At 62.5% G+C, this 115,343-nt stretch carries 101 protein-coding genes, 2 tRNA genes and 1 pseudogene (1 of these 104 only partly in view); 68 read left to right on the top strand and 36 right to left on the bottom strand.

What is annotated here, in order from left to right:
• Positions 1-105: the final stretch of a Tim44 domain-containing protein gene (locus ABIB57_RS00780; protein ID WP_354037956.1), read on the top strand. The gene continues 858 nt to the left of window position 1, outside the view; the window shows 105 of its 963 coding nt (coding positions 859-963); the start codon falls outside the window, past its left edge; it ends in the stop codon at positions 103-105.
• A 47-nt stretch (positions 106-152) separates the two neighbouring features.
• On the opposite strand, the gene ABIB57_RS00775 is transcribed toward ABIB57_RS00780, so the two are convergent.
• Positions 153-2,018, bottom strand: coding sequence for an ABC transporter ATP-binding protein (locus tag ABIB57_RS00775; RefSeq protein ID WP_354037955.1), 1,866 nt, complete (start codon positions 2,016-2,018; stop codon positions 153-155).
• A 173-nt stretch (positions 2,019-2,191) separates the two neighbouring features.
• On the opposite strand from ABIB57_RS00775, the gene ABIB57_RS00770 reads away from it, so the two are divergent.
• Positions 2,192-2,419 carry a hypothetical protein gene (locus ABIB57_RS00770; protein WP_354037954.1) on the top strand — a complete coding sequence of 76 codons (228 nt, stop codon included), beginning with the start codon at positions 2,192-2,194 and terminating at the stop codon, positions 2,417-2,419.
• A gap of 59 nt (positions 2,420-2,478) precedes the next feature.
• Here ABIB57_RS00770 and ABIB57_RS00765 read toward each other — a convergent pair.
• Positions 2,479-2,552 (bottom strand) — tRNA-Cys (locus ABIB57_RS00765).
• Between the two features lie 199 nt (positions 2,553-2,751).
• Here ABIB57_RS00765 and ABIB57_RS00760 point away from each other — a divergent pair.
• From ABIB57_RS00760 to ABIB57_RS00725, 8 genes are all read left to right on the top strand, one after another.
• A complete protein-coding gene (locus ABIB57_RS00760) occupies positions 2,752-3,993 on the top strand; it encodes an MFS transporter (RefSeq protein ID WP_354037953.1) in 1,242 nt (413 codons plus the stop codon).
• A 181-nt stretch (positions 3,994-4,174) separates the two neighbouring features.
• Complete coding sequence (locus ABIB57_RS00755; RefSeq protein WP_354037952.1) at positions 4,175-4,822, top strand: protein-L-isoaspartate O-methyltransferase family protein; 648 nt, start codon at positions 4,175-4,177, stop codon at positions 4,820-4,822.
• Between the two features lie 136 nt (positions 4,823-4,958).
• Positions 4,959-6,317, top strand: a complete 1,359-nt coding sequence (locus ABIB57_RS00750) for a TolC family outer membrane protein (RefSeq protein ID WP_354037951.1) — start codon at positions 4,959-4,961, stop codon at positions 6,315-6,317.
• A 199-nt stretch (positions 6,318-6,516) separates the two neighbouring features.
• Positions 6,517-7,290 (top strand): PopZ family protein, encoded by a 774-nt coding sequence (locus tag ABIB57_RS00745; RefSeq protein WP_354037950.1) that lies wholly within the window; start codon positions 6,517-6,519, stop codon positions 7,288-7,290.
• 134 nt (positions 7,291-7,424) lie between these two features.
• The gene (locus tag ABIB57_RS00740) at positions 7,425-10,184 is read left to right on the top strand and encodes a valine--tRNA ligase (RefSeq protein ID WP_354037949.1); all 2,760 of its coding nucleotides are present in this window, start codon (positions 7,425-7,427) and stop codon (positions 10,182-10,184) included.
• 7 nt (positions 10,185-10,191) lie between these two features.
• Positions 10,192-11,199 (top strand): CorA family divalent cation transporter, encoded by a 1,008-nt coding sequence (locus ABIB57_RS00735; protein ID WP_354037948.1) that lies wholly within the window; start codon positions 10,192-10,194, stop codon positions 11,197-11,199.
• 467 nt (positions 11,200-11,666) lie between these two features.
• Positions 11,667-12,584, top strand: a complete 918-nt coding sequence (locus ABIB57_RS00730) for a tetratricopeptide repeat protein (RefSeq protein ID WP_354037947.1) — start codon at positions 11,667-11,669, stop codon at positions 12,582-12,584.
• Positions 12,585-12,847: 263 nt separating this feature from the next.
• On the top strand, positions 12,848-13,165 hold the full coding sequence (locus ABIB57_RS00725) for a hypothetical protein (RefSeq protein WP_354037946.1): 318 nt from the start codon (positions 12,848-12,850) through the stop codon (positions 13,163-13,165).
• A gap of 48 nt (positions 13,166-13,213) precedes the next feature.
• Here the strand turns inward: ABIB57_RS00725 and xth are convergent, their stop codons facing one another.
• The 3 genes from xth to erpA are packed head-to-tail and all read right to left on the bottom strand — an operon-like array spanning position 13,214 to position 15,561.
• Positions 13,214-13,993 carry an exodeoxyribonuclease III gene (xth, locus tag ABIB57_RS00720; protein WP_354037945.1) on the bottom strand — a complete coding sequence of 260 codons (780 nt, stop codon included), beginning with the start codon at positions 13,991-13,993 and terminating at the stop codon, positions 13,214-13,216.
• A 57-nt stretch (positions 13,994-14,050) separates the two neighbouring features.
• Positions 14,051-15,151: a serine hydrolase domain-containing protein gene (locus ABIB57_RS00715; RefSeq protein ID WP_354037944.1), complete on the bottom strand. Its 1,101-nt coding sequence runs from the start codon at positions 15,149-15,151 to the stop codon at positions 14,051-14,053.
• 59 nt (positions 15,152-15,210) lie between these two features.
• Positions 15,211-15,561: an iron-sulfur cluster insertion protein ErpA gene (gene erpA, locus ABIB57_RS00710; protein WP_354038728.1), complete on the bottom strand. Its 351-nt coding sequence runs from the start codon at positions 15,559-15,561 to the stop codon at positions 15,211-15,213.
• Positions 15,562-15,647: 86 nt separating this feature from the next.
• Here erpA and ABIB57_RS00705 point away from each other — a divergent pair, with 86 nt between their 5' ends.
• From ABIB57_RS00705 to ABIB57_RS00655, 11 genes are all read left to right on the top strand, one after another.
• Complete coding sequence (locus tag ABIB57_RS00705) at positions 15,648-16,841, top strand: deoxyguanosinetriphosphate triphosphohydrolase (RefSeq protein ID WP_354037943.1); 1,194 nt, start codon at positions 15,648-15,650, stop codon at positions 16,839-16,841.
• A gap of 30 nt (positions 16,842-16,871) precedes the next feature.
• A complete protein-coding gene (argS, locus tag ABIB57_RS00700; RefSeq protein WP_354037942.1) occupies positions 16,872-18,620 on the top strand; it encodes an arginine--tRNA ligase in 1,749 nt (582 codons plus the stop codon).
• Positions 18,621-18,724: 104 nt separating this feature from the next.
• Positions 18,725-21,046: an SPOR domain-containing protein gene (locus tag ABIB57_RS00695; protein ID WP_354037941.1), complete on the top strand. Its 2,322-nt coding sequence runs from the start codon at positions 18,725-18,727 to the stop codon at positions 21,044-21,046.
• A 101-nt stretch (positions 21,047-21,147) separates the two neighbouring features.
• The gene (locus tag ABIB57_RS00690) at positions 21,148-21,936 is read left to right on the top strand and encodes a segregation and condensation protein A (protein ID WP_354037940.1); all 789 of its coding nucleotides are present in this window, start codon (positions 21,148-21,150) and stop codon (positions 21,934-21,936) included.
• Positions 21,933-22,604, top strand: a complete 672-nt coding sequence (gene scpB / locus ABIB57_RS00685; protein ID WP_354037939.1) for an SMC-Scp complex subunit ScpB — start codon at positions 21,933-21,935, stop codon at positions 22,602-22,604. Before ABIB57_RS00690 ends, scpB begins: the two co-directional genes overlap by 4 nt.
• Before the next feature lie 102 nt (positions 22,605-22,706).
• Entirely contained in the window at positions 22,707-22,922 is a 216-nt protein-coding gene (gene tatA, locus ABIB57_RS00680; protein ID WP_299721865.1) for a twin-arginine translocase TatA/TatE family subunit, read from the top strand.
• A 60-nt stretch (positions 22,923-22,982) separates the two neighbouring features.
• Entirely contained in the window at positions 22,983-23,699 is a 717-nt protein-coding gene (gene tatB, locus ABIB57_RS00675) for a Sec-independent protein translocase protein TatB (protein WP_354037938.1), read from the top strand.
• Between the two features lie 3 nt (positions 23,700-23,702).
• On the top strand, positions 23,703-24,518 hold the full coding sequence (gene tatC, locus ABIB57_RS00670) for a twin-arginine translocase subunit TatC (protein WP_354037937.1): 816 nt from the start codon (positions 23,703-23,705) through the stop codon (positions 24,516-24,518).
• Between the two features lie 268 nt (positions 24,519-24,786).
• On the top strand, positions 24,787-26,118 hold the full coding sequence (serS, locus tag ABIB57_RS00665; RefSeq protein ID WP_354037936.1) for a serine--tRNA ligase: 1,332 nt from the start codon (positions 24,787-24,789) through the stop codon (positions 26,116-26,118).
• A complete protein-coding gene (surE, locus tag ABIB57_RS00660; RefSeq protein ID WP_354037935.1) occupies positions 26,118-26,885 on the top strand; it encodes a 5'/3'-nucleotidase SurE in 768 nt (255 codons plus the stop codon). Before serS ends, surE begins: the two co-directional genes overlap by 1 nt.
• 271 nt (positions 26,886-27,156) lie before the next feature.
• Positions 27,157-28,410 (top strand): peptidoglycan DD-metalloendopeptidase family protein, encoded by a 1,254-nt coding sequence (locus ABIB57_RS00655; RefSeq protein ID WP_354037934.1) that lies wholly within the window; start codon positions 27,157-27,159, stop codon positions 28,408-28,410.
• A 187-nt stretch (positions 28,411-28,597) separates the two neighbouring features.
• On the opposite strand, the gene ABIB57_RS00650 is transcribed toward ABIB57_RS00655, so the two are convergent.
• Complete coding sequence (locus ABIB57_RS00650; protein WP_354037933.1) at positions 28,598-29,470, bottom strand: ATP-binding protein; 873 nt, start codon at positions 29,468-29,470, stop codon at positions 28,598-28,600.
• A gap of 202 nt (positions 29,471-29,672) precedes the next feature.
• Here ABIB57_RS00650 and yajC point away from each other — a divergent pair, with 202 nt between their 5' ends.
• From yajC to ABIB57_RS00630, 4 genes are all read left to right on the top strand, one after another.
• On the top strand, positions 29,673-30,032 hold the full coding sequence (gene yajC, locus ABIB57_RS00645) for a preprotein translocase subunit YajC (RefSeq protein ID WP_299721851.1): 360 nt from the start codon (positions 29,673-29,675) through the stop codon (positions 30,030-30,032).
• Between the two features lie 62 nt (positions 30,033-30,094).
• Positions 30,095-32,647 (top strand): protein translocase subunit SecD, encoded by a 2,553-nt coding sequence (secD, locus tag ABIB57_RS00640; RefSeq protein WP_354037932.1) that lies wholly within the window; start codon positions 30,095-30,097, stop codon positions 32,645-32,647.
• 96 nt (positions 32,648-32,743) lie between these two features.
• Complete coding sequence (locus ABIB57_RS00635; RefSeq protein WP_354037931.1) at positions 32,744-33,127, top strand: Mth938-like domain-containing protein; 384 nt, start codon at positions 32,744-32,746, stop codon at positions 33,125-33,127.
• Positions 33,127-33,969, top strand: a complete 843-nt coding sequence (locus ABIB57_RS00630; protein WP_354037930.1) for a phytoene/squalene synthase family protein — start codon at positions 33,127-33,129, stop codon at positions 33,967-33,969. Before ABIB57_RS00635 ends, ABIB57_RS00630 begins: the two co-directional genes overlap by 1 nt.
• On the opposite strand, the gene ABIB57_RS00625 is transcribed toward ABIB57_RS00630, so the two are convergent.
• The 6 genes from ABIB57_RS00625 to ABIB57_RS00600 form a co-directional block, all read right to left on the bottom strand.
• Positions 33,966-34,415, bottom strand: coding sequence for a thioesterase domain-containing protein (locus ABIB57_RS00625; protein WP_354037929.1), 450 nt, complete (start codon positions 34,413-34,415; stop codon positions 33,966-33,968). The genes ABIB57_RS00630 and ABIB57_RS00625 overlap by 4 nt on opposite strands.
• A gap of 21 nt (positions 34,416-34,436) precedes the next feature.
• Entirely contained in the window at positions 34,437-35,819 is a 1,383-nt protein-coding gene (trmFO, locus tag ABIB57_RS00620) for a methylenetetrahydrofolate--tRNA-(uracil(54)-C(5))-methyltransferase (FADH(2)-oxidizing) TrmFO (RefSeq protein WP_354037928.1), read from the bottom strand.
• 169 nt (positions 35,820-35,988) lie between these two features.
• Positions 35,989-36,138 (bottom strand): DUF1127 domain-containing protein, encoded by a 150-nt coding sequence (locus ABIB57_RS00615; RefSeq protein ID WP_081917282.1) that lies wholly within the window; start codon positions 36,136-36,138, stop codon positions 35,989-35,991.
• Between the two features lie 195 nt (positions 36,139-36,333).
• A complete protein-coding gene (locus tag ABIB57_RS00610) occupies positions 36,334-36,486 on the bottom strand; it encodes a hypothetical protein (protein WP_354037927.1) in 153 nt (50 codons plus the stop codon).
• Between the two features lie 187 nt (positions 36,487-36,673).
• Positions 36,674-39,568, bottom strand: coding sequence for an excinuclease ABC subunit UvrA (uvrA, locus tag ABIB57_RS00605; RefSeq protein ID WP_354037926.1), 2,895 nt, complete (start codon positions 39,566-39,568; stop codon positions 36,674-36,676).
• A gap of 309 nt (positions 39,569-39,877) precedes the next feature.
• Positions 39,878-40,516, bottom strand: coding sequence for a LysE family translocator (locus ABIB57_RS00600; RefSeq protein WP_354037925.1), 639 nt, complete (start codon positions 40,514-40,516; stop codon positions 39,878-39,880).
• Positions 40,517-40,922: 406 nt separating this feature from the next.
• On the opposite strand from ABIB57_RS00600, the gene ssb reads away from it, so the two are divergent.
• Together ssb and ABIB57_RS00590 are read left to right on the top strand one after the other, a co-directional pair.
• Positions 40,923-41,444, top strand: coding sequence for a single-stranded DNA-binding protein (ssb, locus tag ABIB57_RS00595; RefSeq protein WP_354037924.1), 522 nt, complete (start codon positions 40,923-40,925; stop codon positions 41,442-41,444).
• Positions 41,445-41,715: 271 nt separating this feature from the next.
• Positions 41,716-43,077, top strand: coding sequence for an aldehyde dehydrogenase family protein (locus ABIB57_RS00590; RefSeq protein ID WP_354037923.1), 1,362 nt, complete (start codon positions 41,716-41,718; stop codon positions 43,075-43,077).
• A gap of 72 nt (positions 43,078-43,149) precedes the next feature.
• Here ABIB57_RS00590 and ABIB57_RS00585 read toward each other — a convergent pair whose 3' ends face one another.
• The 5 genes from ABIB57_RS00585 to ABIB57_RS00565 are packed head-to-tail and all read right to left on the bottom strand — an operon-like array spanning position 43,150 to position 47,922.
• Entirely contained in the window at positions 43,150-44,151 is a 1,002-nt protein-coding gene (locus ABIB57_RS00585; RefSeq protein WP_354037922.1) for an ABC transporter ATP-binding protein, read from the bottom strand.
• Between the two features lie 9 nt (positions 44,152-44,160).
• On the bottom strand, positions 44,161-45,054 hold the full coding sequence (locus tag ABIB57_RS00580) for an N-acetylglucosamine kinase (protein WP_354037921.1): 894 nt from the start codon (positions 45,052-45,054) through the stop codon (positions 44,161-44,163).
• Positions 45,051-46,076 carry an SIS domain-containing protein gene (locus ABIB57_RS00575; RefSeq protein WP_354037920.1) on the bottom strand — a complete coding sequence of 342 codons (1,026 nt, stop codon included), beginning with the start codon at positions 46,074-46,076 and terminating at the stop codon, positions 45,051-45,053. The genes ABIB57_RS00580 and ABIB57_RS00575 overlap by 4 nt, the downstream gene beginning before the upstream one ends.
• Positions 46,077-46,130: 54 nt before the next feature.
• Complete coding sequence (locus ABIB57_RS00570; protein WP_354037919.1) at positions 46,131-46,892, bottom strand: GntR family transcriptional regulator; 762 nt, start codon at positions 46,890-46,892, stop codon at positions 46,131-46,133.
• Positions 46,893-46,896: 4 nt separating this feature from the next.
• A complete protein-coding gene (locus ABIB57_RS00565) occupies positions 46,897-47,922 on the bottom strand; it encodes a Gfo/Idh/MocA family protein (RefSeq protein WP_354037918.1) in 1,026 nt (341 codons plus the stop codon).
• Positions 47,923-48,103: 181 nt separating this feature from the next.
• Here ABIB57_RS00565 and ABIB57_RS00560 point away from each other — a divergent pair, with 181 nt between their 5' ends.
• The 3 genes from ABIB57_RS00560 to ABIB57_RS00550 all read left to right on the top strand — a co-directional run bounded on the left by ABIB57_RS00560 (position 48,104) and on the right by ABIB57_RS00550 (position 51,231).
• The gene (locus tag ABIB57_RS00560; RefSeq protein WP_354037917.1) at positions 48,104-49,372 is read left to right on the top strand and encodes an ABC transporter substrate-binding protein; all 1,269 of its coding nucleotides are present in this window, start codon (positions 48,104-48,106) and stop codon (positions 49,370-49,372) included.
• 82 nt (positions 49,373-49,454) lie between these two features.
• A complete protein-coding gene (locus tag ABIB57_RS00555; protein WP_354037916.1) occupies positions 49,455-50,342 on the top strand; it encodes a carbohydrate ABC transporter permease in 888 nt (295 codons plus the stop codon).
• Between the two features lie 10 nt (positions 50,343-50,352).
• The gene (locus ABIB57_RS00550; protein ID WP_354037915.1) at positions 50,353-51,231 is read left to right on the top strand and encodes a carbohydrate ABC transporter permease; all 879 of its coding nucleotides are present in this window, start codon (positions 50,353-50,355) and stop codon (positions 51,229-51,231) included.
• A 42-nt stretch (positions 51,232-51,273) separates the two neighbouring features.
• On the opposite strand, the gene ABIB57_RS00545 is transcribed toward ABIB57_RS00550, so the two are convergent.
• Entirely contained in the window at positions 51,274-52,980 is a 1,707-nt protein-coding gene (locus ABIB57_RS00545) for a GMC family oxidoreductase (RefSeq protein ID WP_354037914.1), read from the bottom strand.
• A 91-nt stretch (positions 52,981-53,071) separates the two neighbouring features.
• Positions 53,072-53,872: a helix-turn-helix domain-containing protein gene (locus ABIB57_RS00540; RefSeq protein ID WP_354037913.1), complete on the bottom strand. Its 801-nt coding sequence runs from the start codon at positions 53,870-53,872 to the stop codon at positions 53,072-53,074.
• Positions 53,873-54,247: 375 nt separating this feature from the next.
• On the opposite strand from ABIB57_RS00540, the gene ABIB57_RS00535 reads away from it, so the two are divergent.
• Together ABIB57_RS00535 and ABIB57_RS00530 are read left to right on the top strand one after the other, a co-directional pair.
• Positions 54,248-56,221: a primary-amine oxidase gene (locus tag ABIB57_RS00535; RefSeq protein ID WP_354037912.1), complete on the top strand. Its 1,974-nt coding sequence runs from the start codon at positions 54,248-54,250 to the stop codon at positions 56,219-56,221.
• A 50-nt stretch (positions 56,222-56,271) separates the two neighbouring features.
• The gene (locus ABIB57_RS00530; RefSeq protein WP_354037911.1) at positions 56,272-56,952 is read left to right on the top strand and encodes a hypothetical protein; all 681 of its coding nucleotides are present in this window, start codon (positions 56,272-56,274) and stop codon (positions 56,950-56,952) included.
• A 49-nt stretch (positions 56,953-57,001) separates the two neighbouring features.
• Here ABIB57_RS00530 and ABIB57_RS00525 read toward each other — a convergent pair whose 3' ends face one another.
• The 3 genes from ABIB57_RS00525 to ABIB57_RS00515 all read right to left on the bottom strand — a co-directional run bounded on the left by ABIB57_RS00525 (position 57,002) and on the right by ABIB57_RS00515 (position 61,149).
• Positions 57,002-57,529 carry a hypothetical protein gene (locus tag ABIB57_RS00525; RefSeq protein ID WP_354037910.1) on the bottom strand — a complete coding sequence of 176 codons (528 nt, stop codon included), beginning with the start codon at positions 57,527-57,529 and terminating at the stop codon, positions 57,002-57,004.
• Positions 57,530-57,680: 151 nt separating this feature from the next.
• Positions 57,681-60,104 (bottom strand): efflux RND transporter permease subunit, encoded by a 2,424-nt coding sequence (locus ABIB57_RS00520; protein ID WP_354037909.1) that lies wholly within the window; start codon positions 60,102-60,104, stop codon positions 57,681-57,683.
• A 160-nt stretch (positions 60,105-60,264) separates the two neighbouring features.
• Entirely contained in the window at positions 60,265-61,149 is an 885-nt protein-coding gene (locus ABIB57_RS00515) for an NmrA family NAD(P)-binding protein (protein WP_354037908.1), read from the bottom strand.
• 144 nt (positions 61,150-61,293) lie between these two features.
• On the opposite strand from ABIB57_RS00515, the gene ABIB57_RS00510 reads away from it, so the two are divergent.
• The 12 genes from ABIB57_RS00510 (at position 61,294) to queA (ending at position 73,202) form a co-directional block, all read left to right on the top strand.
• Positions 61,294-61,713: a winged helix-turn-helix transcriptional regulator gene (locus ABIB57_RS00510; protein ID WP_354037907.1), complete on the top strand. Its 420-nt coding sequence runs from the start codon at positions 61,294-61,296 to the stop codon at positions 61,711-61,713.
• A gap of 189 nt (positions 61,714-61,902) precedes the next feature.
• On the top strand, positions 61,903-62,703 hold the full coding sequence (locus tag ABIB57_RS00505; protein WP_354037906.1) for an aminoglycoside phosphotransferase family protein: 801 nt from the start codon (positions 61,903-61,905) through the stop codon (positions 62,701-62,703).
• A gap of 267 nt (positions 62,704-62,970) precedes the next feature.
• Entirely contained in the window at positions 62,971-64,164 is a 1,194-nt protein-coding gene (locus ABIB57_RS00500) for a TCR/Tet family MFS transporter (protein WP_354037905.1), read from the top strand.
• Between the two features lie 200 nt (positions 64,165-64,364).
• On the top strand, positions 64,365-67,139 hold the full coding sequence (gene gyrA, locus ABIB57_RS00495; RefSeq protein ID WP_502914342.1) for a DNA gyrase subunit A: 2,775 nt from the start codon (positions 64,365-64,367) through the stop codon (positions 67,137-67,139).
• Between the two features lie 228 nt (positions 67,140-67,367).
• Positions 67,368-67,985, top strand: a complete 618-nt coding sequence (locus tag ABIB57_RS00490) for a LysE family translocator (protein WP_354037903.1) — start codon at positions 67,368-67,370, stop codon at positions 67,983-67,985.
• Positions 67,982-68,464, top strand: a complete 483-nt coding sequence (locus tag ABIB57_RS00485) for a GNAT family N-acetyltransferase (protein ID WP_354037902.1) — start codon at positions 67,982-67,984, stop codon at positions 68,462-68,464. The genes ABIB57_RS00490 and ABIB57_RS00485 overlap by 4 nt, the downstream gene beginning before the upstream one ends.
• Entirely contained in the window at positions 68,461-69,681 is a 1,221-nt protein-coding gene (locus tag ABIB57_RS00480; protein WP_354037901.1) for an MFS transporter, read from the top strand. The genes ABIB57_RS00485 and ABIB57_RS00480 overlap by 4 nt, the downstream gene beginning before the upstream one ends.
• Positions 69,682-69,726: 45 nt before the next feature.
• Entirely contained in the window at positions 69,727-70,221 is a 495-nt protein-coding gene (gene coaD, locus ABIB57_RS00475; protein WP_354037900.1) for a pantetheine-phosphate adenylyltransferase, read from the top strand.
• Complete coding sequence (locus tag ABIB57_RS00470) at positions 70,218-70,775, top strand: peptidylprolyl isomerase (protein WP_354037899.1); 558 nt, start codon at positions 70,218-70,220, stop codon at positions 70,773-70,775. The genes coaD and ABIB57_RS00470 overlap by 4 nt, the downstream gene beginning before the upstream one ends.
• 205 nt (positions 70,776-70,980) lie before the next feature.
• Positions 70,981-71,460 (top strand): peptidylprolyl isomerase, encoded by a 480-nt coding sequence (locus ABIB57_RS00465; protein ID WP_354037898.1) that lies wholly within the window; start codon positions 70,981-70,983, stop codon positions 71,458-71,460.
• A 159-nt stretch (positions 71,461-71,619) separates the two neighbouring features.
• Positions 71,620-72,069, top strand: coding sequence for a DMT family transporter (locus ABIB57_RS00460; RefSeq protein ID WP_299721773.1), 450 nt, complete (start codon positions 71,620-71,622; stop codon positions 72,067-72,069).
• A gap of 50 nt (positions 72,070-72,119) precedes the next feature.
• Positions 72,120-73,202, top strand: coding sequence for a tRNA preQ1(34) S-adenosylmethionine ribosyltransferase-isomerase QueA (queA, locus tag ABIB57_RS00455; protein WP_354037897.1), 1,083 nt, complete (start codon positions 72,120-72,122; stop codon positions 73,200-73,202).
• Here the strand turns inward: queA and ABIB57_RS00450 are convergent.
• Entirely contained in the window at positions 73,199-73,624 is a 426-nt protein-coding gene (locus ABIB57_RS00450) for a hypothetical protein (RefSeq protein WP_354037896.1), read from the bottom strand. The genes queA and ABIB57_RS00450 overlap by 4 nt on opposite strands.
• Before the next feature lie 118 nt (positions 73,625-73,742).
• On the opposite strand from ABIB57_RS00450, the gene tgt reads away from it, so the two are divergent.
• Genes tgt through map form a run of 3 tightly spaced genes read left to right on the top strand, consistent with a single transcriptional unit; the run spans position 73,743 to position 77,319 of the window.
• A complete protein-coding gene (gene tgt, locus ABIB57_RS00445) occupies positions 73,743-74,882 on the top strand; it encodes a tRNA guanosine(34) transglycosylase Tgt (protein WP_354037895.1) in 1,140 nt (379 codons plus the stop codon).
• Between the two features lie 36 nt (positions 74,883-74,918).
• Positions 74,919-76,559: a glucose-6-phosphate isomerase gene (gene pgi, locus ABIB57_RS00440; RefSeq protein WP_354037894.1), complete on the top strand. Its 1,641-nt coding sequence runs from the start codon at positions 74,919-74,921 to the stop codon at positions 76,557-76,559.
• Positions 76,560-76,563: 4 nt separating this feature from the next.
• On the top strand, positions 76,564-77,319 hold the full coding sequence (gene map / locus ABIB57_RS00435) for a type I methionyl aminopeptidase (protein WP_354037893.1): 756 nt from the start codon (positions 76,564-76,566) through the stop codon (positions 77,317-77,319).
• Here map and ABIB57_RS00430 read toward each other — a convergent pair.
• The 4 genes and pseudogenes from ABIB57_RS00430 to ABIB57_RS00415 all read right to left on the bottom strand — a co-directional run bounded on the left by ABIB57_RS00430 (position 77,316) and on the right by ABIB57_RS00415 (position 80,854).
• Complete coding sequence (locus tag ABIB57_RS00430) at positions 77,316-77,843, bottom strand: hypothetical protein (protein WP_354037892.1); 528 nt, start codon at positions 77,841-77,843, stop codon at positions 77,316-77,318. The two genes, map and ABIB57_RS00430, sit on opposite strands and share 4 nt — an antisense overlap.
• A 125-nt stretch (positions 77,844-77,968) precedes the next feature.
• Positions 77,969-78,716 (bottom strand): annotated as a pseudogene (locus tag ABIB57_RS00425) (SDR family NAD(P)-dependent oxidoreductase).
• A gap of 81 nt (positions 78,717-78,797) precedes the next feature.
• Positions 78,798-79,694: a 2-dehydro-3-deoxygalactonokinase gene (locus ABIB57_RS00420; RefSeq protein ID WP_354037891.1), complete on the bottom strand. Its 897-nt coding sequence runs from the start codon at positions 79,692-79,694 to the stop codon at positions 78,798-78,800.
• 8 nt (positions 79,695-79,702) lie between these two features.
• Positions 79,703-80,854 carry a mandelate racemase/muconate lactonizing enzyme family protein gene (locus tag ABIB57_RS00415; protein WP_354037890.1) on the bottom strand — a complete coding sequence of 384 codons (1,152 nt, stop codon included), beginning with the start codon at positions 80,852-80,854 and terminating at the stop codon, positions 79,703-79,705.
• Positions 80,855-80,985: 131 nt separating this feature from the next.
• On the opposite strand from ABIB57_RS00415, the gene ABIB57_RS00410 reads away from it, so the two are divergent.
• The 16 genes from ABIB57_RS00410 (at position 80,986) to ABIB57_RS00335 (ending at position 97,441) form a co-directional block, all read left to right on the top strand.
• Positions 80,986-82,716, top strand: a complete 1,731-nt coding sequence (locus ABIB57_RS00410; RefSeq protein ID WP_354037889.1) for an SMP-30/gluconolactonase/LRE family protein — start codon at positions 80,986-80,988, stop codon at positions 82,714-82,716.
• A gap of 13 nt (positions 82,717-82,729) precedes the next feature.
• A complete protein-coding gene (locus tag ABIB57_RS00405; RefSeq protein ID WP_354037888.1) occupies positions 82,730-83,824 on the top strand; it encodes an ABC transporter ATP-binding protein in 1,095 nt (364 codons plus the stop codon).
• On the top strand, positions 83,821-84,627 hold the full coding sequence (locus tag ABIB57_RS00400; RefSeq protein WP_354037887.1) for an SDR family NAD(P)-dependent oxidoreductase: 807 nt from the start codon (positions 83,821-83,823) through the stop codon (positions 84,625-84,627). Before ABIB57_RS00405 ends, ABIB57_RS00400 begins: the two co-directional genes overlap by 4 nt.
• A gap of 72 nt (positions 84,628-84,699) precedes the next feature.
• Positions 84,700-85,977 (top strand): ABC transporter substrate-binding protein, encoded by a 1,278-nt coding sequence (locus ABIB57_RS00395; RefSeq protein ID WP_354037886.1) that lies wholly within the window; start codon positions 84,700-84,702, stop codon positions 85,975-85,977.
• Positions 85,978-86,049: 72 nt separating this feature from the next.
• Positions 86,050-86,991, top strand: a complete 942-nt coding sequence (locus ABIB57_RS00390; RefSeq protein WP_354037885.1) for a carbohydrate ABC transporter permease — start codon at positions 86,050-86,052, stop codon at positions 86,989-86,991.
• Position 86,992: 1 nt separating this feature from the next.
• A complete protein-coding gene (locus tag ABIB57_RS00385) occupies positions 86,993-87,829 on the top strand; it encodes a carbohydrate ABC transporter permease (RefSeq protein ID WP_354037884.1) in 837 nt (278 codons plus the stop codon).
• Complete coding sequence (locus ABIB57_RS00380) at positions 87,826-88,737, top strand: dihydrodipicolinate synthase family protein (protein ID WP_354037883.1); 912 nt, start codon at positions 87,826-87,828, stop codon at positions 88,735-88,737. The genes ABIB57_RS00385 and ABIB57_RS00380 overlap by 4 nt, the downstream gene beginning before the upstream one ends.
• Positions 88,738-88,745: 8 nt before the next feature.
• Entirely contained in the window at positions 88,746-89,921 is a 1,176-nt protein-coding gene (locus tag ABIB57_RS00375) for a mandelate racemase/muconate lactonizing enzyme family protein (protein WP_502914341.1), read from the top strand.
• A 47-nt stretch (positions 89,922-89,968) separates the two neighbouring features.
• On the top strand, positions 89,969-90,250 hold the full coding sequence (locus ABIB57_RS00370; RefSeq protein WP_354037881.1) for a helix-turn-helix transcriptional regulator: 282 nt from the start codon (positions 89,969-89,971) through the stop codon (positions 90,248-90,250).
• Between the two features lie 281 nt (positions 90,251-90,531).
• Complete coding sequence (locus ABIB57_RS00365) at positions 90,532-91,929, top strand: tyrosine-type recombinase/integrase (protein ID WP_354037880.1); 1,398 nt, start codon at positions 90,532-90,534, stop codon at positions 91,927-91,929.
• Positions 91,926-92,456: a hypothetical protein gene (locus tag ABIB57_RS00360; protein WP_354037879.1), complete on the top strand. Its 531-nt coding sequence runs from the start codon at positions 91,926-91,928 to the stop codon at positions 92,454-92,456. Before ABIB57_RS00365 ends, ABIB57_RS00360 begins: the two co-directional genes overlap by 4 nt.
• A 73-nt stretch (positions 92,457-92,529) precedes the next feature.
• Positions 92,530-92,730 carry a helix-turn-helix transcriptional regulator gene (locus ABIB57_RS00355; protein ID WP_354037878.1) on the top strand — a complete coding sequence of 67 codons (201 nt, stop codon included), beginning with the start codon at positions 92,530-92,532 and terminating at the stop codon, positions 92,728-92,730.
• Positions 92,731-94,124: 1,394 nt separating this feature from the next.
• Complete coding sequence (locus ABIB57_RS00350) at positions 94,125-94,454, top strand: hypothetical protein (RefSeq protein WP_354037877.1); 330 nt, start codon at positions 94,125-94,127, stop codon at positions 94,452-94,454.
• Positions 94,455-94,540: 86 nt separating this feature from the next.
• Positions 94,541-95,062, top strand: a complete 522-nt coding sequence (locus ABIB57_RS00345) for a hypothetical protein (protein ID WP_354037876.1) — start codon at positions 94,541-94,543, stop codon at positions 95,060-95,062.
• Positions 95,059-96,939: a prohead protease/major capsid protein fusion protein gene (locus ABIB57_RS00340; RefSeq protein WP_354037875.1), complete on the top strand. Its 1,881-nt coding sequence runs from the start codon at positions 95,059-95,061 to the stop codon at positions 96,937-96,939. Before ABIB57_RS00345 ends, ABIB57_RS00340 begins: the two co-directional genes overlap by 4 nt.
• 196 nt (positions 96,940-97,135) lie before the next feature.
• Positions 97,136-97,441, top strand: a complete 306-nt coding sequence (locus tag ABIB57_RS00335) for a site-specific integrase (RefSeq protein ID WP_354037874.1) — start codon at positions 97,136-97,138, stop codon at positions 97,439-97,441.
• Between the two features lie 58 nt (positions 97,442-97,499).
• Here the strand turns inward: ABIB57_RS00335 and ABIB57_RS00330 are convergent, their stop codons facing one another.
• The 5 genes from ABIB57_RS00330 to ABIB57_RS00310 form a co-directional block, all read right to left on the bottom strand.
• Positions 97,500-98,912: an ImmA/IrrE family metallo-endopeptidase gene (locus ABIB57_RS00330; RefSeq protein ID WP_354037873.1), complete on the bottom strand. Its 1,413-nt coding sequence runs from the start codon at positions 98,910-98,912 to the stop codon at positions 97,500-97,502.
• Complete coding sequence (locus tag ABIB57_RS00325; protein WP_354037872.1) at positions 98,912-99,439, bottom strand: hypothetical protein; 528 nt, start codon at positions 99,437-99,439, stop codon at positions 98,912-98,914. Before ABIB57_RS00325 ends, ABIB57_RS00330 begins: the two co-directional genes overlap by 1 nt.
• Before the next feature lie 272 nt (positions 99,440-99,711).
• Positions 99,712-100,617: a hypothetical protein gene (locus ABIB57_RS00320; RefSeq protein WP_354037871.1), complete on the bottom strand. Its 906-nt coding sequence runs from the start codon at positions 100,615-100,617 to the stop codon at positions 99,712-99,714.
• A 900-nt stretch (positions 100,618-101,517) separates the two neighbouring features.
• Positions 101,518-101,592 (bottom strand) — tRNA-Lys (locus ABIB57_RS00315).
• A 221-nt stretch (positions 101,593-101,813) separates the two neighbouring features.
• Positions 101,814-102,596, bottom strand: coding sequence for an SPOR domain-containing protein (locus ABIB57_RS00310; protein WP_354037870.1), 783 nt, complete (start codon positions 102,594-102,596; stop codon positions 101,814-101,816).
• Positions 102,597-102,735: 139 nt separating this feature from the next.
• Between ABIB57_RS00310 and glmU the strand changes: the two genes are divergently transcribed.
• Positions 102,736-104,088 carry a bifunctional UDP-N-acetylglucosamine diphosphorylase/glucosamine-1-phosphate N-acetyltransferase GlmU gene (gene glmU, locus ABIB57_RS00305; RefSeq protein WP_354037869.1) on the top strand — a complete coding sequence of 451 codons (1,353 nt, stop codon included), beginning with the start codon at positions 102,736-102,738 and terminating at the stop codon, positions 104,086-104,088.
• Positions 104,089-104,090: 2 nt separating this feature from the next.
• Positions 104,091-105,917: a glutamine--fructose-6-phosphate transaminase (isomerizing) gene (glmS, locus tag ABIB57_RS00300; RefSeq protein WP_354037868.1), complete on the top strand. Its 1,827-nt coding sequence runs from the start codon at positions 104,091-104,093 to the stop codon at positions 105,915-105,917.
• 155 nt (positions 105,918-106,072) lie between these two features.
• Here glmS and recG read toward each other — a convergent pair whose 3' ends face one another.
• On the bottom strand, positions 106,073-108,181 hold the full coding sequence (gene recG / locus ABIB57_RS00295) for an ATP-dependent DNA helicase RecG (protein WP_354037867.1): 2,109 nt from the start codon (positions 108,179-108,181) through the stop codon (positions 106,073-106,075).
• 104 nt (positions 108,182-108,285) lie between these two features.
• On the opposite strand from recG, the gene ABIB57_RS00290 reads away from it, so the two are divergent.
• The 3 genes from ABIB57_RS00290 to ABIB57_RS00280 all read left to right on the top strand — a co-directional run bounded on the left by ABIB57_RS00290 (position 108,286) and on the right by ABIB57_RS00280 (position 113,011).
• Complete coding sequence (locus ABIB57_RS00290; protein ID WP_354037866.1) at positions 108,286-108,573, top strand: FAD assembly factor SdhE; 288 nt, start codon at positions 108,286-108,288, stop codon at positions 108,571-108,573.
• A complete protein-coding gene (gene mfd, locus ABIB57_RS00285) occupies positions 108,570-112,061 on the top strand; it encodes a transcription-repair coupling factor (RefSeq protein ID WP_354037865.1) in 3,492 nt (1,163 codons plus the stop codon). Before ABIB57_RS00290 ends, mfd begins: the two co-directional genes overlap by 4 nt.
• 170 nt (positions 112,062-112,231) lie before the next feature.
• A complete protein-coding gene (locus ABIB57_RS00280) occupies positions 112,232-113,011 on the top strand; it encodes an invasion associated locus B family protein (protein WP_354037864.1) in 780 nt (259 codons plus the stop codon).
• Between the two features lie 193 nt (positions 113,012-113,204).
• Here the strand turns inward: ABIB57_RS00280 and ABIB57_RS00275 are convergent, their stop codons facing one another.
• The 3 genes from ABIB57_RS00275 to ABIB57_RS00265 are packed head-to-tail and all read right to left on the bottom strand — an operon-like array spanning position 113,205 to position 115,281.
• Positions 113,205-114,362, bottom strand: coding sequence for an FAD-dependent monooxygenase (locus ABIB57_RS00275; RefSeq protein ID WP_354037863.1), 1,158 nt, complete (start codon positions 114,360-114,362; stop codon positions 113,205-113,207).
• Positions 114,359-114,829 (bottom strand): DUF6691 family protein, encoded by a 471-nt coding sequence (locus tag ABIB57_RS00270; protein WP_354037862.1) that lies wholly within the window; start codon positions 114,827-114,829, stop codon positions 114,359-114,361. The genes ABIB57_RS00275 and ABIB57_RS00270 overlap by 4 nt, the downstream gene beginning before the upstream one ends.
• A complete protein-coding gene (locus tag ABIB57_RS00265; RefSeq protein WP_354037861.1) occupies positions 114,829-115,281 on the bottom strand; it encodes a YeeE/YedE family protein in 453 nt (150 codons plus the stop codon). Before ABIB57_RS00265 ends, ABIB57_RS00270 begins: the two co-directional genes overlap by 1 nt.
• Between the last annotated feature and the right edge of the window lie 62 nt (positions 115,282-115,343).

Genomic DNA, 115,343 nt, shown 5'->3' with positions numbered 1-115,343 from the left:
GTCGTGGAGGGTGATGCGGAAGTCGCCACCGAAACCACGGAACTGTGGACCTTCGTGCGGACCCGCGGCAGCGAGTGGAAACTGTCGGCTATCCAGCAGGCCTAGCGATCATCGTCGGCGGCTCCGGAGCTCGGAGCCGCCTATTGCTTATCTCAGATGCTGGCCTCCGAGTGCAGAGCGGCATAGAGGCCACCGGCCGCCATGAGCACGTCGTGAGTGCCTTGCTCGGCGATGCCGTCTTCAGTCAGCACCAGAATGCGATCCGCGTTGCGAACCGTCGACAGGCGATGGGCGATGACAATGGTGGTTCGCCCACCGGTGAGTTGGAGCAAAGCCTGCTGCACCGCCCGTTCGCTCTCGTTGTCCAGCGCGCTGGTGGCTTCATCGAAGATCAGGATCGCGGGGTCCTTGAGGAAAGCGCGGGCGATGGTCAGCCGCTGCTTCTGCCCGCCCGACAGTTTCACCCCACGCTGCCCGATATCGGTGTCGTAACCGCGGGGCAGGGCGGCGATGAAGTCATGCGCATTGGCCGCCCTGGCCGCCGCCACGATTTCGTCGTCGCTGGCATCGGGACGCCCATAGCGCAGATTATTCGCCACCGTGCCGCTGAACAGATAAACGTCCTGTTGCACCACGCCGATATTGCGCCGCAGCGAGGCCAGGCTGATATTGCGCACATCCACGCCGTCGATCTGGATCGAGCCGCCCGTAACTTCGTAAAAGCGCGGGATTAGCGCGCAGAGCGTGCTCTTGCCGACGCCCGATGGGCCCACCAAAGCGATGAATTCCCCCGGCTCGATGTCCAGCGAGAGCTTGCTGAGAACGTGTGCGCCGTCGTCATTGTAGCGGAAGCTGACGTCGCGGAAGCTGACGGCGCCGCTTGCGCGAGACAGATCGACTGCGCCAGGGCGATCCTCGATATCCGGCGCCACCTCGAGCAGTTCCATCGCGCGGACGAAGCCGGTATAACCCTCCTGCCAGAGCCGGACGAAATTGGCGAGACGCTCCACTGGATCGACCAGCACGGCAACGCAGAGCAGAAAAGTCAGCATGTCCGCCACGCTGAGGTCTGCCGTCAGCACCCGAATAGCGCCGACGACGATCACTAGCACGGTCACGAGTTGGGCGAAGGTGGCCGTCCCGACGGAGAACCAGGCCTCGCTGCGATAGCCGTCCTTGCGACTTTCGAGAAACAGCCCATTGGCTTCGTCGAACCGGCTGGCCTCAAGCCGCTCATTGGCGAACGATTGGACCACTCTGATGCCGGCCAGCGAATCCTCGACCCGTTCATTGACCGCTGCGATCCGCTCCTTGCTGGCCTGCAGGGCGATATTCATGCGTCGATTGAAGTGCAGCGCGTAGATCACCGCGAACGGTGTCAGCGCCGCGATGAGCCCGGTCAGCACCGGGTCGATGAATGACAGGATCAGTAGCGCGCCGAAGAACTTGAGCGCCGCGATGGCGAGATCCTCCGGGCCGTGATGATAAAGCTCGCCCAACCACAGGGAATCATTGGTGATCCGGCTCATCAATTGCCCGACGCGCTGGTTGTCGTAGAAGGCGAATGACAGCTTCTGGCAGTGCTCGAACAATTGCCGGCGGACCTCGCTCTCGATCTTGGCGCCCATCACATGGCCCTGGTAATCGACGAAGAACACCGCCAGCACCTGCAGCGCCAGCATGGCGAGCATCACCCCGCCCATCAGGTAAATCTGCCCGATGGCCTCGGGCGCTTGGGGCAATTGCAGCAAGCTCTTGGTGACGTAATTGGCGCAAAGCGGCAGTGCCAGCGCCGTCGCGGCAACCAGCAAGGCGCAGGCCAGATCGGCCGCGAGCAGCGGCAGGTGGGGCCGGTAATTCGAAAGAAATTTGCGCGCATGCGCGAACCGCGCGGCGGAGTCTCGCCGTTCGGAAGCTGCGTCGTGCGCCGACTCGTCGGCCGGTGAGGAAAGTTTGTCTAGGAAGCGGCTAGGGCCTGCATTTGCGCGCGACCTCGCCCAGGGGAACTGGAATTGCATAAAGCGTCATGTCCTGTTGATGAACGGCTCCTTTCTGATTGGACACGAAGGTTTTCATCTTGCTCTCCCGGTGCGGATACTGCGGTCATTATGCCAAAGTGATCCGAACATCACAACCCAGCGGTTGCAGCGCCGATGAATTGCATTAAATTGTCTTGGCGGAGGTGGCTTGGATGACGAACCGAGTTCAGATCAAGGGCGCGACGAAGGGCTATAAGCGGGGGACGGTCTTCGAGATCGAGGGCCTTGGCTTTTGGGAGCAGACGAGCGGTCTCTACGTCTACCTCGCGCAGTTCAGGCCGGTGGGCGAACTTGAGGCAACCGGATCAAGCGGAAGCCTGAAGCTGGGCGGCATGGCCGATTGGGTGGACGTGAAGAAGGTGCCGAGGCCGGCGGACTAGGTCTCGACCGGCGCTTGAGCTAGGACGCGTTCCAGTCGCTGTCTATTTTAGGAATTGTCTGGAGGCCTCGTCCGGAATTGAACCGGAGTACGCGGATTTGCAATCCGCTGCGTCACCACTCCGCCACGAGGCCTCTAGGGCGCGCTATGTACGGCGCCCAAGGGGTTTATGCAAGATGTCAGAATGCCAATCGGCGATTTTCGGATGCTCGGTCCCACGTGGCATGCGGGCACAGCGGCCGCGCCATCCACAACTGTGATCGGGTCATGCCCAAAGTGGTATTGGTGGCTGCCGTTTTTGCGGTCATAGCTGCGGTAACAATGAGGACCGCGATGCCATCGACCCCTGATGCTGATTCCGTGCTGATCGATTCGGCGCTGTTGCGGCAAAATTGGTCATACCGGCATTTCATCTCGTCGCGCGTCCTGTCGTCCCTGGCGCTGAATGGCGTCACAGTGGCAGTCGGCTGGCTGATTTATGATCAAACCAACAGCGCTTTCGCGCTCGGCCTGGTGGGGCTGGTGCAGTTCCTGCCGGTGCTACTGCTGACCTTCGTGGTGGGCCAGGTGGCCGATCGCTACGATCGCCGGCGCATCGGGCTGATCTGCCAGCTTATCGAAGCCGTCACTGTTGCCACCATGGCGCTGGGCGTATGGCAGGGCTGGCTGGGCACGACCGGCATTTACGTCGGCATGGCGGTGCTGGGCTGCGCCATCGCCTTCGAGCGGCCCACCATGGCGGCATTGCTGCCTGGTATCGTCCCGTCCAGCATGTTGCAACGCGCCATCGCCACTTCGACCTCGTTCATGCAGGGCGCCATCGTTGTGGGGCCCGCCTTGGGCGGTCTGCTCTACGGCGTCGGCCCGGTTATACCATTTGGCGTCTCGGCCCTGTTTTTCGCGGGCGCGGCCTTCAACGTCATCCGCATCCACCGTCCGGCGGCCGTGCAGGACCGGGAGCCGGTGACGCTGCAATCGGTCTTTGCGGGCGTGGGCTTCATAAAGAGCCGGCCGATTATCCTCGGCACGCTGTCGCTGGACCTGTTCGCCGTCCTGCTGGGCGGCATTACCTCGCTGCTGCCGATCTTTGCGCGCGATATTCTGCATGCGGGGCCCTGGGCGCTGGGCTTCCTGCGCGCGGCGCCCGCCGTCGGGGCGTTTTCGATGTCGATCTGGCTGGCGCGGCATCGGCTCGAACGCAATGTCGGGCAGACCATGTTGATCGCCGTCGCGGTGTTTGGCCTCGCCACCATCATCTTCGCGCTTTCGACCAATATCATCCTGTCGGTGGCATTGCTGGTGGTGCTGGGGGCGTCCGACACGGTGAGCGTGGTTATCCGCAGCTCGCTGGTGCAGTTGCTGACGCCCGATGCGATGCGCGGCCGCGTCAATGCGGTCAATTCGCTGTTCATCGGCGCCTCCAACCAGCTCGGCGAATTCGAGTCCGGCATGGTCGCGGGGCTGCTCGGCCCGGTCGGCGCCGGCATTTTCGGTGGCGTGGGCACCATCCTGATCGTGCTGGCCTGGGCCCGCATGTTCCCCGCTTTGCGCAAGGTGCAGACGCTATCGGGGTGAGATGGATCAAGGTGTTACGGCAAAATCCGGAATCAAGTTCTGATCCTATCTATCTTGCGCGTGGCCGATATGGTTCAATCGCACAGCCTTTTTGTCGCGCCCTGACAACACCAGCTTGCAAGCGCACGACGCGGGGGATATTCACAACCGGCATATGAACTCGGCAGGGGGCTGCGACGCAATGGTTGACTACGAACTCGCGCGTAAACTGATGGTCGACAATCAACTGCGCACCCATCACGTGACGGAGCGCCGGATTTTGGCGGTCATGGGCCGGGTGCCGCGCGAACTGTTCGTGCCCGAGGCACGCAAGGCCATTGCCTATATCGATGATACCCAGCCGCTTGGCACCGGTGCGCGCTTCATGGCGCCGCCGTCGCTGCTGGCCAAGCTGGTGCAACTGGCCGAGGTTCAGGCCGGGGACTACGTGCTCGATATCGGAGCCGGCACCGGCTATTCGGTCGCGGTTCTGGCCGGCCTTGGCGCCAACGTGCTGGGGCTGGAAGAAGACCCGGCTTTGGTCTCCGCGGCCAATGCAAATCTCGCTTCGCTGGGTGTCGCCAATGGGCGTGTGACCAGCGGGTCGATTGCTGACGCCAGCGGCGTTTTCGATGTGATCGTGTTGCAGGGCGCCGTGGAAACCGTGCCGCCGGAACTGTTTGCGCGGCTTAAGGACGGTGGGCGCTTGGTGGCGATGATCCGTCACGGTGCTGTTGCGGTGGCTAATGTTTATGTGAAGGCGGGCGCTGCGGTAACGGCCCGTGCCGAGTTCAATGCCAGCCTGCCGCCGTTGAGTTCGACGCGGCCGGCGGAACAATTCGTTTTTTAACTATCCTGGCGGATGATACTGTTGCGTCTTAGGCACGACAGCCAATTATCTCGCGGTTGGAATTTTGCTAAGGACTGCCAGGGCTGGCCGCAAGGCCCAACTCGCGGCATAAGAGTATGGAACTGGAGAGCTGGTCATGTACCCAATGCGTGTTTTAATGGCGGGGGCCATGGCCGTCGCTTTGGGAGCGCTGCCCGTCGCGGCGCAGGCCGAAACTTTGGCTCAGGCGCTGGCCAGCGCCTACACCAACAACCCCAACATCGAATCGGCGTTGCTCAGCGTGAAGTCTGCTGCCGAGGATATCGCCCTGCGCGAAGCCGGCAAGCGCCCCACGATCGGCGCCAACATCACCGGCGACTATAGCTGGTCGGTGGCCAATGGCGGTTATCAGAGCGATACCGGCCTGACCGGCGGCCTCAGCTATAACCAGACGCTGTTCGACAATTTCAAGACCGACGCCGAGATTGAACAGGCCCGCGCGCTCTCCGATTTGAGCGGCCAGGCGCTGCGCAATGCCGAGCAGAACGTGCTGCTCTCCGTGGCCCAGGCGTATATGAATGTTATCCGCGATACGCAGTTGGTCGCGTCGCGCCAGGAAAGCATCTCCTTTTACGACGCGCAGTTGAAGTCTGCCAATGACCGTCTCGACGTGGGGGAGGGCACCAAGATCGACGTGGCGCAGGCCACCGCACGCCAAGCCCAGGCCGTCGCCTCCTATCGTGCCGCGGTTGCCAGCCTGCAGACCAGCCAGGCCAGCTACCAGCGCTGGGTTGGCCACAAGCCGTCGAACCTCACCTCCAATGTCGGCTTCGGCTTCATGGTTCCGGCCAGCATTGACAGCGCCATTGCCAGTGCCGAAGAGCGCCATCCGGCCATCCTGAGCGCCAAGGCAGCCATTCGCGCCGGCCAGGCGGGCACCGATGGGGCCCAGGCCGCGTTCGGCCCGACGCTGGATTTGATTGGTTCGCTCTGCGGCATTGGTTGCTTCGGCAATACCGGCCAGCAGGGCGTCAGCGGTTCGGTCCGACTGTCGCTGACCATCCCGATCTATGCCGGCGGCGCACTTGGCGCCAGCGTACGCAAGGCCAATATCGAGCAGATCAAGAGCGAAGTCGACGCCATGGCGACCTATGACGAGGTCCGCGAGGCTGTCATCACGTCCTGGTCGACACTGCAGAATGCTTCTGCCCAGATCACCTCGGCAGAAGCCAGCGTCGCGTCTGTGCAGCAGGTGCTCAATGGCGTGATCCAGGAACGCGATCTCGGCCAGCGCACCACGCTTGACGTGCTCGACTCGCAGGCCGAACTGACCACCTCCAAGGAGGCCCTGATCCAGGCCAGCTCCAGCCGGGTCATCGCCATGTTCACCCTGATCGCCGCCACCGGGCGCCTTTCGGCCGCGGAGCTCAAGCTGCCCGTCTCGCTCAAATCGGGCGACAACTACACGTCTACCGTCGAAGACGTGTGGCAGGAATTGCGAACCGTCGCCGACTAGCTTTGCTGGCTAACACGATTTGCAATCCACAATTGGTGGCCGGACATTGTCCGGCCACAAGTTTTAGTGGAAGACCCTGTGGTTCTGAACGATCACGATTCCTTAATCTTCCCGCTCGGTCTAAGGTGGTTGGGACGAATCAGGCGGCCACGTTGCGGATGGCCGCCAGCACGATGTCTGCAGTGAGTAAGAGGCACCGATGAATAAGCCTGCCCCCAAAGAGCCGTCGATGGATGAAATTCTGTCGTCTATCCGGCAGATCATTGCTGACGACGATGCGACCGTGCCGCGCCGGCCCTCTGCCCAGGCAGCGCCGCCGCCGATGCAGGCAACTCCGGCCCGGCCAGCCCTGGCGCCGGCCCCCGCTGCCAATCGCGATCTCAACGACATGCTCGAGGATGTCGAGCCGCTGGCGCTGTCATCGTCGCAGATTCTTGACGACCAGGACGATGATGATCCGATGGCAGGCTTGAGCTTCAATCCGATCGCCGCCGTCGAAGAGGAAGAGCCGATCGCCTTTGCGCCGCGCGCCTTCGTTCCGCCTGAACTGGTCGAGGCCGAGGACATCACCTTCGATATCGCCGAACCCGAGCCGGAAACCTCATTTGCGGCCTTCCTGGCTCCCGAGCCAGAGGCGACTTTCGAGGCTGAGGCCGAGGAGCCCGCGTTCACCGCGCCGCCCGCTGCTGCCTTCCGTCCGCAGCCTTCGGTTGCACAGGCCGCACCAATGCCCGATCCGACCCTGAGCTCCGATATGGCCGAACAATTGATTGAACCTGCGACCCAGTCGGCCGTCCGCTCCTCGATCACCAAGCTGAACCGCATGGGCCTAGGCAATTCCGGCGCCACGATCGAGTCGCTGATGCGCGACATGCTGCGCCCCATGCTCAAGGAATGGCTGGACGAAAATCTGCCATCCGTCGTCGAGCGCATGGTGGAAAAGGAAATCGCCCGCGTCTCGCGCGGCGATTGATCCTTCCTATATCTTGAGCACATGCGCGTCGCTGTTGACCCTGCGGCGCGCATTTGCTTGAAGTCTGCCCAACCCTTTGAACCGGCCCGCCGCGTCACCAGACTTGGCGGGTTGTTGCCGTTGTGAGTGACGTGATGATCGAAAAGAATTATGAGCCGGCCGCCGTCGAGTCCCGCATCTATGCCGACTGGCTGAAGGCCAATGCCTTTGCCGCCGGGGCAGGGGCTGCCGAAGGCGCCGAGACCTTCACCATCGTCATCCCGCCGCCCAACGTCACCGGTTCGCTGCATATCGGGCACGCGCTCAACAATACCATCCAGGACATCCTGGTTCGCTTCAACCGCATGCTCAAGAAGGACGTGCTCTGGCAGCCGGGCATGGACCATGCCGGCATCGCCACGCAGATGATGGTCGAGCGTCAGTTGATGGAGCGCCAGCTTCCCGGCCGCCGCGAAATGGGCCGCGAAAAGTTCCTGGAACGCGTCTGGGAGTGGAAAGCCGAAAGCGGCGGCACGATCTTCAACCAGCTGCAGCGCCTCGGCGCCTCGGCCGATTTCAGCCGTGAACGCTTCACCATGGGTGAAAACGGCGCGCCTGACGACCAGATGGTCCGCGCAGTCACCAAGGTGTTTGTCGAACTGCACAAGCGCGGCCTGATCTATCGTGCCAAGCGCTTGGTCAACTGGCATCCGGGGTTGGAAACAGCCATTTCCGACCTTGAAGTCGAGAACATCGAGATCAAGGGCCACATGTGGCACCTGCGCTACCCTCTGGCGGATGGCGTGACCTACCAGTTCCCCATCGCCCATGACGAGGACGGCAAGCCCACCGAGTGGGAGACGCGCGACTATATCATCGTCGCCACCACGCGCCCCGAGACCATGCTGGGCGATAGCGGCATAGCCGTTCATCCCGACGACGAGCGCTATGCCAGCCTCGTCGGCAAGTTCGTCGACCTGCCGCTGGTGGGCCGGCGCATTCCGATCGTGGCTGATGACTATGCAGACCCCACGCTGGGCACTGGCGCGGTCAAAATCACCCCGGCGCATGATTTCAACGACTTCGAGGTCGGTGTTCGCAACAAGCTCGAGCAGATCAATGTGTTCACCACGAACGGCTCGATCGTTCTGGACGAGTTCATCCCGGCCGCCTATCGCGGCATGGATCGCTTCGTCGCGCGCAAGGCTATCGTCGCCGACCTGACGGCGCTGGCGGAGGAAAATCCGACCCGTGGCCTCGATCACATCGAGGACAAGAAGATCATGGTGCCCCATGACGAGAAGTCCAAGCTCGTCGTCATCGAGCCCTTCCTGACCGACCAGTGGTGGGTCAAGGCCGATGTGCTGGCCCAGCCGGCAATGGCGTCCGTGCGCGAAGGCCGCACCAAGTTCGTGCCGCAGCAATACGAAAACACCTATTTCGCCTGGCTGGAGAACATCAAGCCCTGGTGCATCTCGCGCCAGCTGTGGTGGGGCCATCAGATCCCGGCCTGGTACGGCCCGGACAATCATGCCTTCGTCGCCTATGACGAGGCGGAGGCGCAGGCGCAGGCAACTGCGCATTACGGCGCGCCGACTGAACTCAAGCGCGATGACGACGTGCTCGACACCTGGTTCTCGTCCGCGCTGTGGCCGTTCTCGACGCTCGGCTGGCCCGATGAGACGGCGGAGCTGCGCCGGTATTATCCCACCGACGTGCTGGTGACCGGTTTCGACATCATCTTCTTCTGGGTCGCCCGCATGATGATGATGGGGCTGGAATTCCTTGAGGAAGAGCCGTTCCACACCGTCTACATGCACGCCCTGGTCCGCGATGAAAAGGGCCAGAAGATGAGCAAGACCAAGGGCAACGTCATCGATCCGCTCGAACTGATCGACCAGTACGGCGCCGATGCCACCCGCTTCACCCTGGCCGCCATGGCCGCGCAGGGCCGCGACATCAAGCTGGCGACCAGCCGCGTCGAGGGCTATCGCAACTTCGTCACCAAGCTGTGGAATGCCGCTCGGTTCCTCGAAATGAACGAGTGCTTCCGCGTCGCGGGTTTCGATCCCAAGGCGACCACGCTGCCGCTCAATCGCTGGATCATCGGCGCCACCGCGCGTGGTGCCGCGGCGGTCACCAAGGGCATCGAGGACTACAAGTTCAACGAAGCCGCCAACGCTGCCTATGACTTCGTCTGGGGCACCTTCTGCGACTGGTATGTCGAATTCGCCAAGCCCGTCTTCATGGGCGAAAACGAGGCGGCCAAGGCCGAAACTCGCGCCACCGCCGCCTGGGCGCTCGACCAGATCCTGGCGATCCTGCACCCCTTCATGCCCTTCGTCACTGAAGAGCTATGGGCCGAAACCGGCAAGACCGGCCCGGCGCGCGAGAACCTGTTGATCCTGGGCCAATGGCCTGATCTGGCGGGCCTGGAAGACGCCGACGCCGATGCCGAGCTGTCATGGCTGATCGACGTCATTTCCAATGCGCGCTCGGTGCGCAGCGAAATGAACGTGCCGGCCAGCGCCAAGCTGTCGCTGGTGGTGGTCGGCGCGACGGAGACGACGCTGGCTCGCCTCGTCGCCGGCACCTCCCTGATAACCCGCCTGGCGCGGCTGGAGGACATCACCCCGCAGGCGACGACGCCGGCCAATTCAGCCCAGTTCGTCGTCGGCGAAGCCACCTGGGCGCTGCCGCTGGCCGATTTCATCGACCTGGCCGTCGAGAAAGCCCGCCTCTCCAAGGAAGTCGACAAGCTCAATGTCGAAGTCTCCCAGATCGACAAGAAGCTAGGCAACGAGCAGTTTGTCGCCAAGGCGCCCGAAGAAGTGATCGAAGAACAGAAAGCCCGTCGTCAAGCGGCCGTAGAACGGCGCGATCGTATCCTCGAAGCCCTCAAGCGTTTGAGCTAATACCACCATGGACGACATTCCGCGCGAGCCACCGGCCGATCCGGCAGTAGCCGGCACCATCGGCGCGGCCATGCTGCTGATTTTTGATGGCAAGGGCGGTGTCGTGCGCCAGGTGCCATCGGCAGACAAGCCGGTGGTGCCCGCACGAGGCTTCATTGTCGTCAGCGGCAAATCTAAGGAGCCGGCCTTCAAGGTCTGGCTCAAGGGCGAACTCGGCCCGTTCAATGCCGATCTGCTGACCGTGCCCAGCACCCGCTCGCGCTGCATCGTGCTCGATGACCGCGCCATGGTGGTGATGCGCGTTGCCCGGCCAGGCGCCGAGCCCGACGACATCGGCCGCCAATTGATGACGCTGTGGATCGAAAAGGGCAGGGTGATCATCTCCTCGGAGCTGAATATTCCCGAATTTCTGGGGATCACCCACTGGGAGCAATCCCATCACGCGCCGGTATCACCCGCGGACCTGGTGGCCCGGCTTGGCCTCCGCGCCGCCGACCGGCTCGAACCGCTGATCGAAATGCTGGGCGACAAGCTGGACGATATCGAGGAAACGTTGATCGTTCAGCATTCTTCCCAGGCGCAAAATCGGCTCTCGCACTTGCGGCGTACGCTGATCAGCTTCCGCCGCTTGGTCTGGCCGCAACGCGATATGCTCAATACGCTCGAAATCGAGGACCTCAGCTTCTTCACCACGCGCGACCGACTGCGCCTGCGCGAGGCCTCGGCGCGGGCGGCGCGGATCGGAGATGAGCTACAGGCCATGTCAGAACGGGCCGTACTGGTGCACGAACAGATCATCGACGCGCGCGCCGAGCAGATGAACAAGACCATGCTGGTGCTGGCCGCCGTAACCGTGGTGTTCATGCCGCTGACGCTGCTGACCGGCGTACTGGGGATGAACGTGGCCGGCATTCCATTTTCCGACAACAACCACTCGTTCTGGAGCGTCTGCGTCGGCCTGCTGTTGATCGCGCTCGGCCTCGTCTGGTGGATGCGCGGCAAGCGCTGGCTGTAGACCTTCGAAATCGACCTGGGTTTGAACGGATTTCGTTCATCCTCCATTCAACTTCTGTGACGATTCCGCAACAGCCCTTGCGATTCCATTTTCACACGTCTGTCGTCAATCATTTGGCGATGTTTCCCGCCACAATCTGACCCTAAACCAGAATGACAACGCGATTGGCGGGTGGCATCTGGGGATTGGTTCGACAGCGGGCCATCCTCACTGCAAGTCACGCCCATCCAAACTAAATGGCCGCTTTGTTCAATTGCTCTTTGCGATTGAACGACAAGAGGTTGAATGGGAATGCTGACAAACGGAATGACCTTCTATTGAGACCCTGGCAAACGTGCTTGGCCGCTTCTTTCGGACGCGATTGCGAGCCGGTGAAGAGGTCCGCTCAAATGCGGTCACAAACGCGGTTTACGAATGTCTTAACGCCAACCCTCTCTGCCATTCCGGCGGGCATGGGCTCGGTAAAAATGACGAGCGATATACGCGCCCAGCAGGGCGCGATGCGTAGCGAACAGAAGCTGCGCAGGCTCGATGGAAAGTTCGCCGGCTTTTGGGCTGGCAAAAGGAGTATGATGCGGGTCATTAGGGACCAATCCCTGATTTCCGCTACGGCGGCGTTGTTCATGATGACCATGTCGGTCACAATGGCACCCGCTTATGCGCAGACAGCGGCCGACGCCGCCCTTGGCATGGCCAATATGCTCGATGGGGCAGGCGGCGGCGTATCGCGCGACGACCTGCTCGGCGCGCTTGAGGATGCGGCTGATGCCGGCCAGCCCATGGCTATGTGGCAGCTCGGCACCATGTACGAAAACGGCGAGGGCGTGGAAAAAGACCAAGCCAAGGCCTTCGGCTATTTCTCCCAGATCGCCAACCAGCACGCCGACGCGGCGCCCAAGGGCATCGAGGCCGACATCGTCGCCCAGTCCTTCGTCAAGGTCGGCGAATATTACCGCGATGGCCTGCCGGGCGCCGGTATCCAGGCCGACGCCAACCGCTCGCATGCTCTGCTGTTACATGCGGCCTCGTATTTTGGCGATGCCGATGCGCAATATCGCGTCGGGGAACTGTATCTTGAGGAGGGCGGTCTCGGCATCAATCCGCTGCAGAGCGCCCGCTGGTTCTCGCTTGCTGCGCGCAAGGGCCACGCCCTGGCGCAAGCCAAGCTCGGCGACCTGCTGTTCAACGGCATCCAGGGCCTGGAGCCGCAGCCAGTCGAAGGCCTGATGTGGCTGACGCTGGCCCATAAGCGCGTCGCCGGCACTGCTGATGCTGATTGGGTTGATGAACTGCTCAACCGTGCGATGTCGGTCGCGACGGCCGATCAGCGCAGCGATGCAGTGAAGATGGCCGATACGCTCGGGACGCAGTTCGGCGGGCTATAGTTCCCCGACTGCCTCGATATCTACCCCCAACCACCGTCCTACCCGCGGACTTGATCCGCGGGTCTTTCGCCGCTTGTGCCCTGTTGGGAATGGCCCGCGGATCAAGTCCGCGGGAGGAATCGCTTGTGTGGCGATACGAAGGTATACACCGCGCCCGCCGTGGTGGCGCGCAGGGCGCCCTCCGGTCGCTCGGATAGTTTTTGCTGTGCCTCGACGCCGATCAAATACTCTGCCTAAGTGCTTGCATTTGGGGAGAAACAATTTTGAGCACTATCACGAAGTTCGTCGCAGCTCTGGCCCTGGCCGTGCCGCTTCTCTGCGCCGGGCAGGCATCGGCCGCGACCTATCAGTTGCCGATCGAAGGCGGTACCGCAATTCTGAAGATCTACTTGGATAACGGTGCGGCCCATCGCGTCGGCCAAAATCGCGATACTGTCGTCTACGAAATGGAGATGAACGGAAGCGAGTGCATCGCCGATCTTCGTTTGCAGTTTTCGGATAACGCCTCGCCACTGCGTGTCCAATACGATGTTTGCAGCGAAAAGGGGTTTGGCCTCACGATGACGACGATCCGATTCTAGCGGTCAGCATTCGGGCACTCGCGGAAAAAGCGAGGCACGCCGTCTCGGTTAGAAGCTAAACTGCCCCTCGACCGGCACGTGGTCGCTGGGCTTGTCCCAGCCGCGGACATCTTTGTGCACTGTCACGCCATCCAGCCGGTCGGCTGCTTGGGGCGATAGCATCAGGTGGTCGATGCGGATGCCGGCATTGCGGCGCCACGCGCCAGCCTGGAAATCCCAGAACGTGTAAACCGGGCCCGCCGTCGTCGCACGCAGGGCATCTGTCAGGCCCAGATTACTCAGGGTGCGGAAGCGTTCGAGGCTTTCCGGGCGATAGAGGGCGTCTCCCCACCAGGCTTCCGGGTCATGCGCGTCGATCGGCGCCGGTATCAGGTTGAAATCGCCGAGCAGGATGAAAGGCTCTTCCAATGCCAGGCGGCCTTCGGTGAACGCCGTCAGTCGCTCCATCCAGCGTAGTTTGTAGGGAAATTTCTCGGTATCGACCGGATTGCCGTTGGGCAGGTAAATATTGCACACGCGGATCGCGCCGGTTTCGACCGAGAACACGCCCTCGATCAGTCGGGACTGTTCATCGGCGTCGTCGCCGGGCAATCCGCGGGTCACCTCGTCGAACTTCACCAGCGACAGGATGGCGACGCCGTTCCAGCTCTTTTGTCCGTGGGTCTCGATATTGTAGCCCAGCGCCTCGATCTCGGCGCGCGGGAAGCCCTCGTCGACGGTCTTGATTTCCTGCAGGCAGACGATGTCCGGCTTCTCTTCGCTCAGCCATTGCAGCAACACGTCCAGCCGCGCCTTGATGCCGTTGATATTCCAGGTAGCGATACGCATGGCAGCGATTCCTCTTCTGGCCGAACCCTAGTGATGAGCGTGGAGGCCGTAAACCGCTCAGGCGTACACGGCCCGCAGGATATCGTCGCGGAAGGGGCCGTTGCAGCCTTCGAACGTGGTGTTGGTGCAGGTCACGATCGTCAAGCGATTGAGCGGATCGACCACCCAGTTATGGCCCCAGACGCCACCCCAATCGACTGTGCCCCTGGGGCCGGGATTGCCGGCGGCCTTGGGATCGTCCAGCACCGCGCCCAGAAATCCAAAGCGCTTGCCGGCATCGTGTGGCCGCCGTGGCAGGTCGCCGATCTGGTTGGCCAAAGCCGTCGCTACTGTCGCGGGGGCAAGCAGGCCCGGCTGGCTATTATAGACCTCGAGCAGTTTCATGACGTCATCAGCGGTGCCTGCCATTGCCGAGCCACCATTTTGGGCCGCCGCAGGGTTGAGGATGCGGCCGGGCGAGAACGTGCCGACCACATTGCCTTGATCGTCATGCATGACATGAGGCTCGCCCATCCGCACCGGTGGCTTGCCATCGGCATAAGCCGAGGTCAGGCGGGATGGGTCGGTAACGTAGAAATGCGTATCGGTCATGCCCAGTGGCTCGGTAACATAGGCCGCGATTGCGTCCTCGACATCCGAACCATTGATGGCCGCCAGCACGGCACCCAGCACGTCCAGGCTGGTGCCATAGTCCCACCCGGTTCCCGGCGCGAAAGCCAGCGGCTCCCGGGCGATATTGGTCAGCGTCTGTTTGAGCGAATTGACAATTCCCGCCGTGCCTGAGGAAGCGTCAGTGGGCATCCGGTCATAGGCGAGCCCCGACGTGTGGCTCAGCAGGTGACGGATGCGGATATCGGCGAGGCTGCCATCTGGATTGGCCGGCGTGAACCAGGGCAGGTAGCGCGTGACGCGGTCGTTGAGACCGATCAGCCCGAGATCGATCAATCGCAGCACCGTTGTCGCCACGATCGGCTTGGTCACCGATGCCAGGCGGAAAATAGAATTGCGGGCCATCGGCGTGCCGCTCTCGCGATCGGCAAAGCCGGCCGCCCGCGAATAGACGGTCTCGCCGTCCTTGTTGATCAGGATAACACAGCCAACGATCCGGTTGACCAGTGCAGCATCGATGGCTGCATCCACGCGTTCGACAAGGCCCATGATCGCTCCCCGCTTTTGGAGGGAGACGCTATGGCCTCAGTGCCGGCATTTCAATGTCTTTAAACGGCAAAACTCGTGCCGCATCCACAAGATGCGACCGCATTCGGATTCTTGATCTGAAATGACTGGCCGATCAGGTCGTCGGAAAAATCGATCTCCGAGCCGCCCATGAATTCCAGACTCATCGCATCGATCAGGACGGTCGCGCCGTTCTTGGCCAGCACGATATCGTCATTGGCCGGGGTTTCCTGCACCAGGTTGTACTCGTACTGGAAGCCCGAGCAGCCCCCCCCGGCAACGGAGATGCGCAACACCGTGCCTTCGGGCTCTTTGGCGAGAATGCGGGCGACGCGCTTGGCGGCGCGATCGGTCAATACGACATTGGGGAGTGCGAGTGCAGCTTCGGTCATCTGGATGTCCACGCCGTTTGGTAATGACAGAACGGTCAGGCTAAAATAGTAACTCTTGCGCGGAATGGAAAGGGCCTTCATCGCATATGGACGATAGAGCTTCTTACGCGAGCAATCCCGAGCAATCCCGCGGTCGCCTCTTCAGCACCGGACCGAGTCCAACCCGGTCGGAATTCCAGCGTGACCGCGACCGCATCATCCATTCCACCGCTTTCCGCCGACTGCAGCACAAGACCCAGGTCTTCCTGCAACACGAGGGCCGCCACTATCGCAATCGGCTGACCCATACGCTCGAAGTCAGCCAGATGGCGCGCTCCATCGCCCGCGCGCTGGGGCTGGACGAAGACCTGGCCGAGGCCGTCGCGCTGTCGCATGACCTCGGCCATACGCCGTTCGGCCATGCCGGCGAGCGCGTCTTGCATGACAAGATGGCGGCGTTTGGCGGCTTTGATCACAATATCCAAGCAATCCGCGTCGTTACACGACTGGAAAATCGCTACGCCGAGCATGATGGCCTCAATCTTACCTGGGAAACGCTCGAGGGCATTCTCAAGCACAATGGCCCGCTGCTGACGCCCGATGGCGCGCCCTTCGGCAAATATGCCCAGGAAGGCCTGCCCAGCGGCCTGGACGACATCCCGGCCAGCGCCGACCTCTTGTTGTCCACCTATGCCTCGCTCGAAGCCCAGACCGCCGCTATTGCAGACGATATCGCCTATAACGCCCACGACATCGACGATGCCCTGCGTGCCGGCCTCATCGTCCTCGATGATCTAGCCGATGTCCCCTGGGCCGGCCCCATCGTGCGCGAGGTTGTGGCGCTTTATCCCGATGTCGCCCCCAAGCGGCAGGCGCACGAAATCCAGCGGCGGCTGATTACCCGCTCCATCGAGGACGTCATCAGCACCACTCGCGCCAATATTGCTGCCAGTAACGTGGTCACCCCAGACGACGTTCGCCATGCAGGCCGGACGCTGGTGTCATTTTCTCCGGAAACAACAATAGCCGAACGCGGCCTCAAGCAGTTCCTGTTCGACCGCGTCTATCGCCACCCGTCGGTCATGGTTCCGGTGCGCGAGGGCGAGGCGATCGTAGGTGCGCTGTTCGATCGCTACATCGCCAGCCGGGACCTGCCTGGCCGCTGGCGCATCGCCGCGCAAGTCGAATCGTCACCCGACGCACTGGCCCGCGTGGCCGCCGACTTCATCGCCGGCATGACAGATCCATACGCCCTGGACGAATATGCCCGCCTGTTTGACGCTCGCCCGGAATTCCGTTAACCCGGCCAGACTTACACAGTCAGGTTTATCATGGACGTTTTCGCCCTGTTCGCATCGCGCGTCGCCAACGCGCTCAAGGTTCTCTACCCCGAAGTCGGCGCCGACTTGCTGGCCCGCATCGTGGTCGAGCCGCCGCGCGACGCCGCCCATGGCGATCTGAGCACCAATGCCGCCATGGTCGTCGCCAAGCCGCTGGGCAAGAGCCCGCGCGAAGTCGCCACGGCACTGGTCGAACATTTCAAGCATGACGCCGACGTGACGTCTGTGGAGGTGGCCGGCCCCGGCTTCATCAATTTCCGCCTCGCCGACGCCATCTGGCACCAGGTGTTGCGTTCCGTCGCCGCGCAGGGCGCCGACTACGGCCGCTCTAATCTGGGCGGCGGCGAAGCCGTGAACATCGAGTATGTTTCGGCCAATCCGACCGGGCCCATGCATGTCGGCCACACCCGCGGCGCGGTGTTCGGCGACACGTTGGCCTCGCTCATGGCCTATTCGGGCTATGAGGTGACGCGCGAATATTACATCAACGACGCCGGCAGCCAGATCAACACGCTCGCCGGGTCTGCCTTCCTGCGCTACCGCGAAGCGCTGGGCGAAACCATTGAGATTCCGTCCGGTTTTTATCCGGGCGACTACCTGATCCCGGTCGGGCAGGCGCTCAAGGCCGAGTTCAGCGACACGCTGCTGGCCATGCCGGAGCCCGAGATGACCGCGATCGTCAAGGATCGCGTCATTGCGGCCATGCTAGAGCTGATCAAGTCCGATCTGGCTTTGCTCAACATCCATCACGATGTGTTTTTCTCGGAGCGCCAGCTGCACGGGCAGGGGGGCGATGTCGATCTGACGCTCGAATGGCTGCGCGCCAAGGACATGGTCTATCAGGGCCATCTGGAGCGCCCCAAGGGCGGCGACACCGATGGTGACTATGAAGACCGCGAACAGACCCTGTTCCGCGCCACCAATTTCGGCGATGACGTCGACCGAGCGCTGATCAAGTCGGACGGCTCATACACCTACTTTGCCGCCGACATCGCCTATCACCGCAACAAATTCCTGCGCGGCTTCAAGCACATGATCAACGTGCTGGGCGCCGATCACTCGGGCTACGTCAAGCGGTTGCAGGCAGCGGTCAAGGCCGTTTCGCTCAATGCTGCCGACATGGACGTGCGCATCTGCCAGCTCGTGCGGCTGATGAAGAACGGCGAGCCGTTCAAGATGTCCAAGCGCTCCGGCGACCTCGTCACCCTGGCCGACGTGGTCGAGGAAGTCGGCGCCGACGCGACTCGCTTCATGCTGATGTTCCGGCGTAACGATGCTTCGATGGACTTCGACTTTGCTTTGGTGAAGGAGCAGACCCGCGACAATCCGGTATTCTACGTCCAGTACGCCCATGCCCGGACGTTCTCGATTTTCCGCAATGCGGGTAAAGAACTGCCGGCACTGGATTTTTCCGCCGAGGCCCTCAAGGTCGCCGAGATCGAGCGCATCGTTACCAGTGCTGAATTGGACCTGATCCGGGTGCTCGCTGCCTGGCCTAGAACGGTCACCGCAGCGGCTATTGCGCATGAGCCCCATCGTATTGCATTCTATGTACATGACTTGGCAGCCGCGTTTCACGGATTCTGGGCCAAGGGCAAGGATGATGTGCAGTTACGCTTTGTTAACGCCGAAGATCCAAAGCTGACTTTGGCACGACTCGCCCTGGTCAACGCCGTCCGTCAGGTCATCGTCAATGGTCTGACAATATTAGGTGTCTCCGCGCCCGACGAGCTTTCATAATTCGGGCGCAATAGTGTGATGACTGGCGAAAAATGCCCGGAATGGGCGCCGTTTCAGCAACTTTAGAGGGCGCTGCTAACATGACGACAGGCAAACCGCAGCAGATGTCCAACGAATCGAATTCTTCGGACGATCTGATAGCCGAGCTGTCCAAGCTGATGGCTCAGGATGCTCACGGGAACCGCCAGGACGTTAAGCCGCCGCAGAATGCCACGCCTGCTTCCGATTTTTCCGCGCGGCCGACGCCGGTTACCGCCCCTTCGCCCGAAGGCCAGGTGACCCCATTCGCCGTGCGCATTCCCGGCGCCGCGCCGTCGCCGGCAGCTGAACCCGCTCCCGCGGGCCTGACCCCACGCTTCGATTTCAGCCGCGCTGCCGAGCCGGTCGCCACGATTGCGCGCCAAGAACCGTCCTTCGGTCCCGCACCGGTCGCGGCGACGCCCCCGCAGCCCGTGCCGGCGCCGGAAGCGGCCAGCGCGGACGAGCCCGCGCCGTTTCATTTCGATTTCAATTTCGACGAGCCGTCGCCGCAGTCCACCTCGCAGTCGCAGGCCGTGGCGGAGTCTGCCCCTGCGCCGGCGGGACTTCTGGCCGCCGATGAGCACGATGCTATTGCCGATCTGATCGCCGCAGAGCTGCGCGGCGACATGGCTGCGGCCGCCGCGCCGGCTGCGGCTGCCGAACCTGCCCCGGTCCAACCTGCGCCGGAACAGATTGTGGCTGCGGCGCCCGAAACGGTAAAAGCTCCGCAACCCGCAAAGGCCAGCGAGCCGCCCAAGGTTGCGTCGTGGGCGCCGACCGCGGTCACGCCCAATATGTCAGATCGCCCGGTCCAGACCCGTCCCGCGCTGCGGCCCGTCAATCTGACGCCGCTGCACAAGGCTGAAAATGCCGCCAGCGACACGTTCCGTATTCCGCCGGTGTTCGGCCTGGGCACGACGCCGCCCGCTGCCAACGTCGCTCCTCCTGCAGTGGCGCCGGCTCCCCTAGCTGCTGCGCCAACGCCTGAGCCAGTGGCTCCAAAGCCGCGCGCCGAGCATGGCTACCTGTCGCCGCTGCCGGTCGAACCGCCCATGGCCCCGCCCGCCAATGACCTTGAGGCCGGCCGTGATCCAATCGACGAAATTGAAAGCCTGATTGGCCGCGCCGTCCGTGTCGAACTCGATACCGACCGCGATCAGCAGCCACAGCCCCGTCCGCCTGCCGCGCCCGCCTTGCGTAGCCTGGCGACGCCCACCATGCCGCAGCCCGTGCCCCACGCGGTATCGAGCGCCGACGAGACCATTATGGCCGCCGCCGCCGCGACTGGCGCCGAGATCGGCTGGGTCAACCACGAGGACGATCGGTCCGCCGTGACCATGGAGGAGCCGCAGCGCCGCCGGGATCGGGCGCCGCGTCGCTCCGGCATGCTTCGGGCCTTCGCTGGTCCGTTGGTCGCCGTGGCATTGCTGCTGGCCGCCGGCTTCGGCCTCTATTCCGTGCTCGGCCTCGGCGGCACCGATGGCCCCGCGCCGGTCCTCGTCGCCGATACTGCGCCGATCAAGCAGGTCCCCGAAGCCAAGGGCCCCGTCGAGCAGTTGCAGCAGTCCATCGTGTTCAACGAAATGGACGGCGTTGTCCCCGGCGCCGAGGAACAATTGGTGTCGCGCGACCAGGCCGACGTGAATGAAGTCACCGCCATTCCGCCGACCGCCGCTGTCACCGACGAAGGCCTGGCCAACCGCAAGGTCCGCACCGTGACCGTCCGCCCGGACGGCTCCATTGTCAGCGGCGAAGACAGCGTCGCGGGCGCCGCCATCCTGCCCGTCGATCGTCCTAATGTGCCGGCCGTTCCGGGCGCCGGAACCGCCAGCCCGGCGCTGCTCGCCAGCGCCAATGCCACCGAACCGACACCCGCTCCGGTGGCTGCCCCGGCCCCTGTTGCGGCCGCGCCGGTGACGCCGCTGGTGCCCGGCACTGAAATCGCCGTAGTCGATCCCGCTGGCGCCCCTGTCGCCGGCAAGACCGCTCCGGTTCCCTATGCTCGCCCCGCCTCGGTTGGTGATGCGCCGGCGACGGGTCCGGTGACTGCCGTCGTAGACACGCCGCAGGCGAGCCTGCCAACGCCGGCTCCGACGCAAAATCTGGCCGCCCCCAGCGCCAATACCCAGCAGCCGGCAGTCGCTCCGGCCCAGCCGACCAGCAACGCCGCCGCCTATGCGCAGCTCTCCTCGCAGCGCTCGCCCGAGGTTGCCCAGCAGGTGGCCAACGACCTGTCGGCGCGTTATGCCTCGCTGCTCAACGGCGCAAAACTTGAAATCACGCGCGCTGATCTGGGCGAACGTGGCACCTATTACCGCGTGCGCGTTCCCGCCGCGTCGCAGGCCAGCGCCGCGCAGTTCTGCGCCAGCGTCGTTGCCAGCGGCGGCGATTGCGTCGCCATGTAATTTGCCTTGGGGCAAGGGCATTTGCCCGCCCCACCACGCTTGACGCCCCCGGTCCCAGCGGCCAAGCTTCGCACGGTAATTAACCTGCGGCCCCTTTCCCCATGACGAGTGCTCCGACCGATTGGTTCGATGCTCCCGCGCCTCCGGCTGCGGACGACGTCATGTATGTCGATGTCGATGGCTACGAAGGCCCGCTCGACCTGCTGCTCGACCTGGCCCGCCGGCAAAAGGTCGATCTGGCCGCTATCTCCATTTTGGCCTTGGCCGAGCAATATCTCGCCTTCATCGAAACCGTGCGTGAGCAGCGCATCGAGGTTGCGGCCGATTATCTGGTGATGGCCGCCTGGCTGGCCTACCTCAAATCCCGCCTGATGGTGCCCCAGGCGCCCAACGACGACGAACCCTCCGGCGAAATGCTGGCCGCCATGCTGCAATTCCGTCTGAAGCGGCTAGAAGCCATGCGCCGCGCCGCCAACCAGTTGATGAATCGCCCGCGCCTCGATGTGCAGGTCTTTGCCCGCGGCGCTCCCGAGCAGATCGAGATCGCGCGCAACAATATTTGGGAAGCGAGCCTGTTCGACCTGCTCAAGGCCTACGCCACCAATCGCGAGCGCGGTATCTCGACTGATTATTCCCCCTTCGTGCGCACGGTGTGGTCGTTGCAGGATGCGCGCGATATTCTCCAGCGCCTGATCGGCGACAGCTTCGATTGGGTGCCGATGGATAGTTACCTCGCGCAATATCTCACCACTCCGGAGGAGCGCGCCACCGTGCGTGCATCCAGCTTCGCCTCCAGCCTCGAACTGGTGCGCCAGGGCAAGATCGACCTGCGCCAGACGGAGGTGTTTGGCCCGCTGTTTATGCGCCGCAGCAAGAGTGACCCGCGGTGAACGACAATGACGACGACCACGACGAGGTGGCCGAGCGCAATCTGCGCATTCTCGAAGCGCTGCTGTTTGCTTCGGCCGAACCGCTCGCGTCGGCCGATATGAAAATATACCTGGGGCAGGGCGCCAATGCGGAGGCGCTGCTGGCCGAACTCTCGCGCCGCTACGCGCCGCGTGGCGTCAACCTGGTGCGCCGCGGCGACAAATGGGCGTTCCGCACCGCCGACGATCTGGGCTTTTTGCTGCGCCGCGAAAGCCACGAGACCCGTCCGCTGTCTCGCGCGGCCCTCGAGACGCTGTCGATCATCGCCTATCACCAGCCCGCCACAAGGGCCGAGATTACCGAAGTGCGCGGTGTCGATACGGGCAAGGGCACGCTCGATCTGCTGATGGAGGCCGGGTGGGTGCGCATGCGCGGCCGCCGTCGTACCCCGGGCCGCCCGGTGACCTATGGCACCACCGATGCCTTTCTCGATCATTTCGGGCTGGAGAGCCTGGGTGACCTGCCGGGCCTTGAGGAACTCAAGGGCGCGGGCCTGCTGTCAGGGCGCCTGCCGTCCACGCTGCAAATCCCGCTGCCCTTCGACGGCGAGCTTCGAGAGGACGAGGATCCGCTCGATCCGGACGACCTTGACGGCGGCTCCGATTTGGAGGACGACGCTGGCAATTAAGCGGATTGCCAACACGTTCTTGTGTTAGGGCGCGATTAAACCTATTTCTCATCCTAACTATCGATGTATCGCGTTCTGAAGAAGTTCAAGGGAGCCTGAAAAATGCACGCGCCAGGAATTTGGGGCATACTGATCGTCGCCGTCGTCGTCATCCTGCTGTTCGGTCGCGGGAAGATTTCCGGCGTCATGGGTGAAGTCGCCACCGGCATCAAGGCCTTCCAGAAGGGCATGAAAGACGACGAGAAGCCGGCGGAACGCGTCACCACGACGACCGCCGATATCGATGCTCGCGAAGTCGATCGCAGCAAGGACGCTTAAGCGCGCCCATGTTCGTAGCGGCCGGTTTCCGGCCGCTGGGTCATCAAGGAATAAGAACATATGCTCGGCTTAGGCTGGACAGAGATGCTGGTTATCGGCGTCGCGGCGTTGATTTTCATCGGTCCGAAGGACTTGCCTGTCGTCATGAAGCGCCTGGGCCAGCTCACCGGCCAGATTCGCCGCATGGGCAACGAGTTCCAGCGCGAGATCAACAAGACCACCGGGCTCGATGAAGTGCGCAACCTGCGCAACGCCATCACCCAGCCCCTCAAGCAGACCACCGACCAGATCCGCAAGGATTTCAACGCCATGACGGCGACGGGCGAGGTAAAGCCCAGCGGCCTGATCAAGCCCGCCGATCCCAAGGTCGAAAGCGTGGTTGATGAAATTCATGCGGCAGCCGGCATCACCCCGCCGGTCATGACGCCGCTCAAGGAAGTCGAGGCCGTAAAGCCCGTGGCCAAGAAGGCTCCGGTCAAGGCGGCCGTTGTGGCCAAGAAACCCGCTGCCAAAAAGGCTCCTGCCAAAGCCAAGCCTGCTCCAACCAGCCCGGTGACCACCACCGAACTCAAAATTCTCGAAGCGGTGCCCGCGCCGGCCGAGTCGCAACCTGTCGACATCAAGCCGGTCGCTCGCAAGCGCACGCCCAAGGTCGCGTCCGGCAATACCGTTCCGGTCCTGCCCACCGAGCCCGCCGACTCGCCGGCCGCCCCGACCCCACGGGCCCGCGCCCCGCGCAAGCCCAAGACACCACAAGCGAAAGCCGGAACCGAATAAACCATGGCCGACGCAAAGCTGCTCGAAGACAAGTCCAAGGAACCCGTCGATGAACTCGCGGGTAGCGAAGCGCCGCTGCTCGAGCATCTGATCGAGCTGCGCAAGCGCCTGATCTATTCGGCAATCGCGCTGGTCATCCTGATGATCGGCTGCTTCATTTTCGCCGGCCAGCTCTATGACCTGCTTCTGCAGCCCTATCTCAAGGCCGTTCCCGGCACCAAGTTGATCACCACGGCGCCGCAGGAACAGTTTTTCACCTATCTCAACGTGGCGATGTTCTGCGCCATTTTCCTCGGCTTCCCCATCGTCGCCAGCCAGATTTACATGTTCGTGGCCCCCGGCCTCTACAAGCACGAACGGCACGCCTTCATTCCGTATCTGGTCGCCACGCCGGTGCTGTTCTTCCTCGGCGGGTGCCTTGTCTATTTCGCCGTGCTGCCGATGGCGCTGCATTTCTTTGCCAGCATGCAGACCGACCACATCGAGATGATGACCAGCGCGTCCGAATATCTCGGCTTCGCCATGACGCTGATTCTGGCCTTCGGTGTCTGCTTCCAATTGCCGGTCGTACTGACACTCCTGGCCCAGATCGACCTGATCGACGTCAAGATGCTCAACCACGGCCGCCGCTACGCCGTCGTCGGCATCCTGATCTTCGCTGCCTTCATCACGCCGCCCGATCCGATCTCCCAGATCGGCCTCGCCGTGCCGATGTACCTGCTCTACGAAATCTCGATCATCTCTGTCCGATTGGTGGAACGCCGCCGGGCTCGCGATGAGGCCGCACGAGCTGCTGCGGAAAAAGCTGAGTCGGAATAGGCGACCCCTCATCCGCCCTTCGGGCACCTGCTCCCACGAGGGGAGAAGGTGCCCGGCGGACGTGCCAAGAGTGGAGCCACCCCTCTCCCTTTGTGGGAGAGGGACTGACATTTCTGCGTTCAGCAGAAATGTCAGGGTGTGGGGTACCGCACCGTCCGCATACACCTTAGGGATTGCAGCTTCCCCCGCGCATCCTTAGACATGCATCCAACATCGTCGTCGGCCCACCGGGCCCAAGCTAGAGGCGGGGCCGTGTCCCCGGCTGAACATGTTCGATATCAAATGGATCCGCGCCAATACCGAAGCCTTCGACGCGGCCTTGTCGCGTCGCAAGGGCATCACCACCCGCTCCGCTGACCTGCTGGCCATCGATGACCGCCGCCGCGACATCATCGTCCGCCTCAACGAAGCCCAGGAAAAGCGCAACGCGCTGTCCAAGCAGATCGGCCAGGCCAAGGCCCAGAAGGACGAGGCCAAGGCCGCCGAGCTGATGGCCGAAGTCGCCCGCCTCAAGGACACCATTCCGGCTGGTGAAGCCGAGGAACGCGCCGTCGAACTCGAACTGCGCAACGCCCTCTCGGTCCTCCCCAATATCGCTTTCGACGATGTGCCCGATGGCACGGACGAAGCCGGCAATGTCGAATATTTCGGCCGCAACGGCTCTCCCGAAACCGCTGCCAAAATCCGCGCGCCCAAGCCCAGCTTCGCCTTCGCCCCCAAGGAGCATTACGAAGTCGGCGTCGCCGCCAATGGCAATATGGATTTCGAAATTGCTGCCAAGCTCTCCGGTAGCCGCTTCGTCGTGCTGAAGGGGGAGGTCGCTCGCCTTGAACGCGCCCTCGGCCAGTTCATGCTGGACCTACACACCAATGAGCACGGCTATCTCGAAGTCCAGCCGCCGCTGTTGGTGAAGGATGATGCACTGTTCGGCACCAACCAGTTGCCCAAGTTCGAAGATGACCTGTTCTTCGCCCCGCATGGCGATAGCCGCCTCGCGCTCATTCCCACCGCCGAAGTCCCGCTGACCAATATGGTCCGCGAGTCCATCCTCCCCGAAGAGGAACTCCCGCTGCGCTTCACTGCGCTGACCCCGTGCTTCCGCTCCGAAGCCGGCTCGGCCGGTCGCGATACGCGCGGCATGTTGCGCCAGCATCAGTTCAACAAGGTCGAGATGGTGTCGATCACCACGCCCGAAACCTCGGTGGACGAGCATGAGCGCATGCTGACCTGCGCCGAGACCGTTCTGCAAAAGCTCGGCCTGCATTACCGCGTCATGAACCTGTGCACCGGCGATCTCGGCTTCGGCGCCAAAAGGACCTATGACCTCGAAGTCTGGCTCCCCGGCCAGGATACCTATCGGGAAATTTCCTCGGTCTCGGTCTGCGGCGATTTCCAGGCCCGCCGCATGGATGCGCGCTACCGCCCCGCGGGCGAAAAGCAGGCGCCGCGCTTCGTCCACACGCTCAACGGCTCTGGTACAGCCGTCGGCCGCTGCCTGATTGCCGTGCTGGAAAATTACCAGCAGGAAGACGGCTCGGTGCTCGTGCCCGACGTGTTGCAGCCATATATGGGCGGCCTCAAGTCGATCGGCGGCCGCTAATGGCCCCGCGCATCCTCATCACCAATGACGACGGCGTGGATGCGCCCGGCATCGCCGTGCTCCAGGCCATCGCCGCCCAGATCAGCGACGATGTCTGGACCGTGGCGCCCGATAGCAACCAGAGCGGGGCAGGGCATCGCTTTACCCTCCGCCGCGAACTGACGATCGACCAGCGCGCCGATCGCATCTTCGCCATTACCGGCGGCTCGCCCGCCGATTGCGTCGTCGCCGGCATGACGCACATCCTGGGAGACAAGCGCGCCGACGTGGTCCTCTCCGGCGTCAATGCCGGCCAGAACCTTGGCGACATCATCCACGCCTCGGGCACGGCGGCGGGCGCCCGCGAGGGGGCTTTGCAAGGGGCCATCGCCATCGCCATGAGCCAATCCATCGATTTCGAGGAAGGCCGCGAAATCCTCTGGGAAAACGCCACGATCCACGGCGCCGCCACCGTCCGGGCGATCCTGGCTGCCCATGCGGGCGAGGACATCTATTACAACGTCAATTTCCCCGCCTGTCCGCCCGACGAGGTGACCGGCATCAGCGTGGTGCCCCACCAGCGCTTCTCCCGCTCGCCTTTTGGGTATTACGCCAGCCACAACGAGGGCAAATTCTTCGTCGCCATTCCTGAGACGCCGTTGCCGCTCAATCGCGAGCATGATTTCGAGGTCATGCGCAAAGACAACGCCATCACGGTGACGCCGCTGTTGTTGCAGCAGACCGATATGGGTGTCGTGGCGCGGCTACAGGGCAAGCTGCGGCTGTAACTCGTGCTTCAGTCGACACCTCCCCCTACAGGGGGAGGATCAAGGTGGGGTATCTTGCTACAATTTGGGCTCCCACGCCCCCACCCAACCTCCCCCTCGAGGGGGAGGGGCGGCTCAGTGGCGTAGGCAAGATGGCGCCTCCGCTCTTAACCTTACCCAATCGCGAATCCGGTCCCACCAATTTCACGCAAATCGCATCGGCTTTAAACTCGTCTTTACCTTACCGGCCTAGTCTCTGACTTGTGTTGAGTACCTGCGTACGAGTAAACTGATGAGTATCCGCGTATCCCGTCGGGCGCTGCAAAGCGCCGCAGCGATTGCAGGCATCATGGTTGGGGCGGTTGCCCTGTCAGGATGCGCCTCTGTCGGTGGCCGTGCCTTCGGTGACAGCACCGTCACCGGGTCAGCCGGCCAGTCCAGCCCCTCCAATCTCAATCAGCCCATGCCCGGCTCGCTCGGCGCGCCGAACATGCAGGTTGCCGATAGCCAGTTCCTGCCCCCGGCCAATGTGGGCGGCTTTGCACCGCCCCAGCAGAATTGGTCGCAGCAGCAGTCGTACAACCAGCCTATGGGCGGCATGACTTCGCCCATTTCGAGCGGGGGCGTGTCCTCGCAAAACCTTCCAGTCCTCGGTTCCAATTCCTCAATGGGAAATCAGCAAGCCATGCAACCTCAGCAGAACCTTGCCCCGGTTGCAGCTATGCCAATGCCCGCTGCCCTGGGTGCACCAGCCGCAATGCCAGCGCCCCAGCTGGCCGCAGCGTCTGGCACTGCCTATACCCACCAGATCGCCAGCGGCGAATCCCTCTATACCATCGCCCGCCGCTACGACGTGACCACCCAGGCAATCGTGCAGGCCAATGGCCTTGGCTCCCCCGACAAGATCGTCGTCGGCCAGCGCGTCATTATCCCGGGCCGTGCCGACCTGTTGGCCACCAAGGGCCCGCAGGCCGCGCCAGTCCAGCTCGCCTCCGCGGCTCCGGTTCTCGGCAGCCAGCCAATGCCCTTGGGTACAAGGCCGGCTGCCCAGCCTGCTCCGCTGCAGGCGACGCTTCCGGCTAGCCCCGCTGTCACCTCGCCGATCCAGCAGCAGCCGGCTCCCGCAGTGGTGCAACAGGCCAGTGTCCAGCAGCCTGTCTCCGAGCCGGTCATGTCGGGCAGCGACAAGTTCCGCTGGCCCGCCAGCGGTCGCATCATCACGGATTTTGCCAGCTCCAAGGGCACCGGCATCAATATCGAAGTGCCCGAAGGCTCGCCGGTCAAGGCCGCTGAAAACGGCACCGTGATCTATGTCGGCTCGGGCGTCGAAGGCTATGGCAACCTCATCCTGCTGCGCCATCCAAACGGGTTCGTGTCGGCCTATGCCCATCTCAAGTCGATGTCGGTGGCCAAGGGCGACACCGTCAATCGCGGCGACGGCATCGGCACTGCCGGCATGACCGGCTCGGTCTCCAAGCCGCAGCTCCACTTCGAGCTACGCAAGGGCGCCACCCCGGTCGATCCGGTCCCGCTGCTCGCCAGCTAAACAGTTACGAGGCCACTCGTAATGAAAATCCCCGCGCAAGCGGGGATTTTTGTTTTCACCTCTCCCTTGGGGGAGAGGTCGGCGCGCAGCGACGGGTGAGGGGGCCTTTCCTGGGTGAGATGCTGGGGAAAGGCCCCCTCACCCGACCCAAGAGGGTCGACCTCTCCCCCAAAGTGAGAGGTGAAGCTCAAGCACTCTTGCCCATTTCCCCCGCCAGTGTGCGCACCAACTGGATCGCCACGCGCCCAGACCTTGCTCCGCGTGTCGCGGCCCATTCGATCGCCCGCGCCCGCAGCGTCTCGTCGTCGATCTCCAGCCCATAATGGTCCGCGTAGGTCCGCACCATCGTCAAAAACGTCGGCTGGTCGCAGTTGTGGAAGCCCAGCCACAGCCCGAACCGGTCGCTGAGCGAGACCTTTTCCTCGACCGCCTCGCCGGGATTGATCGCCGTCGAGCGCTCATTCTCGATCATGTCGCGCGGCATTAGGTGACGCCGGTTGCTGGTGGCATAGAACAACACATTGTCCGGCCGCCCCTCGAGGCCACCATCCAGAATGGTCTTGAGCGACTTGTAGCTGGTCTCGCCATTGTCGAAGCTCAGGTCGTCGCAGAACACGATGAACCGCTCGTCCTGCTTGCCGATAATCCGCATCAGCGCCGGCAGCGTCTCGAGGTCCTCCCGCGCGATTTCGATCAGCACCAGCCGTTCGAAACCCTCGCGCTCGCCGATGTCGGCGTGGATTGCCTTGACCAGCGAACTCTTGCCCATGCCGCGCGCGCCCCACAGCAGCGCATTGTTGGCGCCATGGCCGCGCGCGAACTGTTCGGTATTGCGCAACAGGATGTCCTGTACCGCGTCGATTCCCTTGAGCATGGCCAGCGGCACCCGGCTCACGCGCGGCACCGCCATCAACTGTCCGGCACCGGCATCCCAGTGATAGGCGTTGGCGTCGCCAAGTCCGCCTTCGCCGGCATCGGACGCAGGGCGCATCGCCGCCAGCGACTGTGAGATTTCGGCCAGTGCGCCAGCAATTTGCACCAGATAGTCTTTGCTCTTCACGTCGGTCGTTCCACTTCAATCCGCGTCATTATGTGTCCCCGGAATGCCTTTGCAATCGCAGGGGGGCAAATGTATAGTCCGCGCGATTTTGACCGGGGCGCAAGTGCACATTGCCCCAAATGCGTCCAGTCCACGCGCGCAAGCGTTGTCGGGTCCTGTCGCGTCCCTCCCAAGCAAAAACAATGAAAAAGGAGCTCGCCTCATGTTCGTTACCCAAGCTTATGCCCAAGCCGCTACCGGCGCCGCTGCCGCCCCCACCGGCGGCATGACCGACATTCTCGTCCAGCTGGCGCCCATCCTGCTGCTGGTCGTCATTTTCTACATGCTGATCTTCCGCCCGCAGCAGAAGCGCGTAAAGGCCCAGCAGGCCATGCTCGGCGCGATCCGTCGTGGCGATACCGTCGTCACCACCGGCGGCATCGTCGGCAAGGTCACCAAGGCTGTCGATGGCGAAGATCTCGAAGTCGAGATCGCCACGGGCGTCAAAGTCAAGCTGGTGCGCGGCATGATCTCGGACGTTCGCTCCAAGGCCGAGCCGGTCAACGACAACAAACCCGCTTAATTAGCGGCGGCTAATGCCGGGGCCGATGGCTCCGGCTTTTTCTGTCTTCAGGACACCCCCAGATGCATTTCTCGCCGATCCGCACCGCCATCATCGCCGTCGTTGCCATAGTCGGGCTGCTGCTCGCTATTCCGAGCTTTCTGAGCAAGGACCAACTGGCCGCTTGGCCGGGTTTCCTGCCGCATCAGACGGTGGTGCTGGGTCTCGACCTGCAGGGCGGCTCGCATCTGCTGCTCCAGGTCAACAAGCAGGGCATCATCACCGAGCGCGTCGGCGAATTGCGCCGCGACGCCCGCACCGTGCTGGCCAACGATAACGGCATCGGCAACCTGATCACGCTCAACGCTGCCGGCAACGGCATCGAAGTCGAGCTGACCGACCCGACCCAGAAAGCCGCCGCCGTCGCCGCCCTGGCCACGCTGCAGAATACCGTCTCCAATTCAATGTTCGCCGTCGGCGGCGTCAGCGAGCTGGAATTCGGCGAGACCCCCGATGGCAAGCTGACCGCCAGCCTGACCGATCAGGGCGTCGCCGAGCGCATGTCTTCGCTGGTCGCCCAGTCGATGGAAGTGATCCGCAAGCGCGTTGACGAACTGGGCACCACCGAGCCGCAGATTCAGCGCCAGGGCACCGACCGCGTGCTGGTCCAGGTTCCCGGCTTCGAGGACTCCACCCGCCTCAAGGACATCATTTCGCGCACCGCGCGCCTCACATTCCACATGGTCTATCCGGGCCTGACGGCCGATCAGGCCGACGCCCAGGGCCTGCCGGCCGGCACCTATATCCTGCCCAGCAATGATGGCGGCCGCGAACTGCTCTATGAAGATGTGGCCATCGGCGGCGAGTCGCTGGTCGATAGCCAGCCCAGCTTCGACAGCCAGCGCGGCATTCCGGTCGTCAGCTTCAAGTTCGATACCCGTGGCGCCGTCACCTTCGGGCAGATCACTTCGGCCAATATCGGCAAGCGTTTTGCCATCGTGCTCGACGATCAGGTCATCACCGCCCCGGTCATCCAGTCCGCTATCACCCAGGGCACCGGCCAGATCAGCGGCAGCTTCACCACCCAATCGGCCAACGATCTCGCCGTGCTGCTGCGCGCCGGTGCATTGCCGGCCTCGCTCGACATCGTCGAAGAGCGCTCGGTGGACGCTAGCCTCGGCGCCGATTCCATTAAGTCCGGCATGATCGCCGGTATCGTCGCCGCTGTCGGCGTGCTGAGCTTCATGGTCATCGCCTACGGCCTGTTCGGCGTCTTCGCCAACGTCTCGCTGGTGCTCAATATCGTGTTGATCTTCGGCGCCCTGTCGGCGCTTGGGGCCACGCTGACCTTGCCGGGCATTGCCGGTATCGTGCTCACCATCGGTATGGCGGTCGACGCCAACGTGCTGATTTACGAGCATATCCGCGAAGAGCAACGCGCCGGGCGATCGCCGCTGCAGTCGATCAATTCAGGCTTCAGCCGCGCCTGGACCACGATCATCGATTCCCACCTGACCCAGCTGATCGCCGCCACGGTGCTATACTTCATGGGCTCGGGTCCGGTGCAGGGCTTTGCCGTCACCCTGGCGCTGGGCATTTTGACCTCGCTGTTCACCTCCTACACGGTGACCTTGTGGTTGGTCGGCATCTGGTTCCGCGCCCGTCGTCCCAAGACGCTGAAGATCCAGCATTTCCGTTTCATCCCGGATGGCACCAAGATCCCGTTCATGAAGATCTCGCGCTATGTGATCATCTTCTCGATCGTGATGAGCATCCTCTCGATCGGTTCGGCCTACTTCAAGGGCTTCAACCTGGGCATTGACTTCATCGGCGGCACCGCCATTGAAATCCAGCATGTCGGCGGCCCCGCCGATGCCGGCCAGGTGCGCGAATTGCTCGATGGTCTGGGCTTGGGCGAAGTGCAGGTCCAGGGTTTCGGCACTCCCACCGACGTTCTCGTCCGCGTCCAGGCGCAGGAGGGCGGCCAGGACGCCGACCAGGTGGCCGTGACCAAGGTCCGCGAGGCCCTGGCCACGCAGAGCTACGAAATCCGCCGCACCGAGGCGGTAAGCGGTACGGTGTCCGGCGAACTGGCCTATAAGGGCATCATCGCGGTCATCGTCGCCCTGGTGGCGATCCTGATCTACATCTGGGTCCGTTTCGAGTGGCAGTTCGCCTTGGCGGCGGTCACCACGACGACGCACGATATCATCATGACCATCGGGCTGTTCTCGATTACCGGATTGGAGTTCAATTTGACCTCCATCGCGGCGGTCCTGACCCTTGTGGGTCTCAGTTTGAACGAGACCGTCGTCATTTCCGATCGTGTTCGCGAAAACCTGCGAAAATACAAGAAGATGCCACTACCGGAACTGATCGATCTGTCGATCAACCAGACCATCGTGCGCACCTCGCTGACCTCGTTCACCGTGTTCCTGGCGCTCGTGCCCCTGGTGCTGTTCGGCGGCGAAGTCATCCGCAGCTTCACCATCGCCATGACCTTCGGCATGCTCGTCGGCATGTACTCCTCGATCATCGTCAACGGCCCGATCCTAATCAATTTCGGTCTCAAGGCCCGCGCCGATATCCCCGAGGACAAGAACAAGCTCAAGAACTCCGAAGGCGCTCAAGTCTGATTGATGATCGACCGGGAGGCCACGCCTCCCGGTCCGTACCTTACCCGCCGGCAGGACCCGCCCCTGCGGGAATGACCCGGTGAAAAGTATCGCGCTATGAACGACGCCGGCCATTATCCTCAGCAAGTCATGATCGACGCCTATGGCAATCACGGCTTCCGCTTCGCCGACATGTCCCATCGCGGCTCATTACTGTGCCTGCCAACCGGCATGTTCGCCTGGGACGTGACCACAGCCGCCGAGATCACGCTGGATAGCCTCGCACCCGTCCTCGCTGTTGCCGATCAGATCGATGTTCTGTTCATCGGCCTGGGCAAAGACATTGCCGCCATCGACCCGGCTATCCGTACTGCCTTCCGCGAGCGCAGCGTCATCATCGAGGCCATCGCCACCGGCGGCGCCCTGCGCACCTATAACGTGCTGATGGCCGAACACCGCGCGGTCGCCGCCGCCCTCATCGCCGTCGACACGGCGCGGTGATGGCCAAGGTCTCGTTCACCCATGCCGCCGAATCTCTGCGCGCCAGCGACCATGACCGCTTCCTCTCGACCCTGATTCTCTCGGGCCCTCACCGAGATGGCGTTGTGGCTCTCTACGCCTTCAACGCCGACGTCGCTTCGATCCGCGACCGCGTGTCCGATCCGGCCCCCGGCGAAATCCGGCTGCAATGGTGGAACGATGCGCTCGAAGGGCAGGGGCACGGCGCCATCCGCCAAAACCCCGTCGCCGACGCGCTGCTCGATACCATCGCGGCCTACAATATCCCTATCGGCACGCTGCAGCGCCTGCTCGGCGCCCGCCGCTTCGATCTCTATGACGATCCGATGCCCGACCTGCCGACCTTCGAGGGCTATGCCGGCGAAACAGCCTCGACGCTCTATCAGCTCGCCGCCATGATCCTCAACAATGGCGAATTGATCGAGGCCGGCGACGCGGCGGGACACCTCGGCGTCGCCCATGCGCTAATCGGCCATCTGCGAGCCTTCGGCTACACGGCGTCTCAGGGGCGCATCATGCTGCCCTGGTCCATCTTCGTCGCCAACGGTGTTCAGGAACGCGAAATCTTCTCTGGCACCCAAAGCGAGGGTCTGCACGAGGCACTGGGGCAGGTGACCGAGCTCGCCCGTGACCACCTCGCCAAGGCCGAAACCGCAATCGCCATTTTGCCGACAGCGCTGCGCCCCGCCTTCGCACAAACCGTTGTCCTGAAAGCTCAACTCGCTTTGCTTGAGCGCCGCGCCAACCCCTTCGAGCCCGCCGCCGACGATGCCGACTGGCGCAAGCTGACGCGTCTGGCTTGGTGGACGTTCCGGAACCGCTAAAGCCCAGCGCCGAGCGCCACGAACTCTCCCGTCAGCCGCCCGGCCTCGCGTCCCTCAAACTCCAGCACCGCGCCAATCGAAATCCGCGCACGCCCCTTGCGACTGAGCATTTTCACAAAGCCCTCCCAGTTCGCGCCCGCCTCGAAATACGACCGCGCCGTGAATGCTCCAGAGATCGGGGCCAGATAATCCATCGTGTTACGCTGGATCACCACGCGGCTCGCCAGGCCAGCAGCCGTCAGCCGCAAATGCAGCAGCGACCAGCACGCCAATATCGCCACCGCCGACGCGCTGCCGCCAAACACCGTCTCCCGATGATTGATATTTGGCGCCAGCGGCGCATTCAGGGTAACGCCATCATCGGCAATGGAGATCACGCTCACATCCATCGCCTTGGACAGCGGAATATGATCGTGCAGATAGGTTTGCAGCTCGGACGGTGTCATGCGTCACCTCGATGAAGCAGGCTAGGCCCAGTCCCCGATATCCACCAGCGCTCGGCCGGTAATCGCCCGCCGCTTGGCGATGACCTTGTCATTGCCCTTCCACTTGACGCCTTCGGGCTTGACCACCTTCACTTCGGGAAACAGCCCGAAATTGACGTTCATCGGCTGGAAGCTGCGCGCGCCCGAATAGGCCTCGCCCTCGATATGCCCACCGGTAACGTGCCCAATCAGCGCGCCCAGCGCTGTCGTTACCGGCGGGGTCGCCATGACCTCGCCGCGCGCTTCTGCCGCCGCCAGCCGCCCAGCCACCAGCCCGATGCTGGCGCTTTCGACATAGCCCTCGACGCCCGTCACCTGGCCGGCAAAGCGAATGCGCGGATCGGCCTTCAGCTTCAGATCCGGCCCCAACACCTTGGGCGAATTGAGGAACGTATTGCGATGCAGCCCGCCCAGCCGCGCGAATTGAGCGTTCTGCAAACCAGGGATCATGCGGAAAATCTCCGCCTGGATGCCGTAACGCATCTTGGTCTGGAACCCCACCATGTTCCACAGCGTGCCTAGCGCATTGTCCTGCCGCAGTTGCACGATGGCATAGGCCTTGACCGTTGGATTGCGCGGATTGGTCAGCCCCACCGGCTTCATCGGCCCATGCCGCAGCGTCTCGCGCCCGCGCTCAGCCATCACCTCGATGGGCAGGCAGCCGTCGAAATACGGCACCTTTTCCCAGTCCTTGAACTCATGCAGGTCGGCCCCCAGCAGCGCATCGACAAAAGCGCCATACTGCTCCTGATCCATCGGGCAATTGAGATAATCCGCCCCGTTGCCCGACGGCCCGACCTTGTCATAGCGCGACTGCGCCCAGACGATGTCCATGTCTATGCTGTCTTTATGCACGATCGGCGCAATAGCATCGAAGAACGCCAGCGCGTCTTCGCCGGTCAGCGACTGGATACCCGCGGCCAAAGCCGGCGAGGTCAGCGGCCCCGTGGCAATGATCACATTGTCCCACTCGGCCGGCGGCAGGCCTTCGACCTCCGCCCGGTCGATGGTGATGTTCTTGTGCCCCTCGATCGCCGCCGTCACCGCTGCCGAGAAAGCGTCTCGATCCACGGCCAGCGCCCCGCCGGCGGGCAGGGCATTTGCATCGGCCATCCGCATGATTAGCGAGCCGCAGCGCCGCATTTCCTCATGCAACAAGCCGACGGCGTTCTGGTCCTTGTCGTCCGAACGGAAGCTGTTGGAGCAGACGAGCTCCGCCAGCCCATCGGTCTGGTGTGCGTCGGTGCCGCGGACCGGGCGCATTTCGTGCAGCACGACCTTGACCCCGGCCTCCGCCGCCTGCCACGCCGCTTCCGATCCGGCGAGCCCGCCGCCGATGATATGAATGATGTCTGTTTTTGCCATGGCTGGCAGATATCAAGCTGGCCGGGAGAGTGCAACTGGCGATGAGTTGTGCTTATGATTCAGGCGGTTCGGTAAAGTGCCGCGAAATACTGCACAAAGAAAAACGCCCGCATCTTAGAAAGAAGCGGACGTTCGGTTTAGTGTGAAAACTAGTCTAGCGCGGGCAGGCTTACAGCGAAGACGCATGGTCGCGGGCGATACGATTGATATCGGTGCGCGAAATGCCCAGGTCGTTGAGCTGGCGATTGTCGAGAGCAGCGAGCTCACGAACGGTCTGCTGATAAGCGGCCCACTTTTTGAAAGTCTTGCGAATGTCCATTTGAAGTCTCCTTGCGTTTACGAGGATATATCTAGTGGGGTTTGGTCAAGATGAGCAGTGGGCCATTTATCAATGAAGCTATGCGGTCTACGCGGGTCTTTAACCAAGGGCATTCACCCGGCGTTAAGCTTGGCAGAATGGCAACGGCCGCCGGAGGGAGGTCCGGCGGCCGCGCAAACTCACGATTGACTGAGATCAGCGGTCGAACAGACCGCGCGTCATCTTCTGGAAGTCAGGGGCGCAAAGCCCCAGTGGGTCGACATCTCGCGGCGAGGGAATGTCCATTTCCCGCAGCGCTTGCTTGATGTCGACCAAGCGCTTGGAACGCCAGACGGCACGCACAAACATCAACAGATTCCCTAGGCTTGGTTACGACTTTAGCAGCATGAGCCGATTTTTGCCGCCACGCCATGCCGTAAACGTCGATCACGGCATGCGTCGATCGCATGGCATTTTCACAATTCTGTCGTGAAATAGCCCGTATGGCGTATTGGTCAAGAATCCAGCATGCTGGATTTCTTGTTGCACCACCGAACTATTCAGCCGCCTTGCTGGCAAAGTTCTGCCGCCGCGACATCACATCCTTCAAGAACATCCCGGTATGCGAGCGGGTATTCTCCGCAATAGTCTCGGGCGTACCGACGCCGACAATCTCGCCGCCGCCATCACCACCCTCAGGGCCGAGATCGATGACCCAGTCCGCGGTCTTGATGACTTCCAGGTTGTGCTCGATGACGATGACGGTGTTGCCGCCATCCACCAACTCGTGCAGCACCTCGAGCAGCTTGGCCACGTCGTGGAAATGCAAGCCCGTCGTCGGCTCGTCCAGCATGTAGAGCGTTCGCCCGGTCGCCCGCTTGCTGAGTTCCTTGGAGAGCTTGACGCGCTGCGCCTCGCCGCCCGACAGGGTAGTGGCCGGCTGGCCGACCTTGACATAACCCAGGCCCACCCGCTGCAGCGTAGCGAACTTCTCGCGGATGGTCGGCACGGCCGAAAAGAAGTCGACGCCTTCGTCGATGGTCATGTCCAGCACGTCGGAGATCGACTTGCCCTTGAACTGCACTTCCAGCGTTTCGCGATTGTAGCGCTTGCCCTTGCAGACATCGCAGGTGACGTAGACGTCGGGGAGGAAGTGCATCTCGATCTTGAGGACGCCATCGCCTTCGCACTTCTCGCAGCGGCCGCCCTTGACGTTGAACGAGAACCGGCCCGGCCCATAGCCGCGCTGCTTGGACTCGGGCAGGCCGGCAAACCATTCGCGCAAGGGCGTAAAAGCGCCCGTATAGGTGGCGGGGTTGGAGCGCGGGGTGCGCCCGATCGGGCTCTGGTCGATATCGATGACCTTGTCGAGGAATTCGAGGCCGGTCAGCGACTCGTGCGGCGCCGGCATGACGCGTGCGCCGTTCAGGCGGCGCGCAATGGCCGTGTACATGGTGTCGATCATCAGCGTCGACTTGCCGCCACCGGAAACGCCCGTGATGGCCACGAACATGCCCAGCGGCACATCGACGGAAACATTCTTGAGATTGTTGCCGGTCGCGCCCTTCAGGCTCAAAGCCTTGCCCTTTTTGGCCTTGCGTCGCTCGGCCGGAATCGGAATGCCCATGCGGCCGCTGAGATACTGGCCGGTCAGGCTATCGGGACTCTTGAGGATATCCTCGGGCGTGCCTTCAGCGACGATATGGCCGCCATGCACACCGGCACCGGGGCCGATATCGACCACATAGTCGGCGGTCATGATGGCGTCTTCGTCATGCTCGACAACGATCACCGTATTGCCGATGTCGCGCAGCCGCCGCAGCGTATCGAGCAGGCGGGCGTTATCGCGCTGATGCAGGCCGATGGAGGGCTCGTCGAGCACGTACAGCACGCCGGTGAGGCCCGAGCCGATCTGGCTGGCGAGGCGAATGCGCTGGCTTTCGCCGCCCGACAGCGAGCCGGAATTGCGCGCCAGCGTAAGATAATCGAGCCCCACATCGTTGAGGAAGTTCAGGCGCTCGCGGATCTCCTTGAAGATGCGTTCGCCGATCTGCCGCTGGTTGTCGTTGAGCTTGGCGTTCAGCGTCTCGAACCATTCCGACGTCGCCCGGATGGATTTTTCGGTGACCTGGCCGATATGCAGGCCATCGATTTTGACCGCAAGCGTTTCCGGCTTCAGCCGATAGCCACCACAACCCGCGCACGGCGCCTGCGACATGTACTTTTCGATCTCTTCGCGCATGCCGGCGCTTTCGGTCTCCTTGTAGCGCCGGTCCAGATTGCCGATCACGCCCTCGAAGGGCTTGGAGGTCTTGTACTGCCGCAAACCATCGTCATAGACGAAATTGACCGCTTCCTTGCCGGTGCCATAGAGCACGGCGTGCTGAACTTCGAACGGCAGTTCGTTCCAGGCGGTGCCGGTCGAAGCGCCAAAATGCTTGGCCACCGCATCGAGCGTTTGCAGGTAATACGGCGCCGAAGTCTTGGACCATGGCAGGATGGCCCCGTCGCGCAGCGACAGGCTGGCATCGGGAACGATCTGGTTGGGATCTATCTTCTGCTCGGTGCCCAGGCCATCGCAAACCGGGCAGGCGCCAAATGGATTATTGAACGAGAACAGCCGCGGCTCGATTTCGGCAATGGTGAAGCCGGAAACGGGGCAGGCGAATTTTTCCGAGAACGTGACCTGGCGCTGCGTGCCGTCCTCGGCCTTTTCATCGGCGAATTCGATCAGGGCAATGCCATCGGCCAGCTTCAGCGCCGTCTCGAAGCTTTCCGCCAGGCGGCCGGAAATATCGGGACCGACAACGATACGATCGACCACCACCTCGAGATCATGCTTGAGCTTCTTGTCGAGGACGGGAGCCTCCTCGATCTCGTAATATTCCCCGTCGATCTTGACGCGCTGAAAGCCCTTGCGCATCAGGTCGGCCAGTTCCTTTTTGTACTCGCCCTTGCGGCCGCGCACCATCGGCGCCAGCAGGAACAGGCGCGTGCCCTCGGGCAGCTCCATGACCTTGTCGATCATCTGCGACACGGTCTGGCTTTCGATCGGCAGGCCGGTCGCAGGCGAATAGGGAATGCCGACGCGGGCGAACATCAGGCGCAGGTAGTCATAGATTTCGGTGACCGTGCCCACCGTCGAGCGCGGATTGCGCGAGGTGGTTTTCTGCTCGATGGAAATCGCAGGGGACAGCCCTTCGATATGCTCGACATCGGGCTTCTGCATCATTTCGAGGAACTGCCGCGCATAGGCGGACAGGCTCTCGACATAGCGGCGTTGGCCCTCGGCATAGATGGTGTCGAACGCCAGCGACGACTTGCCGGACCCGCTCAGCCCGGTCATCACGATCAGGCTGTCGCGCGGCAAGCGCACGTCGATGCCTTTGAGATTATGCTCGCGCGCCCCACGGACGATGATTTCGCGGTTCTGGCTGGGCTTTGGCGTCATGATCGTATCCATGGCTCGGGCGCACACAGGAGAGCGCCTCGGCAGATATAATAGGGTATGGCGAGCGGGGTAAGCCGCAGAAATAAGAACAAGGCATGCATCTTGCAAGTTCCACTTCGGCTGGTCGGCGGATGGTCGTCGTCACCATGCCGTGTAGGAGAACATCGGCCGCCCAGGATTCGGAACATAAAAGGAACAAATGCGGATTCGGTCAAGCCCAGGTTCCTGCCTTCATTCAAACACAATTGACCGAACAGTCAAAATTGGAACATTGCCGCAACATCTGCATAGTTACTGCACATCGTTTCATCATTTGGCCTGCGCCAGGCCATGCCAGGCCGTGAACACCGCAACGACCAAGAACAGCAGACCGGCGCCGCGGCCAATCCAGATGGTTATCTGTGGGCTTGCCACCAGAAAGTCGCGGCTCCTGCCGGCGGCAAGCGCCAAGCCGCCATAGATCGTCAACTGCATCAGCACCGTGATGACGCCAATGACCAGCCCTTGCGACCAGACCGGCCCGTATTCCGGCCGGATGAACTGCGGGAATACGCTGAAGGTGAAGAGGTAGGCCTTGGGATTGAGCAGGCAAGTCACCAGGCCCTGCCGAAACGCCACCCATTGCGAGCGTGTATTGGCGCGGCCGACCGCGTCGACGGTGATCGATGTGCGCATGAGCGTGATGCCGATCCAGGCCATATAGGCGGCGCCGACCAGCACCAGTGCCGACAACAGGCCCGGCGCCGATCGCGCCAGCACGCCAACGGCGGTCGCCCCGAAAATGGTATGCGCCACGCCGCCGGCCATGATCCCGCCCGTCGCGGCCAAGCCCGCGCGGCGACCGCCGGTCAGCGCATTGGCCAGCACGAACAACATGTCCATGCCCGGCACCACAATGATGCCGAACACCAGGACAAGATAAATCCACAACGCATCCGAATAGGCCATGCATCCCCAAGCCCTGCAAGCGCCGAGCGGTCGGCGGAATCCTGCAGTAGGGGACGCTGCTGACAGGCTGTGTCAGCAGGGCGGGGATTCCTGGGCATTGCGCTGCGAGAGAGTTTCGGAACCGCCGTCAGTGCCGGGGTTGTCAAGGCAACCCAGCGACCGTGTGGCGTCCCGTGGACCACCGATGGTGACGGTGTGGAGGGAGCCGGTTCCAGCTGGACGTCATCCATCTTGACGATCCCCAAAATATGGAACATAACAAGAACAACGAGCGAGCAAGACACCTGTTCACAACTGCGCTAAGGCGCGGGCGGCCGATGGCGCGGCGGAGTAGAGTGGCGGCCGCTATGTAAGTGAGCGTCCCGCGCGGCAGCAGGCCCGGGGACTGAATCGAAAGGAATGAGTTATGGCAGGCAGTGTGAATAAGGTGATCCTGGTCGGCAATCTCGGTGCCGATCCCGAAGTTCGGAACCTGCCGAGCGGCGGCAAGGTGGTAAACCTGTCGATCGCCACCTCGGAAAACTGGAAAGACAAGAACACCGGCGAGCGCCGCGAAAAGACCGAATGGCACCGCGTGGTGATCTTCTCGGAAGGCTTGGCGCGCGTCGCCGAGAGCTATCTGAAGAAGGGCAGCAAGGTCTATCTCGAAGGCCAGTTGCAGACCCGCAAATGGCAGGACCAGAGCGGCGCCGACAAGTATTCGACCGAAATCGTGCTGCAGGGCTTCAACTCCAACATGACCCTGCTTGACGGTCGTGGCGAAGGTGAAAGCACCGGCGGCGGCGATAGCGGCGGCTTCCGGGGCACGCGCCCGTCTGAAGGCGGCTACAATAATGGTGGCGGCAATTCCGGTGGCGGCGCGCGTCGTCCGGCCTCCAATGCTCCGGCCTTCGAGTCGGGTGGCATGGACGACGATATCCCGTTCTAGGTCGGGCCGACTGACGTTGGATTTTTAGCTACAGGCCCTTGTGATTGGGCTTTTGACATAGAGTGACGCTCCATCCTTATCGCTGTTTGCGAGGCAGGGGTGGGGCGTTCTTTTTTGCCTGCTCGGAAGCTGGTCGCGGTTTGACACGCGGACTGGGCTGGTTTGACCGAGCGTCCGGTTTTTGGGCGCGGGCAGTGCGAAGGGCTATGGGGACCCTGCCGGCACCGTTATCCTCCGGGCAGAGCAGCTAGTTTGCCAAGGAGGAGCGGCCATGACGTTCAAATCGATCAATCCGGCCACCGGCGCGGTGCGCGCGGAGTTTTCCGCCCACGCCCCGGCCGAAGTGGAGCGCCTGCTGGAGCAGGCCTGGACGGGCTGGCGCGCCTGGGCGGCGACCACGATGGAGGAGCGTTCGGCCTTTCTGGTGAGGCTGGCCGAACTGCTCGAAGCGCGTGCCGACGACTATGCCGCGCTGATCACCGGGGAAATGGGCAAGCCGGTCGGCGAGGCTCGGGGCGAGGTCATCAAGGCGGCGACAGGCGCGCGGCATTTTGCCGAGGCGGGGCCGCGTTATCTTGCCGAGGAGCCCATCGCGGGCACGCCCAGCAGCATTATCTACGAGCCCATGGGGCCCATATTCGGCGTCATGCCGTGGAATTTGCCGTTCTGGCAGGTGCTGCGGTTTTTTATTCCGGCGGCGATCGCCGGAAATGTGGTGCTGGTCAAGCATGCCGACCTGGTGCAGGGCTCGGCGCAGGCGATCGAGGATCTGGTGCGCGATGCCGGCGGCCCGGCCGGTCTCTACACCAACTTGCGCGTACGGCGCGAAGCCGTGTCGGGCATTATCGCCGATCCGCGCGTTCGCGCCGTGACCGTTACAGGCAGCACGGCGGCCGGTCGCGCGGTGGCCGAGGCCGCGGGTGCGCATGGCAAGAAGGCCGTGCTCGAGCTGGGCGGCTCCGATCCCTACATCGTCTTTGAGGATGCCGATTTCGACAAGGCGGTCAGCCTTGGCATCGTGTCGCGCTTTTCCAACAACGCGCAGAGCTGCATCGCCGCCAAGCGCTTCCTGATCGCCGCGCCGATCTTTGAGGCCTATTGTGCTGCCTTCGCCAGGGCCGCATCGGCGCTGGTGATCGGCGATCCGATGGACCCGACGACCAAGCTGGGACCGCTGGCCAAGGCCGATCTGGTCGAAACCACCACGCGGCAGATCGCCGATGCGCTGGCGGCGGGCGGACGGATCATTGCGGGCGGCAAGGCCATGGCGGGGTCGGGCAATTTCTTCGAGCCCACGGTGATCGTCGGCGTCGATCCGGCAGCGCCGATCGCCAGCGAGGAGTTCTTCGGGCCGGTGGCGCTGATGTTCCCGTTTACGGGCGAGGCCGATGCGATCACGCAAGCCAATGCCACCGATTTCGGTCTCGGTGGCGCGGTGTGGACGCGCGACCCGGAGCGCGCTCGCCGCGTGGTCCGGCAGATGGAGGCAGGGGCCATCTTCGTCAACGACTTCGTGCGCTCGGACCCGCGGGCGCCCTTCGGCGGCGTCAAGGGTTCGGGGTTCGGACGTGAGCTGGGCCCGCTCGGCGCGCGCGAGCTGACCAATGCCAAGCTGGTCTGGACAGGCGCCTAATTGCAGCCAGACGGACAAAAGCCAGAGGCGCGGAACCGGTGTTCCGCGCCTCTGGCTTTGTAGCTCTCGGCTTTAGGCGAGTGGCTGGCCCTGGGCGTCGAAGCAGTGGAATGACTGGCCTTGTGGGCCGAAGCGCAGCACTTCGCCGGGGGTGCGCGACGACTTGCCGTTCTGGCGCAGGACCAGCGGCTCGGTCGCGCCGATGTCGATATAGATGAAACTGTCGGAGCCCAGGTTCTCCGAATAGATCACCGTGCCGCTCCACGGGCCGCTGTCGCTGATATCGAGATGTTCGGCCCGCACGCCAACGGTGTGGGCGCCGAACGGGGCGGCCTGCTCGCCGGTGATGAAGTTCATCTTCGGCGAGCCGATGAAGCCGGCGACGAACAGCGATTTGGGGCTGTCATAGAGCTCCATCGGCGTGCCGACCTGTTCGATGCGGCCGGCATTGAGCACGACGATGCGGTCGGCGAGGGTCATGGCCTCGACCTGGTCGTGGGTGACGTAGACCATCGTGGTTTGCGGCAGGCTAGCCTTGAGGCGGGCGATTTCGAGGCGCGTGGCGACGCGCAGGGCCGCGTCGAGATTGGACAGCGGCTCGTCGAAGAGGAACACTTTGGGATCGCGCACGATGGCGCGACCGATCGCCACGCGCTGGCGCTGGCCGCCGGACAGCGTGCGCGGATGCCGGTCGAGATAGGGCGTCAGTTGCAGCTTCTCGGCCGCGGCGTTGACCTTGGCGCGGATGTCTTCCTTGGGCAGATGCTGCAGCTTGAGGGAATAGGCCATGTTGTCGAACACGGTCATGTGCGGGTAGAGCGCATAGGACTGGAACACCATGGCGATGCCGCGCTTGGAGGGCGCAATGTCGTTGACCTCCTGGCCATCGATGGCCAGCGTGCCCGAGGAAATGGTCTCAAGGCCCGAAATGCAGCGCAACAGGGTGGACTTGCCGCAGCCCGAGGGGCCGACGAAGACCACGAACTCGCCGCTATCGATCGCAAGGTTGATGTCCTTGAGAATTTCGACATTGCCGTAGCTTTTGAACAGGTTGGTGACCGTGAGGCTGGACATCTGGTTCTCCTATTGAGCGGCGGCCCGGTGGGCCAGCAGCACCGCGCCTTCGACCGGCGCGGCGGTCAGCACATGGACGGCGTAATTGTGGTTCAGGTCCGCGATGGCGGCGCGGAACGCGTCGAGCAGCCGGGGTTGGTTGACGATGACGCTGCCGGCGACGACCACGTCGGAGCCTACGGCGCCGCGGGCGCGCAATTGCCCGACGTTGAAGGCGAGCATTTTTGCCCCTTCGACGATCACCGATTGGGCCAGCGGCGAGCCAGCATCGGCAGCGGTGAAGATGGCGGGGGCGTGGGGCGCCCAATTGTCCATGGTCGGCTCGTCATTGACGACGCGCGTGAGCCGCTCGGCGTCGGCGACGCCGAAATGAGCAATGAGGTGGCCAAGCAGGCCGTCGTCCGGCAGGCCGCTGTCATTGGCGCGCAGGGCGGCGCGGACGGCTTCGCGGACCAGGGCGGAGGCGCCGCCTTCGTCCCCGATCACCCAGCCCCAGCCGCCGGCCGAAAGAAAATTGCCAGCCGCATCGGCGCCGACAGCAATGGCGCCTGTCCCGGAAATGACGCCAATGCCGTCCGTGAAGCCGGCCGCGGCGGCGATCAGGGAGGCGTCATTGACGGCGGTCGTCTTGTAGCCGCGTGCGGCAAGGCCGGTTTCGAGGGCGAGGCCCACTTCGCGCCGGTTGATGCCCTGGGCGCCGAAGGCGAGCGAGACGATACGCCCGCCGTCAGGTGTGTACCTACCGACGCGCTCGGCGATGAAGTCGATGGCGGGGCCGGGCGGCTCGGCGTCCCAATCGAGGCTGGGTTCGGTGACATCGAGGACGCGTTTGCGGTCCAGCGTTTCGATGACCAGCTGGGTTTTGGTGCCGCCGATATCGAGGGCTGCGATCAGGTCGGTCATGCTGTTGCTACCTTGGGCGTCGCCACCTTGGTATCGGTGTGGAAGAAAACGAAGGCATCGGGATCGAGTCCGCGCTGCAGCGCTGTCTCGACCGCCAGCGATTGCATCACGAGGGATTCCAGAATCGTGCGCTGCGGCGCCGAAAGATCGGGAATGCGAATGACCGACAAATGCGGCTCCTCGGGGGTGTCGAGCGTGGTCACCAGGATGACGTCGTGTCCGGCGCGGGCCAGCGTATGGGCGACGCCCACCTCGCGTTCGCCACCGCACAGGACATGGCCGGTCTTGCCCGCAGATTCCATGGCACCGTGGAGATACTGGCGGGTCGAGAACCCGGTCGCCGAGATCCGGGCCACTTCGCGCAGTAGCAACGAGCCGACTTCGGCCGAGCCCACCGAGGGAGCGGCGGCGGCGTAATCCACGCTGTGCGTGTCGCGGAGGAGGGCGGCGAGAGCACCGACGCGCCGCGCCATCACGGCTTCAAGCGCCCGGAAGGCGGCGGGCAGGGCGGTCCAGCTCTCGTCGATCGTGCCGCCATCCCAGGCCTCGGCGATCATCGCCAATGCGGCAATGGTCGCGGTGTAGCCGATGGTCGAGGCGTAGCTGTCGGGCAGGTTGCCGAGGCCGATGGTGGTGGCAGCAATCGCGGAAATCGGCGAGGGCACGACGTTGAGCACGGCCATGCGCAGGGCAGGCGCGGCGGCGTTCAGCACGGCCAGCGTCTCGGTGCTTTTACCGCTCTGCGATACGCCGACGATGGGGTGCGGCGAGACGGGAAAGGGTATCGGATATTCGCCCGCGTTGAGGCGCCAGGCATGAATGCCCCGCGAGCGTAGGACCCACACGGCGGCGGCCGACGCGGCAAAGCTGGCGCCAATGCCCAGAAAGATGGGGCCGGGACCGGCGAACGCGCCGCGCGCCTGCCCGGCACGGACTTCTGCGGCAATGGCCGGTAATGCGCTCTCCAGCAGGTCGGCCTGCGTGGCCCGTGCCGCGGCGAGCTTGATATATCCCTCGACCAATTCAGCGTCTCCTTGCAGCACATTGGGTACCCGGTGCAGGCGGGCGATTGGTGTTCAGCCGCGTCCGCCGGGCTTGCGCGACCGCGAGAACGAGGTGCGCAGGCGATAGCGATCGCCGACATACTGGACGACAGAGGACAGCACCGGCTTGCCGGCGCCATCCATGATGGACTGACGCATGACGAGGATCGGCTTACCCACTTCGATATCGAGGTGCGCGGCAAGCGCCGCGTCGGCGGCGCGGGCCTCGATGGTGGTTTCGCCGCGCGCCAGATCGATGCCGTGGTTCAGCAATTGCTCGAAAAGCGAGGCAAAGCGGAAGTCGACATCGGTGAAGTCCGGCTTGAGGCTTGAGGCGAAATAGGACGTGTCCACCGCCACTGGCACGCCATCTAGGCGCCTTATGCGGTCGAGATGGAAGACCTGGGCGCCGGGCGCGATACCCAGTTCCTCGGCTTCGTCGAGTGTTGCGGGCGCGTCCTCGGCGCGGATCACGTCGGACGAGGGCACGAGGCCCAATCGCGCCGCAGTCTCGCTGAACGATTCCAGCGTATTGGGAAATTCCTTGGGTGCGTCGGCCGACACATACCAGCCGCGACCATGACTGGCCGTGAGCACGCCCTCCTCGACCAGGGTCTGGAGGGCGCGACGCAGCGTCACCCGGCTGATCGAAAGCTGGGCGAGAAGATCGCGCTCCGCAGGAATGCGGCCATTATCGGCCAGCTTGCCTGCCTCGATCTGATGGCGGATCAGATCGGCGGCCTGCCGCCATAATGGTTCGGGAGAATCTGCGTCGAGCATTGCCGGTTTGCTCATGAGGCTAGGCTACCTTTTCCCATTGGCCCGTCTTCATCGAGCGATAGCACGCATCGATGATGCGGTTGACGATGACGCCATCCTCGAATGTCTCGGACGGGACTTTCCCCGCGACGTAATGATCGACAAAATGGCGCATCTGCTGGGAAAAGCCGTAGGCACGGGTTTCCTCGGGCACCGGATAAACCCAGCCGGTCTCGGCGTCGGCCTTTTCGACCGTGTAGCCCACCGGATTTTCGATGAAGCCCCATACCGGCCCGACCGAGCTATCGGTCACCAGGCGCCCGGCGGAGCCGACGAGTTCGTGGCGCAACTGCATGCCGCCACGCTCGATCCAGGATGATTCGATGGTGGCCATTTCGCCGCCTGCGAATTTGAGCAGGGCGACGGCGGTATCCTCTCCGGTGGTCTTGTCGCCATGCACCATGGTGGAGCCCCAGGCCATGACCTCGGTGACCTTGTTGTCCTTGCCGAAGAAGTGGCGGGCCGATTCGACGGTGTGGCAGCCCATGTCGAGCAGGGCGCCGCCACCGGCGGTCTCGGCATTCCAGAAGTGGGGGGCGTGGGGGCCGGAGTGACCTTCTCGAGCGCGCATAGTCAGCAGTTTGCCGATGCCGCCGGCCTGCACCATTTCATAGGCCTTGGCGACGTTGGGGGAGAATACCGAGCTTTCCGCATAGCCATGCCAGACCCCTGCGGCGTTGACGACGTCGAGGATTTTCTGGGCCTCGGCCTCGGTGCGGGCCAGAGGCTTGGTGCAGATGATGGCCTTGCCGTGGCGCGCGGCGATTTCGCAGGCTTCCAGGTGAATTTCGTTGGGCAGGGCGACGATGACGATCTCGATGCGCGGATCGGCGCAGAGCTCTTCCATGCTGGCGCAGGCCGTGATCTTCCACTTATCAGCGAAGGCGGCGGAACGCTTGGAACTGCGCGAATAACACGCCACCAGCTCGGCGTTGCGGACATCCAGAAGGGCGTCGGCATATGATTCTGCAATGAACCCGGAACCCAGTAAGCCAACACCGATCATTTCGCTCTCCCTTGGCGATAAGTTGAATACCTCATAATGCCACTTGGGCAAAAAGGCCATATGTGAAGACAATTTTATTACCACTTGTCGCATGTGGTCTTATGAGGTATCGGTCTGTCGTCAAGTTGTTAAGGTTTGTCGCTGAGGGGCACAGACCACGCCGAGCACTAGGGAGATTTGGATGCGTTGGAAGCCTGCACGAACCACACTCGCAACACTGGCTTTGGGGGTTTCAATCGCCTCGATCGCCAGCGCCGCCCTGGCGGAACCGGTCACGCTGACCCTGGGCAGCTGGCGCACCGAAGACCTTGCCATCTGGCAGGATCAGGTGTTGCCCGCCTTCGAAGCGGCTCACCCCGACATCAAGGTCGAGTTCGCGCCGGTCAATACCAATGAATATAATGCGGCGATCCAGTCGCAGATCGAGGGCGGCACGGGTCCCGACCTCATCACCTGCCGCCCGTTCGACGTGAACAACGAGTGGATCGGCCGCGGCTATTTCGCCACGCTCGATGGCCTAGCTGGGCTCGCCAATTTCACCGACACGGCCAAGGCCGCCTGGACGGTCAAGGGCGCGACCTATTGCGTGCCTGTGGCGGCCGTGCTCGCCGGGTTCTACTACAATATCGATATCTTCAACGAACTGGGGCTGACCCCGCCGACCACGGCGGCCGAGTTCACCGCTGTGCTGCAGAAAATCCAGGACAGCGGCAAGTATACCCCGCTCGCCGAGGGCTCTGCCGAAAGCTGGCAGCTGGCCTATAACGGGCTCTACAGCATCGGGCCGGCATATTGGAAGGGCGAGGAGGGCCGGCTTGGCCTGATCGACGGCACCAAGAAGCTGACCGATCCCGATTTCGTCGCGGCCTTTGCCGCATTCCAGGCGTGGAAGCCGTTCCTCCCATCGGGGCAGGAGGCGCTCTCCTATTCCGACATGACCCAGCTGTTCACGCTAGGCCGGGCCGCCATCCTTCCCGATGGTTCGTGGAACATCAATCAGGTGACCTCGACCGGTCTCAATGTCGGTGTCTTCGGGCCTCCGGCAGTTGAAGCAAACGGTCAGCGCTATCTCCAGGAAATGCCCGACATGGCCATCGGCATCAATGCCGCCAGCACCAAGCAGGACGCCGCCAAGGTGTTCCTCGACTGGGTTGCGGGTTCCGAATTCCAGCAGCTTTACGTCAATAGTGCGCCCGGCTTCTTCGCCATGAGCAACCAGGCGGTGACCTATGACAACCCGCTGGCCCAGCATTTCGCCGATCTCAAGACCGGCGCGCTGCTGACCCCGCGCCTGGCACTCGATCGCCTGAGCGCCGGCACCCCGCCGCTGGACGACGAAATCTGGCGTCAGTTGCAGGTGATGATGACCTCGGACACCACGCCCGAGACCGTCACCGGGGAACTCCAGACCGGCCTTGCCTCCTGGTATGGCCCGCAACAGGCGAAGTGATCCTCGCCCTATCGCATGCCGGGCCATATGGTTCGGCATGCGCTCTTGATCGCCAGGCGCCTCAGTTGAGAAGGTACGCATCGTGACACGCCCCGCAACGGCTCGCTGGAGTCTGTTCCTTTTCGTGCTGCCGGCCCTGGCCGTCTATCTGCTGTTCGCGGTGGTGCCGCTGTTCAGCTCCATCGTCATGAGTTTCTTCGACACGAACGGGGAAGCGGGCAATCTGTTCGTCGGTTTCGCCAACTATGTCTATCTGTTCACCCAGCCGGTGGTCAGCGCCCGGTTCTGGAATGCGCTGGCCAATTCGGCCAAGTATTTCGCCGTTCATGTCATCGTCGAGGTGCCGATCGGCCTGCTGCTGGCGGCGCTGCTGACCTCGGGTGTTTTGCGGCGCAGCGAGGGCGTTTACCGCACGCTGTTGTTCATTCCGGCGACGCTGTCGGTGGTCATTGTTGGCTTCATCTGGCGGCTGATCATCAATCCGCTCTGGGGGCTGGTGGGCTTCCCGCTGCTGGGCAATCCGAGCACGGCGCTGACCACCATTTCGCTGATGAGCGTGTGGCAATATGTCGGCATTCCGATGGTGTTTCTGTATAGCGCGCTGCTCGCGGTGCCCAACGATCTGGTCGAGGCCTCGCGGCTCGATGGCGCCAGTCCGTGGCGCATTTTCTGGGACATCAAGTTCCCGCTGATCGTGCCGCAGTTCGGGCTAATCGTCATCCTGACCTTCATCTGGACCTTCAACGGCTTCGATCTGGTCTTCGCGCTCAACGGTTCGGCGCCGGGGCCGAATTATTCGACCGATATCCTGGGCACGTTCTTTTATCGCAGCTTCTTCGGCTCGAGCGGGCAGGTGGCGGATCTCGACATCGGCGCCACGGTGGCCACCGTTATTTTCACCATCATGCTGGCGGTGACCGGCGGTTACTTCGCTCTGGTGCAACGCCGCCTTCGCGCACATATGGTTTAGGAGGGCGAACATGACCACGCTCGATATCGCCCGCCCCCAAGCCATCGGCACACCACGCGACTCACGCCGCTGGACGCTGGAACGCCTGGTCGTTCATGCCGCGCTGATCGCCTTCGTCGTGCTGGCGCTTGGCCCGATCTTCGTGGTCATCCTCAATTCGTTCAAGACGACGCCGGCCATCTTTGGCGGCCCGTTCGCGCTGCCGACGCCCGAGACCTTCAATCTGCAGGGCTATGCCCGCGTGCTGTCGCGGGGCAATTTCTTCGGCAATTATGCCAATAGCCTGATCGTCACGCTGTCGTCCGTGGCGCTGACCGTGGTGTTCTCGACGCTCGCGGCCTATGCGCTGGTCGAATATCGCATCCGGATCGTGCCGTTTCTCGCGGCGTTCTTCATCGTCGGCGTCATGCTGCCGATCCGGCTGGGGACCATTCCGATCATCAAGACCATGGTGGCGCTGGGCATCATGGATACGCTGCTGTCGTTGATCCTGGTCTATACGGCCATGAGCATTCCGCTGGCCGTCACCCTGATGATGACCTATTTCCGCACCGTGCCGAGCGAGCTCAAGGAAGCGGCCCGCATGGATGGTGCCAATGAGTGGCAGACCTTCCTCATCGCGCTGCCGCTGGTGCGGCCGGGCCTGGCGGCGGTTGCCACCGTCTCCATGCTGCCGATCTGGAACGACCTGTGGTTCCCGCTGATCCTGGCGCCGGGCCGGGCCAACCAGACGGTCACGCTGGGCGTGCAGCAATTCGTCGGCCAGTTCCTCAACGACTATCCGGCGCTGCTCGCGGCGCTGACGCTGGGCGCCGTGCCGCTGGTGCTGCTGTTCACCGTGTTTTCGCGCCAGTTCATCCGCGGATTGAGCCAAGGCTACGGCAAGTAGGGATGGCGGCGTGGGCGCTGTGCCGCCCATGCCTTTGGCCTATCAGTGGCCCTGCTTGATGAGGTCGGCGATGCGCTCGGCCATCATGATAGTGGGAACATTGGTATTGGCCCTCGGGATCGAGGGCATCAGCGACGCGTCGCATATCCGCAGCCCCTCGACGCCATAGACCTTGCCCGCGGCATTCGTCACTGCACCGACATCGTCGGCGCGGCCCATGCGGCAGGTGCCCGAGGCATGCCAGACGCCACCCACCGAGGCGCGGAGGAAATCGTCGAGCGCTGACTGGTCGCTCAACAGCTTTTCGAGTTCCAGGCCCAGGGTGACGACATTGTGGATTAGCCAGGGGCGCGCCGGGCCGGCTGCGTCCAGCATGGCGGCAAATGCACCGCGTTGCATTGTATTGACGAGGCCCGGTCCCCCCACGGCCGCCACGCGCGCCGAATAGCTGGTGGGAAACACCGGACCGGTGGCGCCAGTTTGCGATAGTCCAAGCAGGCCCGCCGCACCGACGCGGAAGCCATAACGCAGGCGGGGCAGGTCGCGCGGGTCCGACAGCAGGGCAAAATCGACCAGCGGTTCGGCGCGCGGATCGGCGCTGGTCAGGCTGAGCTTGCCGCGCGAATAGGGCTTGTTGAGCCAGATGAACAGGGTGCCGATGCGCTGGCCGATCGAGTGCCAGCCCGACCGCGCGATCATGGCCGCATGCATGTCGCCCGCCGGCGCATTCGGCAGGTCCGACGTGAAGCGCAGGATGGCGTGGTCATGATGCTCGTCGAGATCGGCCAGCCGCATGGCCGGGGGCAGGTACGTGCTGACGGCGGTCGAGGCGTGTTCCATCAGGTTACCGCCAACGCCGGGGCGGTCGGCGACGATCGCGATGCCCTGCGCCTGCAGTTGCGTGCCCGGCCCTATGCCGCTGCGCATCAGCAAGGTCGGCGTATGGAGCGCGCCAGCGGACACGGTCACCTGTTGCGCCGTGATTGTCCGGCTGGCGCCGCCCGCGGTCGGGGCGATCTGTGCGCCGGTCACACGATTGCCCTCCAGCAGAAGGCGCTCGGCCAAGTGTCCGCTGATGATGGTGAGGTTCCGTCGCGCGCGCACTTCGGGTGTGAGGTAGACGATTGAGGTCGGCGCGCGCTCGCCCTTGTCGGTGACGGCGATGGCGCCGACATAGACGCCGTCTTGCCACTCGCCATTCTGGTCGTCGCGGCGGGGAAAGCCCTGCGTTTCGAAAACGTCCGATAGGGCCTTCACATAGGGCGACATTTTCGCATCCGAAATGCGCCGAACCGGCAGCGGGCCGTCCTTGCCATGATAGGGGCCGTTGAAATCCGCATCGTGCTCAAGCTTGCGGAAGTAGGGTAGGACCTCCTCGAACGACCAGCCCGGCGCGCCAGCACCGACCCATTCGTCATAATCCGAAGGGGCGCCGCGATTGGCCACCATGGCATTGACCGCCGAGCCGCCACCTAACAGGCGCCCTTGCTCATAATGGCGGGCGTGTCGTTCATTCTTGCCGGCAGCTGGGCCGAAATAGGCCTTGAGATCGGGCCAGATATTGTTGGCGTCGATATAGGCACGACCGGGATAACGGCTGCGCACATGCGGCGCCATAGAGGCGCGTGTCAGGTCCGCGCCGGCTTCGACCAGGATAACGGTGACTTCGGGGTCTTCCGTCAGCCGCGCTGCCAGCACGCAGCCCGCCGATCCGCCGCCGATAATGAGATGCTGTGCCGTCTCGACCATAGTTTGGTCCCCTCCGTTGTTACGGGGAGACTAGCCCGGTTTCTGCAGGCGCGATTTGACGGAGCGTCCGACTTTTTGCAGGTAGCCGCGCTTATTGGTGCGCGGAACTGGCCTGCCGCAGCGTGCTGGGCGGAAAGCCGACCCGCTCCTTGAAGAAGCGCGTGAAGCTCGATTGCGCCGAAAAGCCCAGGGTCTCCGAAATGTCGTCGAGCGGCTGATCTGACTGTTCCAGCAGCCCAATGGCGCGTTCGATCAAAAGGCCATCCACATACATATTGGGCGCGATGCCGATGGAATTCTTGAACTGCTCGAAGAAGCGCGAGCGGGACAGGCCGACGCTGCGGGCCAGTGCCTGGAAGTCCGATCCCACCCTGGCATGATCCTTGAGCATCATGAGGGCGCGGCGGATGCGGAAGTCCATCGCCCCCCTGCCGGCTTGGCGGGTGGGCGCGAGTCTTGCCGCTTCAATCATGATCGAGGCGACGAGCGGCTCGACCCAGGCGCTATCGAGCGACTCACCATTGCCGACGAGGCGCGCCAGCATATCGACGCGCTGCCGGATGGCCGGCGACATCGGGCACTGGCTCCCTGCGAAAGTGGGCCACATGAAGCGCTCGTTGCACCAGTCGCGGTTGATGTAGAGGGCCAGTATCTGGGTCGGCGCGATGCATTGCTCCGCAATGTCGAAATGGCGCTGCCACGGATTGACCAAGATCCAGTTGTCGCGGGTCAGATGGATGCGCTCGCTCTCAATCTGCATGCCGCGCGGGGCACCCGAGAGGGCGAAGAGCATGTGAATATCGGGGTGGGCATGGTTGGTGATGGGGCGCGTGATGTCGAGGACCGTCACTCGGCCGAAATTGCCCCGATAGGCTCCAAGAATGCCCGTCATGCCTCCCTCCATGCCTTGGTCCCGTCCCGTTGGGACGACACTTTCAACTGTCACAGTTCAACAGAAGGGCGGCCCCGCGTCAACGAAAGCGGGGCTGTTGACTGGCAGAGAGCGATACCGAGCGCAATTGCGGGCGATGGCCGGAAAGCGCCGCGAAACCGGGGGTTTCTGCCTCTCTCAATAACCGATGCCACATGGTGAGGCCTCTAAGCGCGAGAAAGGCGATTGACCCAGCGTCCGGAAATTGCGGCCGTCTGCAGCCGTTTGGCTAGTCGCTCATCGGATGACGGATGACTGTGGCACCAGCGATGACCTCGCCCCGGCCGTCTGACGACCACGGCGGCGCGCATTTGGTGACCATTGATGGAGAAGATGATGACGCATGTTCACACGGCTGCCCCGCAGGCGAAGGGCCAGGCCGCACTGCCGCCGCCCGCCTATCTGCGGGCGCTGGCGCCACTCGGCCCCGACGAGATAAAGGCCGTTGTCGATGTGATCAAGGCCGATCCTGAACTGGGGCCCGGCGCCCTGTTCGGCAATATCGACCTGCGCGAGCCCAGCCCCCAGGCCTGGCGCGACTATCTCGGCGGTAAGCCGCTGCTGCGCGAAGCGCGCATCAATATCTCGCACAAGGATCGGCCGGGCGTGTGGCAGGCCTACGTGGCGACCGACAAGCCCGCCATCACCTTTCGGCGAAATTTCCCCACGGCTCATTCTGCCTTCCAGGTCGAGCAACTGCTGGACGTCGAGCGCGTGGTCAAGGCCGACCCGGCCTTCATCGAAGCCTGCCGCAAGCGAGGTATTGTCGACATGACCGGCGTCTGCGTCGATAGCTGGTCTGGCGGCAATTTCGGCCATCCCGAAGAGGAGGGCCACATGATCTCTTATGTGCATTGCTGGCTACGGCTCTACGCCAACGAGAATTTCTATGCCCATCCGATCGATGGCCTGAACGTGTCGATCGACGTCAAGACCGGCGAAATCCTGCGTATCGACGATCACGGCGGCCCGCCGATCCCGATGATAGACGTGCCCTACGATCCAGAATTCATGCCCCCGCCGCGCGCGCCGATGAAGCCGCTCGACGTGGTGCAGCCTGAAGGCACCAGCTTCACCATGGATGGCCACGCCATCGCCTGGGACAAGTGGACGCTGGGCATCGGCTTCTCGCCACGCGACGGCATCATCCTGCACGATATCCGCTATGACGGCCGCCCTGTGGTGCGCCGCGCCGCGTTGGTCGAACTGGTGGTGCCCTATGGCTCGCCGGAGCGCGGTCACTATCGCAAGAACATCTTCGATATCGGCGAATATGGATTCGGCAAATTCAACCACTCGCTCAAGCTCGGCTGCGATTGCCTGGGCGCTATCCACTACCTGGACTCCCACTATTGCGGGCTCGATGGCAGCACCATCACCATCGAGAAGGGCATCTGCATCCACGAGGAAGACACCGGCATTCTGTGGAAGCACTGGGACTTCCGCGTCGACCGCACCGAGCTGCGCCGTGGCCGGCGGCTGGTGATCTCCTGCGTCAATACCGTGGGTAATTACGAATATGCCCAATACTGGTATCTCGACCAGGCCGGCGAAATCGAATGCGAAGTCAAGGCGACCGGCATTGTCGATACCATGGCCTGCGATCCGGGCGAGCCGGGCAAGTTCGCGAGCGAAGTGTCGCCCGGCCTGTCGGCGCCGATCCACCAGCATATCTTCTGTGCCCGCCTAGACATGGACCTGGACGGTGGCGGCAACAGCGTCGTTGAGGTCAACAGCAAGGCCGAGCCGATGGGGCCGACCAATAAATACGGCAACGGTTTTTATGCCGAGGAGACGGTGCTCAAAACGGAGCTGGGGGCCGCGCGCCGCGCCAATGCGGCCAGCCAGCGCACCTGGCGGGTGATCAATCCCAACAAGTTCAACAAGCTGGGCCGTCCGGTCGGCTATCGGCTGCATACGCCCGATTGCGTCACGCCGTTCCTCAATGAGGATGGTCCGTCCGGGCAGCGCTCCAACTTCGTGCGCAATCACATCTGGGTCACCCCCTATAACGAGGACGAGCGCTACCCGGCGGGTGAATATGTCTGCAATTCCGACGGGAGCCAGGGCCTGGCCGAAATCGTCAAGCAGGATCGGCCGGTGGAGAATACCGACATCGTGGTTTGGCACTGCTTCGGCCTGCATCACGTGGTGCGTCCCGAAGATTTCCCGGTGCAGCCATGTATGTCCTCGGGCTTCTCGCTGATGCCCTCGGGGTTCTTCAACCTCAACCCGTCCAACGACCTGCCGCGCGAGGTCAACAAGGCCAGCGTGCTGGCCGATGGCGGCGCGCCGACCTGCCACTGCTGATCGTTCGGCCGGGGTCGCAAGGCCCCGGTCGCGTTTCCATGGCGGTCCAGATGACAAACGATGTCTATCGCTATCCCAAGGCATGGTTGGTGGCGCTGGTGGCGGCACTGCTTGGCGCGCTGGCTTGGTGGTCGCTGGCCAACCCGGGCAGCGGCGGCCTGCTGGAGCTGTGCGGCGCCAATGGCGTATTCGCTTTTGCGCATCCATGGGATGCGGAGCGGCTGGTTGGGCTTGTGGCGATGTGGAGCGTCATGATGACCGCGATGCTGGTGCCGTGCAGGGTCACGGCGATGGTTGCCGCGGGCTGGCGCTGGCGCGCGAGCTATGGGTTCCTGACGGCGTCGCTGGCCTATGGTCTTGGTCACCTGTGCCTGCTCGGACCGGTCGTCGCCGGTGCGGCCGTGGTGGAGTGGGTGATGGAGTCGCTGGGGCTGCTGGTGGCTGGGCAGCCGCCGGATTTTGAGTGGCAAATGGCGCTGATTGCTGTCGGTGTTGGTCTGCTGCTGGCGGGCAGGCGCGTTCCTGCATCGACGGCATGGAGCGGCCCTTTGGGGCAGGGCGTTTTGCGCGCAAGAGATCAACTGCCGGTTACGTCCGCTATGGTCTGCCTGCAATTGGCGGGAGGATCGATGAACCTGGCATGGATGATCGCATTGACGTTGGGGATGGTCGGTCTCGAACGCCTGATGCTGGGGCGGGGCACAGCAGCAGCCAGCACCGCGGCCGCGTGATTTCAAACAATTCGGGCGGCCAGTGGCCGCCCGTTTGTATTTCCAGGAGCTATTTGCTGAACGGCACCTGAGCGCGCATGCTTTCGCCGGTGGCGACATAGACCACCTCAAAGGACACGTTGATCGCGTCGGACGACAGCGTGATATTGGCGGAAATGTTGATTTCCTTGCCTTCTTCGTCCTCGTCGCGCTCGCGCAGGTTGAACGCCAGGCCATTGCCACGCTTCTGGCCGACGGCGATGCCCGTGAAGGTGGCATTGGAGGTCATGGCGGCCTCGAAGCGCTTGCTGGCCTCGACATAGGCCAGCGTTCCGTTGATCGCGAGGTTCGTGCCCGCCAGGGTGCAGCGGCCCGAATAGTTGACCTTGTCGCTATTGCCCTCCTTGAGGGACAGGCGGCACACCACGGTTTCCGTATCGGCTCCGGTCAGGGTGCCACGGCCGCGCCATTCTCCGATATAGGATTTGAGCAGCGCCACATCTGCCGGCGCCGCGAAGGCCGGAGTCGCGGCCGCGCCCATGCAAACAAGCAGACCGGCGAGCGCGATGCACCGCGACAGGGGTCCGAAAATGGTCATTTGACGACGCCTCCAAGTGAGAATGTGTGCCCCCCGGCTGTATCTGCGCCGGACTTGATAACAAACGCGCAATGATTGCACCATCGCGCCGCTTAAATTGACTGGATGCCGTCAAAATGCACGCTGACCGCGGCTTTGACGCAGGCGACGATCACGCCTGTTTGGGATGGGCCACATCGGTCTTGGTGTCGCCGGTCGGATCGTCCGGCGTCGATTCGTGATCGGCGGTCCGCACCCGCAGCCGGCCCAGCGGATGGAAGAATTTGCCACCTGCCGCCAGCAGCGACGGCAGGATGAACAGGTCGCCCAACACCGCCAGGCCCAGCGTCATCACGAACAGCGTGCCGAACAGCGCGACCTGGGGCAGGGCGGAGAAGGCCACGATCACCGTGCCCGAGCACAGGATGATGGTGGTCGCCACGATGGCGCCGCCGATGCGGTCCAGCGTGTGCTTGACCGCCTCCATATGGCTGTGCCCTTCCTCGCGCCGCGAATGCAGATAGTGCGACAGGAAATGCACCGTGTCGTCGACCGCGATGCCGAAGGCGATGGTCAGCGCGATCACCGTCGTCAGTTGCAGGCCCTGGCCACTGAAATAGAGCCACGCCTCCGTGCCCAGCACTGGGAACAGGTTGGGGATGGCCGAGGCCAGCGCCACCCGGAATGACTGGAAGGCGAAGCCAATAAGGGCGAGGTTGACCAGCACCGACATGGTCAGGTCGAGCTGCAGGCCACGCACGATCTGGTCGGTGGCGAAGGTCGTCATGATGCGGAAGCCGCCAATCTCGGCGCCCTCGACGCCGGATTGCTGCAGCTTGGTGTCGATGCGCTCCACCAGCGCCTTTAGATCTTCGGAGTCGATGATCGTCGGCATGAAGCCGGTGACGAGGGCTTCCGAACCATCGGGGGTGACGAAGCGCGATCTGAGCTTGCCGACGGCGTTCAGCACCTCCTCGCGGGTGAAGCCGGTATCGGTGTAATTCGACATGGCGGCGGCGGAGATGACCTTGTTCTTGCCCAGCTCGCTTTCGAGGATTTCGTGCACCTTCTTGATGGTCTCGAAATCCTGCGGGCCCACGTTGGGATCGTTCTCCTTCAGCGGCACGCGGATATAGAGCGGCGCCACGCCGCCGACGCCGGAGTCGATTTCCTCCGCTGCCGAGACGGCGGTGGAATCCTTGGCGACGAAATCCTCGAACGAGAAATGCGGCTTGATCAACGCATAGGGGATCAGCAGCAGCACCGTGCCCACAATGGCGACGATCGACATCAGGCGGCCATAGCGGCGGGCAATGAACCAGGCCAGGGGGAGGGGTGCCGTCAGCACCAGGCTGGAACGCTTGGGAGCCTTGAAGCCGCGGCGAATGGCGAACTTCAGCAGCAGCGGCATGAAGGTCATCAGGCAGACGAACAGCAGGAAGCAGCCCAGTGAGCCGGCGATGGAGAATTCCAGAATGCCCTTGCCCGAGGTGAAGGACAGCGACGCGAACGACACCAGCGTGGTCAGCATGGTCAGCGAGGTGGCAGGGCCCACCAGCTTGACCGTAGCGTCGACGGCCTGGTTGGGCTCCATGCCGTCATCGCGCCAATAAGCCAGCCAGTTGAAGACGAAGAACATCGACTCGGCGAACGAAATCACCAGCACCAAAGTGGTGACGATAATGGTGAGGAACGAGAACGAGCCGAAGAACAGCAGCACCATGCCCATGGTCCACATCACCGCGAGGAATGGCGTTGCCGCGACGATCAGCGCGCCGACGAGGGAGCGTAGTGCCAGCAGCGCAATCAGCGCGCCAAGCCCAAAGCCCCACACGGTGAACTTGACCTGGTCGTCGACGGCGGCATTGAGCATTTCGGAGGTCCACACCGGCGGACCGGTGAGTTCCACTGTCAGGTCTGCCGACTGATAGGGCGCGATGGTGTCGCGCAGTGACGCGATCATCGCCTTGGTGCTGCGCTGCTCGGGCGGCAGCAGGCTATCCTGGTCGCAGGTGGTCTGCGGATGCAGGCTCAACTGGCAGGGGTTGGGGAACATGATGAGCACCACGCCGGTCAGGTCCGGGGTGATGAGATTGCGCATCATCGGGTCGTTCTGCTGCAGGTCGGTCAGCGCCAAAGCCACCTGCGAAAAATCGGTCATCCCCTCGGGCACGGAGGGCACCGTCCCGCCGCTGCCATTGGGCTTGCGCAGCGTGAACGGCGACATGGTGCCGACGGCGTAGTCGTTCAGCTCGAGGTCGAACGCCAGGTTGCGGACCTGTTCGAGGACGACCGGGTCGGTCAGCTTGGGCGAATTGACCAGCACATAGATGTCGTTTTCAAACGTGCCAAAAGTATCGGCGAGGCGTTTGTAGGCATCGTAGTGCTCGCCCGAATCCGCATAGACGCGCAGCAGGTCGCCATCGACACTGGCCTTGGGCAGCTGGGAAAAACACAGGATCGAGAACAGCAGCACCGCGATCGCCACGGCGCGCGGATAGCGCAATGTCGTCAGTCCGATATATTCGAGACCAAACCCGATGGAGCGATCATAGGTGAAGTGCGCCCACAGGCGCTTGAAGCCAAACCCAGCCAACCGACCCGACTCCGCAGTAACCGCGACAAAGTGGCGCGATTCCTACGGTGTCACTGGGGTTTCGTCTAGCGGGCGGCGGCGATGGACAACAGTTTGGCACAATAATGCATGTACTGCTGCCCATCGACGTCTTGCCGGGCGTAGTATTGGCGGTCCGAATTCAGGCTTTGAGGGCGGCCGCGTTCTCGGCGATGTACGACGCTACAGATTGCGGCGCACGGCCGGAGAAACGCTCGACCGTGTCCATGACGATATCATGGAAGCCCGCGGCGGCATCGGTGTCGAACGCCACCAGAAGCTCGGCCATGGATGCGGGAACATGCGCCGCCACCAGGCCGCCCTTGAGTTGCTCGGCGGTCAGGCCGACACGTGTAATTGGCTTGCCTGCCGCCGCCGCCAGTAGTGCCGCCACTTCTTCCTGCGTGACCGCAGCCGGGCCAGTAACGTCATAGATGGTGCGACCTTCGGCTTGCAGCAGTGCGCCCGCCGCGGTGCGGGCGGTATCGAGGCGCGTGACATAGGCGCGGGCTCGGCCGCCCGTCGCATCGAACCATTGCCCTGATGCCAGGGCTGGCGCCGCACTCATCGAGACGATGAAGTCGGTATAAAGATGATTGCGCAGCAGGGTCCAATCCATTCCCGACGCCGCCAGTGCCTGCTCGGTCCAGAAGTGTTCGATGCCGGCGCCGCCTTCGGGGTTCGGGCGCGGTGTCGGGGCCGACGTATAGACCACATGCTTGACGCCAGCTGCCTCAGCCGCTGCAACGGCTGCCCGCTGTTGCTCGATGCGTCTGCCGACGGTATCGGTGCTGATCATCAGCACGCGGTCGACGCCCGCGAAGGCGCTCGCCAAGCTCGCCTTATCGTCGAAATCCAGCGCCACAACCTTGACGCCCTTGGCTGCCAGGTCCGCCAGCTTGGCCGTATCACGCGTGCCGGCAACCAATTTGGTGGCGCCGCGTGCCAGCAGCTCGTCGACTGCCAGCCGCCCGAAATGGCCCGATGCACCAGTCACCAGCAGGGTCTGGTCCTTGAAATCGCTCATTGTGTCTCTCCATGTTGGTCGATCCCCTGCCTTGCGGAAGGACCCGCCAGAGAGTAAGTATCGATTGGAGAGTGCTATCTAGGACATGCCGGCAAGCGGCGAAAGGAGGCACTTTGAGCGCATAAGCGCACCTTGAGGTAACCTATGCTCGACCGGATCGACGAAACCGCCATCATCAACCAGTGGATCGAGGCCTCGGCCTACAAGCCGTTCGACACCAGTTGCCCGGTGCGCGGCGTGCTCGACAGCATCAGCGACAAATGGAGCATGCTGCTGGTGATGACCCTGGCGACGGGGCACAAGCGGTTTAACCAGTTGCGCCGCGACGTGCCCGATATCTCCCAGAAGATGCTGACCCAGACCCTGCGCGACCTGCAACGCGACGGCATGGTCTCCCGCCACGTCTTCGACACCAAGCCGCCCTCGGTCGAATACCGCCTGACGCCCATGGGCCAATCCATCATCGTGCCATTCGGGCATTTGATCCGCTGGGCCAATGCGAACCATCCGGACATTGACGTGGCGCGGGCGCAGTATGACGGGGCAGAGCTTGGCCTCAGGTAGCAAGAGCCGTGGTACTCGCGAACTCGGAAATTAAGGCTGTGTCAGCGCCTGACGTTCGTCAGGCCGAAAATAGGCATCAGCACTACAAGAAGTAACAGCCCGAGGGCCACTGCGATGCCTGAGCCCATTACAATGCGCCTTACGAGTGAGTATTCTTGATTTCCGCGTGCGCTGCCCCACAATGGCGTCATGACAGAGCAAGATAATCGTACCGACGAGTTGTCCCTGGTTGGTGGCAGGTCGACCGTCACCCGGCTGGGCGATGTGGTGTTTCGGCAGGCCGCGCCATGGTCTGCAACCACGGCTGCCCTGCTGCGACACCTGGAGCAGGAGGGGTTCGAGCACGCTCCCCGCATCATCGGAGAAGGCTTCGACGCGAAAGGGCGTGAGATGCTCACCTATGTCGAGGGCGAGAGCATTCATCCCAATCCGTGGACTGACAGCGCACTGCCCGCGCTTGGGGAAATGGTCAGGAAGCTGCACATCGCCTCAGCATCATTTGTGCCCCAGCCCAATGCCGTATGGCGGCCGTGGTTCGGGCGGCACCTCGGCCAACCCCGCGTCATCGGGCATTGTGACACCGGCGCGTGGAACATCATTGCGCGAGGCGGTTTGCCGGTCGCTTTGATCGATTGGGAACAAGCCGGGCCGGTCGATCCGATCATCGAGCTGGCTCAGGTCTGTTGGCTCAATGCGCTACTGTTCGATGACGACTTGGCGGAGGTTCTCGGACTAGGCTCCGCAGAGGCCAGGGGACGACAGGTGAAGATGTTGCTCGACGGCTATGAGCTGCCGCGGTCCGGTCGCGTAGGGTTTGTCGGTCAGATGCGAGACTTCGCTATTCGCAGCGCTGCCAATGAAGCCGTGGAGGCGAAGGTCACGCCGGAAAGCACGGACCCAACGCCGCTATGGGCGGTCACCTGGCGAGCCCGCAGTGCCGCGTGGATGGTCAGGCACTACGATGTCCTTGATCGCATGGTTACGGCGTAGTTCTGAGTAATGGGGCTTGCGGAGCCCCGCCGCCGGGCGTATGTGGTCGGTTATCGCGAAAAGCGACCACTTCCCTTGATCCGCTCAGTGGCGGAGTAAACAGGTGGACGAATAGTCGTCCAGGCGGTCAAGCACACGCCCTCCATGCGCCTTTTGGCATGGTCGGCCAGCGTTTCCAAAACACCCATTGCCTGACATCGCTCAGGCTCCATCGCACGCTATCGGCGCCGCGCGGCGCTGCATGTTTGCGCCATCCGGAAACACGCCATGAACAGACCACTCGTCGTCATCTATACCGCCATTGTCCTTGATGCCGTCGGCATCGGCCTCATCTTTCCCATCCTGCCGACGCTGCTTGCCGAGGTGACCCACGCCGGGAACGTCGCGACCTATATCGGCATCATGACTGCCCTCTATGCGGCCGTGCAGTTCATTTTCGCGCCGGTGCTCGGCTCGCTCAGCGACCGGCTCGGCCGCCGTCCAGTGCTGCTGATTTCGCTGGCCGGGGCGGCGGTCAATTACCTGTTCCTGGCCTTTGCGCCCAATCTCTGGTTGCTGTTGCTCGGGCGCGCCATTGCGGGCCTGACCAGCGCCAATACCTCCGTGGCGGCCGCCTACATCACCGACATCTCCCCCGAGGATAAGCGGGCGCGCCGCTTCGGGCTGCTCAACGCCATGTTCGGCATCGGGTTCATCATCGGGCCGGTTCTCGGTGGCCTGCTGGGCGACTATTGGGTGCGGCTGCCGTTCATTGCGGCGGCCGTGCTGAACGGAGGCAACCTGCTGCTCGCGTTCTTAATGCTGCCGGAGTCGCGAACCCCGACCCGCGAGAAGATCGACTTTGCGGCACTCAATCCGCTGCGGCCGTTGCGCTGGGTGTTTTCACTCAAGAGCCTGCTGCCGATCGTTCTGATCTTCTTCATCTTCAGCGGCACCGGCGAGGTTTACGGCACCTGCTGGGCGCTGTGGGGCAACGACGCGTTCGGCTGGAACGGGTTGTGGATCGGGCTGTCGCTCGGCGCCTATGGCGTCTGCCAGACGCTGGCGCAGGCCTTCCTGCCCGGACCGGCAGTTAAGCTGCTCGGCGAGCGCGGTGCTATCCTGACCGGAATTGCCGGCGCGTCGATTGCATTGATCGTGCTGGCCTTTGCCCATGAGGGTTGGGTGGTCTTCGCCATCATGCCGATCATGGTGCTGGGCGGTATCGGCGTGCCGGCGCTGCAGTCGCTGGCGACGCGACAGGTCGACGAGAGCCAGCAGGGCCAGTTCCAGGGCGTGCTGCAGTCGGCGGTCAGCCTGTCCTCGATCATCGCGCCGCTGGCGTTCGCGAGCCTTTATTTCGTGTTCCGCGAGGAGTGGCCCGGCGCCATCTGGCTCTCTGTCGTGGTTGTTTACGCGATCACCATACCGCTGGTGCTCGGTTTGCGATTCGACAAGCCGGCTATGGCTCCAGCGACGTAAGGCGGCGTTTTGCGGAGATGGATTTGCAGGGATGCCTATCCACAGGCTGACCGCCTCGAAAATTGGCATTCCTGCCCATAATCGCCTATATAAATGGCCAGTTCGAACAACATAGAATCACCCCAGTGACAGATACGCCCGATGACGGGGCCGGCGCACTGCCGCCGTCCGATATTACGCTGATTTCGATCACCGACGAGATGCGCAAATCCTATCTCGATTACGCCATGAGCGTGATCGTGAGCCGGGCGCTGCCCGATGTGCGCGATGGTCTCAAGCCCGTGCATCGCCGCATCCTGTTCTCGATGAGCGAGAATGGATACGAGTGGAACAAGCCCTATCGCAAGTCGGCGCGTGTGGTCGGCGACGTGATCGGTAAGTATCACCCGCATGGCGATCAATCGGTCTACATGGCGCTGGTTCGCATGGCCCAGGACTTTTCCATGGGGCAGTTGCTGATCGAGGGCCAGGGCAATTTCGGCTCGGTCGATGGCGATATGCCGGCGGCAATGCGCTACACCGAAGTGCGCATGCAGCGCATCACCGGCAACCTGCTCGACGATCTCGATAAGGACACCGTCGATTTCCGCGACAACTATGACGGCTCCGAACATGAGCCCGTGGTGCTGCCAGCGCGGTTCCCCAACATGCTGGTCAATGGCGGCGGCGGCATTGCCGTGGGCATGGCCACCAATATCCCGACCCATAACCTCGCTGAGGTCATCGAGGCGACGCTGCTGGTGCTCGACCAGCCGCATGTGACCACCGAAGACCTGATGGCCGTCATGCCCGGGCCAGATTTCCCCACCGGCGGTATTATCCTGGGCCGTCACGGCATCCGCTCGGCCTATGAAACCGGCCGCGGCGGCGTGATGATGCGCGGCCGTGTCGCCATCGAGGAAATCCGCAAGGAGCGTGAAGCGCTCATCATCACCGAATTGCCGTATCAGGTGAATAAGGCGCTGATGGTCGAGAAGATTGCCGATCTGGTGCGCGAGAAGCGGATCGAAGGCATTGCCGACATGCGCGATGAATCTTCGCGTGAGGGCATGCGCGTGGTCATCGAGATCAAGCGCGATGCACTGCCCGATGTGGTGCTGAACCAGCTTTATCGATTCACGCCGCTGCAATCCTCGTTCGGCTGCAATTTCGTGGCGCTGAACGGCGGCAAGCCGCAGTTGATGAACCTGATGGAAATCCTCGTGGCCTTCATCGCCTTCCGCGAGGAAGTGGTGACGCGCCGCGCCCGGTTCATGCTCAACAAGGCGCGTGACCGCGCCCATATCCTGGTCGGCCTGGCTGTGGCCGTCGCCAACATCGATGAAGTCATAGCCCTGATCCGCACCGCGCCCGATCCGGCAACGGCGCGCGAGCAGTTGATGACCCGCCGCTGGCCGGCCAGCGACGTGGCGCCGCTGATCGCGCTGATCGACGATCCACGTCACCGGATCAACGAGGACGGCACGTTCAACCTCAGCGAGGAACAGGCCCGCGCCATTCTCGAACTGCGTCTCGCCCGTTTGACGGCGCTGGGCCGCGATGAAATCGGCGACGAGCTCAATGGGCTTGGCACCGAAATCGCCGACTATCTCGATATTTTGCGCTCGCGCGAACGGGTGATCACCATCATCCGCGACGAATTGACCTCGATCCGCGATCAATACGGCACGCCACGCAAGACCGAAATCACCGATAGCGCCGCCGATTTCGAGGACGAGGATCTGATCGCCCGCGAGGACATGGTCGTCACCGTGACCCATGGCGGCTACATCAAGCGCGTGCCCCTCTCGACCTATCGGGCGCAGAACCGTGGCGGCAAGGGCCGCTCGGGCATGGCCACGCGCGACGAGGATTTCGTCAGCCGCCTGTTCGTGGCCAATACGCATACGCCGATCCTGTTCTTCACCAGTCGCGGCATCGTCTACAAGCTTAAGGTCTGGCGCCTGCCGCTGGCGGCCGCTAATGCGCGCGGTAAGGCGCTGATCAATATCCTGCCGCTGGAGCAGGGCGAGCGCATCACCTCGATCATGCCCATGCCCGAGGATGAGGGCACGTGGGCCGATCTCGACATCATGTTCGCCACCGATCGCGGCACCGTGCGCCGCAACTCGCTGGCCGACTTCGTCGAAGTGCGCCAGAACGGCAAGATCGCCATGAAGCTGGACGAGGGCGACGGCATTATCGGCGTCGACACCTGCTCGGCGGCCGACGACGTGCTGCTGACCACCGCCCAAGGCCAGGCGATCCGCTTCCAGGTCGATGAAGTGCGCGTGTTCAAGGGCCGCGACTCCACCGGCGTGCGCGGCATCCAGCTTGCCGAAGGGGACATCGTGATCTCGATGGCGATCATCCGCCACTTCGATGCGGTGTCCGAAGAGCGTGTCGCCTATCTCAAGATGAGCCGCGCCGTGCGTGGCGAGGGCGACAGCGAAGAGACCGCCACCGATGATGCCGAAGAGGCAGTGGTCGCGGGTGAATTGGGCCAGGACCGCTATGTCGCCATGAGCGAAGCCGAGCAGTTCATCCTGACAATCTCGGAAAACGGCTATGGCAAGCGCACGTCGAGCCATGAATACCGCATCACCGGGCGCGGCGGCAAAGGCATCACCGCCATGGCCGTCAACAAGCGCAACGGCAAGCTGATCGCCTCCTTCCCGGTGGCCGACGAGGACCAGATCATGCTGGTTACCGACAAGGGCCAGATGACGCGCATGCCGGTCGAGGGCAAGAAGCCCATCCGCATCGTCTCGCGCGGTAGCCAGGGCGTCATCGTGTTCGATACCGCCGAGGACGAGAAGGTGGTTTCGGTGGAGCGCATCAGCGAGCCCGAGGATGACGAAGAGGGCGATGCCCCCGAGGCAGTCGATACGCCGGATGCACCCGACGGGCCGGAAACCCCGGACGGTTCGGATGGCCCGGAAACCCCGGACGGTTCGGATGGCCCGGAAACCCCGGACGAGCCGACGGCGGAATAAGGAATTTGAGGGGCGCTTCGGCGCCCTTCTTTTTTGTCTTCACCTCTCCCTTCGGGTGAGGGGGCCTTTACCGGGTGAGGCGCCCGCGGAAGGCCCCTCACCCGACCCAAGAGGGTCGACCTCTACCCCAAAGGGAGAGGTGAAGTGCGGCTACCGCCCGCCAATTCAGGGCTCAACCCTTGCCAACCGATCGAGTTCTGTGGCTCGCTGCTCCAAGAGGAGTCCCCCATGATTGATCCCCATATCCTGCTGCCCTATATTCTGGCCTGCGTCCTGTTTGCCGTCATTCCCGGCCCCTCGGTCTCGGTGGTCATCGCCAATTCTCTGGCGGGTGGCACCAAGGCGGGACTGATCACCATCCTCGGCGCTCAACTGAGCATGCTCAGCATGGTCTTCGTGGTCGCCATTGGCCTCGAAGCGGTGATGACCTTCATTTCCGGCGCTTTCGAAATCATCAAGCTCGCCGGCGCCGCCTACCTGATCTGGATCGGTTGGAAAATGCTGCGCTCCACCGGCGAATTGCAGTTCAATGCGGGAGATCGCCTGCCCATCGGCCGCTATATCCGGCAGGGCATGCTGGTCAGTTGGTCCAATCCCAAGACCTTGTTATTCCTCAGCGCCTTCCTGCCCCAGTTCGTCGATCTGAACCGCCCCGCCTTCGGCCAGATCATGACCCTCGGTTTGATCACCATGTCGATCACCAGCCTCAGCGACGCCATCTACGCCGTCGCGGCCGGCCAGATGCGTCACTTGCTGACCGCCGCCCGCGTCCGCATGGTCAACCGCGTCTCGGGCGCCATCCTGATGTGCGGCGGCGTCTGGCTCGCGCTGCAACGGCGGGCATGACCCTCGATATCGTCAATCTGCGCGACGCCCGGCAGTTCTTCCCGGAGGTCGCCGATCGCATCTGGCGCGCCTGGTCGGAGCCCAATGGCGAGCCACTCGCTGAGGTTGAGCAAGAGCTTTCCGAGGTCGTCGCGGCCACGGATTTCCCTTTTACGCTGGTGGCGGTTTCGGACGGCGTCTTCGCCGGCACCGTCACTGCTATCGCCTCCGACCTGGATGAGCGGCCCGAGCTGACCCCATGGGTTGCCGCGCTCTGGGTAGACCCGGAGTTTCGTCGCGCCGGCTTGGCCAAGGCGCTGGTCGAACGCGCGGTCTCTACAATGTTCGGGCAGGGTCACCCCCAAGTTTATCTCTACGCCATACCGAGCCTGCGAGCCTTCTATCTGGGGCTCGGATGGACCCTGCTGGAAGAGCGGTTCGGCAAATACGTCATCGATATCTATATCCGCCATCCGGCCAAGAAGGATGATCCGGCGTGACCGACACTCTTGCGACCAAACCCGGCGGCTATCGCGCGCTGCTTGCTTTGGCGGTGCCACGTCGGCTGGCGCTGGCGAGTATCCCGGCAGACTTCGCCGATTGGCTCGATTATGCGGCCGTGGTCGCGCTGCTGGTGTTTGCCTGGGGGGAGGGGCCGTTCGTGCTGGCGCTGTTCGGCTTCGCGCTGACGCTGCCTTATGTGCTTATCGGCCCGCTGCTGGCGGTCTATATCGATCGCACGCCGCTGGGGCGCGTGCTGGTGCTGTCCAATCTCGGTCGTGGTTTGACCACGCTGGCGCTGGTTTTTGCCAGCAGCACGCCGCTGGTGCTGCTTCTCGTATTCCTGCGGTCATCCATCGACTCGGCTTTCACCCCGGCGCGGCAGGCGGCTATCCAGGCCTCGACGCCGCCCACGTTGCTGGCCAGCGCCAATGGCCTGCATCAGGCGATCAACCAGACCTCCAAGATCGCCGGCCCGGCACTGGGTGGATTGCTGCTGGCCTTTATACCGGCGCAATCGGTGTTCGGCCTTAATGCCGTGCTGTCGCTGGTGGCTGCGCTTAGCCTGATCAAACTTGGCCTGCCGCTGCGGGAAGCGCGTGAGCCGTCTGACATTCGAACCGAACTGTCGGCGGGCGCCGCCGAGTTCAGGCGCAACCGAATGCTGCTGCTGGCGCTGGTCTTTTCCGCCGTCGCCTATTTCGCTTTCTTTCTCTATGACGCGCTGATTGCCTTGCTGGCCGCCGATTTTGGTTTTGGCCCCACGGCATTCGGTTTCGGCATCGCCGCGTCGGGCGGGGGTGGACTGATCGGCGCCTTGGTGGCGGGACGCTTGGCCAGCCATCCGATCGCCTGCATGAGCTGGTCGGCAATGCTGTCAGGGGCTGTCACCGTTGCCATCGCCCTGGCGGCCATGGCGCACATTGCCGTACCGATCTGGCTGTATTTCGCGGCGCTGGCCGTGATGGGCGGATCGACCGCGTTCATGCTGGTGCCGTATCGCACCATCGTGCAGGCCGAAACGCCGCCTGATCGCATTGCCCGCGTCTTCGCGACGGGGGAGGCGCTGATCACCACGGTGATGCTGTCGGCGCCTTTCATCGGCAGCCTGATCGCCAGCGCCTACGGCACCGGGGCCGCCTTTCTTTGTGGTGGGGCGCTGGTGCTACTGCTTGGCATGGTCACCGCCATTACCATGCTGCGCCGCTTGCCTTGACTCACCCAGCGTGACAAAACCCGGCAATACCTTGGGGAGGGCACAATGAGCAAATTGGTGGGCTTTTATCCCGGCTCGTTCGATCCGGTGACCAATGGACATCTCGACGTGATCGAGCGGGCCTGCAAGCTGGTCGATACGCTGGTTGTCGCGGTCGGGATCAATTCCGGCAAGAAGACGCCGTTGTTCGCCCATGAGGATCGGCTGATCCTGCTCGAACAGGTGCTGGCCCCGGTCGGCAAGCGCACCGATACCGAGTTCAAGATTGTCGACTTCGGTGGGTTGATGGTCACCGCCGCTCGCGAGCATGGCGCCAAGCTGATCATCCGAGGCCTGCGCGACACCACCGACTATAATTACGAGATGCAGATGGTCGGCATGAACGCCCAGATGGCGCCCGACCTGCAGACCGTCTTCCTGCCATCCAGCCCGCCCGTGCGGCACATCTCGGCCACATTGGTGCGCCAGATAGCCGAGCTGGGCGGCGACATTTCCGCCTTCGTCCCGCAGCTTGTTCTCAAGGCCCTGAAATCAAAATGATCGCTGTTTCCCGCCGTCTGTTCGGTGCGCTCGCCATTGCCGCTGCCACCGTTTTCGCCGCTCCCGCCTGGGCCCAGACGCCCACAGGCACGCCGCATTTGATCCTGACGCTGCCCAAGGGCGATGTCGATATCGAGCTGCTGCCTGACCTAGCGCCCGCCCATGTCGAGCGCATCGTTACCCTGACCAATCAGGGGTTTTATAACGGCCTCAAGTTTCACCGCGTCATCGACGGCTTCATGGCCCAGACCGGTGATCCGAAAGGCGACGGCACCGGCGGTTCGGACCTGCCGGACCTCAAGGCTGAATTCACCACTTCGGTGTCGTTCCAGCGCGGCGTGCTCGGCATGGCCCGCGCCTCCGATCCCGATAGCGCCAATTCGCAGTTCTTCATCACCTATGCGGATGCCAGCTTCCTCGATGGCCAGTACACGGTCTTCGGCAAAGTTGTTTCCGGCATGGAAGCCGTCGATGCGCTCAAGAAGGGCACCGACCAGAGCGGCGTGGTCGATGGGCCGGACAGCATTATTTCGGCCAAGATCGAATATAAGTAAGTCCGAGCGAACCCCCACCTAACCTCCCCCTGGAAGGGGGAGGGACCGTTCTGTGGTTTGGGCAGTATCGTGGGCAGACGCGATCTGTTCCTCCCCCTTTCAGGGGGAGGTTAGGTGGGGGTACGAAGTCCCCGCCTTGCACCGCCCGCCCATTCCCCTTACATGCGCACCACGCATTCCACAAAAACTGAAGAAAGTGAGCCCCATGGCCGATTACGCTGATCCCGAAAACACCCTCGTCATCGAAACCACCAAGGGCAATGTCGTCATCGCCCTGCGCCCAGACCTGGCGCCGAACCACGTCGCCCACATCAAGAAGCTGGCGCGCGAGAAGTTCTACGACAATATCGTGTTCCATCGCGTCATCGACGGCTTCATGGCCCAGACCGGCGATCCGCGCGGCACCGGCACCGGCGGCTCGAAGTACCCGGACCTGAAGCAGGAATTCTCGGCCGAGCCGCACGTTCGCGGCACCGCTTCGATGGCCCGCTCGTCCAATCCCGACAGCGCCAATTCGCAGTTCTTCATCTGCTTCGCCGACGCGCCCTTCCTCAACAAGCAGTATACTGTTTGGGGCAATGTCATCGAAGGCATGGAAAACGTCGACCAGATCAAGCGCGGCGAGCCCGTGCAGAACCCAGACAAGATGGTCACCGTTCGCGTTGCTGCTGACTTGGCTGAGTAAGTAAGCTAACCCCCACCCAACCTCCCCCTGGAAGGGGGAGGAGTGCTCCAGTGATTGGGACTCGATAGAGCTCCAAGAATGGAGAGGTCCTACCCCTTGAGGGGGAGGTTAGGTGGGGGTGCCTTTCCCGTAATTCGAGACCGACCCCGAGTGCGCCCCATGCAAACCATCCTGTGGACCCTGCTAGGCGTTATCGCCGGCGCCTGCATCGCCACGCAGGGGCCGATCAATGTCCAGCTTGGCAAGGGCCTGGGCCTGCCGATTGCGGCGGCGGCCATGTCGTTTCTCGCGGGCGCGATCATTCTTTGGGTCGTGACCCTGGTCTTTGCCAAGGTGCAGGGCACGAGCATCAATTTCAGCGGTCCCGCGCCCTGGCTGTTCGTGGCCGGCGGCGCGCTGGGCACGGTCTATGTGACCAGCTCCGTATTTCTGACGCCGATGATCGGCGCCACCGCTGTCATGGGCCTAGCCATTGCCGGCCAGTTGCTCGCCGGCCTGACGCTGGATAGGGTTGGCTTCATGGGCATCGCGGTGCGTGAGATCACCCTTGGCCGTGCCGCCGGTGCCGCGCTGTTGGTCGCGGGCGCCATCATGATCCGCGTGCTTTAGCCGCCACTCAAATCTCGCCTTGTGGCCATCTGCCATGCTAACCACGCGTTATGCGTGTTTCCGATTTCGACTTCGAGCTTCCCGAATCCCTCATTGCGCTCCACCCGGCCGAGCCGCGCGATAGTGCGCGCATGCTGGTGGTGGACCCGGTCCATGGCCTGTCGGATCGGGCCATCCCCGATCTGCTCTGGCTGCTGAAGCCGGGCGATGTGCTGGTGGTCAACGACACCCGCGTGCTGCCCGCCGAACTGCGTGGCACCCGCATTCGCGGCGATAACCGAGCGTCGGTGTCGTTCAACCTGCATAAGCGCGACGATGCCCATACCTGGCGCGCCTTCGCCCGCCCGGCTAAGCGGCTGGCGCTGCTCGACCGGCTGGAACTGGGCAATGGCGACGGCACGGCGCTGACCGCCCGCGTTGCAGGGAAGGGTGAAACCGGCGAAGTTACTCTGGAATTCGACCTCGGCGGCGCGGCGCTCGACGAGGCGATCAAATCCCACGGCGCCATGCCGTTGCCGCCCTATATCGGCGCCAAGCGCGGCATCGAGGAACGCGACAAGACCGACTACCAGACCGTCTACGCCGCCCATGACGGCGCCGTCGCTGCGCCCACTGCGGGGCTGCATTTTACTGAAGAGCTCCTGCAAAAGCTGGCCGAACACGGCGTCACCATCGAGCGCGTTACGCTGCATGTGGGGGCAGGGACCTTCCTGCCGATGAAGGCCGAGGACACGGACGATCACGTCATGCACGCCGAATGGGGTGAGATCGACGGCGATACCGTCGAGCGCATTCTCGCGGCCAAGGCGGCCGGTAGCCGTATCGTCGCGGTCGGCACGACGAGCCTGCGGCTGCTTGAATCGGCATCGGTGCGGACGGGCGCGTTAAAGCCGTTCAGCGGCGATACCTCGATTTTCATCACGCCGGGCTTTCGTTTCAAGACGGTCGACGTGCTGATGACCAATTTCCATCTGCCCAAGTCGACGCTGTTCATGCTGGTCAGCGCGTTTGCCGGGATGGACACGATGCGCGAGGCGTACCAGCACGCTATCGCCGAGGGCTATCGGTTCTATTCGTACGGGGACTCGTCGCTGCTGCTGCGAGCGGAAATGCCGGAAGACAATGGGCTTTAGTTCACAGCGTTCTCGTTGAGCAACTGGCCGGTGAAGCCGCAAGCGGCGCCGTGATAGGTGAGGCAGCCGGTCTGTTCCTCGATGTTGAGGAAACCGTCTTCGTCGAAGCTTAGTTTGACCTCGCAATATTGTTCGCCCAGCATCGGGCTGTCCGAACCCGGCTCATAGTCCTCGTTCTCAACGAATAAGTTGCCACCGGTTTCATCAAGGATGGCCTCGCCTTCGACGCTCCCGGCGCAGCCAGGCATGTCGCTTTCCATTGGAACGATCGTGTCGAGCGAAATGGCAAAGACGTCATTGTCGATATGCTTGATCTTGGCGCTGAGTTCGCCCTCGCCGCTGCCGGTATAATTGCCCTCTTGGGCGCAGGCCGGGTTGGCAAAAATGGCGACGGCAAGCAGGGGCAGGGCAAAGCGGAGCATGGGCAAACCTGTGAAAAGTGCTGGTGTCAAATCGGCGTGATCTTGGGTGGCAATCATGGCCGAAATCGACCGTCTGCCCCTGTTGTCCAATAGAAGCTGAACCGATACAACCCGCGCCATGCAAGCTTCGACCAAACTCGTGACCTTCACCCTTTCCGCCACCGACGGCATGGCACGGCGCGGCCGTATCGATACGCCGAGGGGCGATATCCAGACCCCGGCTTTCATGCCGGTGGGCACGCTCGGCACTGTCAAGGCGATGTACCCCGAACAGGTGCGCGAGACCGGCGCCGATATCCTTTTGGGCAATACCTATCACCTGATGCTGCGCCCCGGCGCGGAGCGCGTGGCTGGGCTGGGGGGCCTCCACACGTTCATGGATTGGCAGCGGCCGATCCTGACCGATAGCGGTGGCTTCCAGGTGATGTCGCTGGCCAAGTTGCGCAAGCTGACCGAAAAGGGCGTGACGTTCAAATCCCATATCGATGGCTCGGCCTATGAGCTGACGCCAGAGCGCTCGATCGAAATCCAGACGCTGCTCGATAGCGACATCATCATGCAGCTCGACGAGTGCATCGCCCTACCGGCCGAGTACAAGGAAATGGAGCGCGCCATGGAGTTGTCGCTCCGTTGGGCCGACCGCTCCAAGACCGCGTTCGCCAACCAGCAGAACCGCGCGCTGTTCGGCATCGTGCAGGGTGGCGATAATGCCGAACTGCGGGCCCGTTCGGCGGCTGGGCTGACCTCGATCGGCTTTGATGGGTATTCGGTTGGCGGCCTTGCCGTGGGCGAGCCGCAGGAAGTCATGTTCCGCGTCATCGAGGACATCACGCCGGAGTTGCCAACCGATCGCCCGCGCTACCTGATGGGCGTCGGCAAGCCCGATGACATCTTGGGCGCCATCGGGCGGGGCATCGACATGTTCGATTGCGTCCACCCGACCCGCGCCGGCCGCCATGGCCATGTTTATAGCCGGTTCGGCGTCATCAACCTGAAGAATGCCCGGCATAAGGATGATCATCGTCCCATCGACGAGGCGTCGCCCAATTCCAATTGCCGCCGTTTTTCGCGCGCCTATCTTCACCATCTGGTCAGGACCGAAGAGATTTTAGGGGCGATGATCCTTTCGCAGATCAACCTGGCCTATTATCAAGAGCTGGTCCAAGGCGCCCGCGCGGCGATCGAAGCCAACAGTTTTTCCGACTACGCCGCCGCGACCCGTGCAGCATGGGACGCCGGCGACCTGCCAACACTCTAATTTCCGTTCTTCCGCGGTCAGCAAAGGTTCATCGACATGGCTAAATCAGGACGCAAGGCCAGTTTCGCGTCGCTCGACAAGCACCGCAAGCGCCTCGCGGAGACGCCGATGCGCGTCCAGTTCGCCATTGATCCGAACCGCTTCAAGCGCTATTCCGCCGCGGCCGGCGACCTACTGCTCGACTATTCCAAGAACCGCATCGACGAAGACGTGATGGCGGCCCTGTTTGACCTGGCGCGTGCCGCCGGGGTCGAGGAACGCCGCACCCAGATGTGCGAAGGCGAGCATATCAACATCACCGAAGACCGCGCGGTGATGCACATGGCCTTGAGATACCAGGGCGACAAGCCGGTGCCCGTCGACGGCAAGGATGTCATGCCCGATATCCGCGCCGTGCTGGCGCATATCGAGAGCTACACCAACGATGTGCGCAATGGCGTCATCCGCAGCCACACCAATGAGCAGATCACCGACGTCGTCAATATCGGCATCGGCGGTTCCGACCTCGGCCCGGCCATGCTGACGCTGGCGCTCGAGCCCTATACCCGCGCCGACCTGCGCGCGCATTACGTGTCGAACGTCGATGGCGCCCATATCCACGATACCCTCAAGCGCCTGAAGCCACAGACGACGATGTTCATCATCGCCTCCAAGACCTTCACCACCGACGAAACCATGACCAATGCCGCCTCGGCTCGGAAGTGGATCGCCGACGCGCTGGGGGATGCGGCGGTCAGCGATCATTTCGCCGCCGTGTCGACCAATATCGAGGCCTGCAAAGGCTTTGGTATCCGCGAGGACCGCATTTTCGGCTTTTGGGACTGGGTGGGCGGGCGCTATTCGATCTGGTCGGCCATCGGCCTGCCGGTGGCGCTGGCTGTCGGTTACGAGAATTTCGCCAAGATTCTCAAGGGCGCCGACGCGATGGATCAGCACTTCCTGACCACGCCGCTGGAACAGAACCTCCCCGTTATCCTCGGCCTGCTCGGCGTCTGGTATCGCAATGTCTGGGGCTTTTCGACCCAAGCCGTGATCCCCTATGACCAGCGCCTGTCGCGCCTGCCGGCATACTTGCAGCAGCTCGATATGGAGAGCAACGGCAAGTCGGTGACGCTGGGCGGCAAGGCCGTTGGCTGGTCGACCGGAGCTATCGTGTGGGGCGAGCCGGGCACCAATGGCCAGCACGCGTTCTTCCAGTTGATCCATCAGGGCACCGATGTCATCCCCACCGATTTCCTGATTGCCGCCAAGCCGCATGAAAGCCTGCCGCCGCATCACGACAAGCTGGTCGCCAATGTGCTGGCACAGTCCGAGGCGCTGATGCTGGGCAAGACCGAGGAAGAGGTCGTGTCCGAACTCAAGGCGCGGGGCCTCGACAAGGCAAAGATTAAAGAGCTGGCGCCGCACAAGGTGTTTCCGGGCAATCGGCCGTCCAACACGCTGTTTTATCCACAACTGACCCCCGAAATGCTGGGCTCGCTGGTGGCGATGTATGAGCACAAGGTGTTCGTGCAGGGCGTGATCTGGAACATTAATTCCTATGACCAGTGGGGCGTTGAGCTGGGTAAGCAGCTCGCCAAGGCCCTGTTGCCAAAGGTCAAAGGCGAGGCCAGCAGCGATGGCCACGACAGTTCCACCAAGGGCCTGCTGGGCTATTACCTGAGCCACAAGGGCTAGGCGCGTGACGATCACCACCGACGAGCAACTCGAAAAACTCAAGGCCATCGGCCGCATCTGCGCGCTGACCCGCGACGCCATGGCAGCGGCCATGCGTCCGGGTATGACCACGGCGGAACTCGATGATCTGGGCCGGATTCTGCTGGAACAACACGGCGCGATGTCGGCGCCCCAGGTGACCTATGACTTTCCGGGCGCCACCTGTATCTCGATAAACGAGGAAATCGCTCACGGCATTCCTGGGGATCGGGTGATCCAGGCGGGCGATCTGGTCAATATCGACGTTTCGGCGGTCAAGGACGGCGTCTTCGCTGATACCGGCGCCTCGTTTGTCGTCGCGCCCAGCACCAGCAAGCTCGATGCGCTGTGCCGCGATGGCAAGAAGGCGATGTGGGCCGGGATTCGCGCCGTGCGCGCCGGTGCGCCTCTGGCCGATGTCGGTGAGGCCATCGGCAAATTCGCCAGCAAGGGCGGCTATACGCTGATCCGCAACCTGGCCAGCCACGGCGTTGGCGACAGCCTGCACGATGAGCCGGGCGAGATTTCGACCTGGCCGGATAAATCCGAACGCCGTCGCATGACCAATGGGCTGGTTTTCACCATCGAGCCGTTTTTGTCGCTGGGTGGGCGGATGGCCGATCAGAAGTCGGCGGATGACGAGTGGACGCTGATTGCCCGGCCAGCTGCGCCTTGCGTGCAATACGAGCATACGGTGGTGGCGACGCCGCGCGGTGCCGTCGTGGTGACGCTGGCCGCCTAGAGGGAAACCAGCAGCACCGGTGCCAGAATGATCATCGCGGCCGCGGCGACGAAGCGCATCGCGCCCCAGCCGCGGAAGGTCGCGTTGCGCAGCACCGACGACAGCACGAAGAATACGATCAAGGCGATCGCCAAGCGGTTGATGCCGGGCAAAGCCAGCTCGCTGCCCTGCGACAAGCGCACATAGCCCCACAGGCCGGCTAATACGCCGAACATGGCGGTGATCAAAAGGGTCATCGCCTTGGCAATGATCAGCATCGCCATATCGATGGTGACGCTGGTCAAGATCAGGCTGATACCGCTCGCCATCACGAACATGGCGCCGAGAATCACCAGCAAGCGGGTTTCGGCCAGCGCAGGAATGATGGCGCCCAGATCCAGGCTCGGCAGCTTGCCGATCACCGGTACGCTGCCGCCGTAGGTCCGGAACACCACCAGCAGATAGACGACGGCGATGGTGCTGATGGCGAAGATGAGCAGGCTCACCACCATCACCTTGATCAGATCGATGGTGTCCTGAGACATGGGCTAACCGCCAATTGCAGGGGGAGTGGACGTCGGCGACAGAGCTCGCCAACGAGCGACTGAAAGAGCATTTCGCGTCGATTCGCAATTGAAGCGCCGTTATCGGACCTTCGCAGCCGGCGCTGTTAGTAGGTCGCGCGGCCGCCGGACAGGTCAAAAACGGACGCCGTGGTGAAGCTGTTTTCCTTGGAGACGAGCCAGGCGACCATGCTGGCGGCTTCTTCGACTTCCATGAACCGGCCGCGCGGAATGCGGCTGAGCATGTAGTCGACGAATTCGGGCTTCAATTCATCCAGGATACGCGTCTTGGCGGTGGCGGGGGTGGATGGCGTTGATGGCGATGTCGTATTTGGCGCATTCCTTGCCCACGGCCTTGGTCATGCCGATGACGCCGGCCTTGGCGGCGGCGTAGGCAGCCGCGTTGGGATTGCCCTCCTTGCCGGCGATCGAGGCTATGTTGACGATGCGGCCGTAATTGCGGGCCTTCATGCCGGGCAGGATGGCACGGTTGACGTAAAACGCGCCGTTGAGATCGATGTCGATGACGCGGCGCCACTCGTCCAGTTAGTATTCGTCGAGCGGGGCGTTCTTGCCGGCAATGCCTGCGGAATGTACAAGAATATCGATCCCGCCCAGCGCCTGTTCGGTGCTGACGACGGCCGCCTCGACGGCGTCGTAGGCGGCAATATTGACTTCAACGGTCGAGGCGGCGTCGCCGAGCGCAAGCTTGGCATCGGCCAGAACCGCAGCGTTGTTATCCCACAGGCTGACCCGGGCGCCCGATGCCACCAGCCGTCGCGCGATCGCAAAGCCGATGCCCTGCGCGCCGCCGGTTACCACTGCAGTGCGGCCCTTCAGATCGATCTCGTTCATGTCTCGTCCCTTCACTCGGCCTTCGGCCGTGTTTTTGATTCGTGCTATTCTATCGGGCTAGATCGTCCGCGTGGGTAGGCTTCAAATTCTTTCCCTTTGCAGCTCCGCCGCGAGAAACGCAAAGGCCGAGACGGTGCTACTTGCCAGGACTGGGCTGGGAATCCCGGCAATCTCGAGCGCGGTTCTGTAGGCAGCAGCGGCCGCACTTGTGCCCATGACGGTGATGGAAGCCGGTCGCTGGATGCCTGCAAGAGCTTCGGAGATTTCCGAACCCGCTATGATTCCGCCAAGGTAGTCGGCGATTTCGGCCGGTTGTAGCCGCCCGAACAGGACGAGGGAGCGGGCGGAGAAGATGCGTTGCAACACGCCACCCGGCATGGCCGACTTGTCGAGGGCAAAGCGCGTACCGCGTTCGAAGGCGTCGGGATGCGGCTCGTAACTGGCCGGAATAAGCCGGGAGACCAGCGAGTCCTTTTTCAGCAGGCTGAGAACTTCGCCGCCCATATAGGTGGCAATGTCGGTGATCTGGCTGCCATCGGTGGTGATCCACTTGCTGTGTGCGCCGGGCAGGACCACGAGGGCAGGCATGTGGCTGCCGATGCCGAAGACCGCCAATTCTTCTCCCCGCATGACGTCCGGGACCGGATTTTGCCGCGCGATTCCGGGCAGAAAATAGAGCGTTGGCAGGCCATCGATGTCCTGCCGGACCGCCTGCGCCAACAAGTCCGGAAGGCCTGCCGGCACCATGACGAAGGGCGACTCGATCCAGCCGGTCCGGCTGGTGACCATGCCTGAGAGCAGGATGGCACGGGCCTCGCCTAGCCATGGGCCAATTTCCTGGCGCAGAGCCGTATCAAACGCCCCGTTGGAGACGCTGTTGACCCCGCGCGCGCTGCTGTGCTCGGCAAGCACGCTGCCGTCAGCTTGCAATTGCCAGGCGTGAAACGCCGCGGAGGTCCATTCGATCGCGATATACATGGCTGCACTCAGTAGGCGGGCTTGATGGGGAACCAGTCCTTGCGGGACGTGTCGAGATAGGCGCCGGCAATGCCTTCGACGCGATAGCGCTCGAGGGCTTCGACATCGACATCGACGCCCAGCCCTGGCTCTTCCGGAATGGCGAAGCGGCCGCCGGTCAGAACGGGCGGATTGGGGCTGATATCGCCGCCGAGATAGGCGCGCTCGGTGTCGATGGCCAGCGACAGGTTGGGGATCGAGGCCGCGAGGTGGATGTAGGCGGACTGGGACAGGGCCAGTTCAGCGCCGGAGTGTAGTGTCACCGGGATGCCGACCGCTTCGCAGATCGCGGCGGCCTTGATGGTCTGCCACAGGCCGCCCGCTTCATGGGGATCGAGCAGGACGACATCGGCAGCGCTGGCGCGGATAATGTTGCCGACATCGGCTAGCGTATAGGCGCTTTCGTCTAGCGCGATGGGAACGGAGGAGTGGGCGACGAGCGCGGCGTGACCGGCAAGATCGTCCAGTTCCAGCGGCTGTTCGACATAGGCGGGATCGAACGGGCGCAGTTTTTCCAGCTGACGCTTGGCGGTGCCGGGGTGCCAGGCGCCGTTGACGTCGAGTCGCAACGGGTGGTCGCCGATCACCTTGCGGGCGGTCTCGGCGAGGATAATGTCGCTGCGCTCGTCAAAGCCGATCTTGACCTTGAAGGTTTCATAGCCCTTGTCGAGAAAACGTTGCAGCCGCTCGGTCAAGCCTTTAGGTTCATTGGTGAAAAGATAGGCGGCGGCGGCTACGTCCCGGCGCCATTTGCCACCCCATAGGGCATAAAGCGGCAGTTTCGCCTGCTTGCCGAGCGCATCCCACATCGCCATTTCGAGCGCGGCGATCGCCATCACGGCGGCGCGCTTGTGATGGTAGAAGCCGGCGCCGAGCACGTGCCGATGCAGCCGCTCCACGTCGGCCACCGGGTAGCCGATGGCCAAGGGCGCGACGATATCGGCGAACACTGCGGGCACGCTGGCGATCAGCGAGATGGTTTCGCCCCAGCCGGTGATTCCCCCATCCGTCTCGATTCGACAGACGAGGCGGGTGGTGCCGATGCGGCGGCCCGAGCCCCACAGTATATCCTCGGTGAAGGGCATTCTAACCAGCCAGTGGTCGACCTTGGTAATCTTCACATTTGCTCCCACGCGGTCCATGCCGCTGTTGACGCCTTGACATGAAACTTAGTTCCAAGATATTCGATTGGCAACACGGCGGACAAACGCCAGGCAGTCAAACCGGCAAGTTTCGGTTCTCGGGAGAGATGATGGGCAAGCCCCAACTCAGCGCTAGCACGGGCGACAAGGACGTCGAGGCCGATGGCCCATCGACGCCCGGGGTGCAGGCGCTGACGCGCGGCATCCAGCTGCTCGATATCGTCGCCTCCGCGCCCAAGGGGCTGCGCTTTACCGAGCTGCTGGAACAGACCAGCGTACCCAAGGGCACGCTGCATCGGCTGCTGCAGGCCCTGGTTGAAGAGCATCTGCTGGCCTTTGACGGACGCGACCAGACCTACCGGCTGGGAGCACGGCTGTTTCAATGGGCCCACAAGGTCTGGGACGATTTCGACCTGCGCGGTGCCGCCCAACCGGAACTGGTACGGCTGCGCGACCTGACCGGCGAGGCCATCCGTCTTGGGGTGATGGATGGCGCCAGCGTACTCTATATCGACCAGAGCGACGTGCCCCAGCCGCTGCGCCTCAACAATGGCGTAGGGTCTCGCGCGGCGGCGCATGGCAGTGGGCTGGGCAAGGCGATGTTGGCTCACCTGTCGCTGGAAAAGCGCCGGGCGCTGCTGGCCGATGCTCATCTCGAAGGGCTGACGCCCAATACCATCATCGACGTCGATGAACTGATCCGCCAGCTCGACCTGACCAAGGCCCGTGGTTATGCGGTGTCGGTGGACGAGCAGAATATGGGGATTTCCTCGGTTGCAGCGCCGGTTCTGAACCACCGGGGCGAGCCCATCGGGGCCATCGGCATTATCGGGCCATCGTTCCGGCTACCGGTCGAACGCTTGCATGCGCTGGGGCGCGAAGTCATCGAGGCGGCGCGCCGCACATCTGGCAATTTCGGGGAATTCGCTATGTCGCTAGGCATCCAGCCGCGCCCACTTGGGGTCGACCGTGCCGATGTGCGCTGTGTAATTCCCGCCAGCACCTTTTTGGGGGAAGGCCCCCATTGGTCCGAGCGGGACAAGAAGCTCTATTTCGTCGATATCCTGGCGCCCGCCGTCTACACTGGCGACACCGTCAAGGGCACCTATGTGAGCATGCCGGTGCCCGAACTGGTGGGCTTCATCATTCCGCGCACCCGCGGCGGGTTCGTCACCGCCATGCATGGTGAAATCCGCGGCATCGACCTGCCCAGCGGCAGCATCACCACCATTTCGCACCCGGAAGCCGACCGGCCCGGCAACCGCTTCAATGACGGCAAATGCGACCGGCGCGGACGGCTGTGGGCAGGCTCGCTGGCCATCGATACCGCGCCCGACCAGGGCCGGCTGTGGCGGCTCGATCCCGATGGGCGCGCCTTTGAAATGGACCGGGGCTTCCACGTCTCCAACGGCATGGGCTGGAGCCCGGACGACAAGACATTCTACTTCGCCGATACCGCCAAGCAGCTCATCTATGCCTATGATTTCGACATCGACAGCGGCTCGATCGCCAATCGGCGGGTGTTTATCTCGGTGCCGGAATCCGAGGGCAAGCCTGACGGGCTGACGGTGGATGCGGAAGGCTTCGTTTGGGCCGCCCATTGGGATGGCTGGTGCGTCACGCGCTACGATCCAGACGGCAAGGTCGACCGGGTGATCAACCTGCCGGTGCCCCGCCCGACCTCGTGCGTGTTCGGCGGGCCGGACATGCAGACCTTGTTCGTCACCACCGCCCGTATCCGGCTCTCCGCCGCACAACTGACCGAAGCGCCGCTATCCGGCAGCGTCTTCGCTATCGATACCGGCATCAAGGGTCTGCAAGACCCGATGTTTGCCGGCTGACCAGGGAACCGACATGGCCAAACTCGAACTCAGCGGTATCAGGAAATCCTTCGGCACCACCGAAGTGCTCAAGGGCATCGACCTGACCGTGCAAGACGGCGAATTCGTCGCCTTTGTCGGCCCCTCCGGATGCGGCAAGTCTACCTTGCTGCGCCTGATCTGTGGGCTGGACGAAATCACCGCCGGACAGATGGCCATTGACGGGGAGATCGTCAACGATGTGCCCCCGGCAAAGCGCGGCATCGCCATGGTGTTCCAGAGCTACGCGCTCTATCCGCATATGTCGGTGGCCGACAATATGGGCTACGCATTGTGGCTGGCGGGCACGCCCAAGGCCGAAATCCGGGCGCGGGTGGAAATCGCCGCCAAGGTGCTGCGCATCGAGAGCTATCTCGACCGCAAGCCGCGCCAGCTTTCGGGCGGACAGCGCCAGCGCGTTGCCATCGGCCGGGCCATCGTACGCGAACCGCGCATTTTCCTCTTCGACGAGCCGCTCTCCAACCTCGATGCGTCGCTGCGGGTCGAGATGCGCATCGAAATCGCGCGGATGAAGGAACGGCTCGGCACCACCATGGTCTACGTCACCCATGATCAGGTCGAGGCGATGACGCTGGCCGACAAGATCGTGGTGCTCAATGCTGGCAAGGTGGAGCAGGTGGGCTCGCCGCTCGATCTGTACAACAAACCCATCAATAAGTTTGTCGCCGGCTTTATCGGCAGTCCGCGGATGAATTTCCTGCCCCTGGGCGTCGCGGTCGGTGACCAGCGTTTTGCCATCCCCGGTGGCTCCGTGCGCGTGCCGCCGGACCTTGCCGCCAAGCCGAGCGAAATCGGCATTCGACCCGAGCATCTCGAACTGGTCGATCACGGCGCGCCCAATAGCCTGTCCGGCGCCGTCACCATGACCGAGCATCTGGGCAGCGACACCTACGCGTATGTGGCGCTGGATGGCAGCGAGGACATGCTGGTGGTGCGGCTGTCGGGCGAACGGGCAGTGCGGCGCAAGGAGAAGATCGGGGTCGGGTTCGATCCTGAGATGATCCACGTCTTCGCTGCGGATGGTCGTTCGATCGCATCGGCGCGGCCGGTGGCACTGGAAGCGGCATGAGCCTGCATCCCGAATTGATCCCCAAGGTCGAAGTGGCTGTGGCCCGCTATCCCAGCCTTGAGGGCAAGAGCGTGCTGATCACCGGCGGTGGCTCGGGGATTGGCGCGTCGCTGGTGGAACATTTCGTCGGGCAGGGGTGTCGGGTTGGCTTTATCGAGCTGGATGGCACGGTGGCCGCCGAGAATGCCAGCGCGGTGGAAAAATCGACCGGGACGCGGCCGCATTATGAAGTGGTGGATCTGCGCGATATCGCGGCGATGCAAGGGGCTATCGAGCGCCTTGCCGCCAAGACTGGACCGTTTCGCGTGCTGGTCAACAATGCCGGCAATGACGACCGCAAGCCGCTTGAAGAGGTGACGCCGGACTATTGGGACGAGCGGCAGGCCACCAACCTGCGTCACCAGTTCTTCGCGGTTCAGGCGGTAGCGCCCGGTATGGCAAAAGCTGGCGGCGGGGCCATCATCAATATGGGCTCGATTTCCTGGATGAAGGGAGCGGCGGGGCTGATCTTTTACACCACAGCCAAGTCCGCGGTGATGGGGATGACCAAATCGCTGGCGCGTGAATTGGGCGAACGCAATATCCGCGTCAATTCCATTGCCCCCGGCTGGGTTTTGACTGAGCGGCAGGTCGTGCGCGCCAAGGCCATCTACCAGAACAAGTTCAACGAATACCTTGAGAGCCAGTGCCTCAAGGAGCACCTGCTGCCCCCCGACATCGCTCGCATGGCGCTGTTCCTGGCGGCCGACGATTCCCGGCTGGTGACGGGGCAGACCTTCATCGTCGATGGGGGCGTCATCTAAAATCAGGCCCGACAAGAGGCCGAGCCTGCAATTTTTTCGACTTGAAACAATGTTCCACAAAGGGAGGACGACGTGACAAAGATTACAACGCTAATGGCCACTGCCCTGGCAGCCGGCATCTTCACCATAGGGGCGGCACAGGCGGCCGATCTCAGCTTCATGGGCTATAGCTATGCCGAAGAATCGGCCAAGCCCTCGGTCGACCGCATCATCGACGGCTTCACCGCCAAGACGAACCTGACCGTCGAGCCGATCGGCACCGCGTTCGGTGACATGCAGAAGACGCTGTTCCTGCGCGCCCGGTCCAAGACGCTGCCCAGCGTGGTGCAGATCTCCGAGCGCTGGCTGCCCATGTTCAGCACGCTGCCGGGCCTGGTCGACTACAATGACGTGTTCGGCAAGGACTATCTGGCCAAAACCTATGCCCCCGAGGCCCTGGCCATGGGCCAGGTCGACGGCAAGCAGTTCGGCCTGCCGCTGATGTCGGGCTCGATCGGCATGGTCGCCAACCAGGCCGTGCTGACCAAGGCCGGCATTACCGACGTCCCCAAGACGGTTGAAGAGTTCAAGGCCGACCTGATCGCCATCCGCGATGCGGTGCCCAATTCGGTGCCCTATGCGATGGCCACCAAGAACAACAGCGACATCCTGGTTGATTTCCTGGTGTGGGAATACACCTTCGGCGCCCATGTCATCGAGCCCAGCGGCAAGGTGGTGGTGGATAGCGACGCCAGCAAGCAGGCGCTCGCCTTTCTCGTCGACCTGATGAAGGAGCGCCTGGTGGCGCCCGAAATCGGCCGGCCCGACGCCCGCCGGTTGGTGGGCCAGAGCGCTGCGGCCTTCTATCTCGACGCGCCGCAATCACGCACCTTTCTGCGCAGCTTTTCGGGCCAGGACAAGGCGTTCGACGTCAACATCAGGCCGATGCAGGTGCCGGTGGTCAAGGAGGGCGACGAGCCCAAGTCGATCCAGTGGGCGCACCTGATCATCTCGTTCGCGCAGAGCAATCCGCCGACCAAGGATGACGCCAACATGCAGTTCGTCAATTATCTCGGCGACGACGCGGTGGAAACCCAGTTTCCGGTGGAACAGAGCGCCTTGCCGGGCACGATTTCGGCCCGCGCCAACCCGGTGGTTGCCGACGACGCTTACCTGACAGCATGGGCGCAGAACAATACCCATCCGCTCGCCAATGAAGTGGGCACCTGGAGCAACGGCGGCGAACTGACCGACATCCTGGCCGAAGAAGTGCAATCCGCGCTGCTGGGACAGAAGACCGCCGACGAGGCCATCACCTCGATGGGTCAGCGCATGGCGGGGTCCATGACCAAGGCCGGTTTCCCGCAATAATACGCACACCGAGGCGGGCGCCCATGCGGGTGCCCGCCTTCACGCTCCTTCCCAGCACATAAGAGAATGACGATGACCGATCTCGCGCCGCCCGGCGGTCGCCGCCTTGACTATCCGGTTTCTGCCAATGCAAGGCGTGGCGGGTTGCAGGCCGCTCAGCGCCGTGTCGGCATTCTGATGCTGCTGCCGGCGGCGACTGCCTTCGTGCTGATCATCCTCTATCCGTTCGGACAGGCGCTGGGCCTGTCGCTGTTCGAGGATACGCTGCAATCGATCCAGCCGACCTTTATCGGGCTGGCCAATTTCCAGGACGTACTGACCAGCCCAGAGACCTGGCAGTCCTTCCTGCTGACGGCGATCTACGTGGGTTGCTCCACCGGCGGCACGCTGGTGCTGGGGCTGGGCTGGGCGCTGATCCTGAACCAGCCGTTTCGCGGACGCGCCGCCATTCGGGCGCTGACGCTGCTGCCCTGGGTGGTGCCGAGCACCGTCAGCGCCTTTATCTGGGCGTGGATTTTCAACAGCCGGTTCGGCGTCATCAATGGCGTGCTGCTGGAGACGGGGCTGATCGATGTGCCGCAAGCGTGGTTGTCGACGCCCGAAGGGGCAATGCTGGCGGTGGTGCTGACGCGTATCTGGCGCTCGATCCCGCTGTTCATGGCGTTCTTCCTCGCCGGCCTGCAGAATGTCGATGGCGAGCAGCTCGATGCGGCGCGGGTCGACGGGGCCAACAATTTCGCCATCCTGCGCGACCATCTGCTGCCGCATCTGCGGCCGGTGCTGATCGTGGTCGTGGTGCTGGGGGTGATCGGCGGGCTGCAGGATTTCGATACGATTTTCGCGCTGACCGGGGGTGGACCAGTGCGGGCGACGGCAGTGCTGTCGATCGAGGTTTACCGCAAGGCCTTCGAGCAATGGGACATCGGCATGGCCTCGGCCATTGGCGTGCTGTGGGTAGCGACGCTGCTGCCGCCGGCATTCTTCTACCTGCGGCTTTTGGTGAAGGGGCGCTGAGATGTTTGACCTGTCCAGCCGCACCGCAAAAATCGTCTTTGGCCTCACCTTGGCGCTGATCGGCTTTTACCTGTTTTTCCCGATCTATTGGATGATCACCTCATCGCTCAAGGGCAATGAGGAGCTCTATCGCGTCATCCCGACCTGGTTCCCGCAGCAGTTCACGCTGGCCCATTACTGGTCGGCCATCGCCGAGAGCAAGCTGCTGGTCTATCTCTCCAACAGCCTGATCACTTCGGGGTCGAGCGCGACGATCAATACGATCCTGGCGCTCTATGCGGGCTATAGCTTCGCCAAATACCGCTATTTCGGGCGCCAGCCGATCATGCTGTTCATGTTGAGCGCGCAGATGTTCCCGTTCGGGCTGCTGCTGATCAGCCTCTACCCGACGATGAGCAATCTGGGGCTGCTGGATACGCGTCCGGGGCTGATCCTGAGCTATATCGTGTTTGCGCTGCCGGTGGCGACCTACATGCTCTACAGCTATTTCACCCAGGTGCCGGACGAGCTGATCGATGCGGCGCGGGCGGATGGCGCCAGCGATCTGCGCATCTTTCACACCATCATCATGCCGATCTCGATCCCGCCGATCATCACGGTGTTCCTCTATTCGTTCATGTGGAGCTGGAACGACCTGCTCTATTCGATGACCATCATCGTTTCGGACGACAAGCGGACAATCGGGCCGGGCCTGTTGCTCACCTATCTCAACGAGACCAATGCCGACTGGGGCGGTGCCATGGCGGCGTCGCTGATGGTATCGCTGCCCATCGTCGTCGCCTTCATGTTCCTTCAACGCTATTTCATCCAGGGCGTTACTGCCGGAGCCGTAAAATGACCAAAACTCTCGCCGGTGCGTTTCCCGTGCTGCCCACGCTGTTCCGCGATGACGGATCGATCGACGAGGCGGACTTCCTCGCCGTCATCGATTTTGCGCTGGAAAGCGACGTTGACGGTGTCGTCTATCCCGGTGTCGCCAGCGAAGTGGATACGCTGACGCCCGAGGAGCGCCGCAGCCAGGTGGCGTTGCTCGCAAAGCGCATCAATGGCCGCATCCCCATCATCATTGGAGCAAGTGACCCCGATCCCCAGGCGTCCGCGCGGCATATCGCGCAGGCCGCCGAAATCGGAGCTGCGGCAGCGATGGTGATGGCGCCGCTGCACCTCGGCAACGACATCGCGGCGCAGACGCAGTATTTCGCGGCGGTCTCGGCGGGCGCAGGCGTGCCGATCATGCTGCAGAACCAGCCCAAGCCCATCGGCGCCGGGCTGACGCCGGAGGAGGTTGCGGCGGTCGCGGCGGCGGTGCCGGCGATCCGCTATATCAAGGAAGAAACCGCTCCGTGCGGCCAGCACCTGACCCGGATCAAGGCAGCGGCCAATGGATCGGTAGATGCGATCTTCGGTGGAGCAGGCGGGCGCTATGTGACTGATGAATTGGCGCGCGGCGCGGCCGGGACGATGCCGGCGGCCGAGCTGTCCGACATTCACGCCTCGCTGGTGCATGCCTGGCAGGCAGGCGATATTGCTACGGCCCGCAAGCTCTACAATATCTCGCTGCCGCTGCTAAATTTCCAGGCGGTATTCCGTATGCACATGACCAAGGAAGTGCTGCGCCGGCGCGGCGTGATCAAGCACGTGTTCGTGCGCGGCAAGGGTCCGCGCTTCGATGACGGCGACTTCGCCGAACTGACGCTGCTACTGGCGGACGCCGATTTGCCCTACACCAACCACAAGCCGCTGTGATGCCCAATATCGTCGATGCCATCGTCAGGATAGAAAGCTTCATCATCTCGATCCCGCGCGCGGTGCCCTATCTGGGACCGCTGAAGGCGGGCGAGGCGATCAACGAACGCGGCTATCTGGTGCGCGCAGGTAATCGCACGATCTACCCGTCGACCGACATGACGCTGCTGATCAAGGTGACCGGCGAAAGCGGCAAGGTGGGCTGGGGCGAGTGCTATGGCATCGTGGCGCCCGAGGCCACCAAAGCCATCATCGATGATGTATTGGCGCCGGTTATCATCGGTCGCGACCCGGCCGATGCGGTGGTGATCCACGAAGACCTCTACGACCTGATGCGCGTGCGCGGCTATTTTGGCGGCTACTATCTCGACGCGCTGGCGGGCGTAGATATCGCGCTCTACGACCTCACCGGCAAGGTGCTTGGGGTCCCGGTCTCGACCCTCTTGGGTGGACGCCGTCACGACACTATTCCGGCTTACGTCTCGGGCCTGCCGCGCGCCTCCATCAAGGAGCGCTGCGAGCTGGCGGTGGAGTGGGTCGCCAACGGCTACAAGGGCATCAAGTTTGCCGCCGCCGTGTCTGATGAGGGCATCGTCGCCGAAATGGCCGCGCTGCGCGAGGCGGTGGGCCCCGGCATCGACATCATGGTCGATCTGCACTGGAAGTTCGAGGCGGCCGAGGCCATTCGGCTGATCCGGCGGCTCGATGCCCATAATCTCTATTTTGCGGAAGCGCCCGTGCAGCCGGAAAACCTGGAAGGTCAAGTCCGCGTCGCCAATGGCATTGGTGTGCCGCTGGCGCTGGGCGAGGAATTGCGCACCGCCTACGAGTTCCGCCCGCGCTTCGAGGCGCGCGCCATGAGCATCGTGCAACCCGAGATCGGCCATAGCGGCATCACCGAATTCGTCCAGATCGGCCGCATGGCCCAGACGTTCCACATGAACGTCATCCCGCATGCCTCGGTCAGTATCGGCATCTTCATGGCGGCGAGCCTGCAGGTGGCCTCAACGCTGCAGAACGTGCCCTATCACGAATATCAGCACTCGATTTTCGACCGAAACCTCGCCCACACTCATGGCGACATGGGCTGCGCCAACGGCGCCTATCTGGTGCCAACCGGCGCCGGGCTCGGCGTCGAGCCAAGTGACGACATTTTCCGCTACGCCATCCGCCGGCAGGACTAGTCGCGTAGCGGATTTCATGGAGAACGCTTGCCGACCCAGCGCGTGCGATGAACGTTCTTGGTCGGAGAAATCGAGAATCCAGGTCGAACGGCCGATATCAAAATCGCTCGCGCGAAGGCTTCGCGCTGACCCCTACGGAGCCTCGCGCGGCCACCTCGATCGCCCGGGGCCTGCGGACAGACGAGATCGCGCTGGACCTGGGCATTACCGGCACCACCTTTGCCTTCCACCTGCGCAAGGTCTTCCGCAAGGCGGGGGTCAATCGGCAGCAGGAACTAGTGGCCCTTCTGTCGCGCAATGCAGTTTTATCTGTTTTGGACGAGCGGTGAGGCTGACGGAGGTGCGTCGGGGTCAAGCTTATTTGTGTTTGAGCCCAACTTACTGATTCTGTTGGAAAAGATATTGGTATGCCGGGAGGGGGTCGAACCCTCGACCATTCGATTAAAAGTCAATCGCAAGATGGTAACGTAAGGCATAAAAGTACGACATCTAATCCATGATATCCGAGCAATCCCTTGCACTTTTGCCCATTGTTACCCATTGATAGCATCGCAGGGTAACACCGGGTATCGCACCGTGTACGTTACCCTGGCGTTACCCAGGGAACGAGATGCCAAAACCTTTGACCGCTCTATCCATCGACAAATTCAAGGCGGCGGACCGGCGCCAGGAAATCCCGGACGGACTCATTACCGGACTATACCTTGTGATCCAGCCGTCGGGGAAGCGCAGTTGGGCCGTGCGTTACCGAAATGCCGGTGCTCCCCGAAAGCTGACTTTGGGCAAGTACCCTGCTGTCAGTCTTGCTGACGCGAGGGCTGCAGCTAAGACGGCCCTGGTAGACGTCGCAATCGGCGTTGATCCCGGTGCTAAAAAGATCGCAGCTCAAGCAGAGAAGTTCGACCAAACCCGTACTTTTGAAGCTGTTGCCCGGCGATATGTTGAGGCTCTTAAAAAAAAGGGCAACAGAACATGGCGTGAGCCTGCCCGTCAGCTCGGACTGGTGCCACCTGCACGGAAGCGTGGCGAGCCGGCCGGCGACGACGTCGCAACGTTTGTACTGGCCGACGGCGGCTTGGTTGCTAGGTGGAAAAAGCGCGTTCTCGACTCGATTAGTACCGACGAGCTTATCGTTGAGCTGGACGCCCAAGCGCCAATCCAAGCCAACAGGTTTCTCAACACGCTTCGGACATTGTGGAAATTTGCCCTCTCTCCCCGCTTGAAGTTGGCCACGGCCAATCCGCTGCTAGGCCTGGAGCGTCAGACCCCCGAGACGTCCAGAGACCGCGTCCTTTCAGATGATGAATTACGACGGATTTGGTATGCAGCTGAGGGCCTTGGACAGCCTTGGACAGCGCTCGTCCGAGCGCTGATGCTCACCGGCCAGCGCAGAGACGAAGTGGCCAAGCTGCCTTGGTTGGAGCTCGACATTGCCGAACGTAAATGGGTGATCCCGGCGGAGCGAGCAAAGAATGGCGAGGCCCATCTGGTGCATCTATCCGCGGAGTTGCTTCACGAAATGCGGCCATTGTCCAAAGAGGGGGTCTTTGTATTTAGCCGGGGCAGGGTGCCTGTTGCAGATTTCAGCGATGCTAAAAGCCGCCTCGATCAAGAGTCGGGCGTCGTTGGCTGGGTCTTTCATGACCTCCGGCGAACCATGACGACGAGGTTGGCGGAGCTGGGTGTGCCTTCAGCGGTCGTCGATGCCCTGCTCAACCATAAAAGTGGGTCGGCCAAGTCTGGGGTTCGTGGAACGTACAACCGGTCGGAGCTTGAGCCGCTTCGGTATCGCGCAATCAATGCTTGGGGGCGCTATGTAGCCTTCATCATCGACCAATCGCTTGTCGCTGCATGGCAAGAAATGGTTCGGGCAGCCGAGGACGAGTATGATGCCAAGCTAGAATTTGGTGATGCGATCCGGGCTGGTGGAACTCGGTGGGAGTCGTTCCTGACCGCCCTTCGTGGCGGTAAGGGTAACGTGGTAGCCTTTAGGGAGGGCGCGGCATGAGCCGGGCATACGAGGCACATCGAGCTTTCGCACTGGCCTTGACGCCAGAGCAGCAACGCTCAGCTGCTCTAGACTGGCTACTGGCCACGATTGCCAACAACGAGCACGAAGGTCCGAGGGAGACTGTTGGCCGGTTCCTTGCAGAAGCCTTACAGGATCTCGACCGTGGTTACCTTCCCCCAATTCTTCGCCCTGACGAAGGAGCGATTGGTCGGGGGAAAACTCGTGGCGCGCGGGCAAATGCTCGTGCCAGGGCAGTTCTAGCCGCCGAGCTGGCTGCGAGTGCGTTCAAGACTGCGGCGCAGGCCGACAGATTGGTCGCGCACAGATCGGGCATGCCGGTGAAAGCTCTAAAGCGTTTGCGCGAAAATGTCAGTAAGGGCCGCGGACTGGAGGTTGCGTCCCTCATTCCGTTAGAGCGGCAGAAGTGGGAGGCCCAACTGAAAGAACCTGACAGTCCGCACGAAACGTTAGTCTACCTCGCGCTGACCGAAGTCGGTTACGACCGGGCGTTTCACAAAACTTAGCCCCAGATCCCCCGTTGAATGGGGGCAAATCAATGTGACACTTAGAAGGCTCCCAGTAACAAGGAGCCTTCCAGTGGAACAATCTTCAAAGCGATATTTGCCGCGTCCCAAGACGCAGTTGCGCTACGGCGTGACAAAAATGACCATCTACCGGTGGGAAAACGATCCGAAAATGAATTTCCCGAAGCCGCTGATCATCAACGGCAGGAAATACGACGACAAGGATGAGCTTGACGCGTGGGATCACGCGCGCCTTACGGGGCGCGCTTCATGATGACCCCAGGAGAGAAAACCCCGGCCGCCGCGTCAACGGCGGGCCGGGAGTATGAAGTTTACTTTGGAAAGCTCATTGACCCTACTGCCACCTCTCCCCGGTTTCAACTCGTCGGATCCTCGTCCGAGCACATCGTTGCACTGCAACTAGGCGTGGTTGTTGCCTGGGCATCGCTGATTGGCGCAGCAACTCATGTGCATTTAGTGGCGCCCTTACGGCTCAGCGACAGCTGTCTCGCCACCTTCAGGGAGGTCGTCGGCAGCGATCCTGACGCCATTGTATGCCTGTGGGAGGCGTTATGAGCAGGGCGGTCGCTGGCTTCTATGATGCCCATCGGGCCTGGGCAAAGCACCTGCGAACGGTTGGCACACTAAGCTGGCAGCAAGGCCGCGTAGCATGGGCATTGGGTGAGTTCTTTTCGAGCCAACACGGTATTGCCTACCCAAGCTTTGACACTATCGGTGAAACGGCGGGCGGCATCGATCGTCGAGAAGTCGCGAGGGTAATTGCAGCGCTGCTCGCGCTTAGCCTTATTCACGAGGTCAAGCATTCGGAGATCGCAGCTGCGGCCTCTAGGGATGGCGTCGCCAAAATTGGCGGTCGCCTTAGGGGGTTCCGGATGATCCTTCGGGAGGGGACACCGGCGGCAGAGGCAGGCGCAATGGTGGCGTTTGCACCTATGCAGATCACTTCACCACGCATAAGGCGCAAACGTAATAAGGGGGGCACAGTTCCCCCCTTAGATGAGGAGCGTTGCGGAGGATCTAAAGGGGGAACACAGCCCCCCATAGAAGAGGTATGTTATCGGGGGCAAATCGATCACCTATCGGGGGCAAAAGCCTTGCCTATGGGGGGCACATGGTCCCCCCAGATTGTAGGAACTGGATTGATCGAAGAGGACGCGCGCCCGGCGCGCGCGTCCAGCACATCAGATCTCGTTGATATATCTGAGCACCAATCTAAGCCGGCAACAGGGGATGTGTACCGCGCGCCCAAGGGCGCGGTCCTATCCCGTGATCACAAAGAACTCGCGGCTCAATGCTTCGGAGAATTGTCCCAGGATCACCTAAGCGCCCTTTCCGACCTCGCCGAGCGAATTGGTATTCAGAAATTCACGGTGCATCTTGTGAACCTTGGTCATCGTCAGCTGACTGAACCCTCGGCCGTCTCAGCTAGGGACTGGGTTGAGGGTCTTGCTAGATCGTCTCGTGCTAGCCGAGGCGCAGGTGTTTGACCTGGTGCGCATCATCGGACGCCACAGATGCCCGAAGCAAGGGGGCGTCATAGGTTCTCCCCGGTGGGGGGCCGCCCGCGGGGAGGGCGCAGCGCAACATCTTCACGGTTTTAAGGTTCGGAAAACACCAATTCTGGTTCTTTTTTTAGGAGATAGACGGTTGGAATTACTGGAAGAACTCGCCACACGTTTCGGGATTACAATCGATGACATGGTCCAAATTGTTACCATAATGGATGAAGCTCGCGGCATGTGTCCGCCAGAAGTCGTGACGCAGTCCTTGGCCGCAGTGATTGAACAGTACGGTTCGAGCATGCAGGCGGCCTGTGCCGAAATCCCAGATCCGCAAAAGCGGACAGAGTCCGAAGCTACAATTGCCCGCGGGTTCGAAATCATCATCGAAAGAATGCAGCCTGATCCAGCCCTGCGCGAAGAACTGGCCGGCGAGATCGACGACATGATCTCGGCTAAGCTGGTCGCAAAAAACTGAGCATAAGGGGCGGCCGGAAGCCGCCCCATTGTACTTTTTGGCAATCCGTGGCATCGATAATTCCTACACACGTAGGGATTTTTGATTTGCTCATCGGCGCAACTGAGTTTTGCCAGATCGTCGGTATCGACCCGAAGCGGTTCGAAGTTCGCCGCCAGCGGGAACGCGCGTCGCTGGATGTGGCCGAGTCCTTGGGGCGGCCGGTCGAGGACGCCTTGGTCCTGCCGATCACGCCCATCGTCACAGGCCGGCATTCGCGGTTCGATCCGCTCGATTGCGTCGGCATGCGCGCGGTGATCGTCTTGGAAGCCGCTGGGATGGATTTCGCCAAGGCTGCCCAGTTCGTCCGCAGCGCTGGCCTATCGGCCTTCCTGAGCCACAATGGGCAGTCGGGCGATTTTCATTTTGCCCGATGGACTACCGCGGACGGCACGCTGTCGCGCAGCTTCGGGACCAAGGCGGAATTGGCCAATGCCATGCCGGAGGCTCCCAGCGCGTCGATTATTGTCAACGTGTCGTCCGTTGCGGCCGAGATCGCGGCGCGGGCCGCTGACATTGGCCTGGCGATCGACAACCTAACGTTCTCACGCAAGGGAAAGTCAGTATGAGCGGCGCCAGCATCGAGATTTCCGACCGTGCCCTGCGGCCGGCAGAGATCCGGAGTGCCAGTCTGAATGAGGCCGCTCGCACAATCGATGTCATCTGGTCGACCGGTGCTCGCGTCAAACGATACGACTGGGCAGAGGGCGGGTTTTACTGGGAAGAACTCGACATGAGCCCAGGGGCTGTTGACCTTGGTCGGCTTAATGCTGGCGCCAGCCTTTTGGATAGCCACCTCCAAGGGTCGATGGCAAACCGATTGGGCGCCGTGATCCCGGGCTCAGCTAGACTGGAAGGTGGTAAGGGCATTGCCACCGTCGTTTTGAGTACGTCGAAATCCGGCGACCAAATCCTCGCCGATCTAAAAGTAGGCCTGACCCTTCCGGTTTCGATCGGATACCGGGTTTCAGCCTACCAGCGAGACGAGGGCACCGGCGACGAGTTGCCTGTTCTGACCGCTACGAGATGGGAACCTATGGAAATTTCCGCCGTGGGTGTTCCAGCCGATCCTGGCGCCAAGGCGCGCGGCGAGCCCTCTGAGCCACGAATTAAAGTCCCCGTCACATCTGCTACGCGCGGCGAGGCCGCAGCGGGCGCAATGGAGTTTGAAATGAGCGAAACTGAACTTGCAAGCCGCGCCGTCGAGCAGGAGCGCACTCGCACCTCCATGATCAGCCAGATCGGCCTCCAGCACCGTGCCGGCGCTCCGTTGACCCAGAAGGCATTGGCGGAGGGCTTTACGGTCGAACAATTCCGCGAAGCCATTATGGACAAAAACGTCCGCGAATACGACCGCAACCCAACCTTCTTGATTGCTCCCCAGCATGGCGGTCATAGCGACTTGCCATTGGCCCAAGCCCTCTCGGAGGCGATCTCCGCGCGCCTGGATCGCTCGTTCACGCCAAGCGAAGGCAGCCGGGCATACGTCGGACTATCGGCGCCAGAAATGGCCCGTAGCGCCCTCGAAGCGCGTGGCGAGGGCACCCGCGGTATGTCGCCGAACCAGCTGGTACAACGTGCTCTGCATACAACGTCTGACTTCCCGACGGCGCTCCTGCTGGCAGGTAGCCGGCAGCTGGCCAGGGGATACGAGTCAGCGCCCTCTGGACTGAAGCTGATTGCGAAGAAGACGACGGCACGTGATTTCCGACCAAAAGCCACAATCGTTCTGGCCGGCGGGGGGCAGCTACTCAAGGTCAACGAGCACGGCGAATTCAAGCGCGCGAGCTTTGTTGAGGGCCTGGAGCAGTACGCCTTGTCGAGCTTCGGCCGCATCTTTGGCATTACCCGCCAAGCCTTGGTCAATGACGACCTCGGCGTGTTCGCCGATCTTCCCGCGCGCTTCGGCCGTGCTGCCAATGACTTCGAAGCGAATTACCTGGCGGAAATGCTGGAGCGCAACCCCAAGATGGGCGACGCCTTGGCTGTGTTCCACGTTTCGCACGCCAACCTTGCAGCTTCCGGTTCGGCTCTGTCGGTGGCGTCGCTTTCTGCAGCCCGCTTGGCCATGCGGCAGCAGACCGATGCCAACGGCGACCTAGTCGCCATCGTGCCGAAATACCTGATCGTGCCGTCGGCTTTGGAAACAATTGCCGAGCAGCTGCTGGCAACTATCACGCCGACTAGCACAGCGGATGCAAACCCATTCGCCGGAAAGCTCGAGCTCATCGTCGAACCGCGGCTGAAGAACGCCACTGCCTGGTATCTCAGCGCCGACCCGGCGCTGTTCGCGAGCGTCGAATTTGCCCACCTTGAGGGCGAAGAGGGCCCTCAGATGGACCAGCGCATCGGCTTCGATGTCGACGGGACCGAGTTCAAAGTCGCTTTGGACTTCGGCGCGGCCGTGACGGACTTCCGCGGCTTGTATAAAAATCCCGGCGCATAGCCGGCAGCAGATCGGCGGCGCCCAGGTCAGCCCCGCCGCCAGGTCGAGTCTTTCCTCGACCGGCACGTCGCCATGGAGTTGATGCCGTGGCGATACCAGCGCCCGCTCCGAAGGGGGCGGGCGTTTTCCATGGCTGCGTACCATCTTTGGGGAACTCCCTATGGAGCAGCTATTACCGCGAGTGCGGCATTGCTTCTTGGTAGTGCCACCAGAAACGGCTGACAGGTCGCCCAACGTCGACGATCTGACATTCGGCACCGACGGCGTGGATGTGCTGATACGGCGCAGCAAGACCGACCAGAAGGGCGCCGGGCGAGGGCGGCAACTCTACCCACGGCATCCATCTTATGCCCGTGGAGGCGCTCCGGGACCGGCTGGAAGGGGCATAAAGTCGGGGCCGATCTTCCGTGCCGTCACTCGCAGCGGCCTAGTGGTCGCGAGCGCCACCATCGGGCACACCGTCGCCAATGTGGTGAGCGGTATGCCAAGCTGGCCGGGCTAGATGTCACCAGCTTCAGCTGTAACTCGTTGCGCGCTGGCTTTGTCAGGTCGGCCAAAGTCTACTCAAACAGTGCTATCAGTTCATCAGCATGCTGCACAAAGGCGCTGGGCGTAACGCAGAGCCAAAGGGCTGCGCTATCGCTACTCACAATACTTTCCTTGAAGGCGCGGGCCACTAGGTACGCAAATCGACCACGTCTCGACAACGGCGTTTCATTGCCGAGCGGGAAGTAGTCGAGTGTAAGGTTTTCCCGAGCTATCCAGTCTGCAGAAGCCTCCGGGACCTCGTTCCGGTGGACCCCTGAAACATCAATGCGTGTGGCATTCTTTATATGCCACGTAGCTGCGGTCCGACTAATCCCATAATAGTCCGTAACCCGGCGCAGGATTTCTGCCTTAGACCCGCCCTCATAGACTAGTAGTTTGACGCCTTCGACAGGCGCTAGGAAGGCAATTGCAAAGCCGTTCGCGCGGATCTCCACTGGATCAGCATGGCTTTCCGAGTCGGCTTCGATCCAATCGTAGTCGTCCACTCTAAGCTTGTTTAGGCGCCCATCAGGATCTCCTATGAGGTGCCCAAGTTCATGCGCGAGTGTCATACGCCGAACAAAGACGTTTTGATTGTGACCGTCCTCATTGACAACTATTCCGCGGTCGCTGGCATTGGCAATTGTTGCGCCAGCGAACCGTGTGCTCAGCTTCTCCTGGACCAAGGGGATGCCCAACTCGCTTTCCAAAAGGGTCCGCAGGCTTCGGATAGGCTCCGCACCGCTTATGCCAAAATACGACCTTGCTTGGGCGGCGAGTTCGTAACCTCTTTTGTAGGTGGGATAATTGTAGTTCGACGACAGTAAGGTTCCACTTTCTATATGAGGATTGCTGACAACCCCGAGCGCTCGAGCTAACTCGCGCTGTCTCTTCACGACCCATGCAGCTTCGGCCAGTTTGAGAACCGTGGTGGATGTAAATTGAAATGCATCCGCCGCCTGCATTTCACGCAGCCGGACGCCCAAGTCACGGTCTCCGCGACCTGCAGGTTCGTAGCCCACCACCCGCTCGTCGAGTGCTAAAACTACAGCTACTTTCGCTATATCTCTGACAGGAGATACTTCGCCCGGAGACTCAATTTTAGCCATCTTCGCTGGCGTTAATCCCGCAGCGCGGGCGACCTGCTGAGATGTCAGACCCAGATTTACTCTACGCTCACTGATCGTTTTAGCTGGCTCGTGCCTAGAGTCGCTAATCACGGCCGAGCCTTCTGTTGCTACCGCCAAAAGAATGTCCCAGCCGAAGGCGGCAAGCGCCTGTGATGCCGTAAGCACCAACCCTGTGGCACCGTCTCTCGGTTTTGCAAGCAAAACTTGGCTTCGTACAAACGTAGCGGCTGAGGTCTTCGCCCGCTCAAAAGGAGCGGTGCCTTGAGAACCTGGACCAAATACGAGGTCAAGCTGATCGTTCGGATAAGAGGCCATTAGGGTACCAACACCGGATTAGTGCCGAACGGCAGTGCGAAGAGAGTTTCATCATCAAAGCCACAGGACCAAACCACATATCCCGACGCTTTGAAAGCAATGGCTGCCGCTTTCAATTCGTCTGCGGATTTCGGACCATAACGGCCAGACCGGCCGTTCACTAGCACACTCTGGTTGTCAAGCATTACCAGCTCGCCGCCACAGTAAGCCAAATCACCCCCCGTGAGGTTGGTATGCTTAATCGAGCCTGTAGCGAGGGACTTGCCCCAATCCCCCGTCTCCTCAGCGTAGACAACATCCTCTTCCCGAACCACCCAAAGGTGCTTTTCCGAGGTGTTATCAATCTGTTCCACAATATCTTGGGATACACTGGCCCCCTCGACGAAGCCTCCGTCCTTCCAGTAAAGCAGCCCTTCAGCATCAGGCATTTGGATTAGCTCATCTGAATTTGCCGGCGGCCTCTGATAGGTGCGAGCCGGACCGAAGTTTTGCCGAAAATGGTCGAATGCTTTCTTGGTGCGCGTCATAGCTGGGAGATCACCAGATCCGTGCCTCGATTATTTTGTAGCTGGTTGGATATGAAAGAACTGTAGGCAACGGCAGTGATTTAGGTGAATTTGACCAATTTGTCACAACTGACCTAATTGGCATGCGCGGATATTGCATGCCGAGCGGTTCCCTACAAGCTCAACAAAAAGCCGATGGATAGCAGCGAGTGAGCGGGTTTAAAAGAACTCACCACTTCCAAAAAGGTCCGCACCCCATCAAGGTGAGCATCTTAGGCAAAGCCACCGACTTGCTATGGCGCACTGATAGCAAGGTCCAGGCCAAAGTGACGCTCGCCGAAGCGCAGGAGGCAGTACCGGATAATACGTTCCAGGCCGAGGAAGTTTGGCGCCAATGAAAGGATTTTGACGAACTCCACGTCAGACAATACCGGGGTGCCGAAAGGCACCTCCGAGTTCTCGGAAGATCGAGAAATCCACTGGCCAAACGACACTCCGGTATGAACGTACCTGCTCCGGAGGTCGTACGCGGCACCCAGTCTCTTGTCGATTGTTGCCTCGTTTAATCTGCCGTACTCAACAGTCGACTCTGAGCGTTCGAAGAAGCCGGGATCTAGCAACCCCCCGAGAGCAAGCTTAAACCGACGCTTTACCTGACGAAGGCGGCCGCGGAAGTAACGTGCCATTGCTCCCTCGTCGCCCATGGCTTCAGTTACCTGTTCCAGAGCCTTCTTCAGCTGCTCATCCAGTAGCTGGTCATCCGTCAAATCCACCGCACCGGCGAGGATTTCGCCAGCAGTGATCAGGTGCAGATAAGAAACTTCGGGGTTCGCTTCAAAATTGCCAATGGCGAGATAATAAAAAGCGCAGGCAGCATTAAATTTCACCAATAACGCAACATCTTTGTGTTGTCCGTGAAGAAGCGTGTGCAGGCGCTTCACCTCTGAAAGGTTTAAAGGAACGGGAATATCAGCCCGCACATGGTCACTGTTATGAGGGATGTTGAGACGGTGCGGCACGTTATATACGCCTATTTCCGGTATAGCGAAGCGACCGTGCGACTCAAGAATTCCCATGTTGTCGAAGCGCTTGCCGAAAAGGACCGCCATATATGCGCCTATATGATCTCCAACCTGGGTGTAGTCTGGCATGACGACGCCCGGCTTTTTCTGTGGTTCGTCTGCCAGAAATGAGATCACCACAGCGGTCCGCTTCGAAGCGCCTACCATAGAGGTCGAACTCATTCCCGCCCAAGCGTGATAAACGGCGATCTCGCCATCGTCATACTCGCCAACAAGGCGGCAAGTTGCAGAGATTAGCAGTCTATGAATTGTCGGATCTGGTCGCAAAGACAAAGCGAAAAACCTTGAAGCGTGTCAACCGGCCGGAAGTTAACACCGTCACAGCGTTCACGACAGGTTTGTATCGGCTCCCTCTTAGCGATTAACGTGAACGATAGAGCTTCCCGTCGAGGTGATTGTGTATGGCAGCGCCCAGCGTCGTACCTTGGGCCTCACAACTAGCCTGGCTGCCACAGGGCGCTGCAACCAGCGCTTCGGCTGCGGCACAATCGTGCGCGGCGGCCGTAGGTTTAGAATGGAATGGCGACCAGTTTTGAGATGGGCAACCCGGTGGGACGCGCTGCCGGAAAGCCTGGTTGATCGACAATTGTCTGTCCGCCTCATGGAGCAACTGTACAAACGCGATACCCGCTCCATCTATGCCGTCCGGCTCGTCGGACTTCAGATAGAAGGCGATTTGGGATTGAAGGATAATGTTTGAAACCGGCTAGATCCAAAAGGTCACAATCCCAACTCGTGTCTCCTTGAGGAGCTCGCGGGCTACATGAACGGGCGTCAGAACTTATACCGGCCTTTTGAACCAAAGTTCCGGACCCTAGTGACTGGGTCAGCGGTAATTCTCGAGTGTCGCGAAAGCCACGAAGCCAATTAGAAAGCTCGCGGCCAGTTCCTCTGAGCGAGAACTAATGTCAACTCTGAAAAATCCTCGAGTTGGGTTGTTTCAGTCATCGGTTACCCCGGGCGTTACCCCCAACTACGGTGGGCGCAACTAAATCCGCGGTAAGCGTTTGATTATATTGGTATGCCGGGAGGGGGTCGAACCCTCGACCATTCGATTAAAAGTCGAATGCTCTACCACTGAGCTACCGGCACGCACCAAATGCGGACGCCGTGGCGTCGCGGCGGAACATAGCGGCACAAGCTTGGCTGTCAACCGCAATTGCAGCGGCCTGAAGACTGTTTGGAAATTCTACGGCGGCGGCCAGCTGCCGCGGCTTTCTGTGGTTCCGGTGCTCACGTGCCAACGTACGTTGCGCTTCGGTTCTCGAAAACCACTGCATCCGACTCGCCAGAGCGAATTTCTGGACAGTCTTCTAAAAACTCAGCGGCGTGCCGCCATAGGGCATCGGCATGCAGGAGATCGATACCCGCTCCAGGCGCTTGCACAGGGCGGTTGCTTCCGTCATCCGGGTAATCGGTCCGACAACGATGCGCTTTTTGTCGCTGTCCTGCTGATCGACCAGCAATGGCGACAGGCCAATCAGCAGGGGCCCGAGCTTGTTCGACAGGTCATCCCAGGTCGCGGCGGCATTTTCGGCGGTGACGTTGGCGCCAACGGCGATGCCGAAGGCGGAGTCATTGGGGACAAACAATTTCGGGGTGCTGGCGACAGCGTCGGGCAGGGGTTGCGCCGGTATCACGGCGGGCAATTGCATCGGCTGCTGGCGGATCGCCACCGAACCGCCATCGGCCTCGTAGGTCACTGTATTGCCCGGATCGATCGACGCGGTCTCCGCCGTGAGGTCGATCTGGGCGGTATCGGGAATGGCCTCCAGCAGTTTGGGCAGGCTCACTTCCAGCGCGCCGACGCGTTGGGTCACGTCGTTGCCGGCTTCTTCCTGCAGCGAAAAGCGGTTCACCAAGGTATTGTTATCGCGGCGCAATCGGGCGGTTTCGTCATTGAGCTCAACCACGTCGCTGCGCAACTGATCGATGCTGGCGCCGGCCAGCCGCGACTTGTGCAGCCCCGACAGCATGCCCTGCGGCACCAATGCCGACACGTTGGCCCCGAACACCGCCATGGCCCCGCAGACCAGCGCCACGATGGCCCAGATGGTGACATCGGATTGCCGGAATTGTTCTGATGCTTTAGCCAATGTCCGCCCCCGGAAGCGTAGTCGAATCAAGTATTGCCGCTAGGATAACACTGCGCGAGGCGTTATCGCTTCGCCAACGCTTGCATGCCATAAATTTGTAGAATTACGCGGCCAATAGGGCGCTGTCCGGAGAGGCCTCATGACCCAGTTATTGTCCATCATTCTTGCTGCCGGCGAAGGCACCCGCATGAAATCGGCCATGCCCAAGGTCCTGCACGAAGTTGGCGGCATGCCGATCGTGGGTCATGTGGCGCGCGCGGCGCGGGCAGCCGGCTCCGACCAGATCGCATTGGTGACCGGGCCCGGACACGACGCAATTCGCCGGGCGGTAACCGCAATGCATCCCGACGTGGTGCATTTCGAGCAGACTATCGCCAAGGGCACGGCGCATGCTGCGTCCATGGCGCGCGAGCTGTTTGAAACAGCGGAAGGCTATGTTGCGGTCGTCTACGGCGATCATCCGCTGCTGCGCGGCGTCAATTTTCGCGCTGTCCTCGATCGGCTCGATGCCGGATTGGATGTGGCAATTCTGGGTTTTGAGCCGAAGGATCCGACCGGCTATGGCCGTCTTATTACCGATGGTGAAACGCTGCTGGCTATCCGCGAGCATAAGGACGCCACCGAGGACGAGCGGCGCATTCGCCTGTGCAACGCCTGCATTCTTGCATTCCGCGCCGAAGTGTTCCGCGATCTGATCGACAAGGTCGAATCCAACAACGCGCAGAACGAGTTCTACCTTGGCGATCTGGTGGAGCTGGCCAATGCGGCCGGCAAGAAAGTCGGCTGGGGCCTGGCGCCGGAAAATGACGTGATGGGCGTCAATGACCGCAGCCAGTTGGCGCGGGCCGAGGGGCTGTTCCAAGAGGTGCGCCGCGAGGACTTCATGAAGGCCGGCGTAACGCTGAAAGACCCCGGCAGCGTCTGGTTTTCCTACGACACTGAAATCGCCCGCGATGTGACCATCGAGCCAAATGTATACTTCGGGCCGGGCGTGACCATCGGCGAGGGCGCGGTGATCCATGCCTTCTCCCACATCGAAGGCGCCAGCATCGGGCCGCGCGCTTCGGTCGGGCCATTCGCGCGGCTGCGGCCGGAGGCCAAGCTGGGTGAAGGTGCCAAGGTGGGAAATTTCGTCGAGATCAAGAAGGCCGATATCGGCAAAGGAGCCAAGGTAAGCCATTTGACCTATATCGGCGACGCCACAATAGGCGAAGAGGTCAATATCGGGGCCGGCGTAATCACGGTAAATTACGACGGCTACAACAAGCATCGTACGGTGGTGGGCGACCATGCTTTTATCGGCTCTAACAGCGCGCTGGTGGCACCGGTGACGGTGGGCGAAGGCGCGTTGGTGAGCGCCGGCAGCGTCATCACCGAGGACGTTCCTGCCGATGCGCTGGCGCTCGGTCGCAGCCGCCAGACCAACAAGCCGGGACGTGCCAAGACCATTTTTGAGCGCGCAGCAGCACTCAAGAAGTCCAAGGGGAAATAGCCATGTGCGGTATCGTAGGCATCGTCGGCAGCGCGCCGGTTGCTCCCCGTTTGGTGGACGCGCTCAGGCGGCTTGAATATCGCGGCTATGACAGCGCGGGGGTGGCGACGCTGGAAGGTGGGGCGATCACCCGCCGCCGAGCGGAAGGCAAACTGGGCAACCTGGCCCAGAAGCTCAGCTTCGAGCCGCTCGACGGCAATGTCGGCATTGGCCACACGCGTTGGGCCACCCACGGCGCGCCGACCGAGGCCAATGCCCATCCGCATGCCACCGACCGCGTGGCGGTCGTGCACAACGGCATCATTGAGAATTTCCGCGAACTGCTGGCCGATCTCGCCAAGGACGGCTACCTGCCCAAGACCCAGACCGATACGGAATCGGTCGCTTTGTGGGTGAGCCGCGAGCTGGCTAACGGTGCCGACCCCGAACTGGCCGTCGCCCGCACGCTCAAGCAGTTGAAGGGCGCCTTCGCGCTGGCCTTTCTGTTCAAGGGCGAAGAAAGCCTGCTGATTGCGGCTCGGAGCGGTGCGCCGCTGGCTATCGGCTACGGCATGACGGAAATGTATCTCGGCTCCGACGCCATGGCGCTAGCGCCGTTTACCTCGCGCCTGACCTATCTCGAAGACGGCGACTGGGCGGTGATCACCCCGCAGGGCGTCACCATCCGCGACGGCAAGGACGCCATCGTGCAGCGAGAGCAGCAGGTGTCTCAGGCCTCGGCACTGATGGTGGACAAAGGCAATTATCGCCACTTCATGGCCAAGGAAATCTACGAGCAGCCGGAGACCATCTCGCATACGCTGAGCCATTATGTGGACATGGGCGCGGAGCGGGTGGCGATCCGCGAGACTTTGCCGTTCAATTTCGCCGATCTGACCCGGCTGACCATCAGCGCCTGCGGCACGGCATACTTCGCCGGTGCAGTGGCAAAATACTGGTTCGAGCGCTATGCGCGGCTACCGGTGGACATCGATGTGGCCTCCGAATTCCGCTATCGCGAGCCGCCGCTGGAGAAGGGCGGGCTATCGCTGTTCATCTCTCAGTCGGGCGAAACGGCCGATACGCTGGCGGCACTGCGCTATTGCGCCAGCCAGGGGCAGCATATTGCGTCGCTGGTCAACACCCAGGAATCCACCATTGCGCGGGAGTCCAGCGTGGTGTTTCCCATTCTGTGTGGCCCGGAGATTGGCGTCGCCTCCACCAAGGCGCTGACGGCGCAACTGACGGCGCTGGCCAGCCTCGCCATCGCCGCCGGGCGCGCGCGTGGCGTGTTAAACGCCGAACAGGAAGCCGAACACGTCCGCGCACTGACCAGCCTGCCAGCGGCTGTTTCGTCAGCCCTCGCTGGGGAAGCGCAGATCGTGGAAATCGCCAAGCGGCTGTCGCGCGCCAAGGACGTGCTGTATCTGGGACGCGGGCCTATGTTCCCGATCGCCATGGAAGGTGCGCTGAAACTCAAGGAAATCAGTTACATCCACGCCGAAGGCTATGCGGCAGGCGAACTCAAGCACGGCCCGATTGCGCTGGTGGACGAGGACATGCCGGTCATCGTCGTGGCGCCATCGGATGAGCTGGTCGACAAGACCATGTCCAACATGCAGGAAGTGGCCGCGCGCGGCGGCAAGATCATCCTCATCACCGATGCCGAGGGCGCCAAGACCGTGGGCGAGGGCGTGGCAGATATCATCCTCATCCCCCGCGTCTCTAGTTTCGTCGCGCCGATCCTGGCGACGGTTCCGGTGCAATTGCTGGCCTATCATACAGCCGTGTTCATGGGCACGGACGTGGATCAACCGAGGAATTTGGCGAAGTCGGTGACGGTGGAATAAGGGATCCTTCGTCGATCACGGCATTTCCTCAACCGCGGTTCTTCCCGCGGACTTGATCCGCGGGCCCTTCGCCGCTTGTGCCGTGCTGATAGTGGCCCGCGGATCAAGTCCGCGGGAAGGGACGGTGGGTGTTGGCGGTTCAGCGGTCGCGCCGATCACCCCGCCCGCAGCAGCGGGATCGCGAGGTCCTTGCGGAATAGGTACAGCAGAGTTTGCAGGGCCTCCCCGTCGGTGCCTGTCAGGCTCGGGTTGGCGGCAAACACAGCCTTGGCATCGTCATGGGCGTAGTCGAGCAGGTGGCGGTGCACGTCGGGGACGGCGAGGCGATAGCCGGGCATGCCGGATTGGCGTGTGCCGAGCACGTCGCCTTGGCCGCGCAGTTCCAGGTCGCGTTCGGCGATTTCGAAACCGTCTTCGGTGCCTTTGATGGTTTCGAGGCGGGCCTTGGCGGTTTCGCTGAGAGGGTCTTTGTAGAGCAGCAGACAGGCAGAGCGTTGCGCACCGCGCCCGACGCGGCCACGAAGCTGGTGGAGCTGGGCGAGGCCAAAGCGTTCGGCGTGCTCAATAATCATGATCGAGGCATTGGGCACGTCGACGCCGACTTCGATGACAGTTGTGGCCACCAGCAGTTTGACCTCGTTGGCGGAGAACCGCTGCATGGTCTCCTGCTTGGCGGCGGCACTCATGCGGCCGTGGATCAGGGCGACTTGATCGCCGAAGACTTTGCGCAGTTCGGCAAAACGGTCCTCTGCGGAGACGACGTCGAGATGCTCGCTTTCCTCAACCAGCGGGCAGACCCAGAAGGCTTGGGCACCTTCCTCGATGCGCGCCCTGAGGCGCTGGATGACGCGGGGATAGTCGCCGATGGAAAGTACGGCGGTATCGATCGGTTGCCGCCCCTTGGGCTTTTCGCGCAGGACGCTGACTTCCATATCGCCGAAATGGGTGAGGACGAGCGTCCGCGGGATCGGGGTCGCGGTCATAACCAGCAGATCGGTGTGGCGGCCTTTGTCCGAGAGGGCGAGGCGCTGGTGCACGCCAAAGCGGTGCTGTTCGTCCACGACGGTGAGGCCAAGGTCCTTGAACTCGACGCCGGTCTGGAACAGCGCATGGGTGCCGACGGCGATGGTGATTTCGCCACTGGCGAGCCCGGCGAGGATTGGACGTCGCTCGGCGGCGGGCATCTTGCCGGTCAGCAGGACACAGCCTAGACCGGCGGCGTCGCAGAGCGGCTTCAGAGTTTTGAAATGCTGGGAGGCCAAGAGCTCGGTCGGTGCCATCATCGCTGACTGGGCGCCGCTTTCAGCCATGGCAGCCATGGCCATGAGCGCAACGACAGTCTTGCCGGCGCCCACATCGCCCTGCAACAGGCGGGACATGCGGTCACTTGAGGCGAGATCGTTGCGGATTTCGGCGATGGCCTCTACTTGCCCGGCGGTCAGTGCGAAGGGCAGCGTGCTTAGAACGCGGCCGGTGATCTCGCCGGTAAACGTGCGGGCGATGCCACGCGCGGCCACCATCGTGGAGCGGACAATCTGCAAGGTCAGCTGGCCGGCGAGGTATTCGTCATAAGCCAGCCGCATGCGGGCAGGGGCCCACAATTCGGCCTCGGCCGGATTGGTAGGCGTGTGGACCGAGCGCATTGCATTGCCGAAAGTGGGCCAATTGAAATGACTTAGCGTCGCGGGCGGAATCCATTCGGGAAGTTCGGGGAGCGTCTCGATGATCTGCCGAGTCAGCTTGGTCAGCGCCTTGGAACTGAGGCCCTGCGTCAGCGGATAGACCGGCTCGACCAGCGGCAGGGTGGCGAATTTGTCGACCTCCACCACGTAGTCGGGATGGGTGATCTGCTTTTCGCCGTTGAAGAAATCGATCTTGCCGGAGACGTAGCGCTGCTCCCCGACGGGCAGGGCCTTTTCTACCCAGCCGCCCTGAGCGCGGAAGAAGACCAGTTGCATCTCGCCGGTTTCATCGTGGGCGAACACGCGATGCGGCACCTGCGGCTTGCCGCGAGGCGGCGGCTGGTGGCGGTCGATATGCAGCAGCAGGGTGACGACCTGCCCGAGATAGGCCTCCGCGATGCCGACCTGGCGGCTGCGATCCACCACGCCAGACGGCATGTGCATCAGGACATCGAGCGCGATGGCTTCCTGGCCCTCGGGCGCGCCGAAAAAGCGCGTCAGCAGCGCGGCAAGCTGCGGCCCCACGCCTTTGATCGACTGGAGGGAACGGAACAATGGATCGAGGGTTGACGGACGCGACACGATTCGGACGATCTCCTTGCCCCGCCAGCCTATCTGGCCGAGCACGGCTGACAAAGGCCGCCAATGACGATAAAGAGAGCGCGCAAATCAACCTCCGCGGGATCATGGCGTCGATGACAGCCGGTGAAGACATTGCTATTCGCCGCAAGATGCTGCGCTACCGCGCCTGGCATCGCGGAACGCTGGAGATGGACCGCGTGCTCGGCCCCTTCGCCGACGCTCATATCAATGCGCTGAGCGAGCCCGATCTCGACCGGCTCGAATCGGTGATGAGCGAGGAAGACCCGGCCTTGCTGAAGTGGGTGATGCGGCAGGAAGTGCCGCCACAGACTGTGGATGCCGAGTTTCTCGACCGCATCATTGCCGACCACTCCGCGCGGATGAGCAAATGAACGAGGCCGCCCCGATCCATCCACCGCGTATGATTGGCAGTGTTCCCGATGGCATGCAGCCGCTGGCGCTGTCGCGGCTGGTCGAGCAGCGGCTGGCGGCTGCGCCTGACGATGCGGCAAGCATCGTGTTCGTGGCGCGCGATGGGCGGCGGTTGCAGCGGATGGCGGAAATCCTGGCGCAGATGTTGCCGGGCCATACGATATTGACGCTGCCGGCGTGGGATTGCCTGCCGTATGATCGCGTTTCGCCCAACAATGTCACCATCGCCGCGCGGATGAATACGCTGGCGGCGCTGACGCAGAGCGGGACCAAGGGCGCCGTGGTGCTGACGGCGGTCAATGCGTTGATCCAGAAGCTGCCGCCGCGCGATGTGGTCGAGGGTATGTCGTTTTCGGCGGCAATCGGCCGGGTGGTCGATAGCGAAAAGCTGATCGGCTGGGCGGCGAATAACGGCTATCTGCGGGTTCCGACAGTGCGGGAATCTGGGGAGTATGCGGTGCGCGGCGGGCTGGTGGATCTGTTCCCGGCCAGCGCGGATTTCCCGCTGCGCTTCGATTTCTTCGGCAGCCAGCTCGAGTCCATTCGAACATTCGATCCGGATACCCAGCGCACTAATGGCACGCTCAAGCGCATCGACCTGACGCCGATGAGCGAAGTGGTGCTGAACGAAGACACCATTCGCCGTTTCCGCCAGAACTATACCAAGACCTTTGGCGGCAACACGGCTGACGACACGCTTTATGCCACCATCAGCGGCGGCTCGCGCTATTCCGGCACCGAGCACTGGCTGCCGTTCTTCTACGAACATCTCGATAGCTTGGCCGATTATGTCGGCGACGCGCCGTTTGTGTTCGACGATCAGGCGGCCGAGGCTTTTGCCGACCGGCAGGGCCAGATCAAGGACTATTACGAAGCCCGCGAACACGCGCGGCTGAGCCCGCAGGTGGCTGGCGCCGGGGCGCCGTACAAGCCGGTGGCGCCGGGCCTGCTCTACGCGGTCGACCGGCATCCGTACACGCTGGCCGGCGCATCCGTGTTGCAACTGTCGCCATATCAATCGCCCAATGCCAAGGCGAGCGACGACATGGGCGGGCGCATCGCGCCCAGCTTTGCCGCTGAGCGGCAGGCCACCGACGTCAATCTGTTCACAGCGGTCGTCGAGCGGTTGATGGCTGAGCGCAAGGCTGGGCGGCGGACCATCGTCGCCTGCTGGAGCCTGGGCACGCGCGACCGCATGGCGCAGGTGCTCAAGGACCACGGCTTGACCAATCCGCGCATGGCGGAAAACTGGCGCGATGCCGAGACGACGAGCGCCGCGACCACGTCGCTGGTCGTGCTGGCGCTGGAAAGCGGCTTCGAGACCAAGGACCTGCTGGTCCTGTCCGAACAGGATATTCTCGGCGAGCGCATCCTGCGGCCGCAGCGCAAGCGCAAGGCCAGCGACGCACTGACCGAGGCGGCCAGCCTCAACGCCGGCGACCTGGTGGTGCATGTCGATCACGGTATCGGCCGCTTCCTCGGGCTCAAGGTGATCGAGGCCGGCGGCGCGCCGCACGAATGCGCCGAACTGCAATATGCCGGCGATACCAAGCTGTATCTGCCGGTCGAAAATATCGAGCTGCTGTCGCGCTATGGCTCGGACGATAGCAATACCGCGCTCGACAAGCTCGGTGGCGTCGCCTGGCAGGCCAAGAAGGGCAAGCTCAAGAAGCGCATCCGCGAGATGGCGGAGCAGCTCATCAAGATCGCTGCCGCGCGCCTGTTGATGCGCACCGATCCGGTGGAACTGGCGCCGGGCGCCTACGACGAATTTGCCGCTCGTTTCCCCTACGAGGAAACCGAGGACCAGCTTGCCGCCATCGATTCGATTTTCGAGGACCTGACCACAGGCAAGGTCATGGACCGCCTGGTCTGCGGCGACGTCGGCTTCGGTAAGACCGAGGTGGCGCTGCGCGCGGCGTTCCTTGTCGCCATGTCGGGCAAGCAGGTGGCCATCGTGGTGCCGACAACGCTACTAGCGCGGCAGCACTTCAAGACCTTCCGCGACCGCTTCGCCGGCTTGCCGGTCAATGTGCGCCATGCCTCCCGGCTGGTTTCGGCGGCGGAGCTCAAAGCCACCAAGGAAGGCTTGGCCGATGGGCAGGTTGATATCGTGGTGGGCACGCATGCGCTGCTGAGCAAGACCATCAAGTTCCGCGATCTGGGCCTGCTGGTGATCGACGAGGAACAGCACTTCGGCGTTGGCCACAAGGAGCGCCTCAAAGAGCTCAAGGCCAATGTGCATGTGCTGACGCTGACGGCGACGCCGATTCCGCGGACGTTGCAGATGGCGCTGACCGGCGTGCGTGACCTCTCGCTTCTGGCAACGCCGCCCGTGGATCGTCTCGCCATCCGCACCTTTATTTCGCCGTTCGATCCGCTGTCGATCCGCGAGGCGTTGCTGCGCGAAAAGTATCGTGGCGGGCAATCGTTCTATGTGGTGCCGCGTATCAAGGATCAGCCGGATATTGCCGAGTTCTTGAGGGTGCAGGTCCCCGAAGTATCGTTCGTAGTCGCCAATGGTCAGATGCCGCCGGGCCAGCTCGACGACATCATGAACACCTTCTACGACAACAAGTTCGACGTGTTGGTGGCCACCACGATCGTCGAATCGGGTCTCGATATTCCAAATGCCAATACGCTGATCGTGCATCGCGCCGACAATTTCGGGCTGGCGCAGCTCTATCAGATCCGTGGCCGGATCGGGCGAGCCAAGGCACGCGCCTACGCGCTGTTCACCGTCCCACCCGACAGAAAATTGACCGACACGGCCGAGCGGCGTCTAGGCGTGCTGCAGTCGCTGGAAACGCTCGGGGCAGGGTTCCAACTCGCCAGTCACGACCTTGATATTCGTGGGGCCGGCAACCTGCTCGGCGACGAACAGTCCGGCCATATCCGCGAAGTCGGCTACGAACTCTACCAGTCGATGCTGGAAGAGGCTGTCGCCAATCTCAAGAATGGCGATGAAGACTACGAAGACAAGAACGAGTGGAGCCCACAGATTTCGCTCGGCATGCCGGTGATGATTCCCGAGCATTACGTGCCCGATTTGCAGTTGCGCATGCAGCTTTATCGCCGTCTTGGCGACCTGCAAGACATTCGCGAGATCGACTCGGCCGGTGCCGAACTCATCGACCGCTTCGGGCCGATGCCCGAGGAAGTCGAGGCCCTGCTCAAGGTCATCCTGGTCAAGGCGCTGTGCCGCCAGGCCAATGTGGAGAAGGTCGATGCCGGCCCCAAGGGCGTCGTCATCAGCCTGCGCAACAACGAGTTCCCCAATCCCGGTGCGCTGGTGCGGATGGTGTCAGATCCGGCCAACCAGGTGCGCATCAAGCCCGACCAGAAGCTGGTTTTTGCCCGCAACTGGCCGACGCCGGACGACCGACTCAAGGGAGCCGCAGCGATTCTGTCGCGGCTGGCCAAGCTCGCAGAAACCGCCAATGCCTGATTATCGCCTTGGTGATCTGTTTAGTGAGGCTTGCCGGAACGACATCGGCCCCATAATGCTTTGGCAAGACCGTACTGTCATGTTATTGCCCGAATTCAGCACTTGAAGGACAGTTCTATTCGAGGTGGCGAAGCGACCACCGGGACTGCCAAGGAAGCCAAGGAAATTCTATGATCTTCAGGAAACCTCTCGTCGCCGGATTTGCGGTGGCCGCGCTCATGCTGTCCTCCGTCGCGACTTACGCCCAGGATGCTACGCCTCCCGCGCCGGCCCCTGCTACCGAAGCGCCGGCACCCGCAGCTCCTGCCGCAACCGATACGCCTGCGGCTCCCGCTGCAGGCGCTGCCGCCACCCCAGCCGCTGGCGCGACCGCGCAGAACTGGCTCAAGGTTTGCGATCCGCTGCCCGATGGCAAGCAGGCCTGCATCATGCGCCAGGTGATCCTGGCGAATGGCCAGTTCCTCGGCTCGTTCCTGCTGCGTGACGATCCGGGCCAGGAGAGCCGTTTGCTCGCCGTTGCGGCTGTTCCCCTCGGCGTGCTGCTGCCATTCGGCCTGACTTGGCAGATCGACGGCGCCAAGCCGATCCGCGTCCCCTTCATGCTGTGCGACCCCACGTCATGCGCCACCCAGCTCGTGATCAACGAAGCCTATGTCAATTCGCTCAAGAAGGGCGGCACGCTCAAGCTGACCGCGAAGAATCGCCAGAACCAGGACCTGACCATCGAGATCACCCTGGCCGGCTTCACCTCGGCATATGATGGCCCGGCTGCGTTGACCTTCGACGAATTCCAGAAGGAAACCAGTGGTTCCAACGCGCTTGAGCAGGTGCTGCAGGATCGTGCCGAACAGTTGCGCAAGCAGCTCGATGAAGGCGCGACGCCGCCAGCCAATGGCACGACGCCCGCCCCCGCTGCAACTCCGGCTACGCCGGCACCCGCTGCGCCGTAATCAGGCTCGACGTATCTGGATTGGGGAAGGGCGCCTTGGGCGCCCTTTTCTTTTGGGCGCTCCGCCGTTCATTTCGCTCTCGTCACGCTTTTGATCGCGGGCCACTGTCCACCTGCGCCATGCTGATAGCGGCCCGCGGATCAAGCCCGCGGGAAAGACGGTGGGGTGACCATTCCGCGGTCAGCACTTGCGCCTAACGCGAACCCATACCGACGGCAAAGGCCTGCTTGCGCAAAGCGGGCAGCAGCTTGAGTGCCCATAGGCCGCCGGCGCGCAGGGCCTGCGCGGGTAGCATATCGGCGAGCAGCGAGCGGAACAGCGTATCCACCATGCCGCCGGTGCGACTCAAGTCGTCGGCGCGACGGCGGGCGTAATCCTCGCTCAGGCGCACCGCCCAATCGGGCTCGGCGCGGTCGATAGTCGCCAGCGCCCCTGATAGGTCAGCGACGTCGCGCAGACCCAGATTGAGCCCCTGCGCACCGATGGGTGGGAACGCATGGGCCGCTTCGCCAACGAGCACCACGCCATTGGCGCCCGCGTGGTCGACCGTAATGGTGCTGAGCGGAAAAATGTGGGTCGGCGTCGCCAGGGCGATGGCACCAAACAGGCGTTGGGACTTTTCCAACAACAGCGCGGTCAACGCGTCCTTGCTCAAGGCCTGGGCCTGCTTGAGCACCTCGCGCTCATCGATCCAGACCAGATTGGTGCGTTTACCGCCCGCGGGCACGAACGTGAACGGCCCATTGGGATAGTGGAATTCCACCGAGGCACCGTCCAGGCCACGGCCTAGTTCCAGATCGCAAACCAGGGCGGCCTGGGTGAAGCCGTTCTCGCGGGCGCGAAAGCCGGCAGCAGCGCGCACCAGCGACTTCTTGCCGTCGGCGCCGACCACAAGGGGCGCATGGAGATGGCCGCCATCGGCGAGGGTGATCTTGGGACCATCAGCGCTTAGTTCGAATTGGGTCAATGGCTGAGCGACCGTCCGCAGATTGGGGAGCGCTTCAATGCTGGCCTGGAAAGCCTCGGTCAGCCGAACATTGGCAAAATTCCAGCCGAAGGCATCAAGCCCGGCCTCCTTGGCATCGAACACCGTCTCGGGCGCACGTAACAGGCGAGAGGTCGCGTCGATGATGCGGATTTGACTCAGCTTTTGTCCGAACGCCTCGGGCGCGCCGATCAGGCCGGCGGACTGCAAATATTCGACGCTCGGCATCATCAGCGCCGATGTGCGCCGATCCGGCGGGCCGGGCGGGGCGAGATGGATGGTCGACAGTCCGGCCTTGGCGACGGCGATCGCAGCAGCCAGACCAGCGAGGCCCCCGCCGACGACAATGGCATCTGCGTCCATCATTGTGCCTCCGCCAGACGACGGGCGTCGCCGCTCGGAACGATGGCGCTGCCGGCATAGGAGCCAACAAACAGCGCGACGAGGAAAATCCACAGATTGTCCGGCAGGAAGGCGATCAGCGAGATCGCCGGTCCCGGGCAAATGCCCGACATGCCCCAGCCGATACCGAACAGTGCCGCGCCGGCGATCAGGCGGCCGTCGATGCGCTTGTATTCCGGCTCGTGGAACGCGGTGTCGAACAGCGGCGCCGACCGGCCCTTGCCGATGCGGACGGCGATGAACATGACGACAATGGCGGGCACGATGACGAAGGCCAGGCTTGGGTCCCAGCCGCCGCTCGGAATGGCGGTGAAATCAAGAAAGCGCAGCACCTTGAGGGGATCGACCATCTGCGACACGTAAAGGCCGGCGCCGAACAGAGCGCCGCTAACGGCAGCCGTGGCAAGATAGGGCAGTTTCAGCACGGCCATCAGACCACTCCCGTCAGGGTTACGGTGATGATGGCAACGCCGAAGAACACCAGCACCGCCACCAGCGAGCGCAGGGACAGCCGCGCCAACCCGCAAACACCGTGGCCGGATGTGCAGCCATTGCCGATTTTTGTGCCGACGCCGACTAAAAGGCCTGCCATTGCCAGCCAGATCGGCGTTGGAATGCCCCAGGCCGGCGGGGCCTCCACGAGCTTGGCCGGGATATCTCCACCCACGCCGAGGCCAGGCAGCAATTTGGCGGCGGCGAAGGTCGCCGTAACCAGCGCCACGAGGAAAACCAGCCGCCACACCACAGTCTGCGCAGGCGGCAGCAATTGGCCGAAAATGCCGGCAATGCCCGCGATACGGCCATTGCCCAGCCACAGAACTGCTGCGGCGAGGCCAATCAACGAGCCGCCGATGGCAGCGGAGAGCGGCGAAAACGATTCCATGAAATTCCTCGGAACACGCGCGACTTGCGCAGAGTCTAGCATCCGATCTGCGCCCAAACCAG

The sequence above is a fragment of the Devosia sp. UYZn731 genome, assembly GCF_040546795.1.
Classification (GTDB): domain Bacteria; phylum Pseudomonadota; class Alphaproteobacteria; order Rhizobiales; family Devosiaceae; genus Devosia.
Note: the sequence above shows the minus strand (reverse complement) of the source record. Positions and strands in the feature narration are given on the sequence as shown.

Excerpts from the sequence above, each read along its gene's own strand:
- ABIB57_RS00635 (WP_354037931.1), top strand. The coding sequence starts at position 32,744 with ATGAACGACGCCGGCCATTATCCTCAGCAAGTCATGATCGACGCCTAT.
- ABIB57_RS00410 (WP_354037889.1), top strand. The coding sequence starts at position 80,986 with ATGGGCAAGCCCCAACTCAGCGCTAGCACGGGCGACAAGGACGTCGAG.
- xth (WP_354037945.1), bottom strand. The coding sequence starts at position 13,993 with ATGCGTATCGCTACCTGGAATATCAACGGCATCAAGGCGCGGCTGGAC.
- glmS (WP_354037868.1), top strand. The coding sequence starts at position 104,091 with ATGTGCGGTATCGTAGGCATCGTCGGCAGCGCGCCGGTTGCTCCCCGT.
- ABIB57_RS00515 (WP_354037908.1), bottom strand. The coding sequence starts at position 61,149 with ATGAGCGATTTCAAGGACCAGACCCTGCTGGTGACTGGTGCATCGGGC.
- ABIB57_RS00545 (WP_354037914.1), bottom strand. The coding sequence starts at position 52,980 with ATGGTCGAGACGGCACAGCATCTCATTATCGGCGGCGGATCGGCGGGC.
- ABIB57_RS00730 (WP_354037947.1), top strand. The coding sequence starts at position 11,667 with ATGACGAGCGATATACGCGCCCAGCAGGGCGCGATGCGTAGCGAACAG.
- ABIB57_RS00365 (WP_354037880.1), top strand. The coding sequence starts at position 90,532 with ATGCCAAAACCTTTGACCGCTCTATCCATCGACAAATTCAAGGCGGCG.
- ABIB57_RS00360 (WP_354037879.1), top strand. The coding sequence starts at position 91,926 with ATGAGCCGGGCATACGAGGCACATCGAGCTTTCGCACTGGCCTTGACG.
- ABIB57_RS00625 (WP_354037929.1), bottom strand. The coding sequence starts at position 34,415 with ATGACACCGTCCGAGCTGCAAACCTATCTGCACGATCATATTCCGCTG.
- ABIB57_RS00655 (WP_354037934.1), top strand. The coding sequence starts at position 27,157 with ATGAGTATCCGCGTATCCCGTCGGGCGCTGCAAAGCGCCGCAGCGATT.
- ABIB57_RS00705 (WP_354037943.1), top strand. The coding sequence starts at position 15,648 with ATGGACGATAGAGCTTCTTACGCGAGCAATCCCGAGCAATCCCGCGGT.
- ABIB57_RS00570 (WP_354037919.1), bottom strand. The coding sequence starts at position 46,892 with ATGAGCAAACCGGCAATGCTCGACGCAGATTCTCCCGAACCATTATGG.
- ABIB57_RS00695 (WP_354037941.1), top strand. The coding sequence starts at position 18,725 with ATGTCCAACGAATCGAATTCTTCGGACGATCTGATAGCCGAGCTGTCC.
- tgt (WP_354037895.1), top strand. The coding sequence starts at position 73,743 with ATGCAAGCTTCGACCAAACTCGTGACCTTCACCCTTTCCGCCACCGAC.
- ABIB57_RS00510 (WP_354037907.1), top strand. The coding sequence starts at position 61,294 with ATGCTCGACCGGATCGACGAAACCGCCATCATCAACCAGTGGATCGAG.
- ABIB57_RS00465 (WP_354037898.1), top strand. The coding sequence starts at position 70,981 with ATGGCCGATTACGCTGATCCCGAAAACACCCTCGTCATCGAAACCACC.
- serS (WP_354037936.1), top strand. The coding sequence starts at position 24,787 with ATGTTCGATATCAAATGGATCCGCGCCAATACCGAAGCCTTCGACGCG.
- ABIB57_RS00265 (WP_354037861.1), bottom strand. The coding sequence starts at position 115,281 with ATGGAATCGTTTTCGCCGCTCTCCGCTGCCATCGGCGGCTCGTTGATT.
- ABIB57_RS00600 (WP_354037925.1), bottom strand. The coding sequence starts at position 40,516 with ATGGCCTATTCGGATGCGTTGTGGATTTATCTTGTCCTGGTGTTCGGC.
- ABIB57_RS00405 (WP_354037888.1), top strand. The coding sequence starts at position 82,730 with ATGGCCAAACTCGAACTCAGCGGTATCAGGAAATCCTTCGGCACCACC.
- ABIB57_RS00500 (WP_354037905.1), top strand. The coding sequence starts at position 62,971 with ATGAACAGACCACTCGTCGTCATCTATACCGCCATTGTCCTTGATGCC.
- argS (WP_354037942.1), top strand. The coding sequence starts at position 16,872 with ATGGACGTTTTCGCCCTGTTCGCATCGCGCGTCGCCAACGCGCTCAAG.
- ABIB57_RS00270 (WP_354037862.1), bottom strand. The coding sequence starts at position 114,829 with ATGGCCGTGCTGAAACTGCCCTATCTTGCCACGGCTGCCGTTAGCGGC.
- ABIB57_RS00290 (WP_354037866.1), top strand. The coding sequence starts at position 108,286 with ATGGCGTCGATGACAGCCGGTGAAGACATTGCTATTCGCCGCAAGATG.
- tatA (WP_299721865.1), top strand. The coding sequence starts at position 22,707 with ATGCACGCGCCAGGAATTTGGGGCATACTGATCGTCGCCGTCGTCGTC.
- ABIB57_RS00460 (WP_299721773.1), top strand. The coding sequence starts at position 71,620 with ATGCAAACCATCCTGTGGACCCTGCTAGGCGTTATCGCCGGCGCCTGC.
- ABIB57_RS00370 (WP_354037881.1), top strand. The coding sequence starts at position 89,969 with ATGAACGTTCTTGGTCGGAGAAATCGAGAATCCAGGTCGAACGGCCGA.
- ABIB57_RS00490 (WP_354037903.1), top strand. The coding sequence starts at position 67,368 with ATGATTGATCCCCATATCCTGCTGCCCTATATTCTGGCCTGCGTCCTG.
- ABIB57_RS00745 (WP_354037950.1), top strand. The coding sequence starts at position 6,517 with ATGAATAAGCCTGCCCCCAAAGAGCCGTCGATGGATGAAATTCTGTCG.
- yajC (WP_299721851.1), top strand. The coding sequence starts at position 29,673 with ATGTTCGTTACCCAAGCTTATGCCCAAGCCGCTACCGGCGCCGCTGCC.
- secD (WP_354037932.1), top strand. The coding sequence starts at position 30,095 with ATGCATTTCTCGCCGATCCGCACCGCCATCATCGCCGTCGTTGCCATA.
- ABIB57_RS00775 (WP_354037955.1), bottom strand. The coding sequence starts at position 2,018 with ATGCAATTCCAGTTCCCCTGGGCGAGGTCGCGCGCAAATGCAGGCCCT.
- ABIB57_RS00585 (WP_354037922.1), bottom strand. The coding sequence starts at position 44,151 with ATGTCCAGCCTCACGGTCACCAACCTGTTCAAAAGCTACGGCAATGTC.
- ABIB57_RS00385 (WP_354037884.1), top strand. The coding sequence starts at position 86,993 with ATGTTTGACCTGTCCAGCCGCACCGCAAAAATCGTCTTTGGCCTCACC.
- ABIB57_RS00540 (WP_354037913.1), bottom strand. The coding sequence starts at position 53,872 with ATGACGGGCATTCTTGGAGCCTATCGGGGCAATTTCGGCCGAGTGACG.
- erpA (WP_354038728.1), bottom strand. The coding sequence starts at position 15,561 with ATGACCGAAGCTGCACTCGCACTCCCCAATGTCGTATTGACCGATCGC.
- glmU (WP_354037869.1), top strand. The coding sequence starts at position 102,736 with ATGACCCAGTTATTGTCCATCATTCTTGCTGCCGGCGAAGGCACCCGC.
- ABIB57_RS00280 (WP_354037864.1), top strand. The coding sequence starts at position 112,232 with ATGATCTTCAGGAAACCTCTCGTCGCCGGATTTGCGGTGGCCGCGCTC.
- ABIB57_RS00740 (WP_354037949.1), top strand. The coding sequence starts at position 7,425 with ATGATCGAAAAGAATTATGAGCCGGCCGCCGTCGAGTCCCGCATCTAT.
- ABIB57_RS00550 (WP_354037915.1), top strand. The coding sequence starts at position 50,353 with ATGACCACGCTCGATATCGCCCGCCCCCAAGCCATCGGCACACCACGC.
- ABIB57_RS00565 (WP_354037918.1), bottom strand. The coding sequence starts at position 47,922 with ATGATCGGTGTTGGCTTACTGGGTTCCGGGTTCATTGCAGAATCATAT.
- ABIB57_RS00275 (WP_354037863.1), bottom strand. The coding sequence starts at position 114,362 with ATGATGGACGCAGATGCCATTGTCGTCGGCGGGGGCCTCGCTGGTCTG.
- ABIB57_RS00530 (WP_354037911.1), top strand. The coding sequence starts at position 56,272 with ATGACAAACGATGTCTATCGCTATCCCAAGGCATGGTTGGTGGCGCTG.
- ABIB57_RS00580 (WP_354037921.1), bottom strand. The coding sequence starts at position 45,054 with ATGACCGACCTGATCGCAGCCCTCGATATCGGCGGCACCAAAACCCAG.
- ABIB57_RS00485 (WP_354037902.1), top strand. The coding sequence starts at position 67,982 with ATGACCCTCGATATCGTCAATCTGCGCGACGCCCGGCAGTTCTTCCCG.
- ABIB57_RS00380 (WP_354037883.1), top strand. The coding sequence starts at position 87,826 with ATGACCAAAACTCTCGCCGGTGCGTTTCCCGTGCTGCCCACGCTGTTC.
- ABIB57_RS00755 (WP_354037952.1), top strand. The coding sequence starts at position 4,175 with ATGGTTGACTACGAACTCGCGCGTAAACTGATGGTCGACAATCAACTG.
- ABIB57_RS00330 (WP_354037873.1), bottom strand. The coding sequence starts at position 98,912 with ATGGCCTCTTATCCGAACGATCAGCTTGACCTCGTATTTGGTCCAGGT.
- ABIB57_RS00560 (WP_354037917.1), top strand. The coding sequence starts at position 48,104 with ATGCGTTGGAAGCCTGCACGAACCACACTCGCAACACTGGCTTTGGGG.
- ABIB57_RS00340 (WP_354037875.1), top strand. The coding sequence starts at position 95,059 with ATGAGCGGCGCCAGCATCGAGATTTCCGACCGTGCCCTGCGGCCGGCA.
- ABIB57_RS00400 (WP_354037887.1), top strand. The coding sequence starts at position 83,821 with ATGAGCCTGCATCCCGAATTGATCCCCAAGGTCGAAGTGGCTGTGGCC.
- ABIB57_RS00615 (WP_081917282.1), bottom strand. The coding sequence starts at position 36,138 with ATGGACATTCGCAAGACTTTCAAAAAGTGGGCCGCTTATCAGCAGACC.
- ABIB57_RS00715 (WP_354037944.1), bottom strand. The coding sequence starts at position 15,151 with ATGGGCCTTGTCGAACGCGTGGATGCAGCCATCGATGCTGCACTGGTC.
- ABIB57_RS00760 (WP_354037953.1), top strand. The coding sequence starts at position 2,752 with ATGCCATCGACCCCTGATGCTGATTCCGTGCTGATCGATTCGGCGCTG.
- ABIB57_RS00610 (WP_354037927.1), bottom strand. The coding sequence starts at position 36,486 with ATGTTTGTGCGTGCCGTCTGGCGTTCCAAGCGCTTGGTCGACATCAAG.
- ssb (WP_354037924.1), top strand. The coding sequence starts at position 40,923 with ATGGCAGGCAGTGTGAATAAGGTGATCCTGGTCGGCAATCTCGGTGCC.
- ABIB57_RS00770 (WP_354037954.1), top strand. The coding sequence starts at position 2,192 with ATGACGAACCGAGTTCAGATCAAGGGCGCGACGAAGGGCTATAAGCGG.
- coaD (WP_354037900.1), top strand. The coding sequence starts at position 69,727 with ATGAGCAAATTGGTGGGCTTTTATCCCGGCTCGTTCGATCCGGTGACC.
- ABIB57_RS00535 (WP_354037912.1), top strand. The coding sequence starts at position 54,248 with ATGACGCATGTTCACACGGCTGCCCCGCAGGCGAAGGGCCAGGCCGCA.
- ABIB57_RS00750 (WP_354037951.1), top strand. The coding sequence starts at position 4,959 with ATGTACCCAATGCGTGTTTTAATGGCGGGGGCCATGGCCGTCGCTTTG.
- surE (WP_354037935.1), top strand. The coding sequence starts at position 26,118 with ATGGCCCCGCGCATCCTCATCACCAATGACGACGGCGTGGATGCGCCC.
- ABIB57_RS00505 (WP_354037906.1), top strand. The coding sequence starts at position 61,903 with ATGACAGAGCAAGATAATCGTACCGACGAGTTGTCCCTGGTTGGTGGC.
- ABIB57_RS00450 (WP_354037896.1), bottom strand. The coding sequence starts at position 73,624 with ATGCTCCGCTTTGCCCTGCCCCTGCTTGCCGTCGCCATTTTTGCCAAC.
- ABIB57_RS00390 (WP_354037885.1), top strand. The coding sequence starts at position 86,050 with ATGACCGATCTCGCGCCGCCCGGCGGTCGCCGCCTTGACTATCCGGTT.
- gyrA (WP_502914342.1), top strand. The coding sequence starts at position 64,365 with ATGCGCAAATCCTATCTCGATTACGCCATGAGCGTGATCGTGAGCCGG.
- pgi (WP_354037894.1), top strand. The coding sequence starts at position 74,919 with ATGGCTAAATCAGGACGCAAGGCCAGTTTCGCGTCGCTCGACAAGCAC.
- uvrA (WP_354037926.1), bottom strand. The coding sequence starts at position 39,568 with ATGACGCCAAAGCCCAGCCAGAACCGCGAAATCATCGTCCGTGGGGCG.
- ABIB57_RS00430 (WP_354037892.1), bottom strand. The coding sequence starts at position 77,843 with ATGTCTCAGGACACCATCGATCTGATCAAGGTGATGGTGGTGAGCCTG.
- mfd (WP_354037865.1), top strand. The coding sequence starts at position 108,570 with ATGAACGAGGCCGCCCCGATCCATCCACCGCGTATGATTGGCAGTGTT.
- ABIB57_RS00690 (WP_354037940.1), top strand. The coding sequence starts at position 21,148 with ATGACGAGTGCTCCGACCGATTGGTTCGATGCTCCCGCGCCTCCGGCT.
- trmFO (WP_354037928.1), bottom strand. The coding sequence starts at position 35,819 with ATGGCAAAAACAGACATCATTCATATCATCGGCGGCGGGCTCGCCGGA.
- ABIB57_RS00325 (WP_354037872.1), bottom strand. The coding sequence starts at position 99,439 with ATGACGCGCACCAAGAAAGCATTCGACCATTTTCGGCAAAACTTCGGT.
- tatB (WP_354037938.1), top strand. The coding sequence starts at position 22,983 with ATGCTCGGCTTAGGCTGGACAGAGATGCTGGTTATCGGCGTCGCGGCG.
- ABIB57_RS00590 (WP_354037923.1), top strand. The coding sequence starts at position 41,716 with ATGACGTTCAAATCGATCAATCCGGCCACCGGCGCGGTGCGCGCGGAG.
- ABIB57_RS00735 (WP_354037948.1), top strand. The coding sequence starts at position 10,192 with ATGGACGACATTCCGCGCGAGCCACCGGCCGATCCGGCAGTAGCCGGC.
- tatC (WP_354037937.1), top strand. The coding sequence starts at position 23,703 with ATGGCCGACGCAAAGCTGCTCGAAGACAAGTCCAAGGAACCCGTCGAT.
- queA (WP_354037897.1), top strand. The coding sequence starts at position 72,120 with ATGCGTGTTTCCGATTTCGACTTCGAGCTTCCCGAATCCCTCATTGCG.
- ABIB57_RS00420 (WP_354037891.1), bottom strand. The coding sequence starts at position 79,694 with ATGTATATCGCGATCGAATGGACCTCCGCGGCGTTTCACGCCTGGCAA.
- ABIB57_RS00630 (WP_354037930.1), top strand. The coding sequence starts at position 33,127 with ATGGCCAAGGTCTCGTTCACCCATGCCGCCGAATCTCTGCGCGCCAGC.
- ABIB57_RS00525 (WP_354037910.1), bottom strand. The coding sequence starts at position 57,529 with ATGACCATTTTCGGACCCCTGTCGCGGTGCATCGCGCTCGCCGGTCTG.
- ABIB57_RS00470 (WP_354037899.1), top strand. The coding sequence starts at position 70,218 with ATGATCGCTGTTTCCCGCCGTCTGTTCGGTGCGCTCGCCATTGCCGCT.